General features: G+C 30.9%; 94 protein-coding genes, 1 tRNA gene, 3 rRNA genes and 2 pseudogenes (2 of these 100 cut by a window edge). 74 read left to right on the top strand and 26 right to left on the bottom strand.

Going from position 1 to position 115343, the window contains the following annotated elements; genetic code table 11:
- The 22 genes from priA to FVE75_RS09520 all read left to right on the top strand — a co-directional run.
- A protein-coding gene (priA, locus tag FVE75_RS09620; protein ID WP_147006241.1) for a replication restart helicase PriA crosses the window boundary here: on the top strand, positions 1–751 show its final stretch. It extends 1532 nt beyond the left edge of the window; the window shows 751 of its 2283 coding nt (coding positions 1533–2283); its start codon lies beyond the left edge, outside the window; its stop codon occupies positions 749–751.
- A gap of 513 nt (positions 752–1264) precedes the next feature.
- A complete protein-coding gene (locus FVE75_RS11005) occupies positions 1265–1441 on the top strand; it encodes a hypothetical protein (protein WP_172618818.1) in 177 nt (58 codons plus the stop codon).
- A 436-nt stretch (positions 1442–1877) separates the two neighbouring features.
- Positions 1878–2537: an amino acid ABC transporter permease gene (locus FVE75_RS09615; RefSeq protein ID WP_147006240.1), complete on the top strand. Its 660-nt coding sequence runs from the start codon at positions 1878–1880 to the stop codon at positions 2535–2537.
- Complete coding sequence (locus FVE75_RS09610; protein WP_006805537.1) at positions 2518–3195, top strand: amino acid ABC transporter permease; 678 nt, start codon at positions 2518–2520, stop codon at positions 3193–3195. The genes FVE75_RS09615 and FVE75_RS09610 overlap by 20 nt, the downstream gene beginning before the upstream one ends.
- A 27-nt stretch (positions 3196–3222) precedes the next feature.
- Positions 3223–4005: an amino acid ABC transporter ATP-binding protein gene (locus FVE75_RS09605; protein WP_006805538.1), complete on the top strand. Its 783-nt coding sequence runs from the start codon at positions 3223–3225 to the stop codon at positions 4003–4005.
- Between the two features lie 58 nt (positions 4006–4063).
- Positions 4064–5329 (top strand): dicarboxylate/amino acid:cation symporter, encoded by a 1266-nt coding sequence (locus tag FVE75_RS09600; protein ID WP_147006239.1) that lies wholly within the window; start codon positions 4064–4066, stop codon positions 5327–5329.
- A gap of 32 nt (positions 5330–5361) precedes the next feature.
- A complete protein-coding gene (locus tag FVE75_RS09595) occupies positions 5362–6309 on the top strand; it encodes an ATP-grasp domain-containing protein (protein WP_147006238.1) in 948 nt (315 codons plus the stop codon).
- A gap of 37 nt (positions 6310–6346) precedes the next feature.
- The gene (locus FVE75_RS09590; protein ID WP_147006237.1) at positions 6347–7195 is read left to right on the top strand and encodes a cysteine ABC transporter substrate-binding protein; all 849 of its coding nucleotides are present in this window, start codon (positions 6347–6349) and stop codon (positions 7193–7195) included.
- Between the two features lie 368 nt (positions 7196–7563).
- Positions 7564–9633 carry an ATP-dependent DNA helicase RecG gene (gene recG / locus FVE75_RS09585; RefSeq protein WP_147006236.1) on the top strand — a complete coding sequence of 690 codons (2070 nt, stop codon included), beginning with the start codon at positions 7564–7566 and terminating at the stop codon, positions 9631–9633.
- 765 nt (positions 9634–10398) lie between these two features.
- Entirely contained in the window at positions 10399–11283 is an 885-nt protein-coding gene (locus FVE75_RS09580; RefSeq protein ID WP_147006235.1) for a DMT family transporter, read from the top strand.
- Between the two features lie 807 nt (positions 11284–12090).
- The gene (def, locus tag FVE75_RS09575) at positions 12091–12609 is read left to right on the top strand and encodes a peptide deformylase (protein ID WP_147006234.1); all 519 of its coding nucleotides are present in this window, start codon (positions 12091–12093) and stop codon (positions 12607–12609) included.
- A 22-nt stretch (positions 12610–12631) separates the two neighbouring features.
- Positions 12632–13591: a methionyl-tRNA formyltransferase gene (gene fmt, locus FVE75_RS09570; RefSeq protein WP_147006233.1), complete on the top strand. Its 960-nt coding sequence runs from the start codon at positions 12632–12634 to the stop codon at positions 13589–13591.
- A gap of 46 nt (positions 13592–13637) precedes the next feature.
- Positions 13638–14303, top strand: coding sequence for a redox-sensing transcriptional repressor Rex (locus FVE75_RS09565; protein WP_147006232.1), 666 nt, complete (start codon positions 13638–13640; stop codon positions 14301–14303).
- Positions 14304–14346: 43 nt separating this feature from the next.
- Positions 14347–15204, top strand: coding sequence for a bifunctional methylenetetrahydrofolate dehydrogenase/methenyltetrahydrofolate cyclohydrolase FolD (gene folD, locus FVE75_RS09560; RefSeq protein WP_147006231.1), 858 nt, complete (start codon positions 14347–14349; stop codon positions 15202–15204).
- Positions 15205–15223: 19 nt separating this feature from the next.
- The gene (gene accB / locus FVE75_RS09555) at positions 15224–15706 is read left to right on the top strand and encodes an acetyl-CoA carboxylase biotin carboxyl carrier protein (protein ID WP_147006230.1); all 483 of its coding nucleotides are present in this window, start codon (positions 15224–15226) and stop codon (positions 15704–15706) included.
- A 36-nt stretch (positions 15707–15742) separates the two neighbouring features.
- The gene (locus tag FVE75_RS09550) at positions 15743–17032 is read left to right on the top strand and encodes a hemolysin family protein (RefSeq protein ID WP_147006229.1); all 1290 of its coding nucleotides are present in this window, start codon (positions 15743–15745) and stop codon (positions 17030–17032) included.
- Between the two features lie 9 nt (positions 17033–17041).
- Entirely contained in the window at positions 17042–17494 is a 453-nt protein-coding gene (locus tag FVE75_RS09545; protein ID WP_147006228.1) for an NUDIX domain-containing protein, read from the top strand.
- A gap of 293 nt (positions 17495–17787) precedes the next feature.
- Positions 17788–18318, top strand: coding sequence for an adenine phosphoribosyltransferase (locus tag FVE75_RS09540; protein WP_147006227.1), 531 nt, complete (start codon positions 17788–17790; stop codon positions 18316–18318).
- Positions 18319–19166: 848 nt separating this feature from the next.
- A 16S ribosomal RNA gene (locus tag FVE75_RS09535) occupies positions 19167–20677 on the top strand.
- 113 nt (positions 20678–20790) lie between these two features.
- A 23S ribosomal RNA gene (locus tag FVE75_RS09530) occupies positions 20791–23688 on the top strand.
- A 61-nt stretch (positions 23689–23749) separates the two neighbouring features.
- Positions 23750–23861 (top strand): 5S ribosomal RNA (gene rrf / locus FVE75_RS09525).
- The 16S, 23S and 5S rRNA genes sit together here with 1 tRNA gene alongside, the layout of an rRNA operon.
- A 14-nt stretch (positions 23862–23875) precedes the next feature.
- Positions 23876–23952 (top strand) — tRNA-Asn (locus tag FVE75_RS09520).
- A gap of 204 nt (positions 23953–24156) precedes the next feature.
- On the opposite strand, the gene FVE75_RS09515 is transcribed toward FVE75_RS09520, so the two are convergent.
- Positions 24157–24783 (bottom strand): histidine phosphatase family protein, encoded by a 627-nt coding sequence (locus FVE75_RS09515; RefSeq protein ID WP_147006226.1) that lies wholly within the window; start codon positions 24781–24783, stop codon positions 24157–24159.
- Positions 24784–25789: 1006 nt separating this feature from the next.
- Between FVE75_RS09515 and cobK the strand changes: the two genes are divergently transcribed.
- From cobK to FVE75_RS09390, 25 genes and pseudogenes are all read left to right on the top strand, one after another.
- Positions 25790–26584, top strand: coding sequence for a precorrin-6A reductase (cobK, locus tag FVE75_RS09510; protein ID WP_147006225.1), 795 nt, complete (start codon positions 25790–25792; stop codon positions 26582–26584).
- A gap of 400 nt (positions 26585–26984) precedes the next feature.
- Complete coding sequence (gene yqeK / locus FVE75_RS09505; protein ID WP_147006224.1) at positions 26985–27560, top strand: bis(5'-nucleosyl)-tetraphosphatase (symmetrical) YqeK; 576 nt, start codon at positions 26985–26987, stop codon at positions 27558–27560.
- Positions 27561–27824: 264 nt separating this feature from the next.
- The gene (gene rnr / locus FVE75_RS09500; RefSeq protein WP_147006223.1) at positions 27825–30101 is read left to right on the top strand and encodes a ribonuclease R; all 2277 of its coding nucleotides are present in this window, start codon (positions 27825–27827) and stop codon (positions 30099–30101) included.
- A gap of 21 nt (positions 30102–30122) precedes the next feature.
- On the top strand, positions 30123–30572 hold the full coding sequence (smpB, locus tag FVE75_RS09495) for an SsrA-binding protein SmpB (RefSeq protein ID WP_039889111.1): 450 nt from the start codon (positions 30123–30125) through the stop codon (positions 30570–30572).
- Between the two features lie 225 nt (positions 30573–30797).
- The gene (gene ulaG, locus FVE75_RS09490) at positions 30798–31859 is read left to right on the top strand and encodes an L-ascorbate 6-phosphate lactonase (RefSeq protein WP_147006222.1); all 1062 of its coding nucleotides are present in this window, start codon (positions 30798–30800) and stop codon (positions 31857–31859) included.
- Between the two features lie 71 nt (positions 31860–31930).
- Positions 31931–33454: a PTS ascorbate transporter subunit IIC gene (locus FVE75_RS09485; RefSeq protein ID WP_147006221.1), complete on the top strand. Its 1524-nt coding sequence runs from the start codon at positions 31931–31933 to the stop codon at positions 33452–33454.
- Between the two features lie 29 nt (positions 33455–33483).
- The gene (locus tag FVE75_RS09480; RefSeq protein ID WP_147006220.1) at positions 33484–33765 is read left to right on the top strand and encodes a PTS sugar transporter subunit IIB; all 282 of its coding nucleotides are present in this window, start codon (positions 33484–33486) and stop codon (positions 33763–33765) included.
- 26 nt (positions 33766–33791) lie between these two features.
- Positions 33792–34241: a PTS sugar transporter subunit IIA gene (locus FVE75_RS09475; protein WP_147006219.1), complete on the top strand. Its 450-nt coding sequence runs from the start codon at positions 33792–33794 to the stop codon at positions 34239–34241.
- 105 nt (positions 34242–34346) lie between these two features.
- On the top strand, positions 34347–35006 hold the full coding sequence (locus tag FVE75_RS09470; protein WP_147006218.1) for a 3-keto-L-gulonate-6-phosphate decarboxylase UlaD: 660 nt from the start codon (positions 34347–34349) through the stop codon (positions 35004–35006).
- A 9-nt stretch (positions 35007–35015) separates the two neighbouring features.
- Positions 35016–35891, top strand: a complete 876-nt coding sequence (locus FVE75_RS09465; protein WP_147006217.1) for an L-ribulose-5-phosphate 3-epimerase — start codon at positions 35016–35018, stop codon at positions 35889–35891.
- Positions 35891–36592 carry an L-ribulose-5-phosphate 4-epimerase gene (gene araD / locus FVE75_RS09460; RefSeq protein WP_147006216.1) on the top strand — a complete coding sequence of 234 codons (702 nt, stop codon included), beginning with the start codon at positions 35891–35893 and terminating at the stop codon, positions 36590–36592. The genes FVE75_RS09465 and araD overlap by 1 nt, the downstream gene beginning before the upstream one ends.
- A gap of 103 nt (positions 36593–36695) precedes the next feature.
- Complete coding sequence (locus FVE75_RS09455; protein ID WP_021744463.1) at positions 36696–37103, top strand: helix-turn-helix domain-containing protein; 408 nt, start codon at positions 36696–36698, stop codon at positions 37101–37103.
- 240 nt (positions 37104–37343) lie between these two features.
- Positions 37344–38162, top strand: a complete 819-nt coding sequence (locus FVE75_RS09450) for a transketolase (protein ID WP_147006215.1) — start codon at positions 37344–37346, stop codon at positions 38160–38162.
- A 178-nt stretch (positions 38163–38340) separates the two neighbouring features.
- The gene (locus FVE75_RS09445) at positions 38341–39270 is read left to right on the top strand and encodes a transketolase family protein (RefSeq protein WP_147006214.1); all 930 of its coding nucleotides are present in this window, start codon (positions 38341–38343) and stop codon (positions 39268–39270) included.
- Between the two features lie 59 nt (positions 39271–39329).
- Positions 39330–40853 carry a phosphohexomutase domain-containing protein gene (locus FVE75_RS09440; protein ID WP_232052538.1) on the top strand — a complete coding sequence of 508 codons (1524 nt, stop codon included), beginning with the start codon at positions 39330–39332 and terminating at the stop codon, positions 40851–40853.
- Between the two features lie 274 nt (positions 40854–41127).
- On the top strand, positions 41128–41757 hold the full coding sequence (locus tag FVE75_RS09435; protein ID WP_147006212.1) for an adenylate kinase: 630 nt from the start codon (positions 41128–41130) through the stop codon (positions 41755–41757).
- A gap of 189 nt (positions 41758–41946) precedes the next feature.
- Positions 41947–42720, top strand: coding sequence for a type I methionyl aminopeptidase (gene map, locus FVE75_RS09430; RefSeq protein WP_147006211.1), 774 nt, complete (start codon positions 41947–41949; stop codon positions 42718–42720).
- Between the two features lie 46 nt (positions 42721–42766).
- The gene (locus tag FVE75_RS09425; RefSeq protein ID WP_147006210.1) at positions 42767–43144 is read left to right on the top strand and encodes a DUF1304 domain-containing protein; all 378 of its coding nucleotides are present in this window, start codon (positions 42767–42769) and stop codon (positions 43142–43144) included.
- Positions 43145–43608: 464 nt separating this feature from the next.
- Positions 43609–44934: a ribosome biogenesis GTPase Der gene (gene der / locus FVE75_RS09420; protein ID WP_147006209.1), complete on the top strand. Its 1326-nt coding sequence runs from the start codon at positions 43609–43611 to the stop codon at positions 44932–44934.
- A gap of 27 nt (positions 44935–44961) precedes the next feature.
- The gene (locus FVE75_RS09415; protein ID WP_147006208.1) at positions 44962–46164 is read left to right on the top strand and encodes an AI-2E family transporter; all 1203 of its coding nucleotides are present in this window, start codon (positions 44962–44964) and stop codon (positions 46162–46164) included.
- A gap of 22 nt (positions 46165–46186) precedes the next feature.
- Positions 46187–46672, top strand: a complete 486-nt coding sequence (locus FVE75_RS09410; protein WP_147006207.1) for a MarR family winged helix-turn-helix transcriptional regulator — start codon at positions 46187–46189, stop codon at positions 46670–46672.
- Positions 46673–46716: 44 nt separating this feature from the next.
- Positions 46717–48053 (top strand): annotated as a pseudogene (locus FVE75_RS09405) (TrkH family potassium uptake protein).
- A 14-nt stretch (positions 48054–48067) separates the two neighbouring features.
- The gene (locus FVE75_RS09400; protein WP_006805673.1) at positions 48068–48730 is read left to right on the top strand and encodes a potassium channel family protein; all 663 of its coding nucleotides are present in this window, start codon (positions 48068–48070) and stop codon (positions 48728–48730) included.
- 104 nt (positions 48731–48834) lie between these two features.
- Positions 48835–52521, top strand: coding sequence for an LPS-assembly protein LptD (locus FVE75_RS09395; RefSeq protein WP_147006206.1), 3687 nt, complete (start codon positions 48835–48837; stop codon positions 52519–52521).
- A 312-nt stretch (positions 52522–52833) separates the two neighbouring features.
- Positions 52834–53598, top strand: coding sequence for a copper homeostasis protein CutC (locus FVE75_RS09390; protein WP_147006205.1), 765 nt, complete (start codon positions 52834–52836; stop codon positions 53596–53598).
- Positions 53599–53671: 73 nt separating this feature from the next.
- On the opposite strand, the gene FVE75_RS09385 is transcribed toward FVE75_RS09390, so the two are convergent.
- Entirely contained in the window at positions 53672–54199 is a 528-nt protein-coding gene (locus FVE75_RS09385) for an OmpA family protein (RefSeq protein ID WP_147006204.1), read from the bottom strand.
- 258 nt (positions 54200–54457) lie between these two features.
- Here FVE75_RS09385 and FVE75_RS09380 point away from each other — a divergent pair, with 258 nt between their 5' ends.
- A complete protein-coding gene (locus FVE75_RS09380) occupies positions 54458–55375 on the top strand; it encodes an acyltransferase (protein ID WP_147006203.1) in 918 nt (305 codons plus the stop codon).
- Positions 55376–55496: 121 nt separating this feature from the next.
- Here the strand turns inward: FVE75_RS09380 and FVE75_RS09375 are convergent, their stop codons facing one another.
- A complete protein-coding gene (locus FVE75_RS09375; RefSeq protein ID WP_147006202.1) occupies positions 55497–55745 on the bottom strand; it encodes a hypothetical protein in 249 nt (82 codons plus the stop codon).
- Positions 55746–55975: 230 nt separating this feature from the next.
- Between FVE75_RS09375 and FVE75_RS11920 the strand changes: the two are divergent.
- The 10 genes and pseudogenes from FVE75_RS11920 (at position 55976) to FVE75_RS09325 (ending at position 66877) form a co-directional block, all read left to right on the top strand.
- Positions 55976–56895, top strand: a pseudogene (locus FVE75_RS11920) (DDE-type integrase/transposase/recombinase).
- 165 nt (positions 56896–57060) lie between these two features.
- Entirely contained in the window at positions 57061–58851 is a 1791-nt protein-coding gene (gene nadN, locus FVE75_RS09365) for an NAD nucleotidase (RefSeq protein WP_147006201.1), read from the top strand.
- 600 nt (positions 58852–59451) lie between these two features.
- Complete coding sequence (locus FVE75_RS09360) at positions 59452–59850, top strand: MazG nucleotide pyrophosphohydrolase domain-containing protein (RefSeq protein WP_147006200.1); 399 nt, start codon at positions 59452–59454, stop codon at positions 59848–59850.
- A gap of 111 nt (positions 59851–59961) precedes the next feature.
- Positions 59962–61617 carry a bifunctional metallophosphatase/5'-nucleotidase gene (locus FVE75_RS09355; RefSeq protein ID WP_147006199.1) on the top strand — a complete coding sequence of 552 codons (1656 nt, stop codon included), beginning with the start codon at positions 59962–59964 and terminating at the stop codon, positions 61615–61617.
- A 53-nt stretch (positions 61618–61670) separates the two neighbouring features.
- Positions 61671–62549 (top strand): hypothetical protein, encoded by an 879-nt coding sequence (locus tag FVE75_RS09350; protein ID WP_232052537.1) that lies wholly within the window; start codon positions 61671–61673, stop codon positions 62547–62549.
- Between the two features lie 153 nt (positions 62550–62702).
- Positions 62703–63041 (top strand): hypothetical protein, encoded by a 339-nt coding sequence (locus tag FVE75_RS09345; RefSeq protein ID WP_172618817.1) that lies wholly within the window; start codon positions 62703–62705, stop codon positions 63039–63041.
- A 262-nt stretch (positions 63042–63303) separates the two neighbouring features.
- Positions 63304–64614 carry a phosphopyruvate hydratase gene (eno, locus tag FVE75_RS09340; protein ID WP_147006197.1) on the top strand — a complete coding sequence of 437 codons (1311 nt, stop codon included), beginning with the start codon at positions 63304–63306 and terminating at the stop codon, positions 64612–64614.
- Between the two features lie 164 nt (positions 64615–64778).
- Positions 64779–65204: an adhesion protein FadA gene (locus tag FVE75_RS09335; RefSeq protein WP_147006196.1), complete on the top strand. Its 426-nt coding sequence runs from the start codon at positions 64779–64781 to the stop codon at positions 65202–65204.
- Positions 65205–65282: 78 nt separating this feature from the next.
- Positions 65283–65687, top strand: a complete 405-nt coding sequence (locus tag FVE75_RS09330; RefSeq protein ID WP_147006195.1) for an adhesion protein FadA — start codon at positions 65283–65285, stop codon at positions 65685–65687.
- A 299-nt stretch (positions 65688–65986) separates the two neighbouring features.
- Complete coding sequence (locus FVE75_RS09325) at positions 65987–66877, top strand: DMT family transporter (protein WP_147006194.1); 891 nt, start codon at positions 65987–65989, stop codon at positions 66875–66877.
- Between the two features lie 159 nt (positions 66878–67036).
- Here FVE75_RS09325 and FVE75_RS09320 read toward each other — a convergent pair whose 3' ends face one another.
- A complete protein-coding gene (locus FVE75_RS09320; protein ID WP_147006193.1) occupies positions 67037–67858 on the bottom strand; it encodes a PhzF family phenazine biosynthesis protein in 822 nt (273 codons plus the stop codon).
- 145 nt (positions 67859–68003) lie between these two features.
- On the opposite strand from FVE75_RS09320, the gene FVE75_RS09315 reads away from it, so the two are divergent.
- The 3 genes from FVE75_RS09315 (at position 68004) to FVE75_RS09305 (ending at position 70047) form a co-directional block, all read left to right on the top strand.
- Positions 68004–68822, top strand: a complete 819-nt coding sequence (locus FVE75_RS09315; RefSeq protein ID WP_147006192.1) for an META domain-containing protein — start codon at positions 68004–68006, stop codon at positions 68820–68822.
- A gap of 193 nt (positions 68823–69015) precedes the next feature.
- Positions 69016–69663 (top strand): C40 family peptidase, encoded by a 648-nt coding sequence (locus FVE75_RS09310; RefSeq protein WP_147006191.1) that lies wholly within the window; start codon positions 69016–69018, stop codon positions 69661–69663.
- Between the two features lie 18 nt (positions 69664–69681).
- The gene (locus tag FVE75_RS09305; RefSeq protein ID WP_147006190.1) at positions 69682–70047 is read left to right on the top strand and encodes an MliC family protein; all 366 of its coding nucleotides are present in this window, start codon (positions 69682–69684) and stop codon (positions 70045–70047) included.
- 57 nt (positions 70048–70104) lie between these two features.
- Here FVE75_RS09305 and FVE75_RS09300 read toward each other — a convergent pair whose 3' ends face one another.
- From FVE75_RS09300 to FVE75_RS09215, 18 genes are all read right to left on the bottom strand, one after another.
- A complete protein-coding gene (locus FVE75_RS09300; protein ID WP_147006189.1) occupies positions 70105–73134 on the bottom strand; it encodes an autotransporter domain-containing protein in 3030 nt (1009 codons plus the stop codon).
- Positions 73135–73731: 597 nt separating this feature from the next.
- The gene (locus tag FVE75_RS09295; protein WP_147006188.1) at positions 73732–74187 is read right to left on the bottom strand and encodes a DUF333 domain-containing protein; all 456 of its coding nucleotides are present in this window, start codon (positions 74185–74187) and stop codon (positions 73732–73734) included.
- Between the two features lie 572 nt (positions 74188–74759).
- Positions 74760–75221: an anthrone oxygenase family protein gene (locus FVE75_RS09290; RefSeq protein WP_147006187.1), complete on the bottom strand. Its 462-nt coding sequence runs from the start codon at positions 75219–75221 to the stop codon at positions 74760–74762.
- A 472-nt stretch (positions 75222–75693) separates the two neighbouring features.
- Complete coding sequence (gene guaA / locus FVE75_RS09285) at positions 75694–77238, bottom strand: glutamine-hydrolyzing GMP synthase (RefSeq protein WP_147006186.1); 1545 nt, start codon at positions 77236–77238, stop codon at positions 75694–75696.
- A gap of 120 nt (positions 77239–77358) precedes the next feature.
- On the bottom strand, positions 77359–77880 hold the full coding sequence (nrdG, locus tag FVE75_RS09280; RefSeq protein ID WP_232052536.1) for an anaerobic ribonucleoside-triphosphate reductase activating protein: 522 nt from the start codon (positions 77878–77880) through the stop codon (positions 77359–77361).
- A 23-nt stretch (positions 77881–77903) separates the two neighbouring features.
- On the bottom strand, positions 77904–80150 hold the full coding sequence (locus FVE75_RS09275) for an anaerobic ribonucleoside triphosphate reductase (RefSeq protein WP_147006185.1): 2247 nt from the start codon (positions 80148–80150) through the stop codon (positions 77904–77906).
- A 612-nt stretch (positions 80151–80762) separates the two neighbouring features.
- Positions 80763–81857: a metal ABC transporter permease gene (locus tag FVE75_RS09270; protein ID WP_147006184.1), complete on the bottom strand. Its 1095-nt coding sequence runs from the start codon at positions 81855–81857 to the stop codon at positions 80763–80765.
- Between the two features lie 3 nt (positions 81858–81860).
- The gene (locus FVE75_RS09265; RefSeq protein ID WP_021746385.1) at positions 81861–82817 is read right to left on the bottom strand and encodes a metal ABC transporter permease; all 957 of its coding nucleotides are present in this window, start codon (positions 82815–82817) and stop codon (positions 81861–81863) included.
- Position 82818: 1 nt separating this feature from the next.
- Positions 82819–83586 (bottom strand): metal ABC transporter ATP-binding protein, encoded by a 768-nt coding sequence (locus tag FVE75_RS09260; RefSeq protein WP_021746384.1) that lies wholly within the window; start codon positions 83584–83586, stop codon positions 82819–82821.
- 381 nt (positions 83587–83967) lie between these two features.
- Positions 83968–84903 carry a metal ABC transporter solute-binding protein, Zn/Mn family gene (locus tag FVE75_RS09255; protein WP_147006183.1) on the bottom strand — a complete coding sequence of 312 codons (936 nt, stop codon included), beginning with the start codon at positions 84901–84903 and terminating at the stop codon, positions 83968–83970.
- Positions 84896–85570, bottom strand: coding sequence for a metal-dependent transcriptional regulator (locus FVE75_RS09250; protein ID WP_147006182.1), 675 nt, complete (start codon positions 85568–85570; stop codon positions 84896–84898). The genes FVE75_RS09255 and FVE75_RS09250 overlap by 8 nt, the downstream gene beginning before the upstream one ends.
- 442 nt (positions 85571–86012) lie before the next feature.
- Complete coding sequence (locus tag FVE75_RS09245) at positions 86013–86585, bottom strand: biotin transporter BioY (RefSeq protein ID WP_039901657.1); 573 nt, start codon at positions 86583–86585, stop codon at positions 86013–86015.
- Between the two features lie 377 nt (positions 86586–86962).
- Positions 86963–89899 carry an autotransporter domain-containing protein gene (locus FVE75_RS09240; RefSeq protein WP_147006181.1) on the bottom strand — a complete coding sequence of 979 codons (2937 nt, stop codon included), beginning with the start codon at positions 89897–89899 and terminating at the stop codon, positions 86963–86965.
- Between the two features lie 150 nt (positions 89900–90049).
- Complete coding sequence (locus FVE75_RS09235) at positions 90050–90697, bottom strand: N-glycosylase/DNA lyase (protein ID WP_172618842.1); 648 nt, start codon at positions 90695–90697, stop codon at positions 90050–90052.
- Positions 90698–90783: 86 nt separating this feature from the next.
- Positions 90784–91659, bottom strand: coding sequence for an alpha/beta hydrolase fold domain-containing protein (locus tag FVE75_RS09230; protein WP_147006179.1), 876 nt, complete (start codon positions 91657–91659; stop codon positions 90784–90786).
- A 91-nt stretch (positions 91660–91750) separates the two neighbouring features.
- On the bottom strand, positions 91751–92521 hold the full coding sequence (locus tag FVE75_RS09225) for a LamB/YcsF family protein (protein ID WP_147006178.1): 771 nt from the start codon (positions 92519–92521) through the stop codon (positions 91751–91753).
- A gap of 32 nt (positions 92522–92553) precedes the next feature.
- Entirely contained in the window at positions 92554–93897 is a 1344-nt protein-coding gene (accC, locus tag FVE75_RS09220) for an acetyl-CoA carboxylase biotin carboxylase subunit (protein WP_147006177.1), read from the bottom strand.
- A gap of 815 nt (positions 93898–94712) precedes the next feature.
- The gene (locus tag FVE75_RS09215; RefSeq protein ID WP_232052534.1) at positions 94713–95156 is read right to left on the bottom strand and encodes a helix-hairpin-helix domain-containing protein; all 444 of its coding nucleotides are present in this window, start codon (positions 95154–95156) and stop codon (positions 94713–94715) included.
- Positions 95157–96106: 950 nt separating this feature from the next.
- Between FVE75_RS09215 and FVE75_RS09210 the strand changes: the two genes are divergently transcribed.
- Both FVE75_RS09210 and FVE75_RS09205 read left to right on the top strand, forming a co-directional pair.
- Positions 96107–97969, top strand: coding sequence for a DUF4153 domain-containing protein (locus tag FVE75_RS09210; protein WP_147006176.1), 1863 nt, complete (start codon positions 96107–96109; stop codon positions 97967–97969).
- 104 nt (positions 97970–98073) lie between these two features.
- Positions 98074–98859 (top strand): hypothetical protein, encoded by a 786-nt coding sequence (locus FVE75_RS09205; protein WP_232052533.1) that lies wholly within the window; start codon positions 98074–98076, stop codon positions 98857–98859.
- A 98-nt stretch (positions 98860–98957) separates the two neighbouring features.
- Here the strand turns inward: FVE75_RS09205 and sfsA are convergent, their stop codons facing one another.
- Positions 98958–99698 carry a DNA/RNA nuclease SfsA gene (sfsA, locus tag FVE75_RS09200; protein ID WP_147006175.1) on the bottom strand — a complete coding sequence of 247 codons (741 nt, stop codon included), beginning with the start codon at positions 99696–99698 and terminating at the stop codon, positions 98958–98960.
- 152 nt (positions 99699–99850) lie between these two features.
- On the opposite strand from sfsA, the gene FVE75_RS09195 reads away from it, so the two are divergent.
- The 5 genes from FVE75_RS09195 (at position 99851) to pflA (ending at position 107878) form a co-directional block, all read left to right on the top strand.
- Positions 99851–100675: an undecaprenyl-diphosphate phosphatase gene (locus FVE75_RS09195; RefSeq protein WP_147006174.1), complete on the top strand. Its 825-nt coding sequence runs from the start codon at positions 99851–99853 to the stop codon at positions 100673–100675.
- Entirely contained in the window at positions 100676–102202 is a 1527-nt protein-coding gene (locus tag FVE75_RS09190; protein ID WP_147006173.1) for a coproporphyrinogen III oxidase, read from the top strand.
- 866 nt (positions 102203–103068) lie between these two features.
- Positions 103069–104259 (top strand): hypothetical protein, encoded by a 1191-nt coding sequence (locus tag FVE75_RS09185; protein WP_232052532.1) that lies wholly within the window; start codon positions 103069–103071, stop codon positions 104257–104259.
- 133 nt (positions 104260–104392) lie between these two features.
- On the top strand, positions 104393–106624 hold the full coding sequence (gene pflB, locus FVE75_RS09180; RefSeq protein ID WP_147006172.1) for a formate C-acetyltransferase: 2232 nt from the start codon (positions 104393–104395) through the stop codon (positions 106622–106624).
- A gap of 519 nt (positions 106625–107143) precedes the next feature.
- A complete protein-coding gene (pflA, locus tag FVE75_RS09175) occupies positions 107144–107878 on the top strand; it encodes a pyruvate formate-lyase-activating protein (RefSeq protein WP_147006171.1) in 735 nt (244 codons plus the stop codon).
- Positions 107879–107928: 50 nt separating this feature from the next.
- On the opposite strand, the gene FVE75_RS09170 is transcribed toward pflA, so the two are convergent.
- The 3 genes from FVE75_RS09170 to FVE75_RS09160 form a co-directional block, all read right to left on the bottom strand.
- Positions 107929–108246, bottom strand: coding sequence for a thioredoxin family protein (locus tag FVE75_RS09170; RefSeq protein ID WP_147006170.1), 318 nt, complete (start codon positions 108244–108246; stop codon positions 107929–107931).
- Between the two features lie 16 nt (positions 108247–108262).
- The gene (locus FVE75_RS09165) at positions 108263–108916 is read right to left on the bottom strand and encodes a 2'-5' RNA ligase family protein (protein ID WP_147006169.1); all 654 of its coding nucleotides are present in this window, start codon (positions 108914–108916) and stop codon (positions 108263–108265) included.
- Positions 108917–109038: 122 nt separating this feature from the next.
- Entirely contained in the window at positions 109039–109746 is a 708-nt protein-coding gene (locus FVE75_RS09160) for a type 1 glutamine amidotransferase (protein ID WP_147006168.1), read from the bottom strand.
- Positions 109747–109926: 180 nt separating this feature from the next.
- Here FVE75_RS09160 and FVE75_RS09155 point away from each other — a divergent pair, with 180 nt between their 5' ends.
- From FVE75_RS09155 to FVE75_RS09135, 6 genes are all read left to right on the top strand, one after another.
- Entirely contained in the window at positions 109927–110943 is a 1017-nt protein-coding gene (locus tag FVE75_RS09155) for a nucleotidyltransferase family protein (protein ID WP_232052531.1), read from the top strand.
- Entirely contained in the window at positions 110930–111235 is a 306-nt protein-coding gene (locus FVE75_RS11595) for a nucleotidyltransferase family protein (RefSeq protein WP_232052530.1), read from the top strand. The genes FVE75_RS09155 and FVE75_RS11595 overlap by 14 nt, the downstream gene beginning before the upstream one ends.
- A 341-nt stretch (positions 111236–111576) precedes the next feature.
- On the top strand, positions 111577–112530 hold the full coding sequence (locus tag FVE75_RS09150; protein WP_172618816.1) for an alpha/beta hydrolase: 954 nt from the start codon (positions 111577–111579) through the stop codon (positions 112528–112530).
- Positions 112531–112911: 381 nt separating this feature from the next.
- Positions 112912–114240, top strand: coding sequence for an MFS transporter (locus tag FVE75_RS09145; protein WP_147006166.1), 1329 nt, complete (start codon positions 112912–112914; stop codon positions 114238–114240).
- Positions 114241–114285: 45 nt separating this feature from the next.
- The gene (locus tag FVE75_RS09140) at positions 114286–115104 is read left to right on the top strand and encodes a transketolase (protein WP_147006165.1); all 819 of its coding nucleotides are present in this window, start codon (positions 114286–114288) and stop codon (positions 115102–115104) included.
- A 178-nt stretch (positions 115105–115282) separates the two neighbouring features.
- A protein-coding gene (locus FVE75_RS09135; RefSeq protein ID WP_147006164.1) for a transketolase family protein crosses the window boundary here: on the top strand, positions 115283–115343 show its 5' portion. It continues 866 nt past the right edge of the window; 61 of the gene's 927 nt are visible here — the first part of the coding sequence; it begins with the start codon at positions 115283–115285; the stop codon falls past the right edge of the window.

The following is a 115343-nucleotide window of genomic DNA, read 5'->3' as shown; positions in this document are numbered from 1 at the left end:
CGCTGGGACGGAAAAAATTGAAGAGGAATTAGCGACGGCGTTTCCATCGGCAAGAATAGTAAGAGTAGACTCTGAAAGCATAAAGACAAAGCAGAATTATGAAAAAACCTACAACGACTTTAAAAATCACAAATACGACATAATGCTCGGAACACAGATTATTGCAAAGGGACTGCATTTTTCAAACGTAACATTAGTCGGAGTAATTAATGCTGATATAATCTTAAATTTTCCAGATTTTCGGGCCTCGGAAAAGACTTTTCAGCTATTGACACAGGCTTCAGGGCGTGCAGGACGTGGAGAAAAGGATGGGGAAGTGATTATTCAGACTTTTAATGGCGAAAATGATGTAATAAAAAAAACAATTAAAAGTGATTACGAAGGATACTACAAAAACGAGATGATTATGCGAAAAATGTTAAATTATCCGCCTTTTGGACGAATTATAATTTTGGTAATTTCGGCAACTGAAGAAAATTTGGTAATGGAAAAAGCCAAAATTTTGCGTGAAGAAATTATAAGAAATGTAAACGCAGCTATGAACTTGACTTCAAATGATTTTATTTCAGACGCTTTTAAATCCCCAATTTACAAAATAAACGGCAGATACAGATACCAAATATTTTTTAAATTTGAAAGAGAAAATATCTTAAAAATTAAAAAAATCATAAAAAAATGTGTAGGCAAATTTCGGGAAAGAGAAAAGAAAGTCAGGGTAACAATTGATGTAGATCCTGTAAATATGATGTGATTTTTTTGAAACTTAATGTATTTTGAAGTGGGATTTTTTGGATTCTGCTTCTTTTTTTATTTTGAAAATTTTGTGATTGAATTTTTTTGGAAAAAATGATATAATACTTTTGAATAAAAAACCTGCTTTTAGGTTGTAGTAAAAATGCGAAAAAAAAGCTCTGTTCTTGTTGAATGGGGCTTTTTTTTATGTTATAATTATTTGTCAAGGGTCGCAACCTTGATACTACAATTTATAAAAGCAGGGAGGTGGTTGCAATGGCAAATTGGGATTTGACTGTTTTGGCTGTTATAATCATATTGTTTTTGATTTTTAGCAGTTAAGATTAGCAGTTGAATTCTTGTCTTGTTGTCCTACCTTTTGCCTGCCAGTTGAACTTTGCTGGCGGGTTTTTGTAGAGTGAAAAAGTAAATATAAGGAAATTCTAATCAAAAACCCCTAAAAATAAAATTTGGAAATTATAAGTAATTGTTATAATATAATAAATAGAATATGGGATAGGAGTTGATTTTTATGAAGAAATTGATTTTGATTGTGTTACTTGGAATGACAGTTGTAGGATGCAGTGCACATGATATTGCTCTCTGGAAAGATTCAGATCGGCGAGCAGCTGAAAGAGGTATAAGATGTTATGAGAATGAGAATGGTTATTATTACTGCAAGGACAAATATGGAAATCGAACTTATTGATATGTGATTTAGGAAGAATGTACTGATGAATGTGGAAGTGGAATTTTTAAGATTCTGCTTCTTTTTTTGTTGTATAGTAAAACTAGTTTAAAACAGAACTCAAAAATTATGACTATTTTACTCAAACCCTAAATTATATAATTTCTATCAGTTCAATTTTAAATGGGTTCGAGTATAGTTATAAAGTTTAGTATTATAGTAAAACTTATTTAAAACCAAAATCAAAAGCTATGACTATTTTACTCAAACCCTAAATTTATATAATTTTAGCAGTTTAATTTAAAATAGGTTTGAGTATAGTATAAAATATTTTTTGTGTATATACAAAAATAATTCTTTACAAATAAAATTTTTTATAGTATAATATTTTTACATACAAATATAAGAGATAAAAAAGTAAAATATACAATAACATTCTTAGAAAGGAAATACAAAAATGGACTTTAATTTTATAATAGAAAATATTCCTAAATATTTAGAAGCAATGAAATTGACTGTGATTATAGGAATTTTTGGAATTATATTTTCAATATTGATTGGAATAGTTTGTGCATTGGTGCTTTATTATAGAGTTCCAGCTGTTAGGCAGATTGTGGGAATTTATATTGAACTTTCGAGAAATACGCCACTTGTAATACAGTTATTCTTTCTGTATTTTGGGCTTCCAAAAATTGGAATTACGTTTAATTCGCATATTTGTGCTGTGATTGGATTATCTTTCCTTGGCGGAAGTTACATGTGTGAGGCATTTCGGAGCGGATTGGAGTCGGTTACGAAAGGGCAGAGGGAATCTGGGTTAAGCATTGGACTTACAGAATCACAGCTTATAACTAACGTAATATTGCCACAGGCATTTACGGTTTCATTTCCAGCGATAGCGGCAAATATAATATTTCTTTTGAAAGAAACTTCAGTAATAGGGATTTTGGCTTTAATGGAACTGATGTATCTGACACGGGATTTGATAGGGCTTTATTATAAAACGAATGAAAGTCTGTTTATGCTTGTTGTAGCATATTTGATTATTATTTTACCAGTTTCGTTTATTTTAACAGTAATTGAAAGGAGAATAAGATATGCAACTGTCGGGAATTGATGTTATTTTTAAAGGAGTCAATTTGCAAAGGCTTATGGGTGGGCTTATTGTAACGGGACAAATTGCTCTTGTTTCCATAGTATTTTCAATATTGTTTGGATTAATTCTAGGAATAGTTATGACTTCAAAAAATAAGATTATTTATGGAATATTGAAGTTTTATCTGGAAAGTATGAGAATCATTCCCTTGCTTGTGTGGCTGTTCATAATTTATTTTGGAGTTGCAAAAGGCTTTGATTTGCATATTGACTCAGAAACTACGACAATAATAGTGTTTGTGATATGGGGAACAGCTGAAATGATGGATATTGTGAGAGGAGCAATTATTTCTCTTCCAAAAATTCAAGGGGAAAGTGCAAAGGCTTTAGGACTTGATACAAGCCAGGTTTATAGATATGTGCTGCTTCCACAGGCTGTAAGAAGAATTGCACCTGCAGCGGTAAACCTTATAACAAGAATGATTAAGACAACTTCACTTGCGATTTTTATAGAAGTTGCAGAAGTTCTAAAAATAGGACGGCAAATTATAGAGTTTTCAAGCAGGAAAAATCCGATGGCACCATTTTGGGTGTATCTGTTCATATTTTTTCTATATTTCATAATTTGTTATCCAATTACATTATTATCAAAAAAAATGGAGAAAAAATGGGCTATTTAAAAAATAAAGGAAACGGAGGTAAACAAAATGGCAGATTCGGAAGTTTTATTGGAACTTTCTGATATAAAAAAAGAATACAAAAAAGGCATACCCGCATTAAAAGGAGTTTCACTTTCAGTAAATAAAAGCGAGGTTGTAGTAATATTAGGACCTTCTGGATGTGGGAAAAGTACACTTTTAAGATGTGTAAACGGACTTGAAGAAATTCAGTCTGGAGAAATAAAATTACAAGGAAATGTTATTAATAAAGATAAGACAAAATGGCATTTAATACGTCAGAGAATAGGAATGGTGTTTCAAAGTTACGAATTATTTGATCATATGACAGTTATGCAAAATCTTCTGTTAGGACCGCTTAAAGTACAGAAAAGGGATAAAAAGGAAGTTACGGAACAAGCAGAAAAATTGCTGGAAAGAGTAGGGCTTCTGGATAAAAAGAACTCATATCCAAGAGAACTGTCAGGAGGACAAAAACAAAGAATAGCAATTATAAGATCACTATGTATGAATCCAGAAATAATGCTGTTTGATGAGGTTACAGCGGCACTTGATCCCGAAATGGTAAGAGAAGTGCTGGATGTAATGCTGGAACTGGCAAAGGAAGGAATGACAATGATAATCGTTACTCATGAAATGGAATTTGCTAAAGCAGTTGCGGATAGGATAGTATTTATGGATTCTGGAGAAATCGTTGAAACAAATTATCCGCTGGAATTTTTTAGAAATCCAAAAACTGAAAGAGCTAAGAAATTCTTAAATATATTTAATTTTGAAAAGAAAGATAAGGTGGAATCAGCTTTGTTGATATAAATAAAAAATTTAGTAAAACAATTTAGTGAATGCTAATTGTTGAAGGGAGAATGAAAGTATGAAAAAATTATTAGGATTTAGAAAATTGAATTTATTGGCACAGATATTGATTGGTGCGTTATTAGGAATTTTGGTTGGACAATTATTTCCGTCGTTTGCTAAAGAGTTAAAAATACTGGGAGTGCTGTTTACAAGTTTAGTTCAGATGGTTATTGTACCGCTTGTATTTCCGTTAGTTGTTCTGTCAATAGTTACAATGAAAAATACTAAAAAGTTTGGAAATCTTGCATTCAAGACATTTTTACACTTTTTCTCAATTACAACGTTAGTAATCACGCTTAGCCTTATTTTAGGGAAAGTAACAGGAATTGGTGCAAATATAAAAGCTGGAAGCATTTCCACAGAAGCTATTAAAGATGTTGCTTCTAACATTAATTTGAGCGATTTCTTAACATCAATTGTACCTAAAAATGTATTTACAGCATTTGCAGATGGAAATCTTCTACCGGTTATATTTTTTGCGGTATTTCTGGGAATTGCCTTAATTGCTGTTGGAGATGACAATAAACCTGTGATAGCATTCTTTGAATCTTGGATAAAGGCTATGTATAAGATTGTAGATTATGCCATTGCATTTGCACCTGTGGGAGTGTTTGGGCTGATTGCAAGCAATGTCGCAAAAACTGGACTTGGAGATTTGTATCTGTTAGGACAGTTTGTAATGCTTCTTTATGTTGGATACTTGGCAGCTCTATTAGTCGTATTTCCGATTATTGCATACATATTCAAAGTTCCTTATTTAAAATTATTATCAAATATTAAGGATTTGGTACTAATAGCTTTTACAACAGGAGGTTCTGCAGTAGTTTTACCGACACTTCTTGAACGTAGTGAAGAAAATGGAATATCTGAATCAGTTTCAGCTTTTGCTACACCGCTTGGATATTCATTCAATCTTATTGGAGCCTGCATTTATATAAGTTTATCAGTAACATTTATAACAAACTTGTACTCAACTCCGCTTACATGGGGTCAATTAATACCGTTAATATTATTTTTGACAATAATTACAAAAGGAATTGCAGCAGTTCCATCTGGAGCATTGGTTGTACTGCTTGCGACTGCAACACAGCTTAATTTACCTGCAGAGGGTATTGCCCTGATTGTATCAGTTGACTTTTTGGCAAATGCTGGACGTACAGCAGTAAATGTAGTTGGAAACACACTTATTCCTGCGATTATTGAAAAAACTGGAGAATATGAAGTTGTGGAAACAGAGGAAGTGTATGATGGACTTCGAGAAAATACGGCTGTAGTTGAATAAACTTTAAAAATAAAAATAGAAAGGATGAAAATATGTCAAAAGTATATATAATTCATGAAAATATGGATTGGACAAGACATCTAACTGCAAGGCTGGATGAATTGTCAGTTCCTTATGAAGAACTGGATTTGTCAGAAGGAATATTAAATATAGGAAAAGAGCCTGAAAAAGGCGTGTATTATAATAGAATGAGCGCTTCTTCACACACAAGAGGGCATAGATATGCACCAGAATTAACGGAGCAAGTCTTAACATGGCTCGAAAACAAAGGGACAGAAGCAGTTCGTGTAATTAATGGGACATCTGCTATAAATCTTGAAGTGAGTAAATTGAAACAATACATCTTACTGCAAAAGGCAGGGATAAATACTCCAAAAACATTAGGAGCTGTGGGAAAAGATCAAATTTTAAATGCTGCAAAGGAACTTGACACATATCCTTTTATCATAAAGCACAACAGAGCTGGAAAAGGTCTTGGGGTAAGACTTATAAGAAGTTATGAAGAACTTGACAATTATGTAAATGGAAATGATTTTGAAGATTCTGTTGATGGAATAAGTTTGATTCAGGAATATGTGAAGTCTGTGGACGGACATATCATAAGAGCTGAATTTATAGGTGGAAAATATCTCTATTCCGTAAAAGTTGACTCAAGCGATGGATTTGAACTATGTCCAGCAGATTCGTGCCAGATAAATGATAAATTCTGTCCTGTAGGAGAAGAAGCCACAGAAAAATCAAAATTTAGAATTATTGAAAGATTGCCAGAAAATCAAATTGAAAAATATGAAAAATTTTTGAAAGAAAACCACATAGATGTGGCGGCAATAGAGTTTATCATAAATGAAAACAACGAAGTTTTTGTTTATGACATAAATACAAATACCAACTACAATGCCGACGCTGAAAAAATAGCTGGAAAATATGCTATGTTGGAACTAGCTAAATATTTAAAAGATGAATTGAAAAAATTAGGATAAGAAATTACAAAAATATTAAATAAACTTGGAGGTAATTATGAAAAAGAATTTTGAAAGGTTTGTAAAAATTATTGCAATCTTAGTTTTAGGAGTATTTGCAATAAGCTGTGGAAAAGGTGGAAAGGGAAGTGCTGAACCAGGGTCAATTGAGGCTATAAAAAAAGCAGGAAAAATAAGAATAGGAGTATTTGGAGATAAGCCGCCATTTGGATTTGTTGATGAAAATGGGAAAAATCAAGGTTATGATATTTATTTGGCAAAAAGGCTTGCAAAAGATTTATTAGGTGACGAAAATAAAATAGAATTTATCACATTAGAAGCTGCAAACAGAGTAGAATATTTATTATCAAATAAAGTTGACATTATTCTAGCGAATTTTACAGTAACAGACGAAAGAAAACAAAAAGTTGATTTTGCAAAACCTTATATGAAGGTATCATTAGGGATTGTTTCACCAGAAGGTGCTCCAATAAAAGATGTGAAGGAGCTGAAAGGTAAAAAATTAATAGTTAACAAAGGAACAACAGCAGAAATCTACTTTACTAAAAATCATCCAGATATAGAATTACTAAAATATGACCAAAACACAGAGACATTTAACGCATTATTAGATAAAAGAGGAGCTGCACTTGCACACGATAATACTCTAGTATTCGCATGGGCAACAGAAAATCCAGGATTTGTTGTGGATATTAAACAGCTAGGGGACCAGGACTACATTGCTCCAGCTGTAAGAAAAGGGAACAAGGAACTGTTAGACTGGCTAAATACTGAAATAGATGCTCTTACTAAGGAAGGATTCTTTGAAAAAGCATATAAAGCCACTCTTGAGCCTGTTTACGGAAATAAAGTTGATCCAAAAACAGTAATTATCGAAAATAAATAGACAGATAAATCATAATTTATAAAAATAAAAAAAGTAAACTGCTTCAGAATATTGAGGCAGTTTTATTTTTCTTTTTGCTGGATTACAAATAATTATTCATTTGAATATAAAATACTAAGAGTAGTTATAAAAAATCTCATTCTATTTTTATTTTTTATAAAATATAGAAAATTTAAGCAAATTATGGTATCATTATAGTAAAATCAATTTGATTTATATATAAAGATTTAATTTGAAAAGTATACTCAAACCTATTTTAAATTAAACTGCTAAAATTATATAAATTTAAGGTTTGAGTAAAATAGTCATAGCTTTTGAGTTTGGTTTTAAATAAGTTTTACTATAATATAAATAAGGCGGAAATGGATATGAAAACATATAACTTGCTTTATGAAAATTTAGAAAAGGTGAAAATAAAAGGAGTTACAAAAACAAACATTCCAAAATTTAGGAAATTGGGAGTTTTTACACTTTATGACTTGCTTTATTTCTTTCCAAGAGCTTATGAGAATAGGAGCAATCATAAGAAAATTGCGGAAATTCTGGCAGATGAATTTGTGATTTTACAGGGAACGGTTGTGAATGTGGTTAATCAGTATATAAAGGCTGGAAGAACTATGTTTCGAGCGGTTTTGAGTGATGATAGCGGAATGATTGAGCTTGTGTGGTTTAATAACAGGTTTGTGAAAAATGGTATTCACATTGGCGATGAGATTACAGTTTATGGGAAAGTGAGAAAGACTGTAAAATTTCAGCTTGTAAATCCTGAGTATAAAAAAATCAATCAAGCTAATTTTGATATGCAGGAACAAAAGCAGATATTACCTATTTATCCGTCTACTGAGTCGCTCAGACAGCAGGCAATTAGAAAAGTTATGGAAAATGCCTTAATGGATTACGGATATTTGTTGCAGGAAAATCTACCAAAGGAATTTTTGCAGAAAGAGAAACTGCTTGGAAGAAAAGAGGCGGTTTTAAATATTCATTTTCCAGAAAATGAGGAAAAACAAAGCAAAGCACGGAAAAGATTTATGCTGGAGGAAATTTTACTTCTGGAAATGGGAATTTTACAAAATCGTTTTAGTGTTGACAAGGCAAATAAGAATATTTATAAACTTGAAGACAACAAAAGTCTTGTGAGCAAATTTATAAAGGGTCTGGATTATGATTTGACAAAAGCTCAGAAACGTGTAATAAAGGAGATTTATTCTGAATTAAAGGCTGGAAAGATTGTAAATAGGCTTATTCAGGGGGATGTTGGTTCTGGAAAGACGATTGTTTCATTTATAATGCTTCTTTATATGGTGGAAAATAATTATCAAGGGGTAATTATGGCACCAACAGAAATTCTTGCTACACAGCATTATTTAGGAATTGTAGATGAATTTATGAATCTTGACATACGAGTGGAACTTTTGACTGGAAGTGTGAAGGGAAAGAAAAAGGAAAAACTGCTAAATGAGATAAAAGAAGGACTTGTTGACATTGTAATTGGAACACATTCTCTAATAGAGGACAATGTAATTTTCAAAAATCTTGGGCTAATTGTAATTGATGAACAGCATAGGTTTGGGGTAACACAGCGAAAACTTTTACGTGACAAGGGAAATCTTGCCAATTTGATTGTTATGAGTGCTACTCCGATTCCACGTTCACTTGCACTTACAATTTATGGAGATTTGGATGTATCAATTATTGACGAGTTGCCTGCTGGGAGAAGTCCGATTAAGACAAAATGGATACAAAATGAAATTGACAGACAAAAAATGTATAACTTTATGGAAAAGAAAATGAAAGATGGAAGGCAAGTGTACATAGTTTCGCCATTAATTGAGGAAAGTGAGAGCCTGAATGTAAAATCAGCACAGGAAACATACGAAGAATACATTTCAATTTTTCCAAATAGAAAAATTGGGCTTATGCACGGACGGCAAACTTACAAGGAAAAGCAGAAAGTTATGGAACAGTTTAAAAATCACGAACTTGACATTCTAGTTTCCACAACAGTAATCGAAGTTGGAGTAAATGTGCCAAATGCCTCAATTATGGTAATCCGTGATGCTCAAAGATTTGGACTTTCTTCACTTCATCAGCTACGTGGAAGAGTTGGTCGTGGAAAATACCAGTCCTACTGCTTTTTAGAATCCGAAACAACAAATGAAATTTCAGTAAAAAGGCTGGAAGTTATGGAAGAAACAACAGACGGATTCAAAATTGCCGAAGAAGACTTAAAGTTACGTAATTCAGGAGAAATCTTGGGAACAAGGCAAAGTGGAGTATCTGACATGCTTTTTACCGACATTGTAAAAAATGTGAAGGAAATCAAATTTGTACGTGATTTTGTAATGGAATATCTGGAAAAGAATGATGGAAAAATAGAAAATGAATTTTTGAAACTGGATATTTATAAGAAATTTTTTAGCGATGAAACAAAGTAATGAAATGAATTGTAAAATTATTTTTAAATAAGGTTATTATTATATTTATTTAGTAGTTAGTAAAATATTCTTTAATTAAATTTAATCATTAAGTATCTATCTTAAAGATTTTTAATAATTTATTTATAAGTATTATGATTAATAATAATTTTTTCTATTTTTTTACTCAATTTTTTGTAACGTAAGGGCATTAGACGCCATGCCCTCTTTCGCAATAACAATTATTTTAACATATTTAACTGAGTACTACTTAGAAATAATCGCGAAATGTTCTACGAACTACCCCGCTTTACGCAAAACTTTCTTAATAAAGAAAAAATAAAACTCGCTTCGTAAAAACTACGCTCAGACAGTTATTTTTTCTTTAACGAAATTTTGCTTATTTAATATTTTCAAAATGTTAAAACCTAAAATTTAAATATAATAATTTTTAATAATTTAATATAGAATGTCGTGATTTTTTTGAATGAAAACGACTGTCTGAGCGTTAGCGAGTTTCGTTTTTATTTCAAAAAAATGCTTAGACGAGCCAGGGTTGCAAGGGAAATGGCGATTGATTTCCCTTGCTTTATAAAAAGAAAAAATATGAAATTATGAAAAAACATTTATTAATAATAAACAGTTTTTCAAAAGCTAAATAAAATCCCTTATATAGATACTTAAGAATTAAATTTTATTTTTTAAACAGTGTTTAATATAAGTTAGATTTATTTAATATTACTAATTTATTTTTGGAAAAATTTCAAAATGATAAGGAGAAGTTTTGTGAAACAGTATTTAGCAGATTTTGGACTGCTTTTTGTAGGGATATTTTGGGGACTTGGATTTGTATTTGTGAAGATTGGGCTGAATACAGGAGTTGATCCATTTTATTTGTCAGCGGTTAGATTTCTTGTGGGAGGGCTTATTCTTTATGGGATTTTCTTTAGAAGAGTTGGAAAATTCACAAAAAATGATGTTCTTGCTGGATTAATAGTTGGAATTTTTCAATTTTTTGGATACGCTTTTCAAACTTATGGGGCAATGCTCACGACTGCTAGTAAAAATGCCTTCTTTACTTCGATAAACGTTATAATTGTGCCTTATATTTTTTGGTTTTTGCACAAAAAATGTCCTGATATTTTTGCATTTCTAGCTTCGTTTATTTGTGTAATGGGAGTTGCTGTGATAAGTTTTGATAGGAAGATGAATATTGCAAATCTTAATTTTGGCGATATTTTGACAATTATAAGTGCAGTATTTTTTGCAGGGCAGATTGCTACGAATGGGTATTTCAGCAAAAAAGTTGAGCCTTTAAAACTTGTTGTTATGCAGATGTTTGTTGCAGGAATATTGTTTGTGGCAAATATTTTTATCTTTTCAGATACGAGCAAAATTCAAAAGCCTACAGGAATGATGCTGATTGCGATAATTTATTTAACAATCTTCTCAACGGCAATACCAACAGTATTACAGACATTCTGCCAAAAATATACAACTTCCACAAGAGCTTCAGTATTAATGTCAACAGAATCGCTTTTTGCACCACTTTTTGCATTTTTTATATTAAGTGAGAGGTTATCATTTAGAGTGGCAGCTGGGGCTGGATTGGTACTTTTTGCGGTACTTGTATCGGAAACAAAATTGGGATTGAAAAAAACTCCTCAATAATATATTTTTGAGGAGAAAAATTTATTTTTATTATAAATATATAAGACTGGCTTCAGAGATACAGGAGATACTTATAAATAAAATTATATTCTTTATTTCTTCTTTATTTATAGTTATTATGCTAATAGTAAATTCATCTTTATTCTGAAGAAATAAAAATAACGGTATCAATAAAATTAAACTAGAAATTATAAATAGCATCCAAAATCGCTTTTTTTGAGATGGATTATTGAAAAAAGATTCAAAATAATTAATTATTATTATAAATACAAATGTTAAACGTAATTCATAGAATAAATCTAATGCAAAATTTCTTTGATTAATCTCTGTTTTTTTAAGAACTAGAAGTAAAACTAGGGACAAAACACCAGACATTATTGAAACTATACTGATTTTTTTATTTCAGTTGTTTCTTCAACATTGTTGGAAATATAATTATAAATACCCCCAATAATAAAAAATAAAATTGCTAAATAAAAATTATAAGAAGAGTGCTTTAAATATAGGGAAAATACAAACATAATAGATATAATAATAAATATAAATATGTTGATAAAAATTTTTTCATTTTTATCAATTTCCTTTCGTTGATATTTTTAAATATAATATCATAAAATATTAAAAAAAGAAGTATTTGAGATAAAAAATTTTTTACAAAAGCAAAGCAAAAATTTATTGCAATTTATATTCCAGAAATGCCTATTCTGTTAAATCAAAAATAATATTTATTTTCTATTAAAATTTATCAAATAATATGATAAAATAAAATGGGTAATAATGAGTTTAATAAGGAGAGAAAAAATAAAAATGAAAATAGTTTTATATGGACATCCAACTTTACGTGAAAAATCAGAAAAAGTCGACGTAGTTGATGATAATATAAGAGAAATTTTAGATGAAATGGTTGCTCTTATGAGAAAAGCCAATGGAGTGGGACTTGCTGCAAATCAGGTGGATATTGCCAAAAGATTTTTTGTGCTGGAACACGAAGGAGTTGTAAAAAAAGTTATTAATCCAGAAATTTTGGAGTTTTCTGAGGAAATTGCAGATATGGAGGAAGGATGCTTGAGCATTCCTGGAGTTTTTAAGAAAGTAAACCGTCCTGCAAAAATTAAAGTGAAATATTTGAATGAAAATGGAGAAGAAGTCATTGAAGAATTGGATGAAATGTGGGCTAGAGCATTTCAGCACGAATTTGATCACATAGAAGGAATCCTGTTTACAGACAAACTTTCGGTTATGAATAAAAGATTAGTTGCTAAAAAATTAGATGTTCTAAAGAAAGATTTTGCAAAAGGCAGAATTTATAGGGACTTGGACAAATAAAGTCAGGAAAGTGAGAAATTAAATGAAGACAATATTTATGGGAACACCAGAATTTGCAATACCAAGTCTGGAAGTTGTATTTAAAAATACGGATTTACAGCTTATTTTTACAAAAGAGGATAAAGTAAATGCCAGAGGAAATAAAATTATATTTTCTCCCGTAAAACAGTTTGGAATTGATAATAATGTGGAAGTTGTTCAGCCAAAAAAAATGAAGGATGAAGAAGTTATAAACAAAATTAAGGAAATAAATCCTGATTTAATCGTAGTTGTAGCTTATGGAAAAATTTTGCCAAAAGAAATAATTGATATTCCAAAATATGGGATAATAAATGTTCATTCTTCACTTTTACCGAAATATAGGGGAGCTTCGCCTATTCATTCTGCTATTTTAAATGGGGACACTGAAACAGGTGTGAGCATAATGTATATTGAGGAAGGGCTTGATTCTGGAGATGTGATTTTAAAGGAATATTGTGAAATTGCAGAAGATGATACGCTTGGAACTCTGCACGATAAATTGAAGGATTTGGGAGCGGCTGGACTTGAAAAAGCGTTGAAACTGATTGAAAACGGGGAAGTTCAGTCAGAAAAGCAGGATGATAGCAAAGCCACTTTAGTAAAGCCAATTACAAAGGAGCAGGCAAAAATCGACTGGAATAGCACAAAAGAAGTTATTTACAATCAAATTCGTGGATTAAACCCATTTCCAGCGGCACATACTTTCAATGAAAAAGGTGAAAACATAAAAATTTACAAAAGTGAAAAAATTGAAAAAAAATATGAAGATGAAATAGAAAATGGTACAATTGTTGAAATTATGAATAAAAAAGGGCCTGTTGTAAAAGTTGCAAATGGGGGAATATTGATTTTGGAGGCAAAATTTGAAGGAAAAAAACTTCAAAAGGGAGTAGATATTATTAATGGACGTAAAATGGTAATTGGAGAAAAATTATTGTATAGCAATTCTAGTTCAAAATAAGAATAGAAGGCTAGATTGTAATTTTCTAATTTTCATAGGAGGAAATATGAAGTTAAAAAAAATGGAAATTTCTGAAAGAGTTATACAAAGATTGACAGAATATCTGTCTATTCTAAAAGAAGTCCGAAAACAGTATAACGAAATAAATTCCATCGAACTTGCTAAAATTATGAATACTACTTCTGCTCAGGTACGTAAAGATTTATCAACATTTGGTGAGTTTGGTGTACGAGGGAAAGGTTATGATATAGATAATCTGATAGAAATTATTACAAAAATTCTTGGAATTGATAAAATTAACAATGTGATAATTGTGGGACACGGTAAAATGGGAGAAATGCTTTCCTCAAATCTCGATGTCTTAGGTGAAGGATTTAAAATTGTTGGGATATTTGACAAGGATAAGAATAAGATTGGGAAAACAGCTGCTAATAATTTAATTGTTCAGGATATACAAAATGTTGATGAATTTATAAAAAATATGAAGAATAATTCTGATACAAGAATTGAAATGGCTATTTTAGCAGTTGTAAAAGAACAGGCGCAAATTGCAGCAGAAAGTCTTGTAAAAAGTGGAATTTCTGCAATACTTAACATGACAACTTATAAATTAGAATTAGATAAAAACATAAAAGTTGTAGATATGGATATTTCAGCAAAGTTACAGGAATTAAATTTCTGGAGAATAAATAATATAAGCGAAAAAATATAATATCGAAAGGAGAACCTGTTAAATTTAATTTAGCAGGAAAGCTATGACTATAATTGATGGAAAGGCGCTTTCAGAAAAGATTTTGATAGAAATTGAACAGGAACATAGTGAACTGGAAAAGAAAGTTGGCAGAAAAGCTGGACTTGCGGTAATTATAGTAGGAGAAAATTCTGCTTCACAAATTTATGTAAGAAATAAAATAAAAGCTTGTGAAAGAGTTGGATTTTATTCTGAAACAATTAGACTTGATGAAAATATTACAGAAGAAAATTTACTTTCAGAAATAAAAAAATTAAATAATAATAGCAATATAGACGGAATTTTGGTACAATTACCACTTCCTGAACATATTGATGAATTAAATATTGTAAATGCAATTTTAGCTGAAAAGGATGTTGATGGATTTCATACGACAAACATTGGTAAAATGATGATTGGAGATGAATCAGGATTTTTGCCTTGCACACCAGCTGGAGTGATTCAGATGTTTGAAGAATATAATATTGATTTGAAAGGAAAAGATGTCCTTGTGATTGGGCAAAGTAACATTGTGGGAAAACCAATGACACTTTTGTTAATGCAAAGGCACGCAACGGTTCAAACTTGTAATTCAAAAACAAAAAATCTATCTGAAAAATTACAAAAAGCCGATGTAGTAATAGCAGCCGCAGGTTATCCAAAATTAGTAAAAGCATCTGATGTAAGGGAAGGCGTCGTTGTGATTGATGTTGGAATAAACCGTGTGGATGGAAAGTTATGTGGAGATGTGGATTTTGAAGAAGTTTCTAAAAAAGCCTCTTTCATTACCCCTGTTCCCGGCGGTGTTGGTCCAATGACAATTGCAATGCTAATAAAGAACACATTTAAATCATATAATCAAAAAATAAATAATACTAAATAAAAAGAAAGTGAGAAAATTAATGAAAGATAAAATTAAATTTATTGAAAAATTAGCCGAAAGTATGAATGAAAATAAAATTGAATCAGTAAAATATGAAGATAATAATTTTGAAGTTTCATTGACTAAGAAAAAGAAAGAAAGAAATGTCATAGTAAATAATGCGTTAGCTCAACCTATGACTACAGCACCATCAAATATTCCGCAGGAAGTACAACCGCAAGAAACATCTCCTGCACCAATACAGGAAGCATCTTCTGAAGAAATTTCAGGAACACAAATCACTTCCCCAATGGTTGGTACTTTTTATGCATCACCATCGCCAACAGCGTCTCCATTTGTAAAAGAGGGAGATTCCGTTACAGAAGGACAGACACTTTGTATAGTAGAGGCAATGAAACTTATGAATGAAGTAAAATCAACAGTTGCAGGAAAAGTAAAAAAAATACTTGTTAAAGACAAGGATAGTATAAAAAAAGGTCAGACATTAATGATTATTGAATAATTTTTATAAAAATAAAAAATAAAGAAGGGATAAAATTTGGAAGAGAAGAGGATTTTGTTAGATATTGTTCTATTATTGGTTTTATTGTTTTTTACATCGTTTTTATCAGCTGCAGAGTCAGCATTATCATCGCTTAAGCAGATACATTTAAAAAGTGATTCAAAAGAAAAGGAGAAAACAAAGGAAAGCGAACTTTTAAAGCTTTGGCTGGAAAATCCGAATGAATTACTTACAACACTTCTGTTTGTGAAGACAATTTCTTATTCTTCAATGGTTTTTACAGGAGTTTACTTAATAAAAAGAATTTATGCAGAAAATCTTTTTGTAGGAATTTCATTTTTTGTGTTAATTGTTCTTATCCTGATATTTTCTGAAATGGTACCGAGGCTGATAGCAAGAAACAACATCTACGGAGTTTCTAGAACATTAATAATTCCGTTAAATACAATACGAATTGTATTAAAACCGTTAATTCGCTTATTTATACATATTTCAAGATTTATTGTTGGAATATTCAAGATAAAGGTAAAAGATCAAATGTTTGAAATAACAGAAGATGAAATTTTAACATTTTTAAAGGCTGGAACAGAAAGCGGTGTATTTGAAGAAGGCGAAGAGGAAATGATTACCAGTATTTTTGAATTTTCCGAAACAACAGTCAAGGAAATACTTACTCCACGAAGAGACGTATTTGCATTGGAAGCAGAAAGCAAAATAGACGATGTATGGGATGAAATTTTAGATCAAGGGTTCACACGTATCCCAATTTATACAGAAACAATTGACAAAATAGTAGGAACAGTCCATATGAAAGATTTACTCCGTTACGATAAGCAAACTGGAGAAAATCCTCCAATAAAGGATTTTATGAAAGAAGCCTACTTTGTTCCAATCACAAAATCTTTGATTGAATTGCTAGAAGAATTCAAGTTAAAGCAGCTTCATATGGCAATAGTTATTGATGAATATGGAGGAACACAGGGAATCGTAACAATTGAAGATTTACTAGAAGAAATTGTTGGAGAAATAAGAGATGAATTTGATCAGGAAGAAGAAAATATTCAGCAAATTCGTGAAAAAATATTTGATATAAAAGGAGACACCCCTATTGAGGAAGTAAACGATAAATTGAATATAGAAATTCCTTTATCTGAAGAATACGATACAATCTCAGGATACATTCAAGATAAACTTGGAAAAGTCGCTGATGTTTTTGATCAGGTAAAAGGTGATAAATTTATATTAAAAGTGACTGATATGGATAATAAACGTGTTGAAAGAATAAGAGCGATTATTATTGATCAGGAGGAAGAAAAGGAAGAATAAGGAGAAAAAATGGAAGAAGTTAGACCACGAATACGTGTGGCAGGAATTCTTATCGAAGATAATAAAATCCTGCTAATCCAACATCACAAAAATGACAAAAAATACTGGCTTATTCCTGGCGGTGGAAATGATTGGGGCGAAACTACAAAAGAAGCTTTAATTCGTGAATATAAGGAAGAAACAAATATGGATATAGAAGTTGATGAATTTCTGTTCTTTTCAGAAACAATTTCCCCAGATAAGAAACGTCATGTTTTAAATCTGTTTTATAAAATACACCGTAATAATAAAAATGATAGTATCATAAAATTAGGAGAAGAAGCAGTCTTGACAGATTTGAAATTTGTAACAAAAGAAGAATTGGAAACAATGATAATTTATCCAAATATTAAGGAAAATTTATTAAAACTAATGAATAATGAAAAAATAAGAACTGATTTAGGAAGTTTATGGAATGATTAATTAAGAAATATTTATATGTAGTTTATTAGTTGTATCATAAGTTAAATAAATCACTGAATCATAAATTTTATGTATTTAATATTTTGATAAAAACAATAAAGATGATAACTATTGGTTTTTGAAAATAATAACATTTGTATCAGTAAAATTGTTTTTGATTTATGAAATACTGTTATATCTTAAATTTATTAAAAATTAAATTAATTCAAACAATACGAATCAAAAATTCATAAGTATAAGCGTACACAGAATTATTATTAATTATATAATTGTAGAAAAGAGGAAGAAAAAAAATGAAAATAGAAGAAAAAGAAAAGATAGAAAAATTAATCCGTTCAGTAGAAGATTTTCCAGAAAAAGGAGTAATTTTTAGAGATATTACAACAGCGTTAAAAGATAAAGAAGGGCTGAAAATCATCATAAAGGATTTTACAGACAGATACAAGAATAAAGGAATAGACTATGTAGTAGGAGCTGATGCGAGGGGATTTATTTTCGGAGCTGCAATAGCTTATAATATTGGAGCAGGATTTGTTCCTGCAAGAAAGCCTGGAAAATTACCTGCAGAAGTTGAAAGTGTAGAGTATTCTTTGGAATATGGTAAAAATAGTATAGAAATCCATAAAGATGCTTTTGAAAAAAATTCGAAAATATTGATTGTTGATGATTTGCTAGCTACAGGAGGAACCGCCAAAGCAATGGTTCAATTAGTAGAAAAATTAGAAGCAGAAGTATATGAATTAGCGTTTATGATAGAATTATCAGATTTAAAAGGACGAGAATTTCTTAAAGGGTATGAAGTCTACTCACAACTAAAATATTAATAAACTTCAAAAGGGATCTTTCTAATTACCATGATTAGAAAAATTCCTTTTTTTATACACAATTTTTTATATAAAAGCCGTAATAATATGCAATAGGTTATTTATAAATTTTAAATCATATCATATTAACCCTCGTTTTAAGTAACGAAATTATTACAAACTTTTCTAAATAAGGAGAATAAACATAATATTTTTAAATAATTAAAATATAATTTTAGTTTTTTTAATAAAGTCTATTATGAATAAATCATCGGAGCGTTTTTCTATACGGGAAAAACTACCTAAACATGGCAAGTTTTTATCAATTCTGAAGAATATTGTAGATAAGTTATAGGTATTACGTAATAATATTATTACAATTTTAATTATTAGGATAAACCTTTATTGCAAAATAAGGATTTATGGCAACGAGTAATTCTACGAAAATAAAAAGAAAAAACATAGTAATATAAAAAAATAATTATTAATCAAGATATAGTAAAAACAATTTAATCGAATGATATGAATTAGCTATTAAACAACACTATTATAAAAATTTATTCCCATTTTTAAACGAGGGTTAGTATTAGTATAAAATAGTAATTCCAAGGTTCTTTCTAAGGATTAAAAAATGGTTTACGAATAAAAAAATGAAAAAAACTTTGAAAAAATGAAAAAAAGTAGTTGACAAAGGGGAGGGGATATGATAATATATATCTTGTCGATACGAAAAAGTATCGCAGGACAATAGAAGATAAGAATAGAAGAAGCAACAATGTGTAAGATATAAATAAAAGTCAAGAGCACTTGCCTTGAAGGCAAGAAACTCGTCAAGACTAAGGTGGAAATAAAATATATGAGAAATATATTGAATGAAGAGTTTGATCCTGGCTCAGGATGAACGCTGACAGAATGCTTAACACATGCAAGTCATTGGTGAAGCTGCGCTTGCGCAGTCTAGCCAAGGCGGACGGGTGAGTAACGCGTAAGGAACTTGCCCTGCAGACAGGGATAACAGACGGAAACGACTGATAACACCTGGTATTGTCAGGCTGGCGCATGCCGGCCTGATGAAAGGAGACGCTGCAGGAGAGCCTTGCGTCCTATTAGCTAGTTGGTGGGGTAACGGCCCACCAAGGCGATGATAGGTAGCCGGCCTGAGAGGGTGAACGGCCACAAGGGGACTGAGATACGGCCCTTACTCCTACGGGAGGCAGCAGTGGGGAATATTGGACAATGGGGGCAACCCTGATCCAGCAATTCTGTGTGCACGAAGAAGGTTTTCGGATTGTAAAGTGCTTTCAGCAGGGAAGAAGAAAGTGACGGTACCTGCAGAAGAAGCGACGGCTAAATACGTGCCAGCAGCCGCGGTAATACGTATGTCGCAAGCGTTATCCGGAATTATTGGGCATAAAGGGCATCTAGGCGGCCCTGTAAGTCTAGGGTGAAAACCTGCGGCTCAACCGCAGGCCTGCCCCGGAAACTACAGGGCTAGAGTATCGGAGAGGTGGACGGAACTGCACGAGTAGAGGTGAAATTCGTAGATATGTGCAGGAATGCCGATGATGAAGATAGTTCACTGGACGGTAACTGACGCTGAAGTGCGAAAGCTAGGGGAGCAAACAGGATTAGATACCCTGGTAGTCCTAGCTGTAAACGATGATTACTGGGTGTGGGCATGAAGAGTGTCCGTGCCGAAGCAAATGCGATAAGTAATCCGCCTGGGGAGTACGGCCGCAAGGCTGAAACTCAAAGGAATTGACGGGGACCCGCACAAGCGGTGGAGCATGTGGTTTAATTCGACGCAACGCGAGGAACCTTACCAGATCTTGACATCCTGCGAATGCCCGTGAGAGCGGGCAGTGCCTTCGGGAACGCAGAGACAGGTGGTGCATGGCTGTCGACAGCTCGTGTCGTGAGATGTTGGGTTAAGTCCCGCAACGAGCGCAACCCCTATCGTTAGTTGCCATCATTAAGTTGGGGACTCTAGCGAGACTGCCTGCGAAGAGCAGGAGGAAGGTGGGGATGACGTCAAGTCATCATGCCCCTTATGATCTGGGCTACACACGTGCTACAATGGCCGGTACAGAGAGCAGCCAGGCGGCAACGCCGAGCGAATCTTTAAAGCCGGTCCAAGTTCGGATTGAAGCCTGCAACTCGGCTTCATGAAGCTGGAATCGCTAGTAATCGCAGATCAGCAATGCTGCGGTGAATACGTTCTCGGGTCTTGTACACACCGCCCGTCACACCACGAGAGTTGTCTGCACCTGAAGCTGCTGGTCCAACCGCAAGGAGGAAGGCATCTAAGGTGTGGATAGTGATTGGGGTGAAGTCGTAACAAGGTATCCGTACCGGAAGGTGCGGATGGATCACCTCCTTTCTAAGGAGCAACATGCACAGCTTCTTCTTATGTCTATGTTCAATACTAGGACAATGGGAAATGAATAGTAGGTAAAAGATTACAATTAAACTGGAGTAAAAAGTTATTCTGGAGAAAAAGCTAACAAGGGCACACGGAGGATGCCTAGGCAACAGCAGCCGATGAAGGACGTGATAAGCTGCGATAAGCCGGGAGGAGATGCACATGATCAGTGATTCCCGGATTTCCGAATGGGTAAACCTGCATGTCTGGAGGACATGCGTGAAAACGGTAAGCCCGCGAACTGAAACATCTAAGTAGCGGGAGGAAAAGAAAGTAAAAACGATTCCCTGAGTAGCGGCGAGCGAACGGGGAGGAGCCTAAACCGTGCCAGTGCCAAGCGGACAGCGTTGCTGGCACGGGGTTGTGGGACTTCCATCAGCGGATTGTCATAATGCTTAAGCCGCATATGTGTAAGTGGAACCAGCTGGGAAGCTGGACCGAAGAAGGTGATAGTCCTGTAGAACATAAAGCATATGCTGCGACTGGAAGCACCCGAGTAGCGTCAGGCACGAGGAATCTGGCGTGAATCAGCGTGGACCATATCACGCAAGGCTAAATACTGCTGTTGACCGATAGTGAAGAGTACCGTGAGGGAAAGGTGAAAAGAACCCTGAGCAAGGGAGTGAAACAGAATTTGAAACCGTGTGCTTACAAACGGTAGGAGCACTTTATGTGTGACTGCGTGGATTTTGGTTAATCATCCTGCGAGTTATGGCTGGTGGCAAGGTTAATAGAACGGAGCCGAAGGGAAACCGAGTCTTAACAGGGCGACAAGTCGCCAGCCATAGACGCGAAACCTAGTGATCTAGGCCTGTCCAGGCTGAAGCTGAGGTAAGACTCAGTGGAGGGCCGAACTCACCGCCGTTGAAAAGTTGGGAGATGAGATAGGTCTAGGGGTGAAAAGCCAATCGAACTAGGAGATAGCTCGTTCTCTCCGAAATGCATTTAGGTGCAGCCTTGGCATGAAGATATGCGGGGGTAGAGCTCTGTATGGTCTAGGGGGCGTACTGCTTACCGAAATCAAGCAAACTGCGAATACCGCATATTAATAGCCAGGAGTGAGTCCGTGGATGACAAGGTCCTCGGACGAGAGGGGAACAGCCCAGACCGCCAGCTAAGGTCCCTAATTATGTCTAAGTGGGAAAGGAGGTGGATATTCACAGACAACCGGAGGTTGGCTTAGAAGCAGCCATGCCTTGAAAGAGTGCGTAATAGCTCACTGGTCGAGAGTATCTGCGCCGAAGATGTAACGGGGCTAAGACATAAACCGAAGCTGCGGAGGCGTGCTTGCACGCCTGGTAGGAGAGCGTTCTGTAGGCCGTTGAAGGAATGCCGCAAGGCCATTCTGGAGGTATCAGAAGTGAGAATGCAGGAATGAGTAGCGAGAAGGCGGGCGAGAATCCCGCCGGCCGGAAGTCCAAGGTTTCCAGGGGAAGGTTTGTCCGCCCTGGGGGAGTCGGGACCTAAGCATAAGCAAAAATGTGATGGCGAATGGAAAACAGGTTAATATTCCTGTACCGCTGTTATCGCCTGAGAGACGGAGTGACGCAGGAAGGTATGCGGGAAGGCTGACGGAATAGCCTTTCTAAGGGCGTAGCATGGGCATGCAGGAAAATCCGCATGCCTAAATGTGAGACCTGACGGGTAAGTGCATCTTGCATAAGCCGCGATCCTACACTGCCGAGAAAAACTTCTATCGATGAGAACCAGCGCCCGTACTGTAAACCGACACAGGTGGACAGAGTGAGAAACTTAAGGCCGACAGGATAACTCTAGCTAAGGAACTCTGCAAAATGGCCCCGTAACTTCGGGAGAAGGGGTGCCTGACATACCTGAAGGGAGAGACGCCCTGAGGGGAAACAGGCCGCAGTGAAGAGTCCCAAGCAACTGTTTACCAAAAACACAGGTCTATGCTAAGCTGAAAGGCGACGTATATGGGCTGACACCTGCCCAGTGCCGGAAGGTTAAGAGGAGGGTTGAGAGACTCGAATTGAAGCCCCGGTGAACGGCGGCCGTAACTATAACGGTCCTAAGGTAGCGAAATTCCTTGTCGGGTAAGTTCCGACCTGCACGAATGGTGAAATGATTTGGGAGCTGTCTTGGCTGGAGACCTTATGAAGTTGTAATGCCGGTGAAGATACCGGCTACCTGCAGTAGGACGGAAAGACCCCGTGGAGCTTTACTGTAGTTTGGCATTGGGTTCTACTGCATGTGTATAGGATAGTTGGGAGACTGTGAAGCCAAGGCGTCAGTCTTGGCAGAGTCGTCGTTGGAATACCAACCATATGCCGTCGGAATTCTAATCTGGAAACGGAGACAGTGCTAGATGGGCAGTTTGACTGGGGCGGTCGCCTCCCAAAGAGTAACGGAGGCGTTCAAAGGTTCCCTCAGGCTGGATGGAAATCAGCCTAAGAGTGCAAACGCATAAGGGAGCTTGACTGCAAGACTGACGGGTCGAGCAGGCACGAAAGTGGGAGTTAGCGATCCGGCGGTTCCGAATGGAAGGACCGTCGCTCAACGGATAAAAGCTACCCCGGGGATAACAGGCTGATACTTCCCAAGAGTCCAAATCGACGGAAGTGTTTGGCACCTCGATGTCGGCTCGTCTCATCCCGGCTGGAGAAGGTCCCAAGGGTTGGGCTGTTCGCCCATTAAAGAGGCACGCGAGCTGGGTTCAGAACGTCGTGAGACAGTTCGGTCCCTATCCACTGCAGGCGCTTGAGCACTGAAAAGATCTGACCTTAGTACGAGAGGACCGGGTTGGACAGACCTCTGATGTATCAGTTGTCACGCCAGTGGCACGGCTGAGTAGTCACGTCTGGAACGGATAACCGCTGAAAGCATCTAAGCGGGAAGCCGGCTTTGAGATGAGTGATCGCAGTATCCATGGAGAACACATGGTCGATACCAGGTGCAAGCGCAGCAATGCGTTCAGCTGACTGGTACTAATATTACGTATGCTTTTATGTAGTCTTTTGCTTCTGCTATTTATTTCCCATTGCCTTAGGCAATGCAATCTATATTCAAAAGTTTGGCGATCATAGCGGCAGGGATACACCCGGTCACATTCTGAACCCGGCAGTTAAGTCTGCCTGCGCCTACGATACTTGATTCGTCCCGGGAAAATAGGAAGCCGCCAAACTTTTTTTCTTTTGCGTCTCCGTAGCTCAGCCGGTTAGAGCATCTGACTGTTAATCAGAGTACTGTTGGTTCGAGTCCAACCGGGGACGCCATTCTTTTTATACCCCTTATCATCTAATTTCCTCCCTCGGAAGTTTTTTTGCTTTTTTTCATTATACAGCTCTTCCATAAAAGTAAACTATAGTGAATTTATAGTAAAACTAGTTTAAAATAGAACTCAAAAATTATGACTATTTTACTCAAACCATAAATTATATAATTTCTATCAGTTCAATTTTAAATAGGTTCGAGTACAATTAAAGGATTTTGTATTTTTCATTTTCTAAAGTAAAAATTTTATATTCTCCATTACCTATTAGCTTGCGTTCGTCTAAGTCATGAGCTTTTTTATTTTGAATATAATTAAAAAATAGTTCTAAGACTGTTCCGTGTGTTACAATTAAAATATTTCCGTATTCATGGTTAGAACTGATTTTTTTTAAACCTTTTAAAAAACGTTCTAATCCATCTTTTAGTTCTTCTCCTTTTATATTTTTAGCAGTATAGTTTTTTACATCGTAAAAGTAATTATGAGCTTCTTCTGGGTATTTTATAAAAATCTCTTTGAAATTCATTCCTTGCCATTCTCCAAAGTTGATTTCATTTAATTCAGACAGTTTATAAAGTGTTAATTTTTCATTTTTATTTTTTATTTTTTCAAAATTATTATTTTGTAAAATTATTTTAGCAGTAGAAATTGTTCTCCCTAGTTCACTAGTATAAACTGCTTCGAATTTTATATTTTTAAGCTCTGATGCGGTTTTTTCGATTTTTTTTATTCCTTCTGGTGTAAGTGGTGAATTTAATTGTCCTTGAAATTTTTCTAATACGTTCCATTCTGTTTGCCCATGTCTTACAATATATAGTTTTAATTTGTTATCCATATTTTTATAAGGGTATCTTATAAGATGAAAATAAATTTTATTAACATAATGTTGTATACTTATTTGTTTGGTAATATTTTCTTTATGAGTAGAGAAATCTATTGAAAATAGTATTGATTTTATTTCTTAATTTATATAGTTATCCAAAAAAGTTTATTTTTAAAAATCAATAGATATTATTTTATTGATTTTATAGATGTAGTAAAATATGTAGAATTTATGACTTGATATTTTCATTTATCTTATAAGATAGCTCCTTGTATTCCTTTCTGTCATTTTTTATTTTATACTAATTTATTTTAGAATAATAGATATTTCATGAATTTGCAATTACATAATATTAATTAAATATTTTGATTTTCTTGTAATTATGCCAACTTGATTGAAATTTGAAATGAAAAATATGTTAAATTAATAAAATTAGTTATACAGGTATATTTTTATTTTAAAATAGAACTAAGATATTTTTTGTTTATTTTATAAATTTTCAATTGTATATTATCTAGTTTAGATTTAAAATTTTTTATTATTATTTTTGTTTTAAGTGAAGTTTAGTATTGAATTTTTAGAAAATCATAATTTTCAAATTTTGTAACTTAAGAGTAGTTTATTTATTGAAAAATTTGATTAATATTGTAAATTTTTTTCTTAATAATGAATAGAATATCAGATTTTTTGTTTATTGTAAAGTTTATTTTTTAAATGTTTTATCTATTTTTTTTATTTATTTTATAGTGTGATTTGTATTATAGTGTTTAATATTATTTTCTATGTTAAATAGTGATTTATAAATTTTGAATTATATTACATATTATTTAATAATAGGATAAAAATAGCTATAAAACATCGTACTTTTTATTTGGTTAGTAAATTTATTAGAAAAATATATTGAATAAATTATAAATAATATTTGCAAAAGTTAAAATTATTAGTATAATAATAAAGTAGTATAATCAAATGTATTTGATAGATACTAAAATTATAATGATTAGGAAAGGGAAATTAAATGATTTGGATAATTGGTGGAACAAAGGATTCCAGAAGTATTTTAGATGAAGTTTTGAAAGTTCGGGAAGATGAAATTATTGTGAGTACAGCTACTGAGTATGGTGGAAAATTACTTGAAGATGTGGCTAAAAATGAAAAAGTGCATGTACTTTCAGAAAGATTGAATGTACTGCAGATTGAAAGCATGATTTTAGAAAAGAAGATTGACTTAATTATTGATGCTAGCCATCCATATGCACAAAATATTAGTAATACTGTTATTTCAATGGTAAGTTATTTGAATGAAAGAGCCGAAAAAGGAAAAGAGATAAAATATGTAAGATTTGAAAGAAAAATGGTTGATTATGGAAGTGAAAATGTATTTAAGTTCAAAAATTTACAGGAAATAATTATGTTTTTAAATAAAGTGGAAAATAAAAATGTATTAAGTACATTAGGATCTAATACTTTAGAAGAAATAAAGGAAATAAGAGAGAAGAATAATTTGTTTGTTAGAATTTTACCAACAACAACTTCAATACAAAGTGCTGAAGAGCTTGGATATTTACCTAAAAATATAATTGCAATGCAGGGACCATTTTCTAAAAATATGAATATTGCGATGTTAAAAGATTTTAAGATTGATTATCTTATAACAAAAGAAAGCGGTGAAACTGGGGGAGAACTTCAAAAAGTTGAAGCATGTCAGGAATGTGGAGTAAAAATTTTAGCAATAAAACGTCCAGTATTAAATTATGGAATATTTTTCCATACAATTGAGGAATTAATAGAATATATTGTAAAACTTGTTTAAAGTTTTAGTGAAGAATAGTAGAAATAAATTATACAACTAGTATATTTTCTATTAAAAAAAATTACATTTTAATCATTTTAAAATATTAGATTTTATTCTTTTTTGAAAAATTTTCTATGAATTTATTATTTTATCGAGTTTAGTATAATAGTTTTTTTTAAAAAAGTAAGAATAGCTTTAATAAAAAATAATAAAGCTTTCTTGATTATTTAGATTTATTGTTTTTTTCTTTCTAGTGTAGTATAATAATGTCAATAGATGTTGATTTATGGTTATACTTAAAAATTAGAGTAAAAATATGTAAAAGGTGAAAGATTGGCTGTAGAATGAGCTAATCTTTTATTCTTGATTTAAGCTGAAATTACTATATTTGAAGTTATAAATTAGGGGAAGTGGTATTATGAATATAGAAGTAATTAAGAAGAATGTAAAAAAATATTTGGATGAAAAAAGATACAATCATGTGGAAAGAGTTGCTAAATGTGCTGTGGAACTTGCAAAAATTTATAATGTAGATGTGGAAAAAGTTGCAGCTTCAGCTTGGCTTCATGATGTGGCAAAATTTTTTGACTTGTCAGTTATGATTGACTTGACGAAGGGGAAATATCCTGAAGTAGAGGACAAGATGTCGAAGTCTACAGCTGTGCTTCATGGATTTGCAGGAGCTGAGTTTGTACGGCAAAACTACGAATTGTTTGGAATTGATGATGAAGAGATTTTGGATGGAATAAAATATCATACAATTGGGAAAGAAAATATGAGTACTCTTGCTAAGATTGTCTATCTTTCAGATGCGATTGAAGAAGGGAGAAGCTGGGAAGGTGTAGAAACAGCTAGAGAACTTGCGAAAACTGATTTAGATAAGGCAATAAAATTTGAAATTGAGGAAAAATTAAAATATTTACTTTCAAAGGATTCAATTATTCATCCGAATATTATAAAATTTAGAAATTCAATAATAGCAAATCAACTCTAAAATTAAAAAAATCAAATTTAATCTAAAAAATAAAAATTGATTTAAAATATATCTGAAAATTTATTATTTTCTCAATATATAAGTATATTTTATTAGAATTTTATAATTTAGACTAATACTAAATTTCATTGAAAAATATGAATTATATTAATTATAAGAAGTTTCAATACTCGTTAAAATAATATAGTTTAAAATTTATGAAGTATCTGTTATTTAAATGAAGAATAGTATAATTTGATGTATTGAATAAAATAGAGGTAAAATATGGGAAATAAACAAAAGAAAGAAAAACATAAAAATATTGAAAATAACGATAAAAATTTTCATAAAGGAAAAAAATTTAGTGGAAAAAATTACAATATTAAAAAAGAAAATGAAAAAACTCGGAAAATGGAACTTAAGGAAGAGCGTGAATTAAAATATTTGCGACAAGTGCTAGCAGAATATGAGTTTACTTTTCAGGAAATATTACAGCTGCTGGAATGGAGCCAGAAAAAACGGAAAATGTATAAGCAGCTTTTAAATGCATGGGAAGAAAGCGGAGATATTTATTTGAAAAGGAATGGAAGATATACCTTGCCTGAGAAGGAAGGGTTTGTGAAAGGGGAAATTTCTATTTCTAATGGAAATTTCGGATTTCTTGATATTAATGGAGAGGCTAGCGTCTTTATTCCTGGAGCTTATTTGAATACGGCTATGAATGGAGATACTGTTCTGGTACGTATTTTGAAGGAAAGTTCAGATGGAAAGAAGCGTGAAGGGGAAGTTTACAAAGTTGTAAAAAGAAATCGAGATGTTATAGTTGGAGTTTTTGAGCATAATTTAAGTTTTGGCTTTGTGCGTCCAAGAAATTCTCCGAAGGATATTTATATTCCGAAAAAATTGATAAAAGGTGCAAAAACTGGAGATTTAGTGGCTGTAAAGGTGGACTTTTGGGGAGATGAGGAAAGAAAGCCTGAAGGAGAGATTATAAGTATTTTAGGAAGTCCCAAGGATACAGAGGCACTAATTTCATCATTGCTTTTGAATGAAGGGATTGAGGAGAAATTTCCAAATGAAGTCTTGCAGGAACTGGACAAAATTGATGAGGATTTTTCGGAAGAACTAAAAAATCGAAAAGATTTGAGACATCTTGACATTATTACAATCGACGGTTCTGATGCGAAAGATTTGGATGATGCAGTTTATGTGGAAAAAACAGAAGATGGGTATAAACTTTTTGTAAGCATTGCCGATGTTTCTTACTATGTACGGGAAAATACCGAGATTGATACAGAAGCATTGAAGCGTGGAAATTCAATTTATCTTGTAGACAGGGTAATTCCTATGTTGCCAAGAAAATTATCAAATAATTTATGTTCACTTAATCCGAATGAGGATAAGCTAACTTTTACTGTAGAAATGGATTTGGATAAAAAAGGTAAAGTTGTAAGAAATGATTTTTACAAATCGGTTATAAAATCTAAATACAGAATGACTTATGAAAACGTAAATACAATTTTGGAAAAGAATGAAGAATCTGAAGAATATAAAGGTCTTTATGACAAATATAGAAAAATTGATGAAATGCTAAAAAATATGCTGGAATTATCTAAAATCATCAGAAACAACAAAAAGAGACGTGGGAGCATTGATTTTGAATTACCTGAGATAAAGGTAGTCTTAGATGATAATAAGGCCGTAAAGGACATTGTATTGCGTTCTAGAGGGGAAGCTGAAAGAATTATAGAAGACTTTATGGTTATTGCAAATGAAACTGTGGCGGAAAAACTTTTCTGGGAAGAAATTCCAGCAATTTACAGAGTCCACGAAGATCCTGACAAGGCGAAAGTTCAAGCATTAAATGAAACTTTGATAAAATTTGGATATTCATTAAAAGGACTGGAAGAAATACATCCTGGCAAATTTCAGAACATAATAGAAAGAACGACAGGATTGCCAGAAGGGTATTTGATTCACAAATTAATTTTACGAGCAATGCAGCGTGCAAGATATGCCAACAAAAATCTTGGACATTTTGGTCTTGCTTCTAAATATTATTTGCACTTTACATCACCGATACGTCGATATTCTGACTTAATTGTTCACAGAATGCTTGGACGTTCAATTGAAAAATTTATGAATGAAAAGGAAAAGGCTAAATATGGGTCTAATTTTGAAGCAATTGCCTCAAGTATTTCGAAAACAGAAAGAATAGCGGATAAACTGGAAGAAGACAGTGTAAAAATAAAATTAATTGAGTATATGCAAGATAAAATAGGACAAGTTTATATTGCTAGACTTAGCGGGATGAATAAAAATAAGATATTTATGGAACTAGAAAATCACATAGAAGTGGTTTACAATGTTACAACAGCACGTGATAATTTTATTTATGATGAGGAAAACTTTAAAATCATAGATAAAAGAAATAACGAGTCCTACACTATGGGAAGCACAATGAAAGTAAGTGTTGTAAGTGCAAGTTATACAAAAATGGAAATTGAGGTCATACCTTATGTGGAAGAAAGAGCAAAAATCGAGGAGGCTGAAGAGGAATAAAGAATATTGGAAGGAGGGAAAATGCCAGTATTAGCTAGAAATAAAAAGGCTTTTCACGATTATTTCATAGAAGACAAGCTGGAAGCAGGTATTGAACTTGTAGGAACGGAAGTAAAATCGGTGAAGGCTGGAAAAGTCAGCATAAAAGAAAGTTTTATAAGAATTATACGGGATGAAGTTTTTGTAATGAACATGCATATTACACCTTATGAATTTGGAAATATTAATAATGTGGCAGAATCTCGTGTGAGAAAATTGCTTTTGAATAGACGTGAAATAAAGAAATGGAGCGAAAAAATTAAGGAACAGGGATACACTATTGTTCCAATTTCAGTTTACACAAAGCAAAGGCTTGTAAAAATGGAAATAGGGCTGGCAAAAGGTAAAAAGATGCATGATAAGAGGGAATCGCTGAAAAGGAAAGACATTGACAGGGATATGAAGAAAATTCAAAAGAATTTTGGAAGATAGATGAGAATAAAATATTTTTAAATAAAAAATAGACAATAATATACAAATTAAAGTAAAAATTATTTGTTTTAATAATAACATTTTAGAAGAGGCTGATTATGCCTCTTTTATTTTTATAAAAATTTTTTTGAAAAATTATTGACTTTAAAAAAAAGTGGGGTATACTATTGTTAGCAAAAAGAAAACGATATATACAATTTAATAACATTTTTAGGAGGGACAATTATGTCAAAATTAGATGAAATCACAAGAGAATCTTGGATTTTAGGAACATTTCCTGAATGGGGAACTTGGTTAAATGAGGAAATAGCCGAAACAGTAGTAAAACCAAAAACTGTAGCAATGTGGTGGCTTGGAAACATGGGACTTTGGATAAAAACAGAAGGAAATGCAAATATTGCAATGGATATCTGGGTAGCAACAGGTAAAAGAAGTCAAAAAAATAAATTAATGAAACCTAAGCATCAGCATCAAAGAGCAGTCGGATGTGTAGCTTTACAGCCAAACTTGAGACTTACTCCGTGCGTAATAGATCCTTTTGCAATAGAAGGTCTTGATGCATTGCTTGCAACACATTCACATAGTGACCATATAGATGTAAATGTTGCGGCGGCAGTTGTAAAAAATTGTCCAGAAGCAAAATTCGTAGGACCAAAAACATGTATTGAAATTTGGAGAAAATGGGGAGTGCCTGAAGATAGACTGGTACAAGTAAAACCAGGAGATGAAATTACAATAAAAGATGCAAAAATAAAAGCATTGGAATCATTTGACAGAACTATGCTTTTAACAGTTGCTGAAGATGTAACATTAAAAGGAAATTTACCGCCTGATATGGATGAAATGGCAGTAAACTATTTAGTTGAAACAACAGGTGGAAATATTTACAATGCAGGAGATTCACACCATTCAAACTATTTTGTAAAACATGGAGATGAAAATAAAGTAGATGTGGCATTTGTAGGATATGGAGACAATCCAAGAGGAATGACAGATAAATTGACTTCTTCAGATGTGCTAAGAGTAGCTGAAGAATTGAAAACACAAGTTGTTATACCGCTTCATCACGATATTTGGTCTAACTTTATGGCAGATCCAAAAGAAATAACATTATTGTGGAATTATAGAAAAGACAGAATGAAGTATGAATTTAAGCCATATATATGGCAGCCTGGAGGGAAATTTGTATTCCCTGATAACAAAGATGATATGGAATATATGTACAGAAGAGGATTTGAAGACGCATTTACAATAGAACCTGATTTGCCATTCAAATCATTCTTGTAGGAAAATTAAATATATGGAAAAATATTTGGATAAAATGAAATTATTAAAAAAATATATAAAGGAGAAAAATCATGAATTTATTAATGGCAATTGGAACATGGTTTGGACAAAATATTTTAACTAAGCCAGAATTTTTTGTAGGTTTACTGGTTTTTGTTGGATATTTGTTCTTAGGTAAAAAAATATACGAGGCAGTTGGAGGGTTTATTAAGGCAACTGTAGGATACATGATATTGAATGTCGGTGCAGGAGGGCTAGTAACAACGTTTAGACCAATACTAGCGGCATTAAAGACTAAATTTGAATTAAATGCGGCCGTTATAGATCCCTACTTTGGATTACAGGCTGTGGATGAAGCAATAAAAAATATTATTGAACAGGATTCATCTAAATCTAATTTGGCAGCGGCTGTTATGATGGCACTTCTTATAGGATTTGTTATAAATATACTATTAGTGTTATTTAGAAAATTTACTAAAGTAAGAACATTGTTCATAACAGGGCATATTATGCAACAACAGGCTTCTACAGCAGCTTGGATGATATTCTTCCTGTTTCCTCAGTTCCAAAATATAAAGGGAGTAATATTAATAGGAATTTTTGCAGGAATATATTGGGCAGTTGGATCAAACTTATCAGTGGAACCAACTCAGAGATTAACAGAAAATGCTGGATTTGCAATAGGGCATCAACAAATGTTTGCTATATGGGTGGCAGATAAATTGGCTCCTAAAATAGGAAATCCTAAAAAGAAACTAGATGATTTGAAATTGCCTAAATGGTTATCAATGCTTCACGATGATATTATTGCAACAGGACTTATAATGATAGTGTTCTTTGGAATCATAATGTGGGTGCTAGGGCCTGAATTCTTTACTGCGAAATTTGGTAAATGTGTTATTGAAAATAGTGTACAGACTTGTCCAGTTATAAATCCTAATGGTGTTGCAGCAGGGGCATTTGATCCTAAAAAACTTTCATTTGGTACTTATATTGTTTCAACAACATTATTGTTTGCAGTATATTTAACAATTTTGAAAACAGGAGTTAGAATGTTCGTATCAGAATTGACAGTATCATTCCAAGGTATTTCAAATAAAATATTGCCTGGATCATTGCCTGCAGTAGATTGTGCGGCTTCTTATGGATTTGGATCGCCAAGTGCAGTATTATTCGGATTTTTAGTAGGAACAATAGCTCAATTTATTTCAATAGCAGGATTATTAATATTCAAATCGCCTGTATTTATTATAACAGGATTCGTTCCAGTGTTCTTTGATAATGCAACTATTGCTGTGTATGCTGATAAACGTGGAGGAGCAAGAGCTGCATTCATATTATCAGCTTTATCAGGAGTATTGCAAGTATTATGCGGAGCTGTGGCTGTAGCGTTATTCCAGTTAAAAGGTGGATGGCATGGAAATATCGACCAAAGTACGGTATGGCTAGCGCAAGGATTTGTAATGAAATATTTAGGAATAATAGGGTATGTATTGGTAATTGCTGCAATGCTTATAATTCCTCAAATTCAATATGCAAAATCTAAAAATAAAGAGCAATATTATGAAGGTACAGTAGATTTAGAAGAAAATTAAAATAAAAAAAAGGAAAGAAGTGAATAGTGATGATAAAAGTATTAGCAGTCTGCGGAAGTGGAATGGGAACAAGTATGATTATGAAGTTAAAAGTTGGAAAAGTTTTACAAAAATTGGGAGTACAGGCAGATGTAAATTCATGCAGTCTAGGAGAAGCTAAATCAGGACTTTCAAATTATGATTTAGTTCTTGCTTCAACTCATATCGCATCTGAATTAAAAGGTGGATCAAACACAAAAATAATAGGGCTTTTAAACTTACTTGATGAAAAAGAGCTGGAAAGTAAATTGACAGAAGCTGGAATAGCTTAAAAAATAAAAGTTGAGAGGAGATCTTTATGAATTTGCTGGATTCTTTGAAAGAAAATAATTCTGTTGTGTTACAGCAAGAGGCAAATAATTGGGAAGAAGCAATAAAAGTATGTATGAAACCTCTTTTGGAAAGCAATTCAATAGAGGAAAAATACATAGAAAATATAATAAAAAGAACAAAGGAGTTAGGACCTTTCTACATTTTGGCTCCAGGATTGGCAATGCCACATGAACGTCCTGAAATGGGAGTTAATAAAAATTCTTTCAGTCTTGTTACATTGAAAAAACCAGTATCATTTCCAGATGGACAGGAAGTGGATATATTAATTGGACTGGCAGCTGAAAATGATGAAGTTCATGCAGGAGAAGCAATACCTCAAATTGTAATGCTTTTTGATGATGAAGATGTTTTTGAAAAAATAAGAGAGGCTAAAACATCACAAGATATTTATAACTTGATAGAAGAAAAAGCATAACATATAAAAAAACCACTTTAAATTGCTCAAACTCTTTCTTAAATAATTTTTTAAGAGTTTGAGTATATTTTAAAAACGCATAAATTATGAAATGGAGGAAAAGTGATGGCAAAACCATTATTACAAGTTGCACTTGATCATTCGGATTTGAAAGGTGCGATAAAAGCAGCAGTATCAGTTGGGGAAGAAGTTGATGTGATAGAAGCTGGAACGGTGTGCTTGCTACAAGTTGGGAGTGAATTAGTTGAAGTGTTAAGAAATTTATTTCCTGATAAAATAATAGTGGCAGATACAAAATGTGCAGATGCAGGGGGAACAGTTGCTAAAAATAATGCTGTACGTGGAGCAGACTGGATGACTTGCATCTGTTCTGCAACAATTCCTACAATGAAAGCGGCTTTAAAAGCTATAAAGGAAGAACGTGGAGAACGTGGAGAAATTCAAGTGGAACTGTATGGTGACTGGACTTATGAACAAGCTCAGCTTTGGTTAGATGCGGGAATTAATCAGGCTATTTACCATCAAAGCAGAGATGCCTTGCTGGCTGGAGAAACTTGGGGAGAAAAGGACTTGAATAAAGTCAAGAAATTAATTGAAATGGGATTTAAAGTTTCTGTAACAGGTGGACTTAATACTGATACACTAAAATTATTTGAAGGTGTAGATGTGTTTACATTTATTGCAGGGCGTGGAATTACTGAAGCAGAAAATCCTGCGGCAGCTGCCAGAGCATTTAAAGCGGAAATTGATAAATATTGGAAATAGAGGAATAATATGAAAGATCTTAATAAATTAAATTTAGGAATATATGAAAAAGCTCTTCCTAAAGATATTGACTGGGTTGAGAGAATAAAGCTTGTTAAAGAATGCGGATATGATTTTGTGGAAATTTCTATAGATGAAACTGATGAAAGGCTTGCAAGACTGGATTGGTCGGATGACGAAATAAACAAAATTCATAAGGCATTAATAGATAATGGAATTAGAATACCATCAATGTGCTTTAGCGGACATAGAAGATTTCCGATGGGAAGCATGGATGAAAAAACTAGGGAAAAGGCTATGGAGCTAATGCAAAAAGCAATAATTTTTGCAGATAAAATGGGAATTAGAACGATTCAAATGGCTGGATATGATGTTTATTATGAAAAAGGAAATGAGCAGACTAAAAAATATTTTACTGAAAATTTAAAAAAGGCAGTGGAATGGGCATCTTCGTACAACGTAACACTATCAATAGAAATTATGGATCACCCATTTATCAATTCCATTACAAAATATATGGAATATGCGGGTATAATTAAATCTCCATGGCTAAAAGTTTATCCAGATGTGGGAAATTTGACAGCATGGCCTGAAAATGACACGCTGAAGGAATTGGAATTAGGAATAAAAAATGGAGAAATAACAGGAATCCATTTGAAAGATACTTTAGCAGTAACTGACACTTTTGAAGGGAAATTTAAGGAAGTTCCTTTTGGAGAAGGGTGTGTAGATTTTCCAAAAGTATTTAAAAAATTAAAGGAATTAAATTATAAAGGACCTTTTTTAATAGAAATGTGGACTGAAAAATCAGATAATCCAATTGAAGAAGTAAAAAAGGCAAAGCAATGGATGCTGGATAAAATGAAGGAAGGTGGATTTATCTAATGCTGGAAAAATTAAAGGAGCAAGTATTTAAGGCAAATTTAGAATTGCCAAAAAAAGGGCTGGTATTATTTACTTGGGGAAATGTGAGTGGAATTGACAGAGAAAAAAATCTGATTGTCATAAAACCTAGTGGTGTGGACTATGAAACAATGAAAGTAGAAGATATGGTAGTAGTTGATTTGGATGGAAATGTTGTAGAAGGTGATTTAAACCCTTCATCAGATACTCCTACACATATTGAGCTTTATAAAAAATTCCCTTCAATAGGAGGAATAGTTCATACTCATTCAACAAATGCTACAATATGGGCTCAAAGCGGAAGGGATATTCCAGCATACGGGACAACAAATGCTGATTATTTCTATGGGTCAATACCTTGTACAAGAAAAATGACAAAAGAGGAAATCACAGGAGAATATGAAAAAGAAACAGGAACGGTAATTATAGAAACTTTTGAAAAAAGAAATCTAAATCCACAACATATTCCAGGAGTTCTTGTAAATAGTCACGGACCTTTTACATGGGGAAAAAATCCTGATGAAGCTGTTTATAATTCTGTTGTATTGGAAGAAGTGGCAAAAATGGCAATGTTTACTGAAATGGTAAACAAAGATATAAAGCCAATGCAACAGGAGTTACTAGATAAGCATTTCTTGAGAAAACATGGAGCTAATGCTTATTATGGACAAAAGAAAAAATAATTTATAGACCGCATTTGTTGTGTAGTAAAAAGTTTCAGCAGTTCACAAAATCATAAAATTATGATATTATATTTCTATATGAATAAATTGATAAGGTGAAAAAATGGCTGAAAATGACAGTATAAAAACTAACTCTAATCTTGTGGAAGCATTAGGGTATTATATAAAAAATAAAAGACTACAAAAAAATATAGGACTAAGAGAAATGGCAGAAATGCTAAAAATCAGTCCAGCTTATTTATCTAATCTGGAATCAGGCAAGCATAATATGACAAATCCTCTTCTACTTAAAAAAATTGCTAAAATATTAAAGATAGATCATCTGAAACTATTTAAAATAATAGGATACACAGATAAGGATATGTCAGATTTGAAAAAGGAGCTTACTAATGAGATAATAGAGGAATTTTCAGATATAAATATCGGAGAAATAGTTAGGAATCTAATGGATATGAATTCAGAAAAAATAGAGCTGGTCAAGCAGTATATAGAACTGCTAAATAAAAAATAGTTACCGCTTTTTGTAAAAATGAAGGGAGTTTCACATTTTAGGTGGTTGCTCCCTTTTTATATGGAATTGATAAAAATAACTAATTTTTAAGCGAATTGACCATATAGTAAAACTGCTTTAAAACTAAACTCAAAAGGCTATGACTATTTTACTCAAACCCTAAATCAATATAATGTTTAGTAGTTTAATTTTAAATAGGTTTGAGTATAATATAAAAATATTAATTTATAGGAGGCTTTTATGAAAGTTGAGGAAATTCAAAAAATTTCAAAAGAACTTAGAAAAGATATTATTGAAATGATTTACAGCGCAAAATCAGGACATCCGGGAGGTTCACTTTCGATTGCTGATATTCTGGCTGTGCTTTACTGGAAGGAAATGAATATTGACCCAAAAAATCCAAAAATGGAAAACAGAGACAGATTAGTTCTTAGTAAGGGGCATGCTGCTCCTGCACTGTATGCGGCTTTGATTGAAAAAGGATTTTTAGGAGATGAAGGAAAAAATCTTATTCCAACACTTAGAAAATGGCACTCTCCGCTTCAAGGACATCCTGATATGAAAAAACTGGCTGGAGTTGAAATGTCAACAGGTTCACTTGGGCAAGGACTGTCTGCAGCAAACGGAATGGCTTTGAGTGCAAAAATTTACAATAATGACTACAGAGTTTATGCAATTCTAGGAGATGGAGAATTGCAGGAAGGTCAAGTTTGGGAAGCGGCTATGACTGCGGCACATTACAAGCTTGATAATTTAGTTGCGATAGTTGACTATAACAATTTGCAAATTGATGGAAAAGTTTCGGATGTAATGGATGTTGCTCCGATTGGGGAAAAATTCAAGGCATTCAAATGGAATGTAATAGAGATTGACGGACACAATTATGAAGAAATCATAAATGCTCTTGACACAGCAAGAACAGTTAAAGGACAGCCGACAGTTATTGTTGCGAACACTGTAAAAGGAAAAGGTGTCTCATTTATGGAAAATAACGCTGGATTCCACGGAGCTGCTCCAAATGATGAAGAATACAAGAAGGCAATGGAAGAATTGAGTTAATAATAGCAAGGGAAATCAATCGCCATTTCCCTTCATTTCACAATAATAGTTATTTTAACATATTTAAATAATGGTGTATTAAAGAGAATGGCGAAAGTGCTATGCACTAACTCTGGCTTGTGGAATAGTATTAAAAAGTTTTTAAAAATAATGAAATAAAAAATAGGAGAATATGAGAATGGAAAAAAAATCAACTAGAGTGGCTTATGGAGAAGCGTTAGTTAAATTGGGGAAAGTAAATAAAGATGTGGTGGTACTGGAAGCAGACTTGTCAAAATCAACAATGACTGCATATTTTAAAAAAGAGTTTCCAGAAAGACATATAAATGTTGGGATTGCAGAAGCTGATATGATTGGAACAGCGGCAGGTATTGCAACGACTGGGAAAATACCGTTTGCTTCAACTTTTGCACATTTTGCGGCTGGACGTGCCTTTGACCAGGTTAGAAACTCGGTGGCGTATCCGCATTTAAATGTCAAGATTTGTCCAACTCACGCAGGGGTTTCGTTAGGAGAAGATGGAGGTTCGCACCAGTCAGTTGAAGATGTGGCTTTAATGCGTGCAATTCCAGGAATGGTAGTGCTATCGCCAGCAGATGCAGTAGAAACAGAAAAAATGGTCTTTGCAGCAGCTGAATATGAAGGGCCTGTATACGTAAGACTTGGAAGACTGAATATACCAGTATTATTTGATGAAAACTATAAATTTGAAATAGGAAAAGCTGCAACTTTGAGAGAAGGAAATGATGTGGCAATATTAGCGACAGGGCTTATGGTATCAGAAGCTCTTGAAGCAGCAAAATTACTGGAAGAAAAAGGGATAAAAGCAAGAGTGGTAAATGTTTCTACGATAAAGCCGTTAGACACAGAAACAGTTCTAAAAGCGGCAAAAGAATGTAAATTCATTGTAACAAGTGAAGAGCATTCTGTAATAGGAGGACTTGGAAGTGCAGTTTCAGGATACTTGTCAGAAGTTCATCCGACAAAAGTTGTAAAACATGGAATACAGGATGTTTTTGGACAAAGTGCAGATGGAGAGACTATGCTTACAAATTACGGGCTTAGAGCGAAGGATATTGCACAAACAGTGCTGAATAATTTAAAATAGTAAATTAAGTGAACAATAATAGAAAAGCCATACCAATTTTCAAAATGAGGAGAATAGGTATGGCTTTACTTAAAAAGAGAGGTATTTTTATGGATTTAAAAAATATGATAAGTGGGACTGATATTCGGGGAATAGTTTCAAAATACGAGGATAAGGACATTAATTTATCTGAAAAGGAAGTTGAGTTCATAGCAAAAGGATTTGGGCTTTGGATAACTGAAAAATGTGATGAAATAGCAAAGAATGAAAACAGGAAGGTTAAAGTGGCAGTTGGGCACGATGCAAGGCATACAGGACCTAAATTTTCAGAAATTATAAGAAAAACTTTGATGGAAATGGGAATTGATGTATATGATTGCGGAATGTCAATAACACCATCACTATTTATGACTACGATATTTGAGGATTATAAAGCTGATGGCGCAATGATGATAACTGCCAGCCATTTACCGAGCTACTACAACGGGATTAAATTTTTTACTAAAAACGGAGGGCTTCAAAAAAGTGATGTTAATGAATTTTTAGAAATGGCTGAAAAACAAGAAAAAAATTTGCTTAAAAAAGAAAAAGGTGTAGAAATTGTAAAAAATCTAGCAGATGACTATGCTTCATATATATGCGAACTAATAAAAAATAAAATTGGGAAAGGGGATAAGCCTCTAAAAAACCTACGGATAGTGATTGATGCGGGAAATGGAGCTGCAGGATTTTTTGCCAAAAAGGTAATAGAAGTTTTGGGTGGAGATACTACTGGAAGCCAATTTTTAAATCCTGATGGTAACTTTCCAAATCATATTCCGAATCCTGAAGAAAAAGAAGCGATAGAATCAATAAAAAAAGCAGTTCTTGATAATAATGCAGATTTTGGAATAATATTTGATGCAGATGGAGATAGAAGTGCCTTTATAGATAAGAATGGACGTGAAATTAACAGAAATAACCTTATCGCATTGCTTAGTGAAATATTGTTAAAAGAACATTCTGGCGGGACAATTGTAACAGATTCGATTACATCGGCAGGGCTAAAAGAATTTATAGAAAACCGTGGCGGGATTCACCACAGATTCCAGCGAGGATACAAGAACGTAATAAATGAATCTATAAGACTGAATAATGAAGGAAAGTATTCTCCTCTTGCTATAGAAACGTCAGGACATGCCGCATTTAAAGAAAATTATTTTCTTGATGATGGAGCATACATGGCTGCAAGGCTTTTGATTCAGCTTGTAGAGAGCAGGGAAAAAGGGGTTGAATTTACAGATGTTTTGAATGAGCTGCCTGAGCCTGTTGAGGAAATAGAAATAAGAATTCCTATAAAAGATAAAGATTTTCGGGCTTGTGGAGAAAAAATTGTGGAAAACTTTAGAGAATATGCTGAAAAAAAAGAAGATTGGAGCCTAGAAAGTCCTAACTATGAAGGTGTAAGAGTAAATATAGGTCAAAAAAGCTGGTTTTTAATCAGATTATCACTGCATGAACCACTTTTGTGCGTTAATATAGAAGCAGAAAAAAAAGGAATGGGGAATGATATTTTAGAAGAATTGAAGGATTATTTAAAAAAATACGAAAAAATGGAAATTTAAGAAAAAATAAAAAATAAAAATTAAAAAAAGGTATTGATAAAATTTATAAATGTGGTAAAATATACATGGGTTTATTACCCACTCTAACTTAAATTAGCTAAATAGTTCTTTAGCAGAAAAAACTGATTAAATTCAGTTTTTTTTCTTTTTTGGTTATTTTTTTGAAAATTTAAAAAAGAAAATTGAAAAATGGCTTTTAAAATGTTAAAATTAGATGTGAAAAAATAAATTTGGAAAGGAGCGGTATTTAATTTTAAATACTGAATAAATAATTATGAATATAGTGTTATTTGGAGCACCAGGAGCAGGAAAAGGAACTCAGGCAAAGGAATTAATTCAAAAATATGAAATTCCTCAAATTTCAACAGGGGATATTTTGAGAGCTGCAATTGCAAACAAGACTCCACTAGGAATGGAAGCCAAAAAATTGATGGATGAAGGGAAATTGGTTTCTGATGACATTGTAAATGGACTTGTGGAAGCAAGATTGCAGGAAGATGACTGTAAAAAAGGATTTATTTTGGACGGATTTCCAAGAACAGTGGCTCAAGCTGAAGAACTTGACAAAATTTTGGCAAAATCAAGCAGAGAAATTGAAAAAGTAATCGCACTTGAAGTTAGCGATGAAGAAATTATTGAAAGAATCACAGGAAGAAGAGTATCGAAAAAGACTGGTAAAATTTATCACATAAAATATAATCCGCCAGTTGATGAAAATCCAGAAGATTTGGAACAAAGGGCAGATGATAATGAAGAAACAGTGAAAAAAAGACTTGCAGTTTACAACGAACAGACAGCACCAGTATTGGATTTTTACAAAAAACAAAATAAAGTTTACAGTGTAGATGGTACAAAAAAACTGGAAGAAATTACAAAAGATATAATTGATATCTTGGAAAAATAGTAAATAATTTCAAATTATTTAAGATTGAATTTGATTTTAGAGTAATATTACTAAACTTATTTGATATTATTTGATAATTAATAAAATTTTATTTGCAAAAGTACAAGATTTTTTGTAAAAAAGTATTAAATTGTCAAATATATATACTAAAAAAATAAAAAAGAAATTTAGAAAGAAGAAGTACAAAAAATGATAATTTATAAAACATTGGATGAAATAAAAAAAATAAAAAAAGCTAATGAAATAATCGCAAGACTTTTTGAAGATGTATTGCCAAAACACATAAAAGCTGGAATCAGCACATACGAACTGGACCAAATCGCTGAAGATTACATTAGAAGTCAAGGAGCAATTCCAGGAACTAAGGGTTACGATGTAGGACATCCATATCCTCCTTATCCAGCCGCAACTTGTATTTCTGTAAACGAAGTCGTAGTACACGGTATTCCTAGCAAAAAGCAAATACTAAAGGAAGGGGATATTCTGACAGTTGATACGGTTACAGTACTCGATGGATATTTTGGTGATGCTGCAATTACTTATGCTGTAGGAGAAATTGATGAAACTTCTAAAAAGCTTATGGAAGTTACTGAAAAGGCAAGAGATATCGGGATTGAAGTGGCACGTGCCGGAAATAGAATTGGAGATATTGGGCATGCTATTCAGGAATATGTAGAGAGCTTTGGATTCTCGCTTGTAAGAGATTTTGCAGGACATGGAGTAGGAAAGGAAATGCACGAAGACCCAATTATTCCAAATTATGGAAAAGCTGGAACAGGAGCTAAAATTGAAGATGGAATGGTAATTACAGTTGAGCCGATGGTAAATGTCGGGACTTATAGAGTGAAAGTATTATCTGATATGTGGACAGCGGTTACTAAAGATGGTAAACGTTCAGCCCAATACGAACATAGCCTTGCCATTATTGATGGAAAGCCTGTAATTTTAAGTGTAAGAGATTAAGCTAAAAAGAAAGAATATAAAAATATAAAGAAGGGAGAGAATTATTTTGAGCATACTGGCATTCATATTAATATTATTTGTGGCATTGGAGCATTATTATATATTAATCCTTGAAATGTATCTTAATGAAAGTGAAACTGTTCAAAGAAACTTTGGACTGGAAATAGACTTTTTAAAAGATGAACGTGTAAAAAAAATGATGGCAAATCAAGGGCTGTACAACGGTTTTCTTGCCACAGGATTAGTGTGGAGTTTAATCGAAAGTGGAGAATTTCAATTTCAAATTGCAGTTTTCTTCCTGATTTGTATTATCTGTGCGGCTATTTATGGTTCTGTCACAGTTTCTAAAAAAATATTTTTAGTGCAGGGTTTACCTGCTTTAATGGCTATTATTGCAGTATTGTTGCCATTGATAGCTTCATAAATTTAATTGGATTTCAAAGGAATTCTTAAATTTGAGAATTTGATTTTGGAGAGTTTAGGTGTTTTATGTATATAAAATTAAAAAAATATTTGTAAAAAGACTGGAGATAATGCTCTAGTCTTTATTTTATTTGCACTTTTTCTGTAATATCAATAAAAAAAACTAATAAAAATACAAAAAATATGATAAAATATATTGTATAGTAAAACTGCTTTAAAACTAAACTCAAAAGGCTATGACTATTTTACTCAAACCCTAAATCTATATAATTTTTAGTAGTTTAATTTTAAATAGGTTTGAGTATATATTTAAATTCTTCTAAAATTATTTGAATAATTTTGAGAGAGAATTTATAAAAGTTAGGAAAATTAAATGAAAATTTGGTTTCAGGAATTTTTTGTGAATTGTAAAAAAATTAATTGATAATTTAAAGAGAAAAAATTAATAGAAAATTGGAGGAAAATATGAAACATACAGTAGCGATCGTTGGTAGACCTAATGTGGGAAAATCAACGTTATTTAATAAGCTCGTGGGTGATAGGCTGTCTATCGTGAAGGATGAGCCAGGGGTTACTAGAGATAGGCTTTATCGTGAGATGGAGTGGAGCGGAAAAGAGTTTATCTTGGTAGATACTGGAGGGCTTGAGCCACGTACAGAAGACTTTATGATGGGGAAAATTAAGCAGCAGGCACAGGTTGCAATTGACGAGGCGGATGTAATTATATTTCTGGTAGATGGAAAAGCTGGGATTACTGGGCTTGACGAGGATGTGGCAACTGTGCTTAGAAGGCAGGATAAAAAGGTTGTTGTAGCTGTAAACAAGATTGACAATTATATGCGTGATCAGGAAAATATTTTTGAATTTTATGGACTAGGATTTGAAGAAGTTATTGGAATTTCTGGGGAGCATAAGACTAATTTGGGAGATTTGCTTGATGCTGTAATTAATAAATTTGAGGATAAGAAAATAAAAAGGACAGAAGAAGGACTTAATATTGCAATTCTTGGAAGACCGAATGCTGGAAAATCTTCGCTTTTAAATAAGCTTTTAAACGAAGAACGTTCGATTGTTAGTGATATTGCGGGAACGACTAGAGATTCGATTGACTCGAGTTTGAGATATAACGGAGAAACTTATACATTAATTGATACAGCGGGAATCCGTAGAAAATCCAAAGTGGAAGATGACATTGAATATTACAGTGTATTACGTGCAATAAAAGCTATAAAAAGGGCAGATGTGTGTGTGCTGATGCTAGATGCAACAGAACTTTTGACAGATCAGGATAAGAGAATAGCAGGTATGATTTATGAGGAGAGAAAGCCAATTATTATTGCAGTAAACAAATGGGATTTGATTGAAAAGGATAACAACAGTGTGAAGGAATTTACGGCTTTGATAAAAGCAGACTTAGCATTTTTAGATTATGCTCCGATTGTTACAATTTCGGCATTGACTGGGAAAAGAACGTTGAATATACTAGAACAGGCGAAATTTATCAATGAAGAATACCATAAAAAGATATCAACTGGACTATTGAATCAGATTTTGGCAGAAATGATAGCACAGAATCCAGTGCCTACAAGAAAAGGACGGGCAGTAAAAATAAATTATGCGACACAGGTAAGTCAGGCACCGCCAAAATTTGCATTTTTTGCGAACAATCCAGAATTAATACATTTTTCTTATCAAAGATATATTGAGAATAAATTAAGAGAATATTTTGGATTTGAAGGATGTCCGATTGATATTGTGTTTAACAAGAAAAGTGACAAGTCCTTTGGATAGACGTTAACGAATAGAAAGGAAGAATAAATGAAGTTTTATGATGAAGAAAAATTATTAAAACTAAGAAATGTACTAATTGTTGTGGTTTTAGCACTTTGGGCACTTTTGTTGTTTTTTAAGGTTTATGATAATTTTGCAAAATCAATACGAATGGTTACAAGTACCATTTTTCCATTTATTTTGTCGTTTGTAATAGTGTACTGTCTAATGCCTTTTATTGATATGATTAGTAAAAAAGATAAAAATGAAAATTTTATAAAGAACAGTAAACTTGATGAACTCGAAAAAATTGAAAAAATGGGTGTGGACAATGAAGAAAGAAGTAAAAAAATGAAATTGTTCAATGAACTTTCCAGTAAAAATAAAAAAGAAAAATACAAGTTAAATCGAACTACTGCGATTTTAATAGTATTATCAGTATTTTTTATAGTTTTTCTTTATATAGTTTTGACGATTGTGCCAATAATTACAAAACAAATATCAAGTCTTATAGACTTTTTATTAAAAAATCAGGAAAAACTGCAAAACAACTTTTTTGGTTTTCTTGAAAGCAATAATATTGATTTACGAAGTTCGCTTATGAGTTCGAAAGATGTAATCGTTTCCAATGTTATGAATGTTCTAAGTTCTAGTTTTTCTCTTATAAGCAGTACATTTAGCTTGCTGTTTATGACTCCAATTTTTACGATAATGCTTATTTTCAGTTATGATAATCTTGAAAATGGAGTAAAACGGATTTTGAGAAATATGGACAGGGAAGAATTAATAGTGCTTATAAAGAATATAGATGAGACAATCGGAAAATATATACTTGTAACAGCGCTTGACAGTATGATAGTTGGAATTGTATCATTTGTAATATTTTATTTTTTGAAAATGGATTATAGCATGCTTTTTTCAGTAATTATAGGTTTTGGAAATGTGATTCCATTTATTGGGCCTTTTATTGGACTGATTCCTGCTATACTTTATGCTTTTACAAAATCATTTAAGCTCGTAATCCTGATAGTAGTACTGATTACAATTGTTCAAACAATAGAAGCAAATATTGTAAAACCATGGCTGACAGGAAAATCTGTAGAAATGCACCCAATTACTACACTTCTGGTAGTTCTTGTTGGAGGAGCATTATTTGGTATTGGCGGGGCATTTGTTGCTATTCCTGTGTATATTATTATTAAGCTGACATGGCTGTTTTGCTGGGAAAAATATATGGCAAATAACAAATAAAAATAGTGAGGAAGTGAAAAATATGAATAATAAAGGAAAATCAGAAATTCAAAAATGTATATATTTTACAATTTCAAAAATGTTTAGAATGGTTAATAAAATTGCAGAAGAATCATTTGAGAAAATGGATATTTACCCTACACATGGATTTCTTATGATTATATTGAAAGAAGAAGAAAAAGGGCTTACAGTAAATCAAATATCAGAAACATTAGCAATAGCTCCTTCAACAGTTACGAGATTTGTTGATAAACTGGTTGCTAAAGGGTATGTTAAAAGAGAAAAAGCTGGAAAAAATTCTTTTTCAAAAATAACGGAGGAAGGATTGAAAATAATACCAGATATTTATAAAGCATGGGATGGAATTTCTGAAAAAATAGAGGAAATTATAGGGAATGAAGAATATCTGAGACGAATGGGAGAAGATTTTAAAGAATTCACAGATATATTAGGAAAAGATAAGAAATATGATCAGATAAGTGAAGATTTTGATTTTTGGATTATTTAAAAATTAAAAATAATTTTATATAAACAGAAAGTTAGGAGATTCTGATGTTAGGAAAACGAAAGGAAATTTCCCCTTACACCGTAATTTTAGTATCATTCGTAATAATTATATTAATAGGCGGCTTTTTGCTTTCTTTGCCAATTGCAATAGAAAATGGACAAAAAACAAATTTACTTGAGGGTATGTTTACAGCAACGTCAGCTGTCTGTGTAACGGGACTTACAGTAAATGATGTGAGCAAAGTCTATAATTTATTTGGAAAAACAGTTATTATGATATTAATTCAGCTTGGTGGAATTGGAATTATCACATTCTCAACAGTAGTTGTAACAATGATTTCAAAAAAAGTTGGATATTTTACTAAAAAATTGATACAGGAAGATATAAACACAAATACAACATTTGAAATACAAAAATTTGTAAAAAAGTTTTGACTACGGTTTTTATAATAGAAATTATCGGGGCTGCAATATTATTTTTAAAATTTATAAAAATATTTGATTATAAGACAGCGGCTTATTATGCTATATTTCATTCTATTTCCGCATTTTGTAATGCCGGGTTTGCATTATTTTCAAATAATTTAAGTGATTTTAAAAACAGTATAATAATAAACACTGTAATTCCTGTCTTAATTTTTTTAGGTGGAATAGGTTTTGCAGCAATTCTTAATATTTATCAATATTTTCTAAAAAAAGATAAAAGGCTTACTACTACTACAAGAATAGCTATAAAAATGTCAATTTTTCTAATAATATTTGGGACAATTATAACATTTATCCTAGAATATTCAAACAATAAAACATTAGGAACATTGCCATTTTTTGAAAAGATAGGAGCCGCCTTTTTTCAAAGTGTAACAACAAGAACGGCTGGATTTAATACAATTTCCATAGCTGAACTGCGGGAACCTACAGTTTTTCTGTTTGTAGTATTAATGTTTATCGGAGCCTCACCTGGCTCAACAGGTGGTGGAATAAAAACTACTACAGCCGGATTGATACTTTTTGGAATAGTTACAACTATAAAAAATAAGGAACATCTGGAATACAACAAGAGAAGAATCAGCTGGAAAATATATAATAAAGCTATGGTTATTGTTTTTATATCAATTATGTATGTTGCTGTAGTATTATTTTTATTAATTTGGCTGGAGGATATAAGAGTTATAGAATTAGGATTTGAACTGGTATCTGCTTTTGGAACGGTGGGATTATCACGGGATTTAACGCCGCAATTATCGAGCATTTCTAAACTGTTAATTATGATTACGATGTTTGTTGGACGAGTCGGGCCACTAACAATAACATTGGCCTTGTCCAGAATGAAAAATCCAAAAGGAAGATATGTTTATCCAAAGGAAGACATTTTGATAGGATAAGGAAGAGGTGAAAAATGGCAGGATATTTAGTAATTGGGCTTGGAACATTTGGTAGAAGTGTAACTCAGACATTATATGAAAATGGTAAAATGGTACTGGCAATAGATCAAAGGGAGGATCGTGTACAAAAGGTAATTGATGATGAAATCGCAAGTGATGCAATTACATTGGATGTGACAGACGAAAATTCAATCAGGAAAGTAATAAATGATGACTTTGACACTGCTTTTGTCTGTATTGGAGACAATACCCAGTCCAGTGTATTTGTTACGGTAATTTTAAAGGAAATGGGAATAAAAACTATCATTTGTAAGGCAAAAAATGAATTACAGGGGAAAATTTTAAAAAAGATTGGTGCGACTTCCGTTGTTTATCCAGAAGAAACGATGGCCAAGGAAACAGCACTTGGGGTAATAAGGCCCAATATAACGGAACATTTTAAATTTTCAGAAAAATATAGAGTGTTTGAAATAAAAGCACCAAAGGATTTTGATGGAAAAAATCTTATAGAATTAAATTTGAGAAATAAATATGAAATGAATATTATCGGGATAAAAGATGAAAAAGAACTAAATATTATGCCGCTTCCAAATACTATAATAAGAGAAAATAATGTACTATTAGTTATCGCAAATATAGAAAAAATGATGTTATTTGGGAAAAAATACGTTTTGTAGTAAAAAACTTAATTAAAGCCTTTCAAATGTAAAATAAATTGTTATAAGCATAAAAGTATGGTATAATTTTGGTATTATATAATAAAAAATAAAAGGTTGAAAAAATGAAAATAATGAGATATAAAGGATTGTTTATTTTACTGTTTTATATTATACTTTTTGGGAAGCTGAATGCTGATGGAGAAGTAATAGAACTGAAAACAGAAAAATCTACGATAAATCTAGAAACAGAAGAAATAAATACTGAAGGTAATGTTACTGTAAAATATGGAGATTTTACAATAAATGCAGACAAGTTAAGAAAAATTGCTAATAAAAACATTCTTTCAGGCTCTGGAAATGTTGAATTTATTCAAGGTTCCCAAATTATAAAAGCTGATAATCTTATTTTTGATATGGATACAAAATTAGCAAAAATATTTAATTCAGAAAGCTATGATTCAAATGTGAAATTACGTTTTGGTGGAGAAGAAACATTAGCTGAAGGAAATAAGCTGATTTTTATAAAAAATGGATGGTTTACTACGAGTCCATACGAAAATCCAAGTTATAAAATAAATGCAGATGAGCTGGAGATTTATCCAAATAGAAAAGCGATTGCAAGAAATATTGGACTTTTTGCGGGTGGAAAAACTTGGTTTAAGTTACCATATTATGTAACATCATTAAAGCCATCAACTCAAAGAGCTACATTATTTCCATATATAGGAATGGATAGTGATAGAGGATTTTTTGGGATTATGGGATTTGACTATGATTTAGGTCCTCTTGCACAGGGATTTGTTGATTTTGAATTGAGTACAAAGAAAAAATTAGCATTAAAATTTTCAAATGACTATGCTTTCTGGGGAAATAATAAAGGAAATATATTTGTAAACAGATTTGTAGTTCCAATTGGAAATCATAGGAAAGAATGGGATTTCAAATGGAATCATAAGGTTGTAAATACTCCAAAAAAAGCTAAGGAAGATAGAAAATTTTATGATGCAGGTTACGGAATATGGAATCTAAATTATCAAAATATTACAACAAATCTTATGTACGCTATTAATGGAAATGAATTAAAGGATGATTATACAGATTATGTAGATAAATATAGCTATATTGGATTCTGGGATTTTAATATTAATCAGGAACTTGGACAAAATGGTGAATTTAATGCAAAATATTACTGGACACAAAATAAGCATGCTCTTAAAGCATTGACAGAGATAAATGACAAAATTGTAGAAGATGATAACTTAGATCCACGAAAAACAGATGTTGATTTATACAGAAGCATAAAATATACAAATGGTAATTCAAATGTTGCAATAACAATTGACAATGAGGATTTTCGTGATATTAATCCAGGATATATTGGTGATTTGAATTCTTATAGAAAAAAAAGAAGTTATGGAATTGATTTTAGAGGACCGAAAATAAAATTGGATTATCTAGATTCTGATAAGGATGAATATGGAGAACTCCTTGGAATGCGTGACCGAGGTGAAGATAACACAGTTCACTGGGTTCAGAATATTGCATATGACAAAAGAAAAGAATGGGGATTAACTTTTGGAAATTATTATCCATTTAGAGAAAGCGATTTTTTTGGATACCAGCCTAAGACAGGTTACCAAAACTTGACAAATACTCTTTATTTCGGTGCACAAGTAAAAAAAGTTGATATACAAAAGAAAGAATATGAATATGATTACACGCGTGATAATGAAAATTATAATTCATTATTCTTAAATTCTGCAACAACTGATGAAAGTAGAATTTATAAAATATATCAAGATAATGAAATAATTCGTCGTCCTAAAAAAATACTTTATGAAAAATATAAATCTCAAAGATTTAATGTAGGTAATGATAGAATCGACATACCATTAAAAAATTCGTTTGTTGGTTATAATTTAGCATTTGAAAATCGTGATTATAGCAGTTTAGGAGTTCCTGAATTTAGAAATGGACGAAAAGTTGAAGATTTAGATTCACAGACTGGCTATAAAGTTGCAAGAGATGCAAGTGGGAAAGCTATAAAGCAAAGTCCATCAATGCGAATTTTTACTCTTGATACTAGACTGTACACTACATTATTTGATAATACATCGAAAAAAAATAATAAATATGATGTAAAAGTTACAAATGATGCAACAGTTACTTTCCAAAGAACAACAGCTGGAGGAGCAATGTTTGATGGTTTTGATATTGTAGAAATTCCAACTAATGCATTAGGTTTAAGAGATGATTTTAAATATCAGATTGGAAATGTAACATTTAACTATAATTTGACAATGAGAGACGATAGACATTTTAAAGATGATTGGCTAAAGAATAGATATGTTAGAAATTATTTTAAGGCTGATATTGCAAATAAAAGATTTGTAAGTTTTAATTTTGAAAATAATGAAAACTATGAATTTAAGGATTTTAAATCTGATAGAAATTTTAATAGAGAAATTCAATATGGATATGTGTCAGATGCTGGGGATAATTTTTTATATAGATTCACAGATAAAAATAAACAGTTATTTCCATATAACACAAGTCTTGGATGGAATCAGAAAGTTTATAAGGAATCTTTAAAGGAAAGAACTTTTGGAGTAAACTTTAATGAATGGGGATTTGAATATACAAATTCAGTAAATAAAGCAAATGATATTTATGGAAATGTGGCAACTTTTGGATTGCCTGCATTAAAATTAAAAACTAATTATCATAGATTGGGATTTGTTTACGATACTTCAAAAATGAAAAATAAGAAATTTGAATCAGATCACTATTTTAGAATAAATTTTGGATTTGGTAAAAAAATATACAGAGATCTTAATAATACTCCAATTATTACTTCAGATGACAGATATATTCGTGGAAATGACTATACGACAATTGGTTTTTTGTATAAATATGAAAATAATGCCAAACCAAGATATGCAGCTGATTTAGAGAAAAAAGAAAAAGAAAATAATAGAGAAGCTGAAATTGATACAACTGAAAATCAGATAAAAAGTACAAATATGGTAAGAAATTCAAACACGCAAGAATTTTCTATTAATAATGCCAACAAAAATTCAATTGATAAAATTCTGGTAAATAGTGATGATAGATTATTTTTGAGCAGTGAGGAAGAAGAAGCATATAAGAGTTATGTGGAAGAAGAAAATTATCGTCAAAATAAATTTAGCTTAAATGATTTTAATGCAAAACTTCAAAATTTAAGAAGTCATAAAAAATATTTCCAAATTGGAATGGATATGCAAATAGACGGTTCTGATGCTGCTAATCCTAGTGGAATGAAAGGATTTGACAGAATTAATGACTTAACCTTTAAAGTGGAAGCAGGATATCTAGAAAAAATGTTTGTAAGATATGCTTTCATAATGGAACGGCCTGACAGAATTTATAGAAATAATGCGACTCGTAATAGTACATTTGACTTTAGAAAACATGAATTTGAAGGAAAATATATGTTTTCGAATGACCCTGATAAACCATGGTGGGTTGGAGGAAAAATTCAATATGTACAAAATGGAGCTTCAAAAGCTTCCGATCCTGAAATTTATGAAAGTTCATGGTATGCAAGAAAAGTTAACAAAATAACTTTAGGAATGGCAACTTTATCTCATAGATTTGAAAATGTAGAATGGGAAATTGGAGCAGGAATGAAGTGGGATAAGCCAAGTAATAAAAAATTAGGTTATTATCCAGTAGTTTCATTAAAATTTGGAGTAACACCGTTCCCGGAAAAGAATGCACAGTTTAAATATTCTGGAAAAGGATTTGAATTCGGAGCAGGATTATAAAGAATTAAACAATGAAGTGAACATTAGAAATATTGGTAAACTAGTATTTTCTAATGTTTTTTCATATTTAAATTTTTATATTTATATTCAATCTACTTAAAAGTCAAAATATACTCAAACCTATTTTAAATTAAACTGCTAAAATTATATAAATTTAAGGTTTGAGTAAAATAGTTATAGCTTTTGAGTTTGATTTTAAATAAGTTTTACTATAAAAGCATATAAAAATTAATAGATTGGTTATAGATAATTTTAATCTTTTATTTTAAATTAGAATTGTTATATATGATGTAACTATAGGAGATGAGAAAAATGAATAAGTATACTCTTGAAATATGTGTGGATAGTGTGGAATCTGCAATAAATGCCCAAAAAGGTGGAGCTACAAGACTGGAGCTTTGTAGCAACTTGATAATTGGAGGAACTACACCTACAAAGAGTTTATTTGAAGAAGTGCGTAAAAATGTGAATATTCCAATAAATGTATTGATAAGACCGAGATTTGGTGATTTTTTGTATTCTAAATATGAAATTGAAATTATAAAAAATGAAATAAGAATGTTTAGAGAAATGGGAGCGGATGGGATAGTTGTGGGAATTTTGACTAAAGAAGGAGAAATAGATTTGGAAAATATGAAAAGTTTTATTTCTGAAGCACAAAATATTCCAGTAACTTTTCATAGGGCATTTGATGTATGTAAAAATCCATTAGAGGCATTTTATGAATTAAAAAAGATAGGGGTTAAGGCTATATTAACATCAGGACAGGAAGAAAATTGCCTGAAAGGTAAACAATTATTAAAAAAATTAGTTGAGCGTTCAAATAAAGATAATAAAAATAAAATCGAAATAATTGTTGGAGCAGGATTAAATATTTTAAATGTTGGGGAAATAAAAAATTTTACAGGTGCAAATAATTTTCATTTTTCTGGGAAAAAAGTAAGAAAGAGTGGCATGGAATATAAAAAACAGGATATAAATATGGGAATAAAAGGGTTTAGTGAATTTGAAATTCTAGAAACTGACGAAAAAATAGTACAGGAAGTATCTGAATATCTAAAAAAGACTATTAATTAATAATGAAATATAAAAAAGCCAAGTAAAAATACTGGGCTTTTTATTACAATATATTTTAAAATTTATACAAATTTTAATTTATAAATTGAACTTCAATACGTCTATTTGCTGCTCTTCCTTCCTCTGTATCATTTGAAGCTACTGGATTATTATCTCCATTTCCTTTTGTTTCAACAATTTTATCAGGAGAGAGTCCTAATTCGATTAATTTTTCTTCAAGACTTTCAGCTCTTCGTAGTGACAATTCTTTATTATATTCCTTAGTTCCTTTAGAATCAGTATAACCAGTAATTGAGATTTTGTGATTTTTAGCCTCAATATAGTTTTTAAGTTTTTCTAGTACAGAATTGTATTCGTCTTTTATTGTAGCACTATTAAAATCAAATTTTAATTTATTTGCATCTAATATAACAATATCAGATTCTTTTTGATTTTTTGATGCTTCTGCTTCAATATTATCTATATTTGCTTCATCAACTTCAATTGCAGTTGTTCTCATCGCATTGTCACGTAGGTTTGATGTTGTGATTTTCTTAGCTGTAGTTGGAGCAGAAACTAATAATACAGATAGCATTGCAGTTATTTTTGATTTTTTCTCCATATTAAACCTCTTTTCCTTTTTTATTTATATTTTTTATTATATTTAAATTATACTTTCCTTTATTAATTATAGCATATTTTTTTTAATTTTCATAGTCTTTATTTAAATTTCTTTTCAAAAAATTTTTTTAATTCTATTTTTTAGTTTAATTTTATTGATTAAAATGAAATTTATCATTTGAAAATTAAAAAGATTGAGCATATATTGACAAAAACTTAGAATTTTTTTATAATTTAGAAAAAAGGAGAATAAAATAGGATGGCGATTGATATTATAAGAATTTTTGCATTTGTTTTTATTGTGTTTTTACATACTTTAAACAGGCAGTTTGGAGTAGATGTATGGATGGGAGGCTATGCAATTATTTCGATTGGGGTTAATTTGTTTATTATGATTAGTGGATATTTGCTGCTTGATAAAACTGAGGAGGCAATAGTATTTTTTAAAAAAAGGATTTTAAATATTTTACCACTTTTTTTAGTATTTAATATTATATATATTTATTTTGGAAAAATTCCGATTATGCCAGTTTTGAAAGGGAAAGCGATTTCAGCATCGCATTTTTGGTATATTTATATGATATTGGGGCTATATCTTCTTACGCCGTGGTTGCAAAAGGTGTTGAAATATGCAGAAAAAGAGACTCTTTTTGTAGTTTTTCTCTGGTTTTTGTGCAATATTTTAAATCCGTATTTACGATATTTTAATCTTGCTGAAATTCCATTTTCTAATTTTCCGTTGACAGGCTTTATTGGGTATTATATTTTAGGATATTTTGTAAAGAAATATGACAATAAAGTAAAAAGGACATCATTTATTTTAATAATAGTTATCTATGCTTTAGGATTCTTGCTAAGTTTTTTATCTACTAAATATGTTTTAGCAGTAACAGGAAAACGTGTATCTGATTTTTTTGATAAAAATTCACTTGGAACATTTATTATGACGCTTTCCTTTTTTGTATTTTGGTGTAAATTTAACTTTTCTAAAAGAGACAGGATTACAAAAATAGTAGCAGATTCTACATATTTTGCATTCCTAGTTCATCTTATAGTGCTTCATTTTATTATAAAGATAAGTGATGAAATGATTTTTAAATCAGTAATGACAATTGGTATAAGTATAATTTTAGGAATTTTGTATAATCTTTTCAAGCAAATTAATATTAAGAACTAAAAACAAATAACAATAAAAAACAAGGGGTACAGTTCATAAGAGAGAATTGAAGCCCCTTGTGTTTTAAAATATTAAATTTTTTAAATTATAAAAGGACATAAAATGTCTTACTAAGTTAAAGTTATCTTCTTCTTCCAGCAGCTATTCTTGCACGTCTTTGTCTACGAGAAGGCTCTTTTTTCACATATACAACTTTTTTTCTTCTTGGAACTCTTATAAAGATGTATCTTCTTCTTATTATTCTACGAGAAGGTTCTCTTTTTACGTATACAACCCTGTTATTTCTTCTAGTTGCTGCAAATGAAGTAACTGAAATTCCAAGTATTCCTAAAATTAAAATTAGTTTTTTCATAAAATTTTTTATATTCATTTTCTTTTCTCCTTTACAAAAATTCTTTTTTGATAATTTAAAAAAATTATCTAAGGAATTATAACATTATTTTATTTTAAAATATTGTAAAATCTATTTGAAATTTATGTTTTTTAAAAATTTTACTTTTTTGTTGTGAGATAATAGATATGTGACAAGAATATACAAAAAAAGAAAGGTTTCTGATATAATGTAAATCTACCAAACCACATTAAGGAGAAACCTTTCATATGAGTAGTATATCAGAAATATACCGTGTTCGTCAACGGGCAATTGAGTATGCAATAAAACATAATAATAATTCAAAGGCAGCAGTGAAGTATAAGACATCACGTCAGCAGATAAAACGTTGGAGAGACAGATACGACGGAACAGTCCAGTCTCTTCTGCCAAAAAGCAGAAGACCTAAAAGCCACCCAAACCAGCACACGCAAGAAGAAATAGAGCTGGTTATGAAAAAGTACAGGAAATTTGGCTATGAAGGGCTGGCAGAAGTCTATGTTAAAGCAAGAAAGGAAGGCTACAGCCGTACATACGATTCAATGTGCAAGATAATAAGGAAAATGAAGGGCAATGCCAAAGAAAAGCCTAAAAAGCAGCATAAAAGAAAAAAGAAAGTTGAACAGGCGAAGTACCTGGGGAAAGAGTGCAGATAGACATAAAATATGTTCCAGAAGAATGCATACAGTTTGGAACACGTGACCAGAAGTATTATCAAATAACAGCATTAGATGAATATACAAGAAAAAGAGTGTTAAGGATAGCAGATGAAAAAAGCACCTATCAGACTGCAAAGTTTCTAGAGAACTTGGAAAGGGAGCTGGGATTTGACATAAAGAAAGTTCAGACAGATAATGGGAAAGAGTTCACAAATTCTGAAAGTGATAAGAAAACACTGTTTGAGCTGAAACTGGAGGAGAAGGGGATAGAGTACGTGACAACCCGTCCATATTCGCCATGGGAGAATGGAAAAGTGGAAAGAAGCCACAGGCTTGACAGCAAGTACTATGCAGACAAGAAATTTAAAAGCAAGGAAGAACTGTTAAGGGCAATAAGGAAATACAATACAAGATACAACAACATATCAAGAAAAGTACTAGGCTTTAAGAGTCCAAATGAAGTATTAAAAGAGTACAAGGAAAATCAGTAGGTTAAAGATACATTAGGAAAGAAATATTTTTTTTAATATATTTTGTAACAAATGTTTGACATCTATACAATGTTTTTTAAAAATTTTACTTTTTTTTAGTGTTTTTTTTTGGAAATCAAGTTATAATTATATTAATAAATATAACTTTTTTAAGGAGGAAAAATTATGAAAAAATTATTATTATTGGGATTGACATTAGCATTATTTTCAGCAGCTAATTTGGAGGCAAAGACTAGTCGTAAATCGAACAGCCAAAGTTCATCTGGAGCATTTGAGCTAAATGTGGCTCATATTAATGACCATCACTCGCATCTTGAAGAGGAAAAAATGCCTCTTAAACTTAATGGGAAGACTGTTACGGTACATATTGGAGGGTTGCCAAGAGTGGCACAGGCAATCAAAAATTTTAGACAGAATAATAAAAATACTCTTGTATTACACGCAGGAGATGCTGTAACAGGAACACTTTATTATACGTTATTTGAAGGAAAAGCCGATGCTGAACTTATGAATGCAATAAATTTTGACGTTTATACATTGGGAAATCATGAATTTGACGATGGGAACAAATTTTTGAAATCATTTCTAGATGTTTTAAAAATACCAGTAGTTTCAGCCAATGTTGTTCCTGATAAAGGAAGTATTCTGGAAGGAAAATGGAAACCGTATATGATAAAGAATATCGGTGGTCAGAATATTGGAATTATAGGAATAGATGTTGTGAAAAAGACTAAGGAATCATCAAGTCCTGGAGATGATATCAAATTTTTAGATGAAATTGAAACAGCAAGAAAATATGTAAACGAATTACAAGGTAAAGGAATAAATAAAATAATATTATTATCTCATGCAGGATATGAAAAAAATGTTGAAATTGGACAAAAAGTTGACGGTGTAGATTTAATTATAACTGGGGATACTCACTATCTTTTAGGAAAAGAATTTGAACAATTTGGGTTAGTTCCAGAAGCAGACAGCTATCCTAAAAAAGTGAATTCTCCTAATGGGAATCCAGTTTATATTGCAGAAGCATGGAATTATTCATATTTATTAGGACAAATGAAGGCAAAATTTGATAAAAATGGAGTAATTACTGAATTAATTCCAACTCCAAAAGTTTTAATTGGAGATGACTTTTTTGAAGTGAAAAATGCTGAAGGAAAAGGAGTTCAATTAGATCAAAAAGAAAAAAATGAAATTTTAAGTTCAATAAAAAATAATAAAAATATAGCTGCCATCAAAAATGATCCAGCTTTAGCAAAACTTCTTGAAAGATATCAGAAAGAAAAAACAGAACTTGGGAAACGTACAGTTGGTAAAATTACAGAAGAAATCCCAGGAGGTTCAGACAACAGAGTACCAAATGAACACAATAAGGACGGTTCTTTCGCAACAACTCTTGTAGCTGAATCAGTTTTACATAAGTTAAGAAATACAGGAACTGGAAATGTTGATTTTGTGATTGGAAATGCGGGAAATGTAAGAATTACACTAAATCCTGGTGTATTTACTTATGATTTAGCATATTCATTATTGCCATTCACTTCAAATACAGTATTCATAACTGATATTACAGGTGCAGAAGTGAAACAGACATTAGAAGATGCGATTGACTATGTACTAAACGGAGGTTCAACAGGAGCATTCCCTTATGGTGCAGGAATCAGATACGAAGCCACAAAAGAAGGAAAACTTGGAACAAGGGTCAAAAAAATAGAAGTATTTGACTTTAAAGCAAACAAATGGGTACCAATTGACGCTAAAAAATCCTACATGTTAGCTGTAAACTCTTATATAGCCAAAGGAAAAGATGGTTACACAACGTTAGGAAAAATCACTGCTCAAAAACGTGGAACAGACACTCATTTAAGTGATACAAAAATATTTATAGATTATTTGAAAGAGAAAAAAGAAATAGGAAAACCAAAATCTACAAACGTAATCTTCAAATACTAATTTTTTAAAAAATTTGAAAATAAATGATACTTTGATTAAAAATTATTTTGATTAATAAATATTTTTTGTTTTATTTAATATTAGTTTTTTTAACGCAGAGGTATCAGACACCATACCTCTGCACTCCCGCTTTACGCAAAACTTTCTTATAAAGAAAAAATAAAACTCGATTTTGAACCAAGATTATTTTAACTGAAATAACTGTGTATAATTTAAAACATATTTCAAAATCTCAAACAGTTATTTTTTCTTTAACAAAATTTTGCTTGAAATAAAACTATCTTGTTGTAAATAAACTAAAAACGTCGTGATTTTTTGGAATAAAAACTACTGTCTGAGCTTTTTCAAAATATTGAAATTAAGATTATTTGAAGAAACGAGAATAGCCTTTATTAAAAAGCGAGTTTAGTTTTTATTTCAAAAAAATACTTAGACAAGCCGGGATTGTAAAGGGGATGGCGACTGATCCCCTTTACGTAAAAAAAAATAAAAACATAAAAATTAAAAAAAAAATTCATTAATAACAGTATATTGTGTAAAATAAAAACATTAATTTTAAGTATTTATACCAAAGAATTTAGAAAAGAAGGAGGTAGTTTTATGGATAAAAAAAATAATAACAGTGATGATATGACACTTAAAGAAGTGCAGTATTTGATAAAAAGAATAGAAAAAGGAACTCTGGATGAAACAAAGGATAATAAAATTAAGCAGAATAAAAAGGAAAATGGACAAAGGCTTATTTTGAAATTAATAGAAGAATTTGGGGAACTTGCGGAAAATATTAGAAAAAATGTGAGATATGATGGGAAAAACATAAAAGGAACTATTGAAGAGGAAGTATTCGATGTTTTTTATTATATTATTGCAATTGCTAATGATTATGAAATTGATTTGGAAAAGATTTTTTATATAAAAGATGAAGTAAATGAAATAAAATATGACAGGGAATTTTCAATTTTTGAAGCTAGAGAAAAATGGAAAAGCTTGAAAAAATAAAATTATGAAGTAGGAATATCTGCTTAAATAAATATTTTATTTGTTTTTTTTTGAAAGACTTGAGTATTGTAAAAAAATTTTAAATATTTATAAAAGAAAAGGAAATATAGAATGACAGTAAAAGATACCGACACTTCTTTAAAAAAAAGGGAAGTAAGTATAAAAATATTGGGAACAAGTGATGTTCATGGAAGAGTGCTTGCTTGGAACTATGCAGCTGATGAAGAGGACAGGTCAGGTTCTTATGCACAGATTTCAACATTGGTGAAAAAAATTAGAAAAAAGAATAAAAATGTAATTTTGGTTGAAGTTGGGGATGCAATTCAGGATAATTGGATAGAAAAATTTGCAATGGCACCAAAACACCCCATTCCAGAGATGTTAAATTATATGAAATATGATATTTTTGTACCAGGAAATCATGAATTTAACTTTGGGATGCCAATTTTATCAAATATTTTGCGAGATATGAAATGTAAAAAATTAACTGCCAACTTGTATTACAATGAAAATACTGAAAATGATACCAATTTTTCAAAAGATAAAAGTAGATATTTAGATGCTTCTACAATTATTGAAAAGGATGGCGTGAAGATTGGAATAATTGGATTATCAACTCCAATGTCAGCACAATTTGAAGAAGATACTGGCTATTTGAAGGATTTTTATTTTGTGTCGCCTATAAAGGAAACTCAGAAACAAGTAAAAAGACTTAAAAAGGAAGGTGCAAACGCTATTGTTGCAGTAGCTCATATGGGCATTGAAAATGAAAATGGAATTCCTGAAACTGGAGTAAGAGATTTAGCAAACGCTGTACCTGAAATTGATGTAATTGTAGCTGGACATATGCATCAGAATATACCAAAGGAAATAATTAATGGTGTTCTTATTACAGAGCCTCATAGATATGGAACTGTTATTTCAGAAGTAGACCTAAAATTTGAAGTGTTGGATGAAAATATTAAATTAATAGGCAAAGATTCTATGACTATTCCTGTAAAAGATGAAGAACCTGATAAAAAAATTGAAGAGATTTATAAACCTTTTCACAATAGGCTTTGTAGAATTGCAAATGAAAAAATAGGGAATACGCTAAATGATATGGTTCCCAAAGAAAAATATTACGGTGTATCAGCAGCTTTTTCTAAAGATACAGGACTGTCGTCATTTATAACCGATGTTGAGCTTTATTACAGCGGTGCAGATGTCGTTTCATTTGCATACAATTATGAAAATGTAAAACTGGATAAAGGGGAAATTAAGAGAAAAGACATAGTTTACAACTACCGTTACACAGGTGGAGATGTTACAATTTACGAAATGACTGGAAAACAGTTAAAAAACTATATGGAATGGTCTGCTGACTATTTTGATACAATTCGGCCTGGAGATACTGAGTATCACTATAATCCAGAACGTTCTAACGGGAAATATGTAACATTTGATATTTTTGGCGGGGTGAAATATAAAATTGATTTAAGAAATGAAAAAGGGAATAAAATTACTAATCTGATGTTAGTCAACGGGACTAAAGTAACGCCTGAAATGAAATTAAAAGTTGGAATGAATGCCTATAGATTTGAACAGCTGGCTAGAAAATGCGGTATTTTTGACGGGCAGGAAATCCCAGTCTTATGGGCATCAAAAGAAGCAATTGGAAATATAAAGGGAACTATTCAGAATATGATGATTGACTATATTCGAGATGTAAAAAAAGGTGTAATTGATGGAAAGAGCCATAATAACTGGGAAATAATTGGATTATAATTTAGAATTGCTGAAGGAATAAAAATAAAAAATACAAAAATGGAGAACAATTTATGAAAAAATTAACAATAGCATTTTTACTGTTAAGCAGTCTGAGCTTTGCTTACACAAGAAAGGAGCAAATTCAGGAAAATCTTTCAAAAATAGAAATAAAGCAGGCAATAATTGATGAAACAAAAAAAATTGATTATGAAATAAGAGATATTGTGGCTTTTGAAAATGATAAAACTGTAATCGGAGAAAAATTGAATAAACTGCTTGCCATCTTGAAAAAAGATGAGCGAAATTACATTGTGTCAGAAGATATTATCACAATTTATGAGTCTAAAATTGGAAAAGATTATCAAAAATATTTAGATTTATTCACAAAATACACTCCTTACGAGTATGAAAAATTATTTGCAAAAATGGTGTATTATCGTGGAATTGGAAAAAAAGATAAAAGTGATAGCTATTATAAAGAAATAGAAAAAAAGTATAACAATACTCCTATTATGGAAATTGTAAAAATATTTAACATCGCAAACGAAGATAATAGACAGATTCAAATAAAAAAAGTTTTAAATTTATTAAAAAGTGAAGATGTAAAAAGACAGCTTGGAATGCCAGATGAAGAAGTACATTCGATGAACTTGACTTACACATTGTCTGAAGTGAGAAAATATTACAATGACGGCAAAATCGAAAAAGCAGTTTCGGAATATATAAACAACGTCGTAAATGCCAATGTATCAAATGAAGTTCGGGAATATAACCGCCGAAAAGAAACATTGCTATTATTAAATGTTTTGATGATAAATGAAGAAATTGCAAATAAAAAGTTGCGTGAACAAAATAAACAGAAGCTGGAAAGCACCTATATTTCTAAGGAAATAAAGAAAGCAACTGCAAAAGACGTAGATTATCTGGATAAATATTTGAATGAGATGTAGCGAGGAAAATTAAATATGAAAAAAAAATTTTATTTATATGCTTAATCTTGATGTTTATTTCTTGCGGAAAAATCGACAGAAAAAATACAGCAATAAAGATTTAAAAAATTGGATTTTAGTAAAAATTATGATTTTAAGCACAAGGAATCTTTTATGGGAGAAGCAAGTTCAGTATATTATGAACGGAATCTTGAATGCATAGAACTAAATTGCAGTATTTCCTATTTAGAAGAAAAAAACCATTCAAAAAAAATTGCCTTAGTTTTAAAAGATTATAAACAAAAAAATAAAATAATGAAACAGATAGTAAATGGAATGAAAAAACCAGATGAAAATGTTGTTGTTAGGGATTATTATCCTAAGAGCAAGATTGTAATTTACGATAAAAATGAACATTATTTTTTTGAAACTTCTATAAGAAATGAAAAATTTTATAAAGTATTAGATAATTTACTTGGGAAAAGTCACAAAAAATTATTGGAAAAATTATAAATAAATTTTGTTAGCAATGATGTTGATATTTTCAATGTTTATATTTGGAAATCCAGAATTTAAAAAAAGTTATGGAGAAAGTATTATAAACACTTTAAAATTTGGAATGACAAAACAGGAACATTTTTATTTGTTGAAATTTAACAAGTTTTATTAAATTTTTTGGAAAAAATTGAAATTTTGTTTTGAAAATCGGCACACATTGTGATATAATTATAGTTGAGAAATATTATAATAAATAAATTTACGGAGGTAATTAGAAATGACTAGAATTGAAGATATCTATGCAAGAGAGATACTTGATTCAAGAGGAAATCCAACTGTGGAAGTTGAAGTTTACTTAGAAGGTGGAGCAATGGGAAGAGCTTCTGTACCATCTGGAGCATCAACTGGAGAACATGAAGCAGTTGAATTAAGAGATGGTGACAAATCTAGATATTTAGGGCAAGGTGTATTACAAGCAGTAGAAAATGTAAATAAAGTTATTGCTGAGCACTTAATCGGATTTGACGCTTTAGACCAAGTAGCTATTGATAAAGCCATGATCGAGTTAGACGGAACACCTAACAAAGGTAAATTAGGAGCTAACGCAATTTTAGGTGTATCATTAGCAGTGGCAAAAGCAGCGGCTAACCAATTAGGTATACCTTTATACAGATATTTAGGTGGAGTAAACGCTAAAGAATTACCAGTACCAATGATGAATATCTTAAATGGTGGATCACATGCTGATTCAGCAGTAGACGTTCAAGAATTCATGGTACAACCTGTAGGAGCTAAAACATACAAAGAAGCATTAAGAATGGGTTCTGAAATTTTCCACCACTTAGGAAAAATCTTGAAAGCAAACGGAGATTCTACTAACGTAGGAAATGAAGGTGGATACGCACCATCTAACATTAATGGAACTGAAGGAGCTTTAGATGTAATTTCTCAAGCAGTAGAAGCTGCTGGATACAAATTAGGAGAAGACGTTACATTCGCAATGGATGCTGCTTCATCAGAATTTGCAACAAAAAATGCAGACGGATCTTATACTTATACATTCAAAAGAGAAGGTGGAGTTGTAAGAAACTCAGATGAAATGGTTGAATGGTACAAACATTTAACTTCTAAATACCCAATCGTATCTATTGAAGATGGACTTGCTGAAGATGACTGGGATGGATTTAAAAAATTAACTGATGCAATTGGAAAAGATGTTCAATTAGTAGGGGACGACTTGTTCGTTACTAACACAGTAAGATTGGCTGAAGGGATTAAAAAAGGAATTGCTAATTCAATCCTAATCAAAGTAAACCAAATTGGTACTTTAACAGAAACATTGGATGCAATTGAAATGGCTAAAAAAGCTGGATATACTGCAGTAGTATCTCATAGATCAGGAGAAACTGAAGATGATACAATTGCTGATATTGCAGTTGCTACAAACGCAGGACAAATTAAAACAGGATCTGCATCAAGAACAGACAGAATGGCTAAATATAACCAATTATTAAGAATCGAAGATGACTTGGCAGAAGAAGCTGTTTACGAAGGTAAAAAAGCATTCTACAACATCAATATTAAATAATAATATAAAATTTTAATAAAAGTCAAAAGATTAAGAATATCTCTTTTGAAAGTAATTAGAACACATTTGAAAGAGATATTTTTAAATAAAAATTGACAATTATTGTTAAATGATATATAATATAAAAGATAATTAAAACTAATAACTAATTTAGGAGGCAAAAAATGAAAAAAGTTGGAATTTTATTTGTACTTTTAAGTGCTTTATCATTTTCAGCTGCTTCTACAAAATCTACAAAACCTTCAAGACCTTCAAAAACAGTAGCAACTCAATCAGTAAGTGGTAGATTTAATCAACTTGAAGCAGAATATGAAAGATTAGTAAATATGGAAAATCAAGAGTACAACAAGTTAAAAGCAAATGCTGAAGTAGCAGCTAATAAATTAGCTGAAAAAGAAGCTCAAAAAGCTCAAATTGAAGAAAGAATTGCTAAAATTGAAGCAGCAGCAGATTCAAAAGCGTTTAAAGCTCAATATTCTGAGTTAGTAAAACAATACAAAGCTGTAGTTAAAGCATTAGATTCAGAAATCAAAACTTTAAGCACTAGAGTTGAAAATTTCGCAGCAATTGAAGCATTAAAAGGAAATTAATCAAAATTAAAACAGTGAAAGGAGATGCGAGAAGGAAAATATAATATATACAATATATTTAGTTCTCGTGGATGAAAGATGAAAAAGAAATTAGCAGTATTATTAGGAGTTTTAGTATTAAGCAGTATTTCATTTGCAGCACCTGCAAAAGCAGGAAAAGCAGCAGGTGGATCAATTGAAAGCAGCTTAAGTAACTTAGAAAACCAATTAGAAAAATTACAACAAATGGAAGATGCAAAATTCAGACAACAAGAAGCTCAAGCAAATGAAGCAGCTCAAAGATTAAACAATTACACTGCAATGCAAGCTAAAATTGATGAAAGACTTGCAGAAATTGAAGCAAATGTTGATACAACTATCTTCGGAAAAGAATTTAAAGCAAAAATTTCTGAATACAAAAACTTAAGAAATCAATTAGACAAAGAAATCGCTAGAGAACAACAAATTATCGATAACTTTGAATTAATTAAATCTTTAAGATAGTAATAAAATAAGTTAATATTAAAAAGATGCTTTGACAAGTTATTTGGAAAGGCATTTTTTTTATATTTTTTTTATTTTATAGTCAATATATAGTAAAACTGTTTTAAAACTAAACTCAAAAGGCTATGACTATTTTACTCAAACCCTAAATCTATATAATTTTTAGTAGTTTAATTTTAAATAGGTTTGAGTATATTTAAAATTTAAAGTAAAAATCAATAAATTAATGATAGAAATAGTTTTATACTATAATATAATTTATAAAGAGAATCGTTATGTATTTGAAAGGAAAGATATGTATGGAAACTAAAATAAAGTTACGTGGAATGACATTGGCTAGTCTAGCTTCAAGTTTATGGGCTGTTTCAGGAATTTCTGGAGAAATTCTTTTTAAAAAATTCAATTTTTCTTCAGACTGGTTAGTTTCAACTAGAACATTAATTTCTGGAATTTTACTATTTTTAATTGTTATCTTCATTGAAAAAAAATCTATTTTAAGACCATTAAAAAATAAAATAGATTGTGCTGGAATAATTTTATTTGGGACAGCAGGAATGTATTTAGTTCAGTATACATATTTTAAGACAATTGAATTAAGCAATGTTTCGTTTGCTACAATTTTACAATTTACTGCACCATTTTTTATATTTATTTATGAATCTATAAAAAATAAAAAAGTTCCAGCTGTTTCAACTGTGATTTTGTTGCTTATGACAATTTTAGGCGTTATATTTATTGCCACTAAGGGGAATTTTTCAAATTTATCAGTTTCGCTAGAAGCATTATTATTAGGAATAATTTCAGCAATTATGATAGCTTTTTATTCAACATATCCAAAAAAACTTTTAAAAAAATACGGAAGCATTACAGTAGTTGGATGGGGAATGATAGTAGGGAGCATAATTTCAAATGTTATTCATCCAATTTGGAAAATTGAAGGAGATGTAAATACACAATCAATTATTCAAGTAATGATAGTTGTAATTTTAGGAACTTCTATAGCTTATTTAATTTATATCGCAAGCCTAAATTATATTTCCTCTTCCCTTGCAGGAATTTTAACTGCTTTTGAGCCTGTACTTGCAGCAATATTATCTGTTGCTATTTTTGGTTTAAAATTTTCTTTTATTGAAATAGTTGGTTTTGTATTAGTATTTGTCTCAATTTTTATTTTGGAAAAGAGATTGTAGAAATTATTGAATTCTGATAAAAAAATGCTTTGAGGGGAGAATTTTCTCCTCTTTTATTTTATAAGTAAAATTTGATTTAAATAGAATAGTAAAAAATTATAAAACTTGAGGTTTGAGTAGTCTATCGTAATTTGTGAGTAAAGTTTTAAAAACATTTTGCTATATGAAAATTTCTGAAATTGCAAATAAAGCTGCTTTTCCACTCATTTTTATTCTTCCGCTATCTGCTAGAGTACAATAAAGTGTTCCACTTCGTTCAGAAGCCTGATAAGCGATTAAATTTTCCTTTTGCAGTTTTTTCATCCAGTAGGGAGCAATATGGCAGTGTCCAGAGCCGCAGACAGGGTCTTCGTAAATATTTAATTTAGGAGCAAAAGAACGAGAAATACAGTCTATTTTATCAGTTGTATTTTTTATTTTAGAATTTAAAGAATAATTACTATGTTGAGCAGTAATATGGAGTAATAATCCATCAAGTTTTTTAATTTTTTCCGAATCTAAATCTGCACTGAAAATAAACTCTTCATCGTCAAAGATGCACATTAAATCTCTTCCTAAATATGCTTCAGCTGGTTTTTTCCCAATCAATTCAATCATTTTATCAGTTATTTCAACTTTTTTCAAATCATAAGCAGGAAAATCAAGCTCGTATAAATCTCCATTTTTTCTATTTACAGTCAATTTTCCGCTCAATGTATCAAAAATTACAGTTTTTAAATTTTTTTCATAATAATTCATAATTACAAAAGCACAGGCAAGCGTGGCATGTCCACATAAATCAATTTCACCGCCTGGCGTAAACCAGCGTAATTTATAATGATTTCCTTCTCCTTTTACTGTAAAGGCTGTTTCGGACAAATTGTTCTCCCTTGCTATTAAAAGCATAGTGTCGTCAGAAAGCCATTCGTCTAGAATACATATTGCGGCTGGATTCCCTGAAAAAACTTTGTCTGTAAAAGCGTCAATTATATATTGCTTCATAATATTGGTTTCCTTTCAAGTTGTATATATTGATTGCTTGTCAAAATTTGGAAGAAATTTATTCTTCTTTTTCTTTTCAGCAGTTATCATTCCTAATTAAAATGTGATATTATTCAATTAAGAAAGATGAAAAGAGGTATTTAAAATGAAAAGAGTATTTATTTTAATCGGGATTATTTCGATGTTTATTGTTAATTGTTTTGTCTTAGGTGCAGTTAAAACTATTGATTTGAATGGAACATCATGGGAATTGGCACAGATTCAGAAAAAAGGGAAAAATGCTGTTATTCCGAAGGAGGCGAATATTACAATTAATTTTACAAAAAATGGAATTGGTGGTTTTTCAGGAGTGAATAATTATAACGGTCAATATAAAATTAAAAATAATTCTATTTTATCAGCTAGTGTAGCTACTACTTTGATGGCAGGGCCTGAAGAAAAAATGAATATTGAGCAAAGTTTCTTTGATATTCTCCAATCTTTTCCAAAAATAAATTATAATAGAACATCTTTAATATTGAGAAATAATAAAGGAGAAGTTTGGACTTTTAAAGTTATGGATTTAATTAAAAAAATACAGAATACAAAATGGAAACTTGTAAATATGGCAGGAAAAGATATAAGTTCTTCTTTTTTACAATATGAAGACGGAATTACTCTTATCTTTAACGAAAATGGGATAAATGGTAATGCAGGAATAAATAATTATTTTGGAAGTTATAAGATAACAGGTAATATTATTGAAATTGCTGGAATTGGTGCTACAAAAATGGCAGGTTCTCAAAATTTAATGAAAATAGAAACAGAGTATCTGAGTCTTTTGGAAAAAGTTAAAAAAATGAAAATGACTGATGAGAGAAGTTTAGTTTTGACTACAGAAAATGGGAAAACTTTAACTTTTGAAAAATTTATGATTAGACTTTTTCTAAAAACAAAGATTTTTAAATGGAATAAGTTTTGGTGATGTGAGTGCAGAAACTCAATTCGCGTTAGATACATTTAATAAAGTTCGTTATTTCTTTTCATTTTTAATTGAAAAATAAGTTATAATAAAAAAAAATATAAGAAAGTTAATTTACTTTTTTCAAAATAAATGATACAATTGTTAAGATGAAATATTATAATATAAAATTAAATTTGAAAGGAATAAAAAATATATGAGAAAAAATAAGTTTTTAACAGCAGTATGTATGTTATCTGCTTTTGTAGGATCAAATTTACACGCAAAAACTTCAAAAACTAAAAAAATTGACAAAGCGAAAACTTCTCACAAACCTGTAAATAATAGAAAAAGTCATAGTGCAGGAAATACAGGAATTTATGGAATTCCTTCAAATAATAAAAGTGCTCTTATTGAGACAAAAATGACAGAATTAAGACAAAGACATGCTAAAGTAATGTCTTCAGGATCTGCTCATGAAAGAAAAAAAGTAGCTGTTGAAAGAAAACTTTTGACATCTTACAAAAAATGGAGAGGGACAAAATATGCATGGGGTGGAGATTCTAAAAATGGAATTGACTGTTCGGCCTTAACACGTAGAGTTTACCGTGAAGCCTTTAATAAAGAACTTCCTAGAGTTTCACAGCAGCAAATAAAAAAAGGGACAAGAGTTTCAGCGAAGAATTTGAAATCAGGGGATATTGTTTATTTTAGACCAGATAATAGAGTAAGCCATACAGCAGTTTATGTTGGAAATTCATTGTTTATAAATGCTTCGTCTTCAAAAGGAGTAGTAATGTCTTCATTAAAGAGCCCTTATTGGAGAAAATATTTTAAATATGGTGTGAGAGTTCACAACGCATAAAAAGAAAGTAGGAATTTTATGAAATTAATTGGAAAAGCAGTGACAATAATAGCAGGAATTTTATTATTAGGAAGTTCATTAAATGTAGTCGCAGCAAACCGACATAGAAGAATAAAGAGAAAACATCCAGTAATAAATGACAGACGTAAAGCTATTGTTTCACAAAAATTTAGTTGTAATGGAAAGCAATATGTTGTAAATTATATTACAAATAATAGTATTCAATTAGTAGATGCTGCATCAAATGCTAAATTTCAACTGGATCAGGTTGTATCGGGAAGCGGTTCACGATACAGCAATGGAAAAATTGAAATTCACATAAAAGGTGATGAGGCAGTATTCAATCAAGACGGTAAAGATATTTCATGTAATCTTACAAAATAACAATAAAAATAAGGACTGTACCTAAATTTTAAGTCAGTCCTTTTTTATTTAAAGTAATTAGAAATTAAATCTAAGTCCAGTAGTAAAGACATTGTTATTTCCTTTACCTTTTCCACTATCAATAGAACCGTCATAGTTCACATACCATCCAAATCCAGAATTCACTTCTGTCAATGCTCCAATTCCAGCCCAAGTCTTGTTCTTAGAAAGCCCAATACCTTTTACCTTGAAAGTTGCTCCAGGCAGTCCAGTATATCTTGCGTCAAAGCTCAAGTCCTGATCATTGAATGCTCTCTGATGTGTTACATAACCTTGGAATGTAGTCTTGCTTCCGTTGTTCCAGTTTACAGATTTCCCAACTCTAAGTCCAAGTAATGCTGCTGTCTGGTTGTAGTTCTTCTTGTCCGCAGTCAGTCCGAACTGGCTCTTCTCTTCAGAGAATGAACCTCTTACCACTGTATCATGAGTCAACCCTACAAATGGTGTTACAACGAAATCTCCATTACTATTTTTTATGTCATATCCTGTTTCCAGATATCCAGAATAAACTTTGTCATTGTGATTAATTTTTGCTCTTGTAAAGTCATTATTGCTTAAAATAATATCTCTTTCAACATCACTGTCAACAAATCCGATACCAAGACGACCTTGAAGGTAGAATGGAACATCCTTGTTTCCTAATCTTCCATATAACGAAACTCCAAAGTTGTTCGCATCAGATTTTCCACCATATCTATCAAATTTAACATTAGCTTTTGAATAAGACAGTGCAGTACCTAAGATGAGGTTTTCACCAAACTGCTTGTCCACTCCGACTTGTCCACCAGCAACTTTAGTATCTCCCTTGCCGTATCCATCCTGTTTTAGCGTACCATTGGCACCAAACCCAGAAATCCATAGTCCAAATTTATCCCCAACATTGTCAAGAGTTCCAAGCATAACTAATCTGTTTGATAAATCCTTGTTTACAGTTTGTGAATGTTGGAATGTAAGTGCTTGTGCAGAAGCGTAAATTTGTCCAGACAGACTGTCTAAGACTGCAGCCCTGTTAGAAGAAGTAAGAGCCTGCAGAGTAGCGGCTTTTCTTTCAAATTGAGCTACATTTCCAGCAGTACCATTTTCAATGCTTTGATCTAGGTTTTGAAAAGCAGTTTCCAAGTTTTGAGCAGTATTTTTCTGCATTTCGTCAGATTCTGATATCTTTTCTACATAGTCTAGTACATTTTTTCGACTTAATTTTACATTTATCTTATTATCAACAGTTTCTACAGCTCCATTTATCAATTCAGGAGTTTCTACTTTATCAAAATTTCCATTAATCCCCTTTTCAGCTTCAATCACAGTTGAGGAAAGAGGTTTTGCAGTAATATATCTTCCATTGCTTAATGTTTGCAAAGTTGTATTTCCTCCATTTAAGTTTACTGTTCCTCTTACTGTGAGTTTTGTTCCTATTTGAGCTTTTGTTACAGAACCTGCGGTTGCTTCATAGTTTCCAGTTATAACTGCTCCAGAGCCTCTATTTTCTAAAGTTCCACCTTCATTTTTAACATTTACTGGCGATAGATTCCCGCTGTAATTTCTCAATCCAATAACAGTTGTAGGAGTAGTTACTAAAGTTCCACCTGATTTTATAGTTATTGGCGATCCATTTTCTTTCTGTATTTCTAAAATTCCGCCTTCTATGGTAGTAGCTCCTTGATAGTCGTTATTTCCAGATAATATTAATGTCCCATTACCAGATTTTTTTAAACCGCCTAAACCTGTAATGTCATTTTCAAATTTTGAAGTTATGTTATCTCCAATATTTGCATTAAATTGACCTTTTGCTCCTGCATTAGAAGCATGTTCCCCAACAAGTAGTTCATTACTGAATTGAGAAGGGCCTTTTAATGCTTTTTCTTCATTTAAAAATCCCCATCCAAAAGTACTGTCTACTCCTGGATCTCCTAAATCTGTTGCAGTTGTAAGTATCGTTTGCTGTATTTCGTGTCCAGTCATCCATGGAAATTTTTCTTTTAATTTAGCAGCAACGGCAGATACTTTTGGTGTTGCAAATGATGATCCAAATTGTGTGCAACCTTCAAGTTCACAATTTCCGTTTGCTGCAACAGTCCACCATTTTGCTCCTCCAGGTTTTTGTCCGTTCCCTGCACCTGCTCTTGCTAAGTGAGGATTATACTCGCTACCATCAGGTTGAACTCCCATTACAGCAATCCATCCTTTGTATAAGTCATTTACATAGAAAGGTAATCCAGCTTGAACACTAACTTCATTCATAGTTTGTCCTCCAGCTCCTCTATTACCTGCAGCCCAGATAAATAAAGAGCCTTCATTCACAGCATTTTTATAAAAATTTATCAATTCGTTGACTCTTCTGTCATTTTCAGTTTCAAGAATATATCCTTCACTAAGTTTTCTTAGATATATACGCATTTCTTGTATATAATTACTGTTTTCTTTAAATCCTTTTTTTGTTCCAAAAGAATGGCTATAAATTCTAACGCCATTTCGTTGTAATTCTTTATATTTTTCAACATCAATATAAAATCCGCTTCCTTCTCCAACAGTAACTCCGTGAATTCTTGCTCCTGTTGCACCTTTTCCGCTCTTTCCTCCCAATATAGAAGCAACGAGAATACCATGTTCATCCTTTGATAAATATGTTCTGTCAGCTCTTGATTCCTGAACAAACCTGTCTCCAAATTCTTTGCTGATAACTTCATTAAGTCCGCTTGTTTTATGATATAGCTGATTAGTTGTCAAATCAGATGATAAAAAATCACTATCTAATACAGCAACATCAACTCCTCTTCCTGTAAAAGTTTTATTTTCTGGAACTTGACTTGGAGAAGAATTATTATTGTTAGTTCCTGGTTGGTTATTTAATCCCGATTGGGACGGATTATTTTGTGTTTGACTGTTATTTGGGAGATTTGGATTTTGTGTCTGGTTATTATTGTTCGGTTGGTTTGGAGTTGGAACAGGAGTGGCTGAACCTGTTTGTGATGAAGAACTTCCACCGCCTCCACCACCGCCACAACTTGATAGTACGGTAATAAGGCTAATTAATAATAAAATCTTTTTCATATTAAAACTCCTTTGTATATTATTTGTTTACAATTAATTTTTCATTCGTTATAATTATACCATATAAAACAACAAAAAGTTTTAAATATAAGTCTTTTTTATATCAATTTTTTCATATTTATAATTAATTTTCTTAGAAATTAGAGCAAAATTTAAAAAACACAGATATTATTTAATAATAAATCATTTTTAAAAATAGTAACAAGTTTTTATAATAAGATTATTTGATAATTAACTCATAATCATTCAACTTATTTATACTAGACTATATTTAAAAAATAAAAATTATATTTCAATCATTTAAAAATATTAGTTTTATATACTTTATTAAAAAAGTTTGTAATTAAGTCAGTTATTTAAATGGGGAATAGTATTAGTATAATATTTTTAAAATTAGGATTACTATTATAGTAAAACTTCTTTAAAACCAAACTCAAAAGCTATGACTATTTTACTCAAACCTTAAATTTGTATAATTTTAGCAGTTTAATTTAAAATAGGTTTGAGTATATTTTCAGATTTTAAACTTTTTGATAATAAAAAATGACAAATCAATAAATTTGTCATCTTTAAATAGTATTATGGAGTTTAAAATCATTAGTTATTCTGTCTGTAATAATCCCATTCATCAATTTGTGTACCATTTTTAAATTTACATATACCTTTTTCGTTACCTCTTTTATCCTTAACTGTAATAGATTTACCACCTTTGTCAACACAGAATTTTGCAGCTGGATTTGGAGTTCCTATCATTTCTGCTTCAAGACTTTGTGGAGTATTATGTTGTTTATAAAATTCCCATTCTTCAATAGTTGTACCATCTTTTAATTGGCAAACTCCATATTCTCCTTTGCTTCCTTTTACAACAACAGACTTACCACCTTGTTTTTCACAGTAAACAGATGCTGGATTTCCTGTTTTTGTAGATGGAGCAATTTGTGTTGAAGAAGTATTGTCTTTCTTTTTCTTTTTGAACATCTTAAAATTTGCTGCCATTCCAGTAATTGAGATAACTAGCATAGATGTAATCATAATTACTTTCAAATTTTTCATTTTTATTTTCTCCTTTTTATTATTATCAATTAATTTATAACATAAAAAAGTTTGTTTCTTTTATATTTATTATTATTTTTTACTTAAAAGGATAAATTTGTTGGTTTTATAATGTATTTTTGATATACTACATGAATTTTTTTACTCTATAATAAAAGTAGATTCAGACTATCCTAGTTTTTCAGATTATTCAGATGAATAGAATGGTAATATTACGGTACAATAAACTGTGTTGTATAGTTTAAACATTTTCTTAGTTTTGAGTTTATAGTCATTAAGGTTCTTATCAAGTCTTCTGTCTCTACTTTTGATATATCGGTCTTTTCATGAAAATTTCTTACCACTTGTCTAATGTGAAAGTCTTAAATGCTCCTTTAGCGGTCTGTATTGAGTTTTTTCTTTAATTCCACAAATGTTGTAAAGTAGGTTTTGTTTTTCCCTTTTGATATAACTTCCGAATACAGTTCCGCCCTTTTAAGTCTTGTAGCCACAAAGACAATTGCATCATATTCTCCGTCATCAAGAGTCTTCAAAAATAAAAGAATCTGAAAGAAATCAATTAACTTTCTTATTTAAGCAATAAGTCCCAAGAAGAGAAAGATTATAGTCAATAAACAACATAGAAATCTTAAAGTATTGAATCTAGTCCAATGTATCATATAGTATGGCCAATAGCTTCCATCTGTATTATTGTCCAACTTGTTATTCATAGGAACATTAAATATTATTGTGATTAAAAAGACTCCTAGAAAATATGTCAGGAAACTGAGTAAAATCCATAATCTGCCTCTTGCCTCTTTTACTGTTAAGTAATGCCAGGATAGAGTACTACCCAACAAAAGTGGTCCAAAAAAAATGGTTAAAAAGAAAGGATTTTGAATAACTTGGTTGATTTTTTGCATGGTTTTTGTAGCCAACTCTGAGGGAAAATCACTTAAAGATTTAATAATGGTATTAGAAAAAACAAAGTAAATCCCGGCGGAAAGCGCTACTGTCAACAAGTATAGTAATAATAAGACTATCATTTTTTTCATTTTTCCTCCTTATTCAGATGATAAACCAAAGTTTGCATAAATTTATTTTACGACTTTTATTACTTTAATTATACTATTTTTTTCTCTAATTCTACTTAATTTTAGGCTCTTTGCCAAGTATGTAGATAGAAAAAGTTCAATAACCTTAAGAGATAAGCTTTTTCAGGTTACCAAATTTTTTTAACCCATAATGTACTGACCCCAAAATGTTCAAATTAACTATTAATATCTTTATATCCTGCACTATCTGCAAATTCTTATTTAATAATTCCTTTAATAAAATTTGATTATTTGTTAAATTTTGTGACATATTAATCGCCCAGATATAAAAATTTTTTATATTATAATATAATTTCAAATTAAAATATAGCGATAATTTTATTTTGATTAAAAATATTGAACTAAAGTTCAAAAACAGAGAATGCAAATGATAAATTTTATTTATCGTGTGTATTGTTCCTGATGTTTTCTATTATTCCCACTCAATTGTCCCCGGCGGCTTAGAAGAAATATCATACACAATTCTGTTAATCCCATTCACCTTATTTATAATTTTATTTGACACTTCTTCTAGAAATTCGTATGGAAGTTTGCTCCAAGTAGCAGTCATGAAGTCGATGGTATTTACTGAACGAATAGCCGCTACGTATTCGTAAGTTCTTTGATCGCCCATAACTCCAACAGTTTTTACAGGCAGTAATGTTACGAATGCTTGATCTACTTTGTCGTAAAGTCCTTGTGCCATTAGTTCTGTGATAAAGATATCATCGGCTTCTTGAAGGATTTTTACTTTGTCAGGGGTTATTTCTCCGATAACTCTGATTCCAAGTCCTGGGCCTGGGAATGGGTGTCTTTTTATAATTGTGTTAGGCAGTCCAAGTTCATGTCCTACTTTTCTTACTTCATCTTTAAATAATTCTTTTAAAGGTTCTAACAGTTCAAATTGCAAGTCTTCTGGCAATCCTCCTACGTTATGGTGAGATTTTATTGTGTGAGAAGGGCCTTTTATAGACTGTGATTCGATTACATCAGGATAGATTGTACCTTGTGCTAGGAATTTTGCACCTTCCTGTCCTTTAAGTTTTCTAATTTCTTCGTTAAATACTTCGATAAATTCGTTTCCAATGATTTTTCTCTTGGCTTCAGGCTCATCTACACCTTTTAATTTGTTTAAAAATCTGTCTTTTGCATCAACGAAAACAATGTTTAAGTCAAAGTGCTTTTTGTAATATTCAAGAACTTTTTTTCCTTCATCTTTTCTTAGAAGACCAGTATCTACAAACATACAAGTAAGCTGATGTCCTATTGCGTTGTTAATCAGAACTGCGGCGACTGATGAATCTACTCCACCAGAAAGAGCAAGCAGTACGTGTTCATCTCCGACGGTTTCCTTGATGGATTTTGTTTTTTCAGTAATAAAACTTGAAATTTTCCAGTTTTTTTCACATTTACAGATGTTAAATACAAAGTTTTCCAAAATTTGTGTTCCACATTCAGAATGTACTACTTCTGGGTGGAATTGAAGTGCATAAATTCCGTTGTTGTTTGTAATTGCGGCAATTGATGAATCTGTTTTTGCGATAATTTCAAAGCCTGTTGGCAATTCTGTGATGTGATCGTTGTGGCTCATCCAGATGTTAGAAGATTTTTTTACTCCTGTAAACAAAGGATTGTCGTTATTTTCTACTTCTAATACAGCTTTCCCAAACTCTCTTGAATCTGCCTTTTCAACTTTTCCGCCGTTTAAGTGTGTGATTAGTTGCATTCCATAGCAAATGCCCAAAATAGGAAGATTTAAGTTAAATACTTCAGGATTTACAGTTGGAGCGCCTTTTTCATAAACTGAAGCAGGGCCTCCTGAAAAGATGATACCTTTTACCTTTTCTTCTCCATTTTTTATTTTTTCAATATCAATTAAAGGCACAATTTCACAATAAACTTCCATCTCTCTAATTCTTCTGGCAATTAATTGGCTGTATTGTGAACCAAAATCGATGATAATAATTTTTTCTTTCACTTTTCACCTCTATTTATTAAAATTTTTTATAAAACATAATATTATACAAGTATTTTAGCATTATTTTTGAGTTTTTTCTATATGTTTTTGGTATAAAATGAAATTTTTATTTTTTAAGATTTAAATAAGGAATTCTTCTTTATTAATAATTCTCTGATTACTGCTTCCTCTAAATTTTATATTTGGGTCATAAAGTTCTTTTACAAATCGTCCGTCAACTAGTACATCTACATATTTGAGGCATTTTTTACGGAATTCATCTTCACGTAACTGTTCAATTGTATAGCCCGTATAAAGCCATATATTTTTTCCTGTCTTTGCTTTTAGAAATTTTAGCACTTTTAACATATCTGTGGGATTAAAAAGAGGATCGCCGCCACTTATTGTGATTCCATCAAGCAAGGTGTTCTCATTTATTTCCTTAGCAATTTCTTCTAGTTTTTCATATGTGAGTACATTTCCGTGATTGGGGTTCCATGAATATTCGTTGTGGCAGCCAGGACAGGCGTGTGAGCAACCTGCAAAATAAAGTGAATAACGAAGACCGATACCATCAACAATGGTTTCCTTATAAGTCATTAAAAGCCTTAATGTAAAATTATTTTTTAGATTTTCTGAATTTTTTTCCTGTTCTTTATTCACTTTAAATTACCTCACTTTTTGCATTATTTTACGCCGTGTTTTACTCTATCCTGCTCTTCAGCCTGTTTTGCACTGTTCCAGCTGTCCAAGTCTCCTGTCAAGTAACCTGTTATTCTTCTAATTCTAGAAATATTGTGACTTCCGCAAATTGGACATTTATCATAAATTATGGCTTCTGTTCCGCAATCTCTACATCTGTCAACAGGGTGGTTTATCGAACCGTAGCCAATTCCCGTATCTTTCATAACTTTTACAATTTTTAGCATAACACCTATATTTTTACGAGCTTCTCCATCCAGTTCAACATAAGTGATATGCCCTCCTTTTGTTAGTTTATGAAACGGCGCTTCCTTTCTAATTTTATCAAAAAGACTGATTTCTTTTTTTACGTCAATATGGAATGAATTTACGTAATAATCTCTGTCTGTAACATTTTTAATTATTCCAAACTCATTTCTATCGATACGCAAAAATCTTCCTGCCAAACTTTCTGCCGGAGTTGCCAAAATTGAATAATTCAAATGATACTTATCTCTAAATTCATCTGCAACTGTACCCATTTTTTCAATCGTATCATAAAGCACCTTATAAGCAACTTCACTTGTTCCGTGTTCTGCATCAAATAAAGCATACATCGCATTTGCCCCTCCAACAAAACCAATTGAAAGAGAACCTGTATTTATCGCATCTCCAACTTCATCATTTCCATCTTTTTCTCCAAGCCCTTTCCATAAATTATTGCTTCTCATAAATGGAAATTGTTTTGCCAAAGCTGTTCTTTGGAAATTGTAACGTTCATAAAGTTGATCTCCAACTAAATATGTTGCTTCAAGCACTCTTTTTTGAAATTCTTCTGTTAAAAGTTCAACTTTTTTATTATTTTTTTCTTCTTCATTCGCAAATTTTCCATCTTTTTCCATTTCTGTAATCTCTTTTTCTACATTTTTTCTAGTCAAAATCGCAATTCTAGGGAAATTAATACTTGTAAAGGACAAATTACCACGTCCAAGGCTAGTTTTTTCACCATTTACATTTTCAAATACACGTGTTCGGCAACCCATTGTTGCGATTTCATATTTGTATCTTTCTGGATCATCCATTCTCCATTTTTCGTGTCTGTTAAATTCAGAATCCAGAAATACAAAGTTTGGAAATAATCTTCTGCTTGAAGTTTCACAAGACAATAATAACAAGTCAAAATTTGGTGTTTCAAAAAGTGATTTTTTATTTTCTGAATTATCGTCATAAGAAATTTTTTGTTTTTTTACAGTTTCCAAAATTCCATCAAAGTCGCTTCTAGCTAGTTCATAGTCATTGTCAGAATAATTAAGCCCTTCCTTTACCTTAAAAATTTGTATCGGAAAAATTGGAGTTTCATTTTTACCGAGTCCGCTTGATGTCGCCTTTAATAATTCACGGATAACCATTCTACCTTCTTCTGAGGTATCAGTTCCATAATTTATTGAAGAAAAGACAACTTGATTTCCACCACGAGAGTGCATTGTGTTCAAATTATGCAAAAATCCTTCCATTGCTTGATAAGTTTCATTTTGAGTATCATCATAAGCCTCAACTAGCAACTTAATTAAATCATCTCTATTTATTTTAAAGTATTCTTCCAGTAATTTGATTTCATTTTCATTGCATTTAATCGAAGAAACATTTTTTTTCAAAAATTCTTTAGCATTTTTTTCATATTCTTGTGTAATTTCCACTCCATTTTTAATTTCTACGAAGCTCAAAATTCTTCTTTTCAAGTGCCGTCTAAACGATTTTAGCACACCTTTTGCCATATAGAAGTCAAATGCCGGTATTGCTTGTCCACCATGCTGTTCATTTTGATTTGTCTGAAAAATAATGGTAGCAAGTGTTGCATAAGTGGAAATACTTTGTGCTTCCCTAATGTATCCATGCTTAGTATAAAAACCATTTTCAAACATATCTGCCAAGTCATATTGCAGGCAAGTTGTAGTTTTACTGGAATAAAAATCCAAATCGTGAATATGAATAAGCCCTTTTTCATGAGCTTTTTTGAATCTTGGTGAAACTAAATTTTCCAAAGCGTAAATTTTTGATACTTCACTTGCAAATTTCATCATTTGTCCCGCTGGTGTCATTGAAGACATATTAGCATTTTCATTGCAAGTATCGTTGCTTTCAACATTCACTATTCCTGCTATTATATTTTTTAAATTTTCTGTTAATTGTGGTTGCATTTTTATTCCTCCCTTATTTTTACTTTCATATTTTTCCACTTTTCTGCAAACCATCAATTTCCCTTATCCCTCTAAACATATCTAATTCATTCAGGTTTTTTTACCTAAAACACTATATATTGTTTTTATAACATAATGATAACACAATATTTTGTGTTTTTCAAGTTTCATAAAAAAAATATATAATTTCATAGTTCCCTATTTTTCCGAATTTTTAGATTTTTTATACTATTAATTAGGATAAAAAAAATTTATTTATCTTATTTTAATTATATATATCATAAATTTTTGAATTTGTTATGAGCTTACTATTTATAATATTTCTTATTTAAATGTTAGATTTTGTATGAATTTTTTAAATAAAAAATTTAGATTTCTTATTATAAAATAAATAAAATACAGTTTTTTGTTCTTCTAACTAAGTTAGTATTCGATATATTTTAGAGGCAGACAAAGTAAATTAGAAAAATTTTAAACGAATGGAGCCTTGTATTGGAGAAAAGTAATATAAAAAGGATTGTTTCATATAATTTATAAAAAACAATCCATAATAGTTGATTTATTTTAAATTTATTAATTAAAAAAATAGAAATTTAGTAATAAGAGATTTTGTCCCTTTGTTAAATAAGAATTTATAATAAATTTTTTATTTGAATGGATATAATATTAGATATTTAGTAAATATTTTTCTCCTTTTTCAGAAACCTTGAAAACATCATTATCCACATAAATATATTTTTCCTTTTTTGCTTTTTCAATAACTTTATCTAAAAAACTTTTATTCCAACGAAGATGACTATCAATTGTTTCAATTCCGCATTCATCTTTTTCCTGCTTAGTATTTGCATGGTTTGATAAATGGATTAGCAAAATTCTGACAGAAAATGTCATTTTTTGAGATTTTTTTCGATTTATTGTAAAAATAAGCCCTTTTTTCGGAGAAAATATCAATGTCAAAAGAAAAATTATACCAATTGCAACTGCGATACTTCCTGCGATTGAAATGTCAAAAAGCCTTGCAAAATGAAATCCAGCCACACTTGCCGCAGCTCCTAGAACGATGCTCAATCCTATCATTACTTTTAATTTATCTGTTAATAAATATGCTGTAATTGGAGGTCCAATCATAAAGGCAACTACCAGTATTGAACCTACTGCCTCAAATGAAGCTACTGCCGTCATTGACACAAGCGACATAAGCATGTAGTGAATCAATATCGGCTTCATTCCAAGCGTTATCGCAAGAGCCTTGTCAAATACTGAAATTTTTAATTCCTTGAAAAAAATAATAACGAAAGAAACGTTTATTAAAAATATTACAAAAGTTGTAACTAGCCCTTTTGCAACACTAAAACCAAATATTTGTACCCGATTAAACGGTGCAAATGCCAACTCTCCCAATAATACTGAATCAACATCCAAATGTACATTTCCAGCATATTTTGAGATCAAAATTACAGCTATACTGAATAACAATGGAAAAACCACTCCAATTGCAGAATCTTCCTTGACAAGTTTTGTAGAATTAAGAAGTTCCACAAGATAAACAGTTAAAACGCCAACTATTCCTGCACCTACTATTAACAAAGGGGAATTCAAATCGTGAACTGCAAAAAATGCAACTACAATTCCAAGTAAAATAGTGTGTGTAATCGCATCTGACACCATTGCCATACGTTTTAAAACCAGAAATGTTCCCAAAATCGAACAGGCACTTGCGACCATTATTGCAATAAGCTGTATTTCTAACGAAAAACCCATAATTTATTTCCCCCTTTCCAAATTATTTATTTTTAAACTATTTAATTCTATTTTTTTATTTTTAAGTTTTTCTCTAAATTCTTTTTTTCTTTTCTGATTTCTTATAATTTTAAATATAATCCCTCTTTTATTTGAGAAAAGAATACTAATAACTACGATTATACTTATAATTATAACGATAACAGGTCCAGTTGGCAAATTGCTTTCACTTATACTTATCAAAGTTCCAAACAGACCTGATATTCCACCAAAAAATGCTGCCAGAATTACCATAATTGAAAGTTTGTCTGTCCATTGCCGTGCTGCAACTGCTGGAGAAATAAGCATTGCACTTATTAGTATTACTCCTGCTGCCTGAATACCTATTATTACAGTAGTTACAATCAATATGGAAATTAATATTTCGATTTTCTTGCTTGGAAATCCCAATGTTTTAGCAAAATCAGAGTCAAACGAAACAATTTTAAATTCCTTCCAGAAAAGAATAATTATAATTAGAAGAACAATCCCTGTAACGAGGATAATATTTACATCTCTTTTAATAAATGTTGACGCTTGTCCAAAAATAAATTTATTTAATCCTGATTTATTTGCACCTGGCAATTTATTTAAATAAGAAAGCAAGACTAATCCCAATCCAAAAAATACCGATAAAATCAATGCCAAAGCACTGTCAAATTTTATTTTTGTATAATTTTGAATTATCTGAATCAAACCAATACATACAATCCCAGTCAACAAGGCTCCAAGCAGCAAAACTTCTGTATTTTTCACATTTGTAAATAAAAAAGCCAAGCAGACTCCAGGAAGTGAAGCATGAGAAACTGCATCTCCCAATAAACTTTGCTTCCGTAAAACAGCAAAACATCCAAGTATTCCAGAAACCATTCCAAGTAATGAACAGCCAAGTGCAACTGTCCTAAAAGTATGATCTGAAACAAGAAGATTTAATATATGCATTTTAATCCTCCTTTTCAATTTCAAGATGATTTTTATTATCTTGAGTTAATTTTTTACTTTTATATGTTTTTTCAATATTTTCAGGAGTAAAAATTTCCTCTACAGGACCAGAAGCTATAACAGAAACATTTATAAATGTTACGTAGTCAAAATAATCCTTTACTGTTTGTAAATCATGATGAACAACGATTACAGTCTTTTTCTCATCCCGTAATTTTTTTAGAATATTCACAATAGATTTTTCAGTTTTGCTGTCAACGCCTTGAAAAGGCTCATCCATAAAGTATATCTCTGCATCCTGCACTAAGGCTCTTGCCAAAAATACTCTTTGTTGCTGCCCACCAGATAGCTGGCTTATCTGTCTATCTGAAAATTCATCCATTTCCACTTTGTGAATAGCTTCCTTAGTCTTTTCCTTATCAATTTTTCTAACTTTCTTTAACCATCCAACTTTCCCGTAACGCCCCATTTCCACAACATCAAATACAGTAGTAGGAAAATCCCAGTCAACACTACCTCTTTGAGGCACATACGCTATTTTATCACGTACTTTGCTATATTTTTCATCATAAAACCTAACTTCTCCAGTAATAGGCTTTATCAAATCAAGCATAGCTTTAATCAAAGTCGATTTCCCCGCACCATTCGGTCCAACAATAGCCATAAGAATACCTTTTTTGATATCCAGCTCAACATCCCATAAAACAGGTTTATCCTCGTAGGCTATTGTCAAATCCTCAACTTTTATAATAACATCATCAGAAATCATCTTTCCTCCTTCTCCTAAATTGTAAAAATTATTCCATTATATTTATTTAGTAATTATTTTCTCTTTTATATCTTTAGATTTTTTAATTAAATTAATTTTTGTAATTAAACTAAAAATGTCGTGATTTTTTGGAAATAAAAATTTCTGTCTAAGCAAAGCGAGTTTAATTTTTATTTTCAAAGAATGCTTAGACGAGCCAAGATTGTAAAGGGGATGACGACTGATCCCCTTTACGTTTAAAAAAGAAAAAACATGAAAAATATAGAAAAAATCTTTATTAACAAAAATTTTTTTATAGAACTCAAAAATAAATTTAATTTGAATCCTTAGAAATAAAATTCGATTCTTTACAACCTTGTTAGTAAAAAATAATTACTATCTTTATTTTAAGGCATTTACAATGGTATCGGCATTTGCTTTAACTGTTTTAATATAAGTTTCAGAATTATGTGCCTTATCTCCCAATGAATCTGAATATAATTCTCCACCTATTTTAACTTCTTTTCCTTTAGCTTTTACAGCTTCCTGCAGTGCTTCTATGCTTTTTTTCGGAACAGAAGATTCTACAAATATTGCTTTTATATTTCTTTGCACAATGAAGTTGGCTAAGTCACTTATATTTTTTGTACCAGTTTCAGAATCTGTAGACACACCTTGTATTGCTTTTACTTCTAGTCCAAATTGTTCTCCAAAGTAGTTAAATGCATCGTGAGCTGTTACAAGAACTCTGCTTTTTTCAGGAATTTCCTTAATTCTTGTTTTTACATAAGTTGTAAGTTCATTTAGTTCAGCTTTATATTTTTTTAGGTTTTCTTTGTAATATTCACTATTTTTAGGATCAAATTTACTTAATTCAGCTTCTACTGCCTCAGCTTCCTTTTCCCATAATTCTGTATTGAACCATACATGCGGATCAGGAGTATTTTGGTCAACTAGATGAATTTTACTTTTATCCAGTTTCTCTCCAACATTTAATATATTTTTGTTTTGAGAAGTTAATTTTTCAAAAATTTCTGTCATTTTACCTTCCAAATGTAGTCCACCATAGACTATAATGTCAGCATTTCCAAGTTTTTCAATATCCCCTGCACTGGCACTGTATAAATGTGGATCTACTCCTTCTCCCATAAGTCCTGTAACTTCGACTTTATCTCCACCAATTGTCTTTACAAGATCAGAAAGCATTGTCGTTGTTGTCGTAACTTTTATTTTTTTTCCTGATGAAGCGCCATCTTTTCCACAGGATACAAGTAGCATCATTACCACACATATTGCAATTAATAAATTTAATTTTTTAAGAATATTGTTTTTACTCATAGTCAATCTCCTCCAAGTCTTTATTTTTTTTATAAACTTCAATCATTGCTGCTGCATTAAAAGCCACTATTTTTTTATTATTTTCTTCGCTTTTCAAATATATTGGACCATCAAAGGGATCTTTTTTTTCAACAATATACTGTTCTTTTAAATTTATGTTTAAATCCCGCAGATAGTCGTATAATTCAATATTATCCTCTACACTCAGTATAACAATTTCATCATCTTCTTCAGCCTCTGACAATTTTATGACATTTCCTTCATCAAAGTCTTTCAAATCATAAAAAATTGGACTTCCATGCGGGCATTCTTTTGGATAAAATAAAAACTTTTCAAGTTTTTGAAGAAGTTTGTTACTTGTAACGTGTTCTAAAATCTCAGCCTCTTTATGAACATCTTCCTTATCATATCCCAGTTTTTCAAATAGAAAAACTTCCCAAACTCTATGTTTACGAATAATATCTAATGCAAAATTACTTCCTTTTTCAGTAAGCTTCACTTTCTTTTTTTCAATAGTTAAATATCCTTCATTTACTAGCTTTTTTATCATTTCGCTAACTGATGCTGGAGATATATTTAAATATTCTGCAAGTTTTTTGTTGGAGTATTCTTTTTTCTTTTTCAAAGTGTATATCCCTTTTAAATAATCTTCAATACTTTTACTCATCTCAACTCCTTTCTTTCTGTTTTAGATACGCCTAATTGTAAAATTAGGTAAACCTAACAATGTTATATTACCACCAAATATTTAAATTGTCAATACTAATTAATAAAACTTTTAAAGAATTAGTAAGATTGATTTAAAAATTATAATTGTTATACTAAAAATACTTTTAAAATCTGGTAAATAAAAAAATGCACTTTATAATACAGATTTAACTGATGTTAAAGTGCACTTAACTGAATGAAAGATAAAGAAGATATATAAGACCAAGTAAAAAAATTACTTAGTTTCATATATAACTTTCCAAATCAATTTCAAATTTAATTTTTTCTCCACTTTTATTGTACAACATTTTTTTAGAATTATAGCGTGATTTTAGTTACATAAAAAAAATCCCCATCTAGATTTTTCATAAAAATGGGAATTTATAATATTTAAAATTTTATTATTTATCATTTTTAGGAACGAATTTCCATAATGTTGGAACTAAAGAGGCAACTACCAACATTTTTAGAGTATCTCCTATTAAGAAAGGATAAACCCCTAATTTAAATACGTCTTTGTTAGGTACAAATAACGATAATTGCAATACTCCTAATGCATAAATAATTACATTGGCAATTATTAATGCTAAAATTGTTTTTGCATAAGATTTTGTAAATCCTTTATCAGCCAAATACCCTAGAAATATTGCAGCAACAATATATCCAAAAATATATCCGCCACTTGGTGAAAATAGTACGCCTGTCTTAAAGTTAGCAAAAACAGGGATTCCAGCTGTACCAGCCACTACATATGAAAGAATAGTTGCTGTTGCTAATTTTCTACCGTATAACAGTCCCATTAATGTAACTGCAAATGATCCAAGAGTAATTGGTACAGGCTTTAATGGAATTAAGATTTGTGCCAGTATAGATAAAAATACAGTTCCACCAAATACTAAAAGAACATTTTTTAAAATTTCTTTTTCTTTTGTTTCAATTTTAATGATATTGTTAATCAAAGCATTCTGTTTCATAATTAAAACCTCCATTTTTTTCATTTATAATATTGTAACACTTGTTATACCAAAAGTCAATAAAGTCATTTTTATAATTTTATACTAAACCTCATTTAAATAACGAGTTTATTACAAACTTTTTTATAAAAGATATAAACCTAATATTTCCAATTAATTCTAAGATATGGTTTTCATTTTTTTAACAGGATTTAGCATAAAATAAAAAAATTGAATAATTGTAAATTAACTACTGAATATCACTATTAAAAAATTTATTCTCATTTTATAAATGGGAGTTAGTATAAAAAAAGTCTAAGTAAACAAGAAAAGCTGTAACTCAAATTTTATGTTACAGCCTTCCTATCTTAGAAGTAATTATTTATGACAAAATCATATTAGAAGTTGAATCTAAGTCCAGTAGTGAAGACATTGTTATTACCTTTACCTTTTCCACTGTCAATAGAACCGTCATAGTTCACATACCATCCAAATCCAGAATTCACTTCTGTCAATGCTCCAATTCCAGCCCAAGTCTTGTTCTTAGAAAGTCCAATACCTTTTACCTTGAAAGTTGCTCCAGGCAGTCCAGTGTATCTTGCGTCAAAGCTCAAGTCCTGATCATTGAATGCTCTCTGATGTGTTACATAACCTTGGAATGTAGTCTTGCTTCCGTTGTTCCAGTTTACAGATTTCCCAACTCTAAGTCCAAGTAATGCTGCTGTCTGGTTGTAGTTCTTCTTGTCAGCAGTCAGTCCGAACTGGCTCTTCTCTTCAGAGAATGAACCTCTTACCACTGTATCGTGAGTTAATCCCACAAATGGTGTTACAACGAAATCTCCATTACTATTTTTTATGTCATATCCTGTTTCCAGATATCCAGAATAAACTTTGTCATTGTGATTTATTTTTGCTCTTGTAAAGTCATTATTGCTTAAAATAATGTCTCTTTCAACATCACTGTCAACAAATCCGATACCAAGACGGCCTTGAAGGTAGAACGGAACATCCTTGTTTCCTAATCTTCCATATAACGAAACTCCGAAGTTGTTAGCATCAGATTTTCCACCATATCTGTCAAATTTAACATCAGCTTTTGAATAAGACAGTGCAGTACCTAAGATGAGATTTTCACCAAACTGCTTGTCCACTCCGACCTGTCCACCAGCAACTTTAGTATCTCCCTTGCCGTATCCATCCTGTTTTAGCGTACCATTGGCACCAAACCCAGAAATCCATAGTCCAAATTTATCCCCAACATTGTCAAGAGTTCCAAGCATAACTAATCTGTTTGACAAGTCCTTGTTTACAGTTTGTGAATGTTGGAATGTAAGTGCTTGTGCAGAAGCATAGATTTGTCCAGACAGACTGTCTAAGACTGCAGCTCTGTTAGAAGAAGTAAGAGCCTGTAGAGTAGCGGCTTTTCTTTCAAATTGAGCTACATTTCCAGCAGTACCATTTTCAATGCTTTGATCTAGGTTTTGGAAAGCAGTTTCCAAGTTTTGAGCAGTATTTTTCTGCATTTCGTCAGATTCTGCTATTTTTTCTACATAGTCTAGTACATTTTTTCTGGTTACTTCTGCTGAAACAGTATTTTCGTTTTGATTGATTTTAGCATTTAGCATATCATCAGTATTTACATTTTCAAAGTTTCCATCAATTTTATTATCTGACGTAATTACATTTTGTGTAGTCCCGTTAGCTGTTACGTATTTTCTTTCACCATTTTCTTCTGGCTTAATTTCAAGTCTTGAATTGTTTAAATTAACTTTTCCTTTTACATGAATATTAGAATTTAAATCTGATACAACCCTCGAATTTTCTAAAGCCTGATAATTTCCACTAATTTGTGTTGAACCAGAGTTTTCTAGAGTTCCATTATTTGTAATATCATTTTTTATTACAGCATTATTTGTGGAAAGAGTAGCTTGTCTTCTTACACTAATAGAGGAAGAATAAACACCGTTTACTTGCAATCTTCCTGCATTTACTGTTGTAGGTCCTGTAAATGTAGAGTGTCCAGATAAAATCAAATCTCCATTTCCATCTTTAACTACACCAGCATTTCCTGAAATATTATTTGAGAAAGTATAACTTCCATTAGGAATATTAATATTTACAGTATCTCCAAGTGCTAGTCTTTTATCAAATAATGCAGGTCCTTTAAGTGCTTTATCAATATTTAAAAGTCCCCATCCATAAACTTCATCAACTCCGACTGCTCCTATATCTGTTGCAGTTGATAAGATTGTTTGACGAATTAGGCTGGCATCCATCCAAGGATATTTTTCTTTAAGCAATGCCGCAGTTCCTGTTACAAGTGGCGCTGCAAAAGAAGAACCTCCACCAACATAATTTTGTCCTTTTATTGTAAATGTTTGATCTCCAACCGCAGTTACAGTCCAGTTCTTAGCAACTCCTGCTGGCGAAAGGGGAGTCAAGTTATTCCAGCTGGTGTCTCCCAATTTTGATTCGACTTTTGAAGTTAATGCAACAACATTTATCCATCCTTTTTGAAGGCTGTTTTCAAAATATGGTAATCCTCCTTCAAGAGTAGGTTGTTTATCAGACGAGTCATTTCCTGCAGCCCATACAAATAATGAACCGCTATTTACTTCGTTTTTATAGAAGTTAAGGATATCATTTCCTATTTGATAACCATAATAACGGCTTGAAGTTGGAATGCTGGTAAAATCTGTCACAACTCCATCAATTCCAAAAGATTGGTTATAAATAGTAACACCATGATTTTTTAGTTGTTGATACATATCTAATGTTACATGAGGGTATGTTCCTTTGTCTGCTTCATGTTTTGCTGCATCAATTGCATAAACACTGGCACCTTTAGCAATTCCATTAGAAGCGCCTGCTGCAAGATCAGCGACAACTATTCCATGGTCATCATTTGCGGTAGCTTGTGATGTGAATCCTGGAACTGTAAGTTTTGTTAAACGGCTTCCAAATTTTTGTGTAAGATCAGCTGAAAAAGTTGAGTTTTCAAATCCAACGTCAATAATTCCTACTTTAACATTCGAACCTGTAAGTGCAGTATTTGAATTGTTATGTGGGTTATCTTTGTTGTATGATAGAGTTGTATCATTCCATGTTAACCCAGCTGCTGCTGTTGTTACAGTTGGCTTATTTGTTACAGGTGCCGGGGTAGTAGGCTGTGTAGCAGGAGTTGTTGGTGTACTTGGTGTAGTTGGTGTTGCAGCTGATGTTGAACCTCCGCCACCACCTCCGCCTCCGCCGCAGCTAACTAGCAAAGCAGCTATTCCGATAAGGATTGACCTTTTTTTTATATCATTTTTTAATTGCTTTAAATTAGAAGTCATAAAAAACACTCTCCTTTCAATACTTTAATATTGTTTTTTGAATCTTAATTTATAAATTTATTTTTTAAAGTTAAATTATGTGTAATTTGATATTTATAATATTTTTCCAATAATATTTTATCATATTTTGAAAAAGAATTCACTATAAAATTATTTAAAAATTTCGCCAGCTTCCTTGTACCATAAAACCAAGTCCAGCTCGTCCATTTTTATTTTAGAAAATTCTGAATATTCCTGCATTTTTTCTTCAATTTCATAGTATTTTTTTTCTGTTATTGTTTTAGGAATTTCACTAATTATATTAAGTGATTTAAGATTTCTTAGAATGTGTCTATCTAAAATAGCAATATTTTCTCCAAATCCAAGATTTCGCAATACGTGATTTGCCTCTTTTAATCCCATTCCTTTAATATTTTTCAAAATCCATTTTCTTTTTTCAAGAGTATCTCCAATTTCTGATAATATTTTTTTTGGCTGCAATTTTCCATCTTTTGTCATTAATTCCCGTAATTCCACCAAGTATCGTGATTTATTATTCTTAAATCTGACAATATTTAGAAATTCTACTATTTCTTCAGGCTTTCCGTTGTAAAGCAGTCCATTTTCCACCAAAGTTGTAATGGCTTGCCAAGCATTTTTTGCTTTTGACTGAGGTGTCAGAATACAAAATGCCATTTCTGCAAATACTTCTTTTTCTGTACCTTTCCAAGCCTTTTTATAGCCTTCTATAGCTTTTCCGATACCTTTTTTTATTTCTTTATAAATTTTAAGAATTTCTTCGTGTTTTTCCTTATCAATTCTTTTGCTAATTTCATTGTTTTCTATATTCTTTTTTTGTTTTTTTTCAGACATAATTAAAATTCCTCGTTTTATTATTTTTTATTTTATTTCAGAAAAAAATTTCCGATTTCATCAATAGTTTCTTCTGATTCCTTGAGAGGTGCCAAAATCCAGTCGTGGCACAAATTTTCCCCGATTTTTATTTCTACGCTTGTTCCAATCGCAACTTCAAGCATATCGCTTAATTTTAAGCAATCAGGATACAAAATTTCATTTGTCCCAAAAATTAGAAAAATTTCTCCAAGATTATCCATATTTCCATAAATTGGTGAAATCATAGGATTTTTCACATCCAGTTCTCCTGCAAACTGTTTTCCTGTTATAACAAGCCCATTCAGTGGCAAGAGAGGATCTTTTTCTGCAAATTCAGGTATTTCTTCATTTGTCATTGAAACATCGACCCAAGGTGACATTAATGCAGTTTTCTTTGGAAATGGCAAATCTTCCTTATTTTTCAATATTTGTAAAAATGCAAGTGCCAAGCCACCGCCAGAAGAATCACCAAATAAGTAAAATTCATCATCTTTATAGTTATTAGTTATATGTCTGTAGGCATCCATTAATACTCTATGAGCTTTGTCAGCAGTATTTTCTGGAGCAAGCGGATAGTCAATGAATGTAACTTTTAAATGAAATTTCTTAACTAATTTTTCAATAATATTTTTGTGAGCTTTGACAGCACGCATTACATAAGCTCCGCCGTGTAAAAAAACAACATGCTTGTTATAGTTTTCTTCTGAAAAAACTGTCAGAACTTGATATTCATCAATAAATTGTTCGTCAGTAATAAGCGACTTGTCAAAATTTTTTTTATTCAAAAAATCTGTATCTCTTCTTGGATTTAAAAAATCTTTTTCCTTATATTTTTTCATATTCACCAATTTTGCGATTGGCACTGCAATATTTGATAATAAACTCATTTTTTAATTTTATTTTTTAAGAAAAATAATAAAACTCCTTTCTTATTTTTTAGATTTACTTAATTCAATTAATTAACAAACTACAAATTTATTATATGATTTCTGATAATTTTTGAATTATAATTCCTTCATTTTCTAATTTTTCACGTATTTTTTTTACAAAAAGCAAAGCTTTTTCACCATCGCCGTGAACACAAATGGAATCAGCCTTTATCGCTATTTCTTTTCCTGTTATTGAAGTTACTTTTTGTTCCTTTATCATTTTTATTACACGTTCTATTGCTTCGTTTTCATCGTGAATCATTGCCCCTTCCTTTGAACGTGCCACAAGGCTTCCATCTTCCTCGTAAGCCCTGTCTGCAAAAACTTCGCTGGCATGTTTTAAACCTAGGTCTTTTGCAGCTCTTAAAGTTTCGCTTCCTGAAAGTCCAAGAATTATGAGAGAACTGTCAAAATCAGCAATAGCCTCACAAATAGCCTTTGATAGATTATAGTCTTTTGCGGCCATATTATACAAAGCTCCGTGAGGCTTTACGTGTTGCAGTTTTACACCTTCACTTTTACAAAAAGCTCCTAAAGCTCCTAATTGATACAGCACATAAGCTTTCGCTTCGTCTATTGAAATCTTCATTTCACGCCGTCCAAATCCCATTAAGTCGAGAAATCCAGGGTGAGCTCCTATTCCAATGTTATTTTTTTTAGCAGTTTCTATCGTTTTTTTCATAACGACAGGATCTCCTGCATGAAATCCGCAAGCTACATTAGCACTGGAAATAAGAGGAATAATTTTATCATCTCCTCCAATTTTATAATTACCGAAACTTTCTCCCAAATCACAGTTCAAATCCACTTTAAAAGCCATATTTTACCTCTTTTCATTTTTTATTTAAATTTTTAATAAAGCAATACATTTTCAATAAAACTTGTAGTTGCTTTTCCTTGACAGAAAACCTCGTTTCTCATGATTTGATATTGAAAATCTAAGTTAGTTTCTACACCTAAAATAACAGTTTCGTTTAGTGCTGAACGCATTTTTTGAAGTGCCATTTCACGAGTTGGAGCGTGAACTATAATTTTGGAAATCATTGAATCATATTCAGTTGGTATTGTATAGCCTGTGTAAATGGCAGTATCAACTCTTATTCCATTACCATCTGGTAAATGTATGTTTGTTATTTTTCCTGGACTTGGCATAAAGTTTTTTTCAGGAATTTCTGCATTTATACGACATTCTATTGCATGTCCTCGCAATTGTATATCTTCCTGTGTAAAACTTAATTTTTCATTCATTGCCACTCTAATCTGTTCAATGATTAAATCTGTTCCTGTCACCATTTCAGTAACTCCGTGTTCTACTTGAATTCGGGTATTCATTTCCATAAAATAATATGAGCCATCCGCACCCATTATAAATTCTATCGTTCCAGCGTTTGTATAATTTACTGCTTTTGCTGCCAGAATAGCATATTTATTTAGTGCTTCCCGAATTTCTGGGGAAATTGCAGGAGATGGCGATTCTTCTACTAATTTTTGATGGTTTCTCTGAACGGAACAGTCTCTTTCCCCAAGAGCCACTACATTTCCAAAATTATCAGCAATTACTTGAATTTCTATATGTCTTGGATCTTCTATAAATTTTTCAATGTACATAGTATCATCACCAAACGCATTTATAGATTCCCGCTGAGCCACATTAAATAAAAATTCAAAACCATTCCTATCCTTTACAACACGCATCCCTTTTCCGCCACCACCAGAAGAAGCCTTTACCATAACAGGGTAGCCGATGTTTTCCGCAGCTTTCATTCCAGATTCTACATCGTAAATAGGTTCTTTTGTTCCTGGTACAACTGGGACTCCAGCATCCATCATTGTTTTTCTAGCCTGAGATTTATTTCCCATTCTGTCAATAACTTTGGCTGTTGGACCAATAAAGTTTATTCCATTTTCCTCGCACATTTTTACAAACTCTGAATTTTCCGACAAAAAGCCGTATCCAGGATGAATCGCATCTGCTCCCACATTCAAGGCAGCCGTAATGATACTTTCCTTATTCAAATAACTATTTCTTGCAGGACCTTCTCCAATGCAAATACTTTGATCAGCCAATTTTATATGAAGACTATCCTTATCTTCCTTTGAGTAAATTGCAACACTCAAAATCCCCATATTTCTACAAGCTCTAATAATTCTAACCGCAATTTCCCCACGATTTGCAATTAATACTTTTTTTATCATAAATACATCGCCTTTCTTTCTTTTTTTTTATATTTTTTTATTTTGTTTATATCTAAGTTTATTTAAGCAGGGAGATCAGACGCCATCTTCTCTGTTTCGCAATAACAGTTATTTTAGTATAATTAACTAATCAGCACTTAATAATGTTTGCGAAAGTTCTACGAACTACTCACGCTTTACGCAAAATTTTCTTATAAAAGAAAAATAAAATTCGATTTTGAATAAAGATTATTTTGATACAATTAACTAAACACAGTTTCGATTTTATACCAAAATCTCAAACAGTTATTTTTCCTTTAACGAAATTTTACTTGTTATTTGAATTAATTAAACTAACATTATAATTAATCTAAAATTGTCGTGATTTTTTTGGAATGAAAACGATTGTTTGAGCGAAGTTTTACGTAGCGAGTTTCGTTTTTATTTCAAAAAAATTCTTAGACAAGCCGGGTTTGCAAAGGGGATGGCGTTTGTTCCCCTTTGCTTTATAAAAAAGAAAAAACATAAAAAAGTAGAAAAAATATTTATTAATAAAAATAGCTCTTATCAATTTTAATTAAAAATTATTAATCTGAATAATTAAGGATAAATTTGACAATTTAATAAAATAATAAAATAAAAGTAGTAATAAATTAGATTATTTAAGCAGCAGATTTTTTTAATTTAATACATTATATTTTATTCAATAAACTTTATTTTATCTTCAATTTCTGCATAACGCTTTTTTCCAATAATCTTTTCTAACTCGACATTCGATCTTATGTTATTTTTTTCAATTTCAGGAAGTAATTTTTTTATTTCCTTATTTGTAAATCCTATTTTTTTAATTCTTTTTCATTTAATTTGTTAATGTTGTATTTTGTAATTTCACGTCCATAATTTTTGGTTGAATCCTGAATTTTTTCATTATCCACAAACAAAAATTTTTGTGCGATTTCCAAGCCAGACTTTCCAAATCCTGAAATGTTTTTTACTTCATTAACATCTTTAATAATACCAACTTCGTCTCTATATTTTACAAATTTTTCAGCCTTATTTTTATTAATTCCCAATTTTAGCAAATCTTTGTATTCAACATTATTAATGTCAAATTTTACATTACTTTTTGTCAAATCAGCATCTTTTTTAGCTTTTTCCTTTTTATAATTTTTTTCCTTACTAATTTCAATTTCTGGAATATTTTTGTCCTCAATTAAAAGTCTTAAAAAATTTCCCGCAATTAACAGTATTACAAAAATAATGACATATTTTATTTTCATAAATAATCCCCCTTTTGATTATATTATACTTGAAATTTTCCCCAAATCTGCCACTTAAATAAAATAACTTATATTTTATGACAAATTATACCATATTGATTTGTTATTTGATAGATAAAAAAATTAAAATTTGGATTTTATTATTTTGTAGTCATTAAAGAAAATTTTTATCTATTTAATTAAGTTATTTTCTTAATCACTTATTTTTTAGAGTATTTTAATTAATTATTATGTTTTTATTTATAATTCTAAATCTTTTTTGACGTAAGAGCATCAGACGCCATGCCCTTATAACCCCGCTTTACGCAAAACTTTCTTATATAAGAAAAATAGAACTCGCTTTTGAATATAAATAATTTTAATTCAAACAATCTTATCTAATTTAAAATTTGTTCCAAAAGCTCAAACAGCTATTTTTCTTCTAACGAAATTTTGCTTGGAATTTATTTTAATAAGATTATCTTTTGTAATTATACTAAAATAAATTCCAAGTATTAGTTATATTAAACTCTATTTAAATAACGGATTTACTATAAATTTTTCTAATGATGAATAAAAACCTAGTATTTTCAAATAATCAAAATATAATTTTTTAGTTTTAATAAACCGACGGAGCTTTTATTTGTTCAACTACGATTGTTTGACGACTAGAAGGAGGAGTTTCGGAGTTGGCTAAATAAAAGTCGTAGTCTAGCCATAGGTATTGCGTAGCAATCTTGCCACAATTTTAATTGTCTGGATAAACTTTTACTGCAAGATAAGGATTTGCGGCAATGAGCAATCCTGCGAAAATAAAAAAGAAATAATATATAAAAAATTTAGGAAATAACTTTATTGAGGGAGAAAAAAGAAAATAAAATAATTTTCTCATTTTTTTTTAACTAAGAATGTGATATTATAATATAAAAATAAATAGTAAAATCAAAAATTATGATAAGAGGTGTTTATTAATGGGAAAAATTACAGAAAAATTTAAGAAGTTATTTGGATATTTTAAGGGAGGGGTTGACAGGTTTAGAGTTACAGTTATCTTTACGTTAATGGTTTTTGGATTAGTTGTTTTGACTACAGAACTTGAGAATCTTAGTTATGAAAAGCTTTCTGTTGTTTCTTCGAGCTTGATAGAGATAAATAAATGCTTTGTGCTTGGTATTTTTTTAACTGCGATGTTTGAAGTTATTAGGGAACAATATTTTGAAGAAAGAAAAAAATGGATAATTAGAACTATTTATACAGTTTTAACTGTTATTATTGGGTTTGGAGCTTATGTTCTGAGTTTTGTTGTTTATAATTTTGAAATCGGATTTTGGATGTTATTACCTGTTTCAATATTAATTTTTCTTTTAGTGCCTATTTTAAAAAATGAAAATAAGGAAAAATATTTGCAGTCTGTGTTTGTAAATTTTGTTGTATCATTAATTTTTGCAACTGTGCTTTATATCGGAATTTCATTAATTTTAGTGACAATTACTGCATTGTTTGGGTTTGAGATGTTTTATGGCTTTGTTTTAAGATTTTATATGTATTCTTGGGTGTTTGTATTTGATGTTCTGGGAGTATCGCTTTTCTTATCGTTGTTGAAAAAGCCTAATGATAATTTGGAAAGTTATGATTTTCCGTATATTTTAAAAATGCTTATAAAATTTGTAATTACTCCGCTAATTATTATTTATACTGGGATTTTATATGTTTACCTTGCAACTGTAGTTATATCTATGAAATTACCAAAGGGGCTAATTTCTCATCTTGTCCTTTGGTACACAGCGTTTAGCCTTATTATTATCATTTTGATAACTCCGCTTGCTAAAAATGACAAATTCTTAGGTAATTTTAAAAAATATTTTCCATATTTTTCTATACCTTTAATTTTTGCTTCACTGTTTGCAATTTTTCAAAGAATTTACCAGTATGGAATTACAGAAAACCGATATTATGTCCTTCTTCTCATATTCTGGCTATTTTTCTGCATGATTTTATACATAAGAAAATCAAAAGTGACAGGAGTTTTTATAAGTTTGATTATTTGTTTAATAATTGCTGTTTATACTCCATTTAGTGCAGAAAAAGTGAGTATTTACAGTCAAAGTCAAAGATTGAAGAGAATGCTTGTAAAATATGGAGCTTTAAAAGATGGAAAAGTTTCCAAAATTACACAAAACTTGAGTAATAAGCAAGGAAATGAACTTTATACAGCGATTGACTATATATCTGCTAGGCAAGGCTCATCGGTTAAAAATCTTGGATTAAAAAATTCTGCTGGAAAAATCTATCAAACTTCTCATGATTTGGAAAAGGATTTGGGAATTAAAGATTCTTGGAGAGAGTATTATTCTTATGGTATTGAAGATGATGATGACAGAGAAAGTTATGATGAAAGAAAAGTAATTACATATAACTTAAAGACAAATGAAAATACTTCAGCTATTTTGGAAACAAATGGCTATGATAATGTCATTCATTACCGAAAAGATTGGGGAGAACCATCTACTCAGACAAATGAATCTGATAAATACAAAGTTGTCATTCTAAATAAAATAATAACAATAAGTGCTAAAAATGGTACAGAACTTGCGAAATTTAATTATGAAGACATAATAAAGCAAGTCTCAGCAAAATTAAAAACTTTGAAATTCGAAAATCTAGGAAGTCAAGATGAAGAATACAAAGTTCCTCAAAAAGACTTTGAATACATCGGAACAGCAGGAAATATAAATTACAAAATTTCATTACAAAGTATTTATGAAGAAATAAAGGATGGGAAAATGACAGATATGAATTATGAATTTGATTTCATGTTTTCTGAGAAAAAATAATTACTAAAGAATGAGAAATAAAAAATCTGAATCTTTCTTAAAATAAAGACGGAGTTGATTTAAAAGTTATAAGTTTGATTTCAGTTTTTTGTGAAAGGAGAAAAATGACAATAAGAAAAAAATATATATTAATAAATTTTTCTGTTACGATATTTGTATTACTAATTATATTCGTTTTGTGGTTACGAATGCAACACTCAATTTTTAATTATATATTGATTATTTCGTTAATCTTGGTATTTGAATTTCTGAAAATAGATAAAAGAATGTATATGTACTTTTATCAAAAATATATGAATATATTAAATGAAGAACTTGATCCTGAAAAATTTATAGAAATTACGCAAAATGAATATGACAGAAATAAAAATAAACGATATAGAAATTATATGAAACTGAATCTTTGTGCTGGATATTCTTCACTAGGAAAAGTAGAAGAAGCGTATCAAAATTTAAAAGATATAGATTTATCTAAAAAATCATTATTCAGGGAACAGGATAAAATCCTGTATTACTATAACGAAGCACTGTTATTGCATGGACTCGAAAGAAAAGAAGAGGCAATAGTGATTTACAAAGAAAAAGTTTTAAAAATGATGGAGAAATTTAAAACTAAAAAAGGAATTGATGAAACAAATGCTATGATTGAATTTTTAAATGGAATTTTATTTTATGAAAATGATAGCACAAAAATGATAGAAATTTTATCAGAAACATTAAAAAAGCTAAGTGTTAAACGTCAGGTTTTGGTAATTAAGCATTTATTGGCAAACTATAAGTCAAAAGCAGGAGAGATAGAAGAAGCAAGAAAATTATACGAAGAAGTTATTGAAAACGGAAATAAGTTATACATTGTAGAAGAGGCAAAAGAAAAATTGAATAAAATGTAAGTATAAAAATAAATCGGAATTAATCAATATTTTGAATATATTCCGATTTTTTATTGATTTAAATTTTTAAACTATTTTACGATTTTTTTATTTGAATATTAAAACAGTTTTTCTGCAACTTCTATATTTTTCACAAAACTTACCTTTCCATCTTCTCTATATTCCAAAAGCATTGGATAAATTTCCACTCCATTTTTTATCGCTTCATAAAACATTTCTGAGAAGTCCCTATCGATAATATGTTCAGGTGCAAAAATTTCTGATTTTCTAAAAATCAAAATAAATACAGCAGTCCTAAATCCCTCTTTTTTTAGTTCTATCAGTTCCTTCAGATGTTTTAAGGCACGCACGGAAGGAGAGCCAGGAAATTGGGCAGTTTTTCCATTTACCAAAGTACAGCCTTTTACCTCAACGTAAATTTTATCTTTTTCAGTTTCCAGGTAGAAATCAAGTTTACTATTGTTATACTTAATTTCAGGCTTTATATACAAAAGTTTTCCAAATGGTGAAATTTGTGCATTGTTAAATATAGATTCTGTAATGTAGCGATGAAAAGCTGTATTAATAAGTATAATTTCTCCATGAACCTTTACTGCGATTACATCCCATTTAGTTTTTCGATTCTCATTATTAGCCTTTTTTATAAGCAGTTCAGCCCCATCAATCAATAATTCCGTCAGCCTGCCCGTATCATGTAAATGAGCAAAATCTTCTCCAGAATAATCTTCATTTTTACAGTTGCTTTTAAATTCAAATCTTACTGTAAATCGAGTAACTTTTTTTTTGAAATTTACGATTTTATCGTAATTTATAGTATAAAGAATTTTATTTTTTTTCATTTGTCTTTCCTCTTTAAATAGTTATGATTTTAGAATATCACATTTAAAATAAATAAACAAGAAAATTTTATGACTATTAATAAAGTAAAAAATATGTGATATAATAAATGATAATTTAAAAAATAGGTTTAATAAAAAGAAAGGAAAATATTATGTTTGCAGATATTATTAAAGTATTTATTTTAAGCCTTGTGGAAGGGCTTGCAGAGTTTATACCTGTCAGCAGTACAGGGCATATGATTATTGTGGATCAGTTTTTGCAGCTTTCTCAAAACGAGGAGTTTGCCAATGCGTTTAAGATAATTATACAGCTTGGAGCGATTTTATCGGTAGTTGTATATTATTGGAAAAGAATTTTTCCATTTGCAAAAGGGCTTAGCAAGAGTCAAAGAGCTGATATTATTCAGATGTGGATAAAAATAGTAATTGCAGTGCTTCCTGCAGTTGTGCTGGGACTTCTTTTTGATGATATTATTGATAAAGTACTGTTTAATTCGGTAGTTGTGGCAGTAATGCTGGTTATTTATGGAGTTATACTTATTTGGCTTGAGTCAAGAAAGAAAAAGGAAGGCGGGATTGCTTCAATTAATCAGATGTCAGTAAAAACAGCAATTGGAGTAGGGCTGTTTCAATGTCTTGCGATGATTCCTGGAACTTCGAGATCGGCTGCTACGATTATTGGTGGAGTTTTACTTGGATTAAATAGAGTTTTGGCAACGGAATTTTCATTTTTTCTTGCGATTCCGACAATGCTTGGGGCGACACTTTTAAAACTAGTGAAACTTGGTACAGCTTTAAGCGGATATGAATGGTTTTTGATTGCATTAGGTTTTGTGCTGTCATTTGTATTTGCGTATGCTGTGATAAAAGTATTTATGAATTACATTAAAAAGCACGATTTCAAGATATTTGGATATTATCGGATTGTTCTTGGGATAGTTGTGCTGTTATTATACTTTATGGGAGTTATAAAATAGATGATAAGAGCGAATATTGAGATTAATCAGAATAAACTTGAGGAATTTATGCGTGTGCTTTTGCCTGAGCATTATGATGTTCTTTCGGAAAATAGTGAAAATGATGTGGAAATTAGTGTTAATTTTAGAAAAAATCAAGATGTGGAAAACTTTGAGAATAATTGTGGAAAACTAAAAGATACAGAAAGTGATAACACAGAAATAATTACTGTAAATACAGTATTAATTGATAAAAAAAATGGAAAAATTTTAAAAGAAGTAACATTTTCACATAAGAAAGTCAATGAAGAATATTTTGATCAGGCAGAGGTTATGGCAAAAAGTTCCTTGATAAAACTTTTTGATAAAAAAAATGAATATAAATGGGGTATTTTAATAGGAGTACGTCCTACAAAGATTGTAGGGCGTTTTTTAAAGATGGGGTTATCTTATAATGAAATTAACGAAATATTGGAAAAAATATATCTTGTAAGCAATGAAAAAAGGAAACTTCTGCTAGACATTGTAAAACGTCAGGAGCCATATCTGGACAAAGAAACAATTGGAATTTATATAGGAATTGCCTTTTGCCCTACAAAATGTTCATATTGTTCATTCCCAGCCTATCTGCTACGTGGAAAATATGCAGAGCGATATGATGAATACATAGAGTCAATTTACCACGAAATCCGTGAAATTGGGAAATTAACGCAGGAATTAGGCTTAAAGATTAATACGATTTATATTGGTGGAGGAACGCCTTCAATTTTAACGGCGAAAGAAATTGACAAATTGCTAAAAACAGTAAAAGAAAACTATAATTTAGATTATTTAAACGAATTTACATTTGAAGCTGGAAGAATTGATACACTGGATGAAGAAAAATTAGCTATTATCAAAAGCTATGGAATAAATAAAATTAGTATAAATCCGCAGTCTTTTAATGAAAAAACTTTAAAACTTGTAAATCGTTATCACGACAGGAAACAGTTTGATAATGTTTACAAACTTGCTAAAAATTATGGATTGGAAATAAATATGGACTTGATTTTAGGTTTGCCACGTGAAACTACAGAAGATATTTTGTATACAATGGAAGAAATTTCCAAATATAATATGGAAAATCTGACAATTCATAATTTAGCAATAAAAAATGCAAGTCGTCTTAACAAAGAAAATTATACTCACGAAGACATATTAGATTATGAAAAAATTTACGAAAAAATCGAAAATGTAACTAAAAATAAAGAGCTTTTTCCATATTATATGTATCGCCAGAAAAATAGCTTTCAATGGGGAGAAAATCTTGGATATTCCTTAAATGGAAGTGAATCGATTTACAATATCGAAATGATTGAGGAAAATAAGACAATCATTGGAATTGGAGCTGGAGCGATTACGAAACTTATCTGGTTTGATGAAGAAAAAAATCGAGATAATATAAAAAGGCTCGTAAATCCTAAAGATCCGCTGGTGTGGATGAATGAACTGAAAGATCGGCTGGAACAGAAAAAATCTGAAATTTCAAAATTATTTCAAAAATTTTAAAATAAATACCCCTAGTCAATTAAGATTAGGGGATTTTTGTTATATTTAAATTTCACTTATGAATAGTTTCGTATTTAAAGATATACTCAAACCTATTTTAATTTAAACTGCTAAATTATATAAATTTATGGTTTGAGTAAAATAGTCATAGCTTTTGAGTTTGGTTTTAAATAAGTTTTACTATTATATATTGTTTTATAAAATTTAAAATCTATTTTTTGCTTTGTAAAAATTTTTGTATGGAAATTTAGTCAAAAAATAAGTCAGTATAATTAATGGATTAATGTATAAATTACTTCAAAATCTGATTTAATCTAGTGTTTAAATGGAATATTGACAAATTTTATTTTTTTATAAAAAAAATCATAGATTTTGAAAATTATTAGTATTTATTTGATTAATAAATTCAGTATTTTTAAAGTATATTTTTGAATTATAATTATCGTCATTTAATTTTAAATTAATTTTTATAAATCGTTCAAATCCAGTATTTAAGGGATATTTTTATCAAATAAGAAAGTCAAAAATCTCGTCTAAAAAAATAAACTCATAATTGTTATTATGAAAATGCTTGTAATTATCGGTATTACAAGGTGAATAATAATTATGGGGTGAAAATAATCAATGGAAATTGATTTTAATGAAACAGATTTGTTGAAAGATGTCTTAAATTTTAAAATTGTTAATAGGAAAAACTGGAGGAAAGATACGGATTTAAAAGGCTGGATTATACAATTGAACATGTAAATAATTTTTTGCGTGAAAATAATAACGGAATAATACATAAAAGTAAAAATTATTTGTATTACTTTGGAAAATATTATGAAAGTTTATTTAAAGTAAATGATAGAAGCATAAATTTGAAAATGTCATTTAGAAGAGAATTTATCCTGCTTATTTTACTTTTTGGAAAAGAAAAGTTAAATATTTACAAATTTAATAAACAAATTAGAAGAACTGAAGAAAATACTAAAAACATTCAGAACGATTTGAAACAAATCTTAAAACTTTACAATATAAAGCATTCAGAATATGCGAAGTCAACAAATCTTGAAAAATTATTTGAAAGCAGGAATTATAATTTTAAAGAACTGAGAGAAAATCATTTGAAGGAAATGCTAATGAGAAGGATGGAGAAGGTTTATATTGGAAAAAGTACATATCAGGAAAATTTTTATTTTAAGATGCTTCAGGAAATTTTGGAAATAAAAAGTATCAAATATATAAAAAAGCTTATTTTTATTTATATGGAACAGTTTACAGATATAATTTCTATGGATGAAAAATATTCAATATTAATGTATTTCCTTTTAAATATACACAATTCAGATATAAAATTTAATTATCAGATAAAAGAAACTGATGAAAATAAAGAATTTTTTATAATGATGGATAAAATTTATAAAAGAGAAAAGCTAAAGATGAATTATAAGTTCCTTACAATATTTTATAAAAAATTACACAGAAAGAAAAGAAATCCTGAAAAAATATTAAATCAGATTAATAAAGATTTAGAATTAGAAAAAAGTATAAAAAATGTAGAAGTTAAAAAAATAGAAGTGAAGAAAAAAAGAGATAGAGATAAAATCGAGATTTATAGTATTGCAGAATCATCTGTAAATTTTGAAAATGAAAATTTGTTAAATAAAAAACTTGTAAAACAGTATATACGGCCAGATGAAATGCCTAAAATTAAAACATTAGTTTTAGTTGATTTGGAAGAAAACCAGATTTTAAAGACGTTTAATAAAGTACGAAAAGTCTTTAATTTTTTAGAAATAGTGAGAGTCGAACATCTAAATAGCTTTAAAAAAATTATAACAAAAGATAATAGCAACTATGAACAGATATTGTTAATTTCAAGTTCAAAATTTGTAAACATAATAAGAAATTTTTCGAGCATCCCGATTTATCATTTTGAATTGGGAAAAGAAAAAGGAACTTTGCAAAGCAGAACATACATTTTAAAACAAATGATATATTTACGGACAATGATGTTTCAATATTTGGAATTTAAGAAAGATAGAAAAATATTTCGTAAAAAATCAAAATTATAGAATTAAAAAATCCTAAAATATATTTGCTTTTGAAAATTTTTGGGGTATAATTATTATAGAATGGAGATGATATTACAATAATTATAAAATTATGGTAAATATAATATAAATTGAAAGGATGTGTTGTTAAATAATGGACGCATGGAGAGGATTTAAAGAAGGAAATTGGAAAGACAACATTGATGTTACAGAGTTTATCAGATTAAATTACACTGAGTATTTAGGAGATGACAGTTTTTTAGAAGGACCAACAGAAGCTACTACTGAACTATGGAAAAGCCTTTCAGAAAAATTTAAGGTAGAAAGAGAAAAAGGTATTTACGATGCTGAAACTAAGATACCTTCACAAATTGACGCTTATGGAGCAGGATATATTAATAAAGATTTGGAAAAGATTGTAGGATTGCAAACTGACGCACCTTTAAAAAGAGCAATTTTCCCAAATGGTGGATTGAGAATGGTAAAAAACAGTTTGGAAGCATTTGGATATGAACTAGATCCCCAAACTGAAGAAATTTTTACTAAATATAGAAAAACTCATAATGATGGAGTTTTCTCAGCATATACTGATCAAATCAGAAAAGCAAGAAAAACAGGAATTATAACTGGACTTCCAGATGCTTACGGACGTGGAAGAATTATTGGAGATTATAGAAGAGTTGTACTTTACGGAGTAGACAGATTAATTGCTGACAGACAAAATCAATTGAAAAATATGGATCCGGCTGAAATGACAGAAGATGTAATAAGACTTAGAGAAGAAGTTTTTGAACAAATTAAAGCATTGCATGCTTTAAAGAGAATGGCTGAATCTTATGGCTTTGACATTTCTGGACCAGCTACTAATGGTAAAGAAGCTGTACAATGGCTATATTTTGCATACTTAGCCGCTACAAAAGATCAAAATGGAGCTGCAATGAGTATTGGAAGAACTTCTACATTCTTAGACATTTTCTTGGAAAGAGATTTGCAAGAAGGTACTTTGACTGAAAAAGAAGCTCAGGAAATAATGGATCACTTTGTTATGAAATTAAGAATAATCAGATTCTTAAGAACACCAGAATATGATGCATTATTCTCAGGAGATCCAGTTTGGGTAACTGAATCAATCGGTGGTATTGGAGAAGATGGAAGATCATTAGTTACTAAAAACTCATTCAGAATTTTACATACATTATATAACATGGGAACTTCACCTGAACCAAACCTAACAGTTCTATGGAGTGAACAATTACCTGAAACTTGGAAAAAATTCTGTGCAAAAGTATCAATTGATACATCATCAGTACAATATGAAAATGATGATATTATGAGACCACAATTTGGTAATGACTATGGAATTGCCTGCTGTGTATCTCCAATGACTATCGGACACCAAATGCAATTCTTTGGAGCAAGAGTAAACTTGCCAAAAGCATTATTGTATGCAATTAATGGTGGAAAAGATGAAAAATTAAAAATACAAGTAACTCCAGAAGGACAATTTGAGCCAATTAAGAGCGAATATCTTGAATTTGATGAAGTATGGGAAAAACTTGATAAAGTATTAGACTGGTTAGCTTCAACTTATGTTAAATCATTGAATATTATTCACTATATGCATGATAAATATTCTTATGAAGCATTAGAAATGGCATTGCATGATGTTCATATCAGAAGAACAGAAGCATTTGGAATTGCAGGGTTATCAATCATTGCAGATTCATTGGCAGCTATCAAATATGGTAAAGTAAAAGTTGTAAGAGATGAAGAAGGGGATGCAGTTGACTATATCAATGAAAAAGACTATGTTCCATTCGGAAATAATGACGATGCGACAGATCAGTTTGCAGTAGACATTACAAGAAGATTTATGAACAAATTAAGAACTCATAAAATGTACAGAGATGCAACTCCAACACAATCTGTATTAACAATTACTTCAAACGTAGTATATGGTAAGAAAACAGGAAATACTCCTGATGGAAGAAGAGCTGGAGCACCATTTGGGCCAGGAGCAAATCCTATGCATGGAAGAGATACAAGAGGAGCTGTTGCTTCACTTGCTTCAGTAGCTAAAATTCCGTTTGAAGATGCAAACGATGGAATTTCTTACACATTTGCAATTACACCAGAAACATTAGGTAAAAATTCAAATGAAAAACAAACTAACCTAGTTGGATTAATGGATGGATATTTCAATCAAACAGGACATCACTTGAATGTAAACGTATTCGGAAGAGAATTGTTAGAAGATGCAATGGAACATCCTGAAAATTATCCTCAATTAACAATCAGAGTTTCTGGATATGCAGTAAACTTCGTTAAATTGACTAAAGAACAACAATTAGATGTAATTAACAGAACAATATCAAATAAAATGTAATTTAAAATTGATAAAAATCTGAAAATTAACCGATAATTTTCAACTAATATGAGAAATGTCGCATAGTTTCATAAAATATGAGTTATGCGGCATTCTTTTCTATTATATAATAATTTAAACCCCGTTTAAAAATGGAAATAAATTTCTATAATAGGGTTGTTTGATAGTTAATTCATAAGCGTTCAACTAAATTATTTTTTATTATTTTTTAGATATTTTGATTAATAAATATTTTTTCATATTACTATGTCTTTTCATTTTTATTTTTGTAGGATTGCTCATTGCCGCAAATCCTACGACCTATGGCTAGTCTACGACATTTTTCTGCACTGACAAAAAACTCGCTATGCTCAGACAGTTTTGCCAGAACAGAAAAATGCTCCGACAGATTAGTTTATACGAAACTATGTTAAAAAAAATGAAAATAATATAGTATTAAATTTCACTAGGAAATATTATAAAATAAAGTTTAAGTTATCGAATAATTTATTGAATAAAAAAGAAAGAGAGAAAACTAATATGGAAGTAAAAGGGTACATACATTCATTCGAATCATTTGGGACTAAGGATGGGCCTGGAATTAGATTTGTGCTGTTTTTGCAAGGATGCCCTCTTAGATGTCTGTACTGTCATAATGTGGATACTTGGGAAATTAAGGACAATAAGATGATTATGACGGCTCAGGAAGTTATGAATGAAATTTTAAAAGTAAAGGGATTTATAAAGACTGGAGGGGTTACTGTATCTGGTGGCGAGCCTTTGATGCAGCCTGAATTTTTGATGGAGCTGTTTAAGCTTTGTCGTGAAAATGGGATTCAAACGGCACTTGATACATCTGGATATATTTTTTCTGATAAGGCGAAACAGGTGCTTGAGCTTGTTGATATGGTTCTGCTTGATATTAAGCACATAAATCCTGAAAAATATAAAATATTAACCTCAGTAGAACTTGACAATACATTAAAATTTGCAAAATATTTGAATGAGATTAATAAGCCGACTTGGTTAAGATATGTGTTAGTTCCTGGATATTCTGATGATGAAAATGATTTGCATGAGTGGGCAAAATTTACTTCCCAGTTAAAGAATGTGGAAAGAGTGGATGTTTTGCCATTTCACCAAATGGGGCAGTATAAATGGGAAAAAGTTGGGAAAGAATATAAACTGAAAGATACGCCAACACCAACGAGAGAATTAGTTGAAAAAGCTGAAGGAATTTTTAGATCTTATGGATTGAAATTATTGGATAAATAAAATTAAGGGAATTGGTTCTAGTTTTATTAGAATCAGTTCCCTTTTGGTATTTATTTATTTTCGCTTATTTGTTCAAGTCTATAATTTAATTCGTCAAAATTAATAATTTTAGCTTGTCTGTGTATCTCTCTGCCTTCATAAAATAGAATAACTACTGGGACTGAAAATAGACTTAATTGCCCAACAGCTTCAGGAATTTCAGATGCTTTGATATAATAAGCGGGGAAATTTTGTTCATTAACAATTTTCTCAACTTTTGGCATATCAACCTGACAAACGCTGCAATTATTCATTGAAACGTATAATAAAAAATATTCCTCTTCTTTTATTTTATTAAGTATTTGTTCATAATTTTCAAGTTTTTTCATAGAATTTTTTCCTTTTTTATTTTTTAAATTTTACCGAATAAATTATATTTTTTGCTTGCCCCAAATCGTCAACTTGAGCGATTCCTATACCAATGACTTTAGATTTGAAAGGTTTAAAATCATATTTTGAAGTAAATGCATCTATTTTTGCTGAATCCTCTGGAGTAAGTAAAGTTATGTGCGGATCAAAACTTGTAAATACGTTTGGAGAGCCGTACAAATTAAAGGATTTTACTTTTTCAGGAATAGATTTTGCCCAGTCGGGAACTTTTGCGTCCTTTGCACGATATTTGTTTAAGCTAACTGTTATTTCGTCTGCAAGCTGTTGTATAGCTTCATTGTTTTGAGCATCAAGCATAAACCAGTTTCCGCCAGTTTTTCTTAATCTGTAAAATTCTATATCAAAGGATTTTGTCTGATTTGCAATCTTATTGACAGTATCTTTTATTGTTTTTAGTGCTTCAGGCTTGTATTCTGTAAGATAAAGTGTCAGATGGACTGCATATCCTTTGGAATAAAGGCTTTCGATTCCTTCATTTTTAAGTCCTTTTGAAATGTTTTCCACATTTTTAGTTGCATTGTTATCCATAATTACAAAAACATTATAGTTTACATTAGAAAAAACGTTGATACAAAACATTAAAAAAATTGAAAAAAATAATTTTTTCATAATAAAACCTCCTAAATTTTTTGTTTCAAATTACTTTTACTACAATTATACCTTAAAATATTTTAAAAACAAGATTTAAACAATATTTTAGTCTAAATTTGACTGATTTCAATACATTTATTTTATTTTTTTGTAAGTTTATATAAAAATTCATAAAGAAGATTATTCATTTCATCGTAGCTATTGCTACGTATAGTTTGAGGAGATTGAACAAAAGGTAAAGTTTGGCTATCCTGCTCAAGAGTTTTATCTGAATCTATTAACAATTCAGTTAGAGCTTTTGTAAATTCGAGATGACATTGAAAGCCATAATGTTTTTCACTATATTTTATAATCTGTCGTGGACACCCTTTACTTGCTGCCAAGACTTTTGCAGTATCTGTTAATCCTGGCATATCACTATGCCAATGCCCTACAATAGCCTGTTTTCCAAAATGTTTTATGTTGTCATCTTTCAGTCCATCTTTTGTCAGTTCAATTGGAAAATTTCCTATTTCACGGAAAGGGCTTTTTTCTGTTTTTCCACCAAATGCTTCTCCCATCAATTGAGCGCCAAGACATATTCCAACTACAAATTTATCTGCCTTTACAGCCTTTCTAATTAATTCAATTTCAGCTTTTGCATCAAAATAGGGAAACTCGCTGTTATCTCCAATAGGACTCTGCGGTCCGCCCATCACTATCAAAAAATCAAATGAATCTGCATTTTCAGGCAACTTTTCATATTGATATACTTTTGTTGCAGAAATATCGTGTCCAGAAAGTGCTGCCCAAGCAAGATAAGCTCCTGGCGCTTCAAATGATTCGTGTAATATAAAGTGTATTTTCATTGGTGTTCTCCTTTAGTTTTTGAGTTTATTATATAATTTTCCATAAGATATTTCAATAGAGGAATTTTGAAGTATAAATTTAAAGAAATTTTATAATAAAATTGAAAAAACTTATAAAAATCATCTTGATATATGGTATAATACTTGTAATGTAAGAAAAGTTTTTAGGAGAGAAAATTGTTGAAAATAGGAATTGTAGCTGAATATAATCCATTTCACAATGGACATTTGTATCAAATCAGGAAAATTAAAGAGATATTTGGTGAAGATGTCTTGATTGTGGTAGTGATAAGCGGAGATTTTGTTCAGCGGGGAGAAATTTCGTTTTTGGATAAGTGGGAGAAAACACATGCTAGCTTAGGATGCGGAGTTGACTTAGTTGTGGAGTTACCACTTTATTATTCAATTCAGAATGCGGAAATTTTTTCAAGGATGGCAACAAAAATTTTGGATTATTTGGGTATAGATATTCAGGTTTTTGGAGCGGAAGAGGAAAATATTGAGGTTTTGCAAAAAGTGCTTGAACTGCAGAAAAGGCAGGATTATAAGGACAAGCTTATGGAATATATGAAAAAAGGCAACAGTTACAGCACTTCTCAAAGACTGGCATTAAAGGAATATAATTTAGATGGAATTGTGAAGTCAAATAATATTTTGGCTCTGGAATATATGCGTGAGATAGAAAATAGCAATCTTAAAATAAAACCGTATATTATAAAAAGAGAAATTTCAGAATATAATGAAGAGAACGTTTCTGAGGATAGGGAAGAGTTTGCTAGTGCTTCGTTTTTGAGAAATGAGCTGGAAAAGATTTTGGATAAATTTTCTGAAGAAAAATTTGATTTTGAAAAAATAAAAAATTCTATTATTGAAAAAAAATGTAGTTTTTTAAAAGATAGAGGAGTAGAAAATTCAAAAGAAATTGTTAAAAAAAATTATAATTTTGAGAAAAAGCAAAATATTAGGGAAAAAATAGATTTAGAAAGTTTGAAAAATGTAAAAACAGAAGAAAGAATCTTTTGGAAACTAGAAGAGATTCAGAAATTTTTACCAGAAAAATCATTTGACATTATTTTTAAAAATTTGGAATGGAAGATAAATAACAGATTTAGTGGAGATAAAATAAAGGAAGAAATCTTTAAAATTGTGAAATATAAGATTTTGACAGAAAAAAAGAAAAATAATGGAAATATATGATATAACTGAAGAAATTTATGCTAGAATATACGGAACAATGTTGAATTCGCAAAAATATATAGAATTTTTGAAAAATACAAAATCTAGAAATTTATCAAATAAACGTGTAGAACGGATTATTTTGAATATTTTGCTAAATATAAAAGCTAAAATGATGGATTTTGAAATAAATTATGTAAGAATTTTAGGCTTTAATAAAAAAGGTCAGGAATATTTGAAAGAAATTCGTGAAAATAATAAAATTGAAAACTTTAATGCGGGAAATGAGTTTCAGAAAAAAATATCTTTGTAAATTGGAAGGATATTGAAAAATCTGGAAATTTTGCTAAAAAGGATGAAAATTCAGAAAACTTGGAAAATCAAGAAAACTTTTTGGAAAAATAAAAGTTGAAAAGAATGGATATCTGATAAAGGAATTAATTTTAGGCAAAAAAGAGAAGTTAAATCCGATTGTTTGTTTAGATTGACCTTGAGTAGCAATAAAATATAAAAACGTACAAAAGTGAATAATGACAATGCACCTATACAGCGAAAAGTTAATACATTTGCTCAGAAATAAGATAAAAATAAAAAAATATTATATTAATGAATTTTATAAATAAAAAATAAAAAGAATAGGAGAGGATTATAGGAATGGGATTATTAATAACAATTAATGTGCTGTTTATGATATTTTTCTTTGTGATAGCATATATGTCGATACGGTATTTTATTAATCAGATTGAGAAATATCCGAGAGTCACATTTGAAGAGGTGTATAACAGTAAAAAATTAAGACAGAAGTATAATATTGAGGATAATAAGGCAAATCCTTATGATTATGGGTATAATTTTAAGGAAATTGAGTATAAGTCAGGGAAAATACAGCTTTATGGGTGGCTTATTGAGAATAAGGAAGCTACAAAAACGATGATTATTTCGCATGGTCGTGGTGTAAACAGGCTCGCTTCGTTACAATATTTGGAAATGTTTAAAAATATTGGACTTGACAAGGAGTATAATTTTTTTATTCCAGATTTGAGAAACTCTGGAAAGTCTGATGTGGCTAAAACTAAGATGGGGTACTGCTTTGGACAGGATATTTTTCATACAATGGAAATGCTGAATGAAAGATTTGGAAAGAACAATTTTACATTATATGGATTTTCGCAAGGAGGAATGGGTTCTGCGATTGCTTCTAAAATGTACGTGAAGGCACTTAGAAAAAAAGGGATTGTAATTGATAAGCTGATTTTGGATAGTTCGATTTCCAATATAAGAAAGAGAATCAAGGAAGATGCAAAAAAACGTCGTGTTCCAAAATTTATTGTAAGTGTTATTGTAAGAATTTTTAATTTAAGAGTTGGAAGCCATCTTGATAAGCTTAGATTATCGTATTTGCTAAAAAGAATACCTACTTTGATAATTCAGTCTAAAAATGATAAGGCTACAACTTACGGAATGCTTATGGAAGAGTATAACGAACTTGCACAAAATGAAAATATCAAGTTAAAAGTTTTTGAAAAAGGTTCACACACAAGAATTTATGCTGATTCTGAGTGTAAAGATGAATACGTTGAGGCGGTAAAAGAGTTTTTAACAAATTAAAGTTATAAAAAAAATGTTTCTAAATAATTAAAATGTATTTTATAAATCGACGGAGCTTTTATTTGTTCAACTACGATTGTTTGACGACTGGAAGGAGGAGTTTCGGAGTTGGATAAATAAAATTCGAAGTCTAGTCATAGGTATTGCGTAGCAATCTTGCAACAATTTTAATTATCAGGATAAACTTTTACTGCAAGATAAGGATTTGCGGCAATGAGCAATCCTGCGAAAAATAAACAAAATAATTTAATATTGGAAATTAGAAATTATGTTAAATATAAGAAGTTCTAATTTAGCATATAATTCAAAATTTATTAAATAATTGATATTTAAATGGAGAATAATATAAACAATATAAAAAACAGAAAGGTAGAAAATTTAATGAGTTCAAGATTAACGAAAAAAAGTTACATAATTTACGGGCTTGGGGTTTCATATTTTATGATTGACCAGATTTATAATCAATGGCTGTCGTATTACTATTTACCGCCCGAAACGGAGAAAAATTTAGTTCCGCTGTTAAAGCCGCAATATTTAGTTCTAGCGTTTATTTTTGCAAGAATTATCGATGCAGTATCAGATCCTGTTGTGGGATTTTTATCTGATAACTCAAAATCACGGTTTGGAAGAAGATCAATATTTATGCTAGCTGGAGGATTACCGCTTGGAATTCTTACGGTTATGTATTTTTATCCGATTAAAAGTTCGCAGATGGCAACGCTTATTTATTTATCGGTCGTTGGAGGACTGTATTTTACCGCATATACTTTAGTTGCAGCACCGTATAACGCTCTAATTCCAGATTTGGCTTCAACTAAGGAAGAAAGGCTTAACCTGTCTACAATGCAGTCAACTTTTAGGCTCATATTTACTGGGGTTGCGATGGTTCTGCCGGGTATTTTGATTTCAAAATTGGGAATGGTAAATGGAGTACTGAATACAGAAGTTGGAATACGTAAAACAGTAATTTTGATTACAATATTGTCAGTTTTGGGGATTTATGCGTGTATATTTTTTCTAAAGGAAAAGCAGCTTACACAAAATCGTCCTAAGACTGAATCGCTTGGGTTTATGAAATCAATTTCACATTTGAAGGATAAGGAAATTATTTTGTACTTTTTAGGATATTTCTTTTTCTTTTGTGGATTTAACATACTTCGTGGAGATTTAACATATTATTTGAGCGCTGTAATGCAAAAGGATATTAAATATTTGACTGTAATATCAGTTGTGCTGTTTGGAATGGCGGGGCTGTTTTTTCCGATTACAAACAAGTTTGGGAAAAAATATTCGTACAAGAAAATATTGATTGTAGATATGCTGCTTTTGATAATCGGTACTTTTGGTCTATTGTTTATTAATAAAAATAATTCAATTTTTGCATATTTACTTTTTGTAATTTGTGGAACAGGATTAAGTGGTGCGGCGTTTATTTTCCCGCAGGCAATGCTTAGTGAAATTTCTGCAAAACTGTCAGAAACAAAAAAAGTAAGTTTGGAAGGCTTTATGTTTGGAATACAGGGAATGTTTCTAAAATTAGCATTTTTAGTGCAGCAAGTCGTTCAGTCAACTTTACTTGTTGTGGGAAATCAGAATGTTCAGAATGGCGTAAAAGGTGCAACTGAAGTTGGAGTTAAAGTGACACTTGTCGTGGCGTTAGTGCTGTTTGGCGTTTCGCTGTTTTTCTATAATTTGAAAAAAGAGGATTAATTTTAGTTAATTATTGATATTTATAAATAAAAAATGGAGGTTTTTATGAAAATTGAAGATTTGCAAAAAGAGGCAAAAACATTGAGAAAAGATATTATTGAAATGATTTACAGGGCAAAATCAGGACATCCAGGAGGTTCACTTTCGATTGCTGATATTCTGGCTGTGCTTTACTGGAAGGAAATGAATATTGACCCAAAAAATCCAAAAATGGAAAACAGGGATAGATTGGTTCTTAGTAAAGGGCATGCTGCTCCTGCGCTATATGCGGCTTTGATTGAAAAAGGATTTTTAGGAGATGAAGGGAAGAATCTTATTCCAACACTTAGAAAATGGCACTCTCCACTTCAGGGACATCCTGATATGAAAAAACTGGCTGGAGTTGAAATGTCAACAGGTTCACTTGGTCAAGGATTATCTGCAGCAAACGGAATGGCTTTGAGCGCAAAAATTTACAATAACGATTTCAGAGTTTATACAATTTTAGGAGATGGAGAATTGCAGGAAGGTCAAGTTTGGGAAGCGGTTATGACATCTGCACATTACAAGCTTGACAATTTAGTTGCAATAGTTGACTATAACAATTTGCAGATTGATGGAAAAGTTTCAGATGTAATGGATGTCGCTCCAGTTGGGGAAAAGTTCAAGGCTTTCAAATGGAATGTAATTGAGATTGACGGACATAATTATGAAGAAATCATAAATGCTCTTGACACAGCAAGAACAGTTAAAAGACAGCCAACAGTAATAGTTGCAAATACTGTAAAAGGAAAAGGTGTTTCGTTTATGGAAAATAACGCTGGATTCCACGGGGCTGCTCCAAATGATGAAGAATACAAGAAGGCAATGGAAGAATTGAGTTAATAATAGCAAGGGAAATCAATCGCCATTTCCCTTCATTTCGCAATAATAGTTATTTTAACATATTTAAATAATGGTGTATTAAAGAGAATGGCGAAAGTGCTATGCACTAACCCTGGCTTGTGGAATAGTATTAGAAAGTTTTTAAAAATAATGAAATAAAAAATAGGAGAATATGAGAATGGAAAAAAAATCAACTAGAGTGGCTTATGGAGAAGCGTTAGTTAAATTGGGAAAAGTAA

It is taken from the genome of Leptotrichia hongkongensis (assembly GCF_007990635.1).
Taxonomy (GTDB): Bacteria; Fusobacteriota; Fusobacteriia; order Fusobacteriales; family Leptotrichiaceae; genus Leptotrichia; species Leptotrichia hongkongensis.
The sequence above is the reverse complement of the archived record's forward strand: the minus strand, read 5'-3'. Positions and strand labels throughout refer to the sequence as shown.

Coding starts and splice junctions, on each gene's coding strand:
- recG (WP_147006236.1), top strand. CDS start 7,564: ATGAAAACATATAACTTGCTTTATGAAAATTTAGAAAAGGTGAAAATA.
- yqeK (WP_147006224.1), top strand. CDS start 26,985: ATGAATATAGAAGTAATTAAGAAGAATGTAAAAAAATATTTGGATGAA.
- FVE75_RS09260 (WP_021746384.1), bottom strand. CDS start 83,586: ATGATTTCTGATGATGTTATTATAAAAGTTGAGGATTTGACAATAGCC.
- FVE75_RS09435 (WP_147006212.1), top strand. CDS start 41,128: ATGAATATAGTGTTATTTGGAGCACCAGGAGCAGGAAAAGGAACTCAG.
- FVE75_RS09540 (WP_147006227.1), top strand. CDS start 17,788: ATGAAAATAGAAGAAAAAGAAAAGATAGAAAAATTAATCCGTTCAGTA.
- FVE75_RS09140 (WP_147006165.1), top strand. CDS start 114,286: ATGAAAATTGAAGATTTGCAAAAAGAGGCAAAAACATTGAGAAAAGAT.
- FVE75_RS09215 (WP_232052534.1), bottom strand. CDS start 95,156: ATGAAAATAAAATATGTCATTATTTTTGTAATACTGTTAATTGCGGGA.
- FVE75_RS09485 (WP_147006221.1), top strand. CDS start 31,931: ATGAATTTATTAATGGCAATTGGAACATGGTTTGGACAAAATATTTTA.
- FVE75_RS09270 (WP_147006184.1), bottom strand. CDS start 81,857: ATGGGTTTTTCGTTAGAAATACAGCTTATTGCAATAATGGTCGCAAGT.
- FVE75_RS09600 (WP_147006239.1), top strand. CDS start 4,064: ATGAAAAAATTATTAGGATTTAGAAAATTGAATTTATTGGCACAGATA.
- nadN (WP_147006201.1), top strand. CDS start 57,061: ATGAAAAAATTATTATTATTGGGATTGACATTAGCATTATTTTCAGCA.
- rnr (WP_147006223.1), top strand. CDS start 27,825: ATGGGAAATAAACAAAAGAAAGAAAAACATAAAAATATTGAAAATAAC.
- FVE75_RS09230 (WP_147006179.1), bottom strand. CDS start 91,659: ATGAGTTTATTATCAAATATTGCAGTGCCAATCGCAAAATTGGTGAAT.
- FVE75_RS09475 (WP_147006219.1), top strand. CDS start 33,792: ATGAATTTGCTGGATTCTTTGAAAGAAAATAATTCTGTTGTGTTACAG.
- ulaG (WP_147006222.1), top strand. CDS start 30,798: ATGTCAAAATTAGATGAAATCACAAGAGAATCTTGGATTTTAGGAACA.
- araD (WP_147006216.1), top strand. CDS start 35,891: ATGCTGGAAAAATTAAAGGAGCAAGTATTTAAGGCAAATTTAGAATTG.
- FVE75_RS09480 (WP_147006220.1), top strand. CDS start 33,484: ATGATAAAAGTATTAGCAGTCTGCGGAAGTGGAATGGGAACAAGTATG.
- FVE75_RS09380 (WP_147006203.1), top strand. CDS start 54,458: ATGGCGATTGATATTATAAGAATTTTTGCATTTGTTTTTATTGTGTTT.
- FVE75_RS09240 (WP_147006181.1), bottom strand. CDS start 89,899: ATGACTTCTAATTTAAAGCAATTAAAAAATGATATAAAAAAAAGGTCA.
- FVE75_RS09345 (WP_172618817.1), top strand. CDS start 62,703: ATGGGAGAAGCAAGTTCAGTATATTATGAACGGAATCTTGAATGCATA.
- FVE75_RS09165 (WP_147006169.1), bottom strand. CDS start 108,916: ATGAAAAAATTATTTTTTTCAATTTTTTTAATGTTTTGTATCAACGTT.
- FVE75_RS09330 (WP_147006195.1), top strand. CDS start 65,283: ATGAAAAAGAAATTAGCAGTATTATTAGGAGTTTTAGTATTAAGCAGT.
- FVE75_RS09265 (WP_021746385.1), bottom strand. CDS start 82,817: ATGCATATATTAAATCTTCTTGTTTCAGATCATACTTTTAGGACAGTT.
- FVE75_RS09515 (WP_147006226.1), bottom strand. CDS start 24,783: ATGGATAACAAATTAAAACTATATATTGTAAGACATGGGCAAACAGAA.
- pflA (WP_147006171.1), top strand. CDS start 107,144: ATGGAAGTAAAAGGGTACATACATTCATTCGAATCATTTGGGACTAAG.
- FVE75_RS09545 (WP_147006228.1), top strand. CDS start 17,042: ATGGAAGAAGTTAGACCACGAATACGTGTGGCAGGAATTCTTATCGAA.
- eno (WP_147006197.1), top strand. CDS start 63,304: ATGACTAGAATTGAAGATATCTATGCAAGAGAGATACTTGATTCAAGA.
- FVE75_RS09150 (WP_172618816.1), top strand. CDS start 111,577: ATGGGATTATTAATAACAATTAATGTGCTGTTTATGATATTTTTCTTT.
- FVE75_RS09415 (WP_147006208.1), top strand. CDS start 44,962: ATGAAGTTTTATGATGAAGAAAAATTATTAAAACTAAGAAATGTACTA.
- FVE75_RS09170 (WP_147006170.1), bottom strand. CDS start 108,246: ATGAAAAAACTTGAAAATTATGAACAAATACTTAATAAAATAAAAGAA.
- FVE75_RS09315 (WP_147006192.1), top strand. CDS start 68,004: ATGAAAAGAGTATTTATTTTAATCGGGATTATTTCGATGTTTATTGTT.
- FVE75_RS09250 (WP_147006182.1), bottom strand. CDS start 85,570: ATGAGTAAAAGTATTGAAGATTATTTAAAAGGGATATACACTTTGAAA.
- FVE75_RS09300 (WP_147006189.1), bottom strand. CDS start 73,134: ATGAAAAAGATTTTATTATTAATTAGCCTTATTACCGTACTATCAAGT.
- accC (WP_147006177.1), bottom strand. CDS start 93,897: ATGATAAAAAAAGTATTAATTGCAAATCGTGGGGAAATTGCGGTTAGA.
- FVE75_RS09470 (WP_147006218.1), top strand. CDS start 34,347: ATGGCAAAACCATTATTACAAGTTGCACTTGATCATTCGGATTTGAAA.
- FVE75_RS09595 (WP_147006238.1), top strand. CDS start 5,362: ATGTCAAAAGTATATATAATTCATGAAAATATGGATTGGACAAGACAT.
- FVE75_RS09275 (WP_147006185.1), bottom strand. CDS start 80,150: ATGGTTTGCAGAAAAGTGGAAAAATATGAAAGTAAAAATAAGGGAGGA.
- FVE75_RS09335 (WP_147006196.1), top strand. CDS start 64,779: ATGAAAAAAGTTGGAATTTTATTTGTACTTTTAAGTGCTTTATCATTT.
- FVE75_RS11005 (WP_172618818.1), top strand. CDS start 1,265: ATGAAGAAATTGATTTTGATTGTGTTACTTGGAATGACAGTTGTAGGA.
- FVE75_RS09210 (WP_147006176.1), top strand. CDS start 96,107: ATGGGAAAAATTACAGAAAAATTTAAGAAGTTATTTGGATATTTTAAG.
- FVE75_RS09590 (WP_147006237.1), top strand. CDS start 6,347: ATGAAAAAGAATTTTGAAAGGTTTGTAAAAATTATTGCAATCTTAGTT.
- FVE75_RS09160 (WP_147006168.1), bottom strand. CDS start 109,746: ATGAAAATACACTTTATATTACACGAATCATTTGAAGCGCCAGGAGCT.
- FVE75_RS09605 (WP_006805538.1), top strand. CDS start 3,223: ATGGCAGATTCGGAAGTTTTATTGGAACTTTCTGATATAAAAAAAGAA.
- FVE75_RS09225 (WP_147006178.1), bottom strand. CDS start 92,521: ATGGCTTTTAAAGTGGATTTGAACTGTGATTTGGGAGAAAGTTTCGGT.
- FVE75_RS09350 (WP_232052537.1), top strand. CDS start 61,671: ATGAAAAAATTAACAATAGCATTTTTACTGTTAAGCAGTCTGAGCTTT.
- folD (WP_147006231.1), top strand. CDS start 14,347: ATGACTATAATTGATGGAAAGGCGCTTTCAGAAAAGATTTTGATAGAA.
- FVE75_RS09320 (WP_147006193.1), bottom strand. CDS start 67,858: ATGAAGCAATATATAATTGACGCTTTTACAGACAAAGTTTTTTCAGGG.
- FVE75_RS09325 (WP_147006194.1), top strand. CDS start 65,987: ATGGAAACTAAAATAAAGTTACGTGGAATGACATTGGCTAGTCTAGCT.
- FVE75_RS09290 (WP_147006187.1), bottom strand. CDS start 75,221: ATGAAAAAAATGATAGTCTTATTATTACTATACTTGTTGACAGTAGCG.
- FVE75_RS09465 (WP_147006217.1), top strand. CDS start 35,016: ATGAAAGATCTTAATAAATTAAATTTAGGAATATATGAAAAAGCTCTT.
- FVE75_RS09400 (WP_006805673.1), top strand. CDS start 48,068: ATGGCAGGATATTTAGTAATTGGGCTTGGAACATTTGGTAGAAGTGTA.
- smpB (WP_039889111.1), top strand. CDS start 30,123: ATGCCAGTATTAGCTAGAAATAAAAAGGCTTTTCACGATTATTTCATA.
- FVE75_RS11595 (WP_232052530.1), top strand. CDS start 110,930: ATGGAAATATATGATATAACTGAAGAAATTTATGCTAGAATATACGGA.
- FVE75_RS09410 (WP_147006207.1), top strand. CDS start 46,187: ATGAATAATAAAGGAAAATCAGAAATTCAAAAATGTATATATTTTACA.
- FVE75_RS09305 (WP_147006190.1), top strand. CDS start 69,682: ATGAAATTAATTGGAAAAGCAGTGACAATAATAGCAGGAATTTTATTA.
- cobK (WP_147006225.1), top strand. CDS start 25,790: ATGATTTGGATAATTGGTGGAACAAAGGATTCCAGAAGTATTTTAGAT.
- FVE75_RS09245 (WP_039901657.1), bottom strand. CDS start 86,585: ATGAAACAGAATGCTTTGATTAACAATATCATTAAAATTGAAACAAAA.
- der (WP_147006209.1), top strand. CDS start 43,609: ATGAAACATACAGTAGCGATCGTTGGTAGACCTAATGTGGGAAAATCA.
- FVE75_RS09395 (WP_147006206.1), top strand. CDS start 48,835: ATGAAAATAATGAGATATAAAGGATTGTTTATTTTACTGTTTTATATT.
- FVE75_RS09615 (WP_147006240.1), top strand. CDS start 1,878: ATGGACTTTAATTTTATAATAGAAAATATTCCTAAATATTTAGAAGCA.
- FVE75_RS09190 (WP_147006173.1), top strand. CDS start 100,676: ATGATAAGAGCGAATATTGAGATTAATCAGAATAAACTTGAGGAATTT.
- FVE75_RS09610 (WP_006805537.1), top strand. CDS start 2,518: ATGCAACTGTCGGGAATTGATGTTATTTTTAAAGGAGTCAATTTGCAA.
- FVE75_RS09310 (WP_147006191.1), top strand. CDS start 69,016: ATGAGAAAAAATAAGTTTTTAACAGCAGTATGTATGTTATCTGCTTTT.
- FVE75_RS09360 (WP_147006200.1), top strand. CDS start 59,452: ATGGATAAAAAAAATAATAACAGTGATGATATGACACTTAAAGAAGTG.
- map (WP_147006211.1), top strand. CDS start 41,947: ATGATAATTTATAAAACATTGGATGAAATAAAAAAAATAAAAAAAGCT.
- def (WP_147006234.1), top strand. CDS start 12,091: ATGAAAATAGTTTTATATGGACATCCAACTTTACGTGAAAAATCAGAA.
- FVE75_RS09255 (WP_147006183.1), bottom strand. CDS start 84,903: ATGAGTAAAAACAATATTCTTAAAAAATTAAATTTATTAATTGCAATA.
- FVE75_RS09390 (WP_147006205.1), top strand. CDS start 52,834: ATGAATAAGTATACTCTTGAAATATGTGTGGATAGTGTGGAATCTGCA.
- accB (WP_147006230.1), top strand. CDS start 15,224: ATGAAAGATAAAATTAAATTTATTGAAAAATTAGCCGAAAGTATGAAT.
- FVE75_RS09440 (WP_232052538.1), top strand. CDS start 39,330: ATGGCTTTACTTAAAAAGAGAGGTATTTTTATGGATTTAAAAAATATG.
- FVE75_RS09375 (WP_147006202.1), bottom strand. CDS start 55,745: ATGAATATAAAAAATTTTATGAAAAAACTAATTTTAATTTTAGGAATA.
- FVE75_RS09355 (WP_147006199.1), top strand. CDS start 59,962: ATGACAGTAAAAGATACCGACACTTCTTTAAAAAAAAGGGAAGTAAGT.
- FVE75_RS09445 (WP_147006214.1), top strand. CDS start 38,341: ATGGAAAAAAAATCAACTAGAGTGGCTTATGGAGAAGCGTTAGTTAAA.
- FVE75_RS09145 (WP_147006166.1), top strand. CDS start 112,912: ATGAGTTCAAGATTAACGAAAAAAAGTTACATAATTTACGGGCTTGGG.
- FVE75_RS09295 (WP_147006188.1), bottom strand. CDS start 74,187: ATGAAAAATTTGAAAGTAATTATGATTACATCTATGCTAGTTATCTCA.
- pflB (WP_147006172.1), top strand. CDS start 104,393: ATGGACGCATGGAGAGGATTTAAAGAAGGAAATTGGAAAGACAACATT.
- FVE75_RS09565 (WP_147006232.1), top strand. CDS start 13,638: ATGAAGTTAAAAAAAATGGAAATTTCTGAAAGAGTTATACAAAGATTG.
- FVE75_RS09385 (WP_147006204.1), bottom strand. CDS start 54,199: ATGGAGAAAAAATCAAAAATAACTGCAATGCTATCTGTATTATTAGTT.
- FVE75_RS09450 (WP_147006215.1), top strand. CDS start 37,344: ATGAAAGTTGAGGAAATTCAAAAAATTTCAAAAGAACTTAGAAAAGAT.
- fmt (WP_147006233.1), top strand. CDS start 12,632: ATGAAGACAATATTTATGGGAACACCAGAATTTGCAATACCAAGTCTG.
- FVE75_RS09205 (WP_232052533.1), top strand. CDS start 98,074: ATGACAATAAGAAAAAAATATATATTAATAAATTTTTCTGTTACGATA.
- FVE75_RS09195 (WP_147006174.1), top strand. CDS start 99,851: ATGTTTGCAGATATTATTAAAGTATTTATTTTAAGCCTTGTGGAAGGG.
- FVE75_RS09185 (WP_232052532.1), top strand. CDS start 103,069: ATGTCATTTAGAAGAGAATTTATCCTGCTTATTTTACTTTTTGGAAAA.
- sfsA (WP_147006175.1), bottom strand. CDS start 99,698: ATGAAAAAAAATAAAATTCTTTATACTATAAATTACGATAAAATCGTA.
- FVE75_RS09455 (WP_021744463.1), top strand. CDS start 36,696: ATGGCTGAAAATGACAGTATAAAAACTAACTCTAATCTTGTGGAAGCA.